This is a genomic window from Nocardia sp. NPDC051570 (assembly GCF_044454005.1).
Taxonomy (GTDB): Bacteria; Actinomycetota; Actinomycetes; order Mycobacteriales; family Mycobacteriaceae; genus Nocardia.
On sequence record NZ_JBITDI010000006.1, the window covers coordinates 55,645 to 170,987 of the forward strand.

90 protein-coding genes, 3 tRNA genes and 3 pseudogenes (2 of these 96 only partly in view) are annotated in these 115,343 nt (G+C 68.0%); 59 read left to right on the forward strand and 37 right to left on the reverse strand.

Annotated elements, in window-relative coordinates; genetic code table 11:
- From ACIA76_RS16510 to ssb, 3 genes are all read right to left on the reverse strand, one after another.
- Positions 1 to 2,624, reverse strand: the 5' portion of a protein-coding gene (locus ACIA76_RS16510; RefSeq protein WP_397152655.1) for an NAD-glutamate dehydrogenase. 2,275 nt of this gene lie to the left of the window's left edge; the window shows 2,624 of its 4,899 coding nt (coding positions 1-2,624); the start codon lies at positions 2,622 to 2,624; the stop codon falls past the left edge of the window.
- A 328-nt stretch (positions 2,625 to 2,952) separates the two neighbouring features.
- Positions 2,953 to 4,629 carry an energy-dependent translational throttle protein EttA gene (ettA, locus tag ACIA76_RS16515; RefSeq protein ID WP_397152656.1) on the reverse strand — a complete coding sequence of 559 codons (1,677 nt, stop codon included), beginning with the start codon at positions 4,627 to 4,629 and terminating at the stop codon, positions 2,953 to 2,955.
- Between the two features lie 105 nt (positions 4,630 to 4,734).
- Entirely contained in the window at positions 4,735 to 5,223 is a 489-nt protein-coding gene (gene ssb, locus ACIA76_RS16520; RefSeq protein ID WP_397152657.1) for a single-stranded DNA-binding protein, read from the reverse strand.
- 347 nt (positions 5,224 to 5,570) lie between these two features.
- Between ssb and ACIA76_RS16525 the strand changes: the two genes are divergently transcribed.
- Positions 5,571 to 6,245, forward strand: coding sequence for a S1 family peptidase (locus ACIA76_RS16525; RefSeq protein WP_397152658.1), 675 nt, complete (start codon positions 5,571 to 5,573; stop codon positions 6,243 to 6,245).
- Here the strand turns inward: ACIA76_RS16525 and ACIA76_RS16530 are convergent.
- The 3 genes from ACIA76_RS16530 to ACIA76_RS16540 form a co-directional block, all read right to left on the reverse strand.
- A complete protein-coding gene (locus ACIA76_RS16530; RefSeq protein ID WP_397152659.1) occupies positions 6,242 to 6,877 on the reverse strand; it encodes a TetR/AcrR family transcriptional regulator in 636 nt (211 codons plus the stop codon). The two genes, ACIA76_RS16525 and ACIA76_RS16530, sit on opposite strands and share 4 nt — an antisense overlap.
- A gap of 76 nt (positions 6,878 to 6,953) precedes the next feature.
- Positions 6,954 to 7,892 (reverse strand): serine/threonine dehydratase, encoded by a 939-nt coding sequence (locus ACIA76_RS16535; protein WP_397152660.1) that lies wholly within the window; start codon positions 7,890 to 7,892, stop codon positions 6,954 to 6,956.
- A 14-nt stretch (positions 7,893 to 7,906) separates the two neighbouring features.
- Positions 7,907 to 9,946 carry a cytochrome c oxidase assembly protein gene (locus tag ACIA76_RS16540; RefSeq protein WP_397152661.1) on the reverse strand — a complete coding sequence of 680 codons (2,040 nt, stop codon included), beginning with the start codon at positions 9,944 to 9,946 and terminating at the stop codon, positions 7,907 to 7,909.
- A 184-nt stretch (positions 9,947 to 10,130) separates the two neighbouring features.
- On the opposite strand from ACIA76_RS16540, the gene ACIA76_RS16545 reads away from it, so the two are divergent.
- The 12 genes and pseudogenes from ACIA76_RS16545 (at position 10,131) to ACIA76_RS16600 (ending at position 33,722) form a co-directional block, all read left to right on the forward strand.
- Positions 10,131 to 10,204: transfer RNA gene (locus ACIA76_RS16545), tRNA-Arg, on the forward strand.
- 283 nt (positions 10,205 to 10,487) lie between these two features.
- Positions 10,488 to 10,820: a thioredoxin gene (gene trxA, locus ACIA76_RS16550; protein ID WP_397152662.1), complete on the forward strand. Its 333-nt coding sequence runs from the start codon at positions 10,488 to 10,490 to the stop codon at positions 10,818 to 10,820.
- Positions 10,821 to 10,844: 24 nt separating this feature from the next.
- A complete protein-coding gene (locus tag ACIA76_RS16555; protein WP_397152663.1) occupies positions 10,845 to 11,822 on the forward strand; it encodes a ParB/RepB/Spo0J family partition protein in 978 nt (325 codons plus the stop codon).
- A gap of 46 nt (positions 11,823 to 11,868) precedes the next feature.
- On the forward strand, positions 11,869 to 13,068 hold the full coding sequence (locus ACIA76_RS16560; RefSeq protein WP_397152664.1) for a cytochrome P450: 1,200 nt from the start codon (positions 11,869 to 11,871) through the stop codon (positions 13,066 to 13,068).
- 4 nt (positions 13,069 to 13,072) lie between these two features.
- Complete coding sequence (locus tag ACIA76_RS16565; protein ID WP_397152665.1) at positions 13,073 to 13,948, forward strand: hypothetical protein; 876 nt, start codon at positions 13,073 to 13,075, stop codon at positions 13,946 to 13,948.
- A 275-nt stretch (positions 13,949 to 14,223) separates the two neighbouring features.
- A complete protein-coding gene (locus ACIA76_RS16570; RefSeq protein ID WP_397152666.1) occupies positions 14,224 to 22,362 on the forward strand; it encodes an amino acid adenylation domain-containing protein in 8,139 nt (2,712 codons plus the stop codon).
- Positions 22,359 to 24,065: a thioester reductase domain-containing protein gene (locus ACIA76_RS16575; protein WP_397152667.1), complete on the forward strand. Its 1,707-nt coding sequence runs from the start codon at positions 22,359 to 22,361 to the stop codon at positions 24,063 to 24,065. The genes ACIA76_RS16570 and ACIA76_RS16575 overlap by 4 nt, the downstream gene beginning before the upstream one ends.
- 11 nt (positions 24,066 to 24,076) lie before the next feature.
- A complete protein-coding gene (locus ACIA76_RS16580) occupies positions 24,077 to 25,267 on the forward strand; it encodes a cytochrome P450 (RefSeq protein WP_397152668.1) in 1,191 nt (396 codons plus the stop codon).
- A gap of 50 nt (positions 25,268 to 25,317) precedes the next feature.
- A pseudogene (locus ACIA76_RS16585) lies at positions 25,318 to 26,127 on the forward strand (ACP S-malonyltransferase); the annotation flags it as partial.
- Positions 26,128 to 26,358: 231 nt separating this feature from the next.
- Positions 26,359 to 26,856, forward strand: coding sequence for a phosphopantetheine-binding protein (locus tag ACIA76_RS16590; protein ID WP_397153057.1), 498 nt, complete (start codon positions 26,359 to 26,361; stop codon positions 26,854 to 26,856).
- On the forward strand, positions 26,857 to 32,097 hold the full coding sequence (locus tag ACIA76_RS16595; RefSeq protein WP_397152669.1) for an SDR family NAD(P)-dependent oxidoreductase: 5,241 nt from the start codon (positions 26,857 to 26,859) through the stop codon (positions 32,095 to 32,097).
- Between the two features lie 44 nt (positions 32,098 to 32,141).
- Positions 32,142 to 33,722, forward strand: coding sequence for an MFS transporter (locus tag ACIA76_RS16600; protein WP_397152670.1), 1,581 nt, complete (start codon positions 32,142 to 32,144; stop codon positions 33,720 to 33,722).
- Here the strand turns inward: ACIA76_RS16600 and ACIA76_RS16605 are convergent.
- The gene (locus tag ACIA76_RS16605) at positions 33,712 to 34,230 is read right to left on the reverse strand and encodes a MerR family transcriptional regulator (protein ID WP_397152671.1); all 519 of its coding nucleotides are present in this window, start codon (positions 34,228 to 34,230) and stop codon (positions 33,712 to 33,714) included. The genes ACIA76_RS16600 and ACIA76_RS16605 overlap by 11 nt on opposite strands.
- A 162-nt stretch (positions 34,231 to 34,392) precedes the next feature.
- On the opposite strand from ACIA76_RS16605, the gene ACIA76_RS16610 reads away from it, so the two are divergent.
- Positions 34,393 to 35,016: a vancomycin high temperature exclusion protein gene (locus ACIA76_RS16610; protein ID WP_397152672.1), complete on the forward strand. Its 624-nt coding sequence runs from the start codon at positions 34,393 to 34,395 to the stop codon at positions 35,014 to 35,016.
- Here the strand turns inward: ACIA76_RS16610 and ACIA76_RS16615 are convergent.
- Positions 34,988 to 38,164, reverse strand: coding sequence for a BTAD domain-containing putative transcriptional regulator (locus ACIA76_RS16615; RefSeq protein WP_397152673.1), 3,177 nt, complete (start codon positions 38,162 to 38,164; stop codon positions 34,988 to 34,990). The genes ACIA76_RS16610 and ACIA76_RS16615 overlap by 29 nt on opposite strands.
- Before the next feature lie 121 nt (positions 38,165 to 38,285).
- Here ACIA76_RS16615 and ACIA76_RS16620 point away from each other — a divergent pair, with 121 nt between their 5' ends.
- Positions 38,286 to 39,515: a cytochrome P450 gene (locus ACIA76_RS16620; RefSeq protein ID WP_397152674.1), complete on the forward strand. Its 1,230-nt coding sequence runs from the start codon at positions 38,286 to 38,288 to the stop codon at positions 39,513 to 39,515.
- 52 nt (positions 39,516 to 39,567) lie between these two features.
- Here the strand turns inward: ACIA76_RS16620 and ACIA76_RS16625 are convergent, their stop codons facing one another.
- Complete coding sequence (locus tag ACIA76_RS16625; RefSeq protein WP_397152675.1) at positions 39,568 to 40,422, reverse strand: LLM class flavin-dependent oxidoreductase; 855 nt, start codon at positions 40,420 to 40,422, stop codon at positions 39,568 to 39,570.
- A gap of 157 nt (positions 40,423 to 40,579) precedes the next feature.
- Here ACIA76_RS16625 and ACIA76_RS16630 point away from each other — a divergent pair, with 157 nt between their 5' ends.
- From ACIA76_RS16630 to ACIA76_RS16640, 3 genes are all read left to right on the forward strand, one after another.
- Positions 40,580 to 41,245 (forward strand): SGNH/GDSL hydrolase family protein, encoded by a 666-nt coding sequence (locus tag ACIA76_RS16630; RefSeq protein ID WP_397152676.1) that lies wholly within the window; start codon positions 40,580 to 40,582, stop codon positions 41,243 to 41,245.
- A gap of 158 nt (positions 41,246 to 41,403) precedes the next feature.
- Entirely contained in the window at positions 41,404 to 42,918 is a 1,515-nt protein-coding gene (locus ACIA76_RS16635) for a flavin-containing monooxygenase (RefSeq protein WP_397152677.1), read from the forward strand.
- A 5-nt stretch (positions 42,919 to 42,923) separates the two neighbouring features.
- Positions 42,924 to 43,841: an alpha/beta hydrolase gene (locus ACIA76_RS16640; protein ID WP_397152678.1), complete on the forward strand. Its 918-nt coding sequence runs from the start codon at positions 42,924 to 42,926 to the stop codon at positions 43,839 to 43,841.
- Positions 43,842 to 43,902: 61 nt separating this feature from the next.
- On the opposite strand, the gene ACIA76_RS16645 is transcribed toward ACIA76_RS16640, so the two are convergent.
- The 5 genes from ACIA76_RS16645 to ACIA76_RS16665 all read right to left on the reverse strand — a co-directional run bounded on the left by ACIA76_RS16645 (position 43,903) and on the right by ACIA76_RS16665 (position 49,073).
- Positions 43,903 to 45,075, reverse strand: a complete 1,173-nt coding sequence (locus tag ACIA76_RS16645; RefSeq protein WP_397152679.1) for a flavin-containing monooxygenase — start codon at positions 45,073 to 45,075, stop codon at positions 43,903 to 43,905.
- Positions 45,065 to 45,934 (reverse strand): SDR family NAD(P)-dependent oxidoreductase, encoded by an 870-nt coding sequence (locus tag ACIA76_RS16650; protein ID WP_397152680.1) that lies wholly within the window; start codon positions 45,932 to 45,934, stop codon positions 45,065 to 45,067. Before ACIA76_RS16650 ends, ACIA76_RS16645 begins: the two co-directional genes overlap by 11 nt.
- Complete coding sequence (locus ACIA76_RS16655) at positions 45,931 to 47,031, reverse strand: fatty acid desaturase family protein (protein WP_397152681.1); 1,101 nt, start codon at positions 47,029 to 47,031, stop codon at positions 45,931 to 45,933. Before ACIA76_RS16655 ends, ACIA76_RS16650 begins: the two co-directional genes overlap by 4 nt.
- Positions 47,032 to 47,138: 107 nt before the next feature.
- Positions 47,139 to 48,047: a diacylglycerol/lipid kinase family protein gene (locus ACIA76_RS16660; protein ID WP_397152682.1), complete on the reverse strand. Its 909-nt coding sequence runs from the start codon at positions 48,045 to 48,047 to the stop codon at positions 47,139 to 47,141.
- A 21-nt stretch (positions 48,048 to 48,068) separates the two neighbouring features.
- The gene (locus ACIA76_RS16665) at positions 48,069 to 49,073 is read right to left on the reverse strand and encodes a bifunctional lysylphosphatidylglycerol flippase/synthetase MprF (protein ID WP_397152683.1); all 1,005 of its coding nucleotides are present in this window, start codon (positions 49,071 to 49,073) and stop codon (positions 48,069 to 48,071) included.
- A gap of 182 nt (positions 49,074 to 49,255) precedes the next feature.
- On the opposite strand from ACIA76_RS16665, the gene ACIA76_RS16670 reads away from it, so the two are divergent.
- From ACIA76_RS16670 to ACIA76_RS16695, 6 genes are read left to right on the forward strand one after another with little or no spacing between them, the layout of a single operon-like run.
- Positions 49,256 to 50,863, forward strand: coding sequence for an aldehyde dehydrogenase family protein (locus ACIA76_RS16670; protein ID WP_397152684.1), 1,608 nt, complete (start codon positions 49,256 to 49,258; stop codon positions 50,861 to 50,863).
- Positions 50,864 to 50,871: 8 nt separating this feature from the next.
- Positions 50,872 to 52,008: an acyl-CoA dehydrogenase gene (locus ACIA76_RS16675; protein ID WP_397152685.1), complete on the forward strand. Its 1,137-nt coding sequence runs from the start codon at positions 50,872 to 50,874 to the stop codon at positions 52,006 to 52,008.
- Positions 52,009 to 52,019: 11 nt separating this feature from the next.
- On the forward strand, positions 52,020 to 53,276 hold the full coding sequence (locus tag ACIA76_RS16680; protein WP_397152686.1) for an aspartate aminotransferase family protein: 1,257 nt from the start codon (positions 52,020 to 52,022) through the stop codon (positions 53,274 to 53,276).
- 15 nt (positions 53,277 to 53,291) lie between these two features.
- On the forward strand, positions 53,292 to 53,792 hold the full coding sequence (locus ACIA76_RS16685; RefSeq protein ID WP_397152687.1) for a type II toxin-antitoxin system RatA family toxin: 501 nt from the start codon (positions 53,292 to 53,294) through the stop codon (positions 53,790 to 53,792).
- A gap of 1 nt (position 53,793) precedes the next feature.
- Positions 53,794 to 54,276, forward strand: coding sequence for a hypothetical protein (locus ACIA76_RS16690; RefSeq protein ID WP_397152688.1), 483 nt, complete (start codon positions 53,794 to 53,796; stop codon positions 54,274 to 54,276).
- Positions 54,273 to 55,772 carry an MmgE/PrpD family protein gene (locus ACIA76_RS16695; protein WP_397152689.1) on the forward strand — a complete coding sequence of 500 codons (1,500 nt, stop codon included), beginning with the start codon at positions 54,273 to 54,275 and terminating at the stop codon, positions 55,770 to 55,772. Before ACIA76_RS16690 ends, ACIA76_RS16695 begins: the two co-directional genes overlap by 4 nt.
- Before the next feature lie 41 nt (positions 55,773 to 55,813).
- Here the strand turns inward: ACIA76_RS16695 and ACIA76_RS16700 are convergent.
- Positions 55,814 to 56,863 (reverse strand): annotated as a pseudogene (locus tag ACIA76_RS16700) (BTAD domain-containing putative transcriptional regulator); the annotation flags it as partial.
- Between the two features lie 168 nt (positions 56,864 to 57,031).
- Between ACIA76_RS16700 and ACIA76_RS16705 the strand changes: the two are divergent.
- The 5 genes from ACIA76_RS16705 (at position 57,032) to ACIA76_RS16725 (ending at position 62,930) form a co-directional block, all read left to right on the forward strand.
- Positions 57,032 to 58,453 carry a LuxR family transcriptional regulator gene (locus tag ACIA76_RS16705; RefSeq protein ID WP_397152690.1) on the forward strand — a complete coding sequence of 474 codons (1,422 nt, stop codon included), beginning with the start codon at positions 57,032 to 57,034 and terminating at the stop codon, positions 58,451 to 58,453.
- 127 nt (positions 58,454 to 58,580) lie between these two features.
- Positions 58,581 to 58,666: transfer RNA gene (locus tag ACIA76_RS16710), tRNA-Lys, on the forward strand.
- 139 nt (positions 58,667 to 58,805) lie between these two features.
- Entirely contained in the window at positions 58,806 to 60,296 is a 1,491-nt protein-coding gene (locus ACIA76_RS16715) for a flavin-containing monooxygenase (RefSeq protein WP_397152691.1), read from the forward strand.
- Complete coding sequence (locus tag ACIA76_RS16720; RefSeq protein WP_397152692.1) at positions 60,293 to 61,534, forward strand: KasA/KasB family beta-ketoacyl-ACP synthase; 1,242 nt, start codon at positions 60,293 to 60,295, stop codon at positions 61,532 to 61,534. Before ACIA76_RS16715 ends, ACIA76_RS16720 begins: the two co-directional genes overlap by 4 nt.
- Positions 61,535 to 61,544: 10 nt before the next feature.
- Complete coding sequence (locus ACIA76_RS16725; protein WP_397152693.1) at positions 61,545 to 62,930, forward strand: flavin monoamine oxidase family protein; 1,386 nt, start codon at positions 61,545 to 61,547, stop codon at positions 62,928 to 62,930.
- A gap of 58 nt (positions 62,931 to 62,988) precedes the next feature.
- On the opposite strand, the gene ACIA76_RS16730 is transcribed toward ACIA76_RS16725, so the two are convergent.
- Entirely contained in the window at positions 62,989 to 64,269 is a 1,281-nt protein-coding gene (locus ACIA76_RS16730) for a cytochrome P450 (RefSeq protein WP_397152694.1), read from the reverse strand.
- A gap of 239 nt (positions 64,270 to 64,508) precedes the next feature.
- On the opposite strand from ACIA76_RS16730, the gene ACIA76_RS16735 reads away from it, so the two are divergent.
- Together ACIA76_RS16735 and ACIA76_RS16740 are read left to right on the forward strand one after the other, a co-directional pair.
- On the forward strand, positions 64,509 to 65,945 hold the full coding sequence (locus ACIA76_RS16735) for an MFS transporter (protein ID WP_397152695.1): 1,437 nt from the start codon (positions 64,509 to 64,511) through the stop codon (positions 65,943 to 65,945).
- A 95-nt stretch (positions 65,946 to 66,040) separates the two neighbouring features.
- Positions 66,041 to 67,456, forward strand: coding sequence for a dihydrolipoyl dehydrogenase family protein (locus ACIA76_RS16740; protein ID WP_397152696.1), 1,416 nt, complete (start codon positions 66,041 to 66,043; stop codon positions 67,454 to 67,456).
- 10 nt (positions 67,457 to 67,466) lie between these two features.
- Here the strand turns inward: ACIA76_RS16740 and ACIA76_RS16745 are convergent, their stop codons facing one another.
- Positions 67,467 to 67,769: a hypothetical protein gene (locus ACIA76_RS16745; RefSeq protein WP_397152697.1), complete on the reverse strand. Its 303-nt coding sequence runs from the start codon at positions 67,767 to 67,769 to the stop codon at positions 67,467 to 67,469.
- A 288-nt stretch (positions 67,770 to 68,057) separates the two neighbouring features.
- Here ACIA76_RS16745 and ACIA76_RS16750 point away from each other — a divergent pair, with 288 nt between their 5' ends.
- Together ACIA76_RS16750 and ACIA76_RS16755 are read left to right on the forward strand one after the other, a co-directional pair.
- Positions 68,058 to 69,071: an LLM class flavin-dependent oxidoreductase gene (locus ACIA76_RS16750; RefSeq protein ID WP_397152698.1), complete on the forward strand. Its 1,014-nt coding sequence runs from the start codon at positions 68,058 to 68,060 to the stop codon at positions 69,069 to 69,071.
- A gap of 104 nt (positions 69,072 to 69,175) precedes the next feature.
- Positions 69,176 to 69,251: transfer RNA gene (locus ACIA76_RS16755), tRNA-Gly, on the forward strand.
- Here ACIA76_RS16755 and ACIA76_RS16760 read toward each other — a convergent pair.
- On the reverse strand, positions 69,252 to 71,279 hold the full coding sequence (locus tag ACIA76_RS16760) for a glycosyltransferase family 39 protein (protein ID WP_397152699.1): 2,028 nt from the start codon (positions 71,277 to 71,279) through the stop codon (positions 69,252 to 69,254). It abuts the tRNA gene before it with no gap.
- A gap of 64 nt (positions 71,280 to 71,343) precedes the next feature.
- Positions 71,344 to 71,928, reverse strand: a complete 585-nt coding sequence (locus ACIA76_RS16765) for a helix-turn-helix domain-containing protein (RefSeq protein WP_397152700.1) — start codon at positions 71,926 to 71,928, stop codon at positions 71,344 to 71,346.
- Between the two features lie 80 nt (positions 71,929 to 72,008).
- Here ACIA76_RS16765 and ACIA76_RS16770 point away from each other — a divergent pair, with 80 nt between their 5' ends.
- From ACIA76_RS16770 to ACIA76_RS16785, 4 genes are all read left to right on the forward strand, one after another.
- Positions 72,009 to 72,998: an NAD(P)/FAD-dependent oxidoreductase gene (locus ACIA76_RS16770; protein WP_397152701.1), complete on the forward strand. Its 990-nt coding sequence runs from the start codon at positions 72,009 to 72,011 to the stop codon at positions 72,996 to 72,998.
- 88 nt (positions 72,999 to 73,086) lie between these two features.
- Positions 73,087 to 73,797 carry a hypothetical protein gene (locus ACIA76_RS16775; RefSeq protein ID WP_397152702.1) on the forward strand — a complete coding sequence of 237 codons (711 nt, stop codon included), beginning with the start codon at positions 73,087 to 73,089 and terminating at the stop codon, positions 73,795 to 73,797.
- 54 nt (positions 73,798 to 73,851) lie between these two features.
- The gene (locus ACIA76_RS16780) at positions 73,852 to 74,256 is read left to right on the forward strand and encodes a PPOX class F420-dependent oxidoreductase (protein ID WP_397152703.1); all 405 of its coding nucleotides are present in this window, start codon (positions 73,852 to 73,854) and stop codon (positions 74,254 to 74,256) included.
- A gap of 188 nt (positions 74,257 to 74,444) precedes the next feature.
- On the forward strand, positions 74,445 to 75,098 hold the full coding sequence (locus tag ACIA76_RS16785; protein ID WP_397152704.1) for a Uma2 family endonuclease: 654 nt from the start codon (positions 74,445 to 74,447) through the stop codon (positions 75,096 to 75,098).
- 4 nt (positions 75,099 to 75,102) lie between these two features.
- Here ACIA76_RS16785 and ACIA76_RS16790 read toward each other — a convergent pair whose 3' ends face one another.
- Genes ACIA76_RS16790 through uraD form a run of 5 tightly spaced genes read right to left on the reverse strand, consistent with a single transcriptional unit; the run spans position 75,103 to position 78,185 of the window.
- A complete protein-coding gene (locus tag ACIA76_RS16790; RefSeq protein ID WP_397152705.1) occupies positions 75,103 to 75,867 on the reverse strand; it encodes an IclR family transcriptional regulator in 765 nt (254 codons plus the stop codon).
- 56 nt (positions 75,868 to 75,923) lie between these two features.
- Positions 75,924 to 76,424, reverse strand: a complete 501-nt coding sequence (locus tag ACIA76_RS16795; RefSeq protein ID WP_397152706.1) for a solute carrier family 23 protein — start codon at positions 76,422 to 76,424, stop codon at positions 75,924 to 75,926.
- 19 nt (positions 76,425 to 76,443) lie between these two features.
- On the reverse strand, positions 76,444 to 77,349 hold the full coding sequence (gene pucL / locus ACIA76_RS16800; protein WP_397152707.1) for a factor-independent urate hydroxylase: 906 nt from the start codon (positions 77,347 to 77,349) through the stop codon (positions 76,444 to 76,446).
- 6 nt (positions 77,350 to 77,355) lie between these two features.
- Positions 77,356 to 77,691, reverse strand: coding sequence for a hydroxyisourate hydrolase (uraH, locus tag ACIA76_RS16805; RefSeq protein ID WP_397152708.1), 336 nt, complete (start codon positions 77,689 to 77,691; stop codon positions 77,356 to 77,358).
- A complete protein-coding gene (uraD, locus tag ACIA76_RS16810; RefSeq protein WP_397152709.1) occupies positions 77,688 to 78,185 on the reverse strand; it encodes a 2-oxo-4-hydroxy-4-carboxy-5-ureidoimidazoline decarboxylase in 498 nt (165 codons plus the stop codon). The genes uraH and uraD overlap by 4 nt, the downstream gene beginning before the upstream one ends.
- 208 nt (positions 78,186 to 78,393) lie before the next feature.
- Here uraD and ACIA76_RS16815 point away from each other — a divergent pair, with 208 nt between their 5' ends.
- The 7 genes from ACIA76_RS16815 to ACIA76_RS16845 all read left to right on the forward strand — a co-directional run bounded on the left by ACIA76_RS16815 (position 78,394) and on the right by ACIA76_RS16845 (position 86,560).
- Positions 78,394 to 79,218, forward strand: a complete 825-nt coding sequence (locus ACIA76_RS16815; RefSeq protein ID WP_397152710.1) for a hydroxypyruvate isomerase family protein — start codon at positions 78,394 to 78,396, stop codon at positions 79,216 to 79,218.
- Positions 79,215 to 80,099, forward strand: coding sequence for a 2-hydroxy-3-oxopropionate reductase (locus ACIA76_RS16820; protein WP_397152711.1), 885 nt, complete (start codon positions 79,215 to 79,217; stop codon positions 80,097 to 80,099). The genes ACIA76_RS16815 and ACIA76_RS16820 overlap by 4 nt, the downstream gene beginning before the upstream one ends.
- 13 nt (positions 80,100 to 80,112) lie before the next feature.
- The gene (gene gcl, locus ACIA76_RS16825; RefSeq protein ID WP_397152712.1) at positions 80,113 to 81,804 is read left to right on the forward strand and encodes a glyoxylate carboligase; all 1,692 of its coding nucleotides are present in this window, start codon (positions 80,113 to 80,115) and stop codon (positions 81,802 to 81,804) included.
- A gap of 84 nt (positions 81,805 to 81,888) precedes the next feature.
- The gene (locus ACIA76_RS16830) at positions 81,889 to 83,007 is read left to right on the forward strand and encodes a glycerate kinase (protein ID WP_397152713.1); all 1,119 of its coding nucleotides are present in this window, start codon (positions 81,889 to 81,891) and stop codon (positions 83,005 to 83,007) included.
- A gap of 564 nt (positions 83,008 to 83,571) precedes the next feature.
- Positions 83,572 to 84,627, forward strand: a complete 1,056-nt coding sequence (gene alc, locus ACIA76_RS16835) for an allantoicase (protein WP_397153058.1) — start codon at positions 83,572 to 83,574, stop codon at positions 84,625 to 84,627.
- 19 nt (positions 84,628 to 84,646) lie between these two features.
- Complete coding sequence (locus ACIA76_RS16840; RefSeq protein ID WP_397152714.1) at positions 84,647 to 85,045, forward strand: gamma-glutamylcyclotransferase; 399 nt, start codon at positions 84,647 to 84,649, stop codon at positions 85,043 to 85,045.
- An 87-nt stretch (positions 85,046 to 85,132) separates the two neighbouring features.
- Complete coding sequence (locus ACIA76_RS16845) at positions 85,133 to 86,560, forward strand: FAD-binding protein (protein ID WP_397152715.1); 1,428 nt, start codon at positions 85,133 to 85,135, stop codon at positions 86,558 to 86,560.
- Here the strand turns inward: ACIA76_RS16845 and ACIA76_RS16850 are convergent.
- Entirely contained in the window at positions 86,557 to 86,877 is a 321-nt protein-coding gene (locus tag ACIA76_RS16850; RefSeq protein ID WP_397152716.1) for a hypothetical protein, read from the reverse strand. The genes ACIA76_RS16845 and ACIA76_RS16850 overlap by 4 nt on opposite strands.
- A gap of 131 nt (positions 86,878 to 87,008) precedes the next feature.
- Here ACIA76_RS16850 and ACIA76_RS16855 point away from each other — a divergent pair, with 131 nt between their 5' ends.
- Positions 87,009 to 87,983: an FHA domain-containing protein gene (locus ACIA76_RS16855; protein WP_397152717.1), complete on the forward strand. Its 975-nt coding sequence runs from the start codon at positions 87,009 to 87,011 to the stop codon at positions 87,981 to 87,983.
- Here ACIA76_RS16855 and ACIA76_RS16860 read toward each other — a convergent pair.
- The 5 genes from ACIA76_RS16860 to ACIA76_RS16880 all read right to left on the reverse strand — a co-directional run bounded on the left by ACIA76_RS16860 (position 87,961) and on the right by ACIA76_RS16880 (position 95,794).
- Positions 87,961 to 91,140, reverse strand: a complete 3,180-nt coding sequence (locus ACIA76_RS16860; protein ID WP_397152718.1) for an FAD-dependent oxidoreductase — start codon at positions 91,138 to 91,140, stop codon at positions 87,961 to 87,963. The two genes, ACIA76_RS16855 and ACIA76_RS16860, sit on opposite strands and share 23 nt — an antisense overlap.
- Before the next feature lie 169 nt (positions 91,141 to 91,309).
- Positions 91,310 to 92,467, reverse strand: a complete 1,158-nt coding sequence (locus tag ACIA76_RS16865) for an ROK family protein (RefSeq protein ID WP_397152719.1) — start codon at positions 92,465 to 92,467, stop codon at positions 91,310 to 91,312.
- The gene (locus ACIA76_RS16870; protein WP_397152720.1) at positions 92,468 to 93,877 is read right to left on the reverse strand and encodes a sugar ABC transporter permease; all 1,410 of its coding nucleotides are present in this window, start codon (positions 93,875 to 93,877) and stop codon (positions 92,468 to 92,470) included.
- A 16-nt stretch (positions 93,878 to 93,893) separates the two neighbouring features.
- The gene (locus ACIA76_RS16875; protein ID WP_397152721.1) at positions 93,894 to 94,670 is read right to left on the reverse strand and encodes an ATP-binding cassette domain-containing protein; all 777 of its coding nucleotides are present in this window, start codon (positions 94,668 to 94,670) and stop codon (positions 93,894 to 93,896) included.
- Positions 94,667 to 95,794, reverse strand: coding sequence for a sugar ABC transporter substrate-binding protein (locus ACIA76_RS16880; protein ID WP_397152722.1), 1,128 nt, complete (start codon positions 95,792 to 95,794; stop codon positions 94,667 to 94,669). Before ACIA76_RS16880 ends, ACIA76_RS16875 begins: the two co-directional genes overlap by 4 nt.
- Positions 95,795 to 96,137: 343 nt before the next feature.
- On the opposite strand from ACIA76_RS16880, the gene ACIA76_RS16885 reads away from it, so the two are divergent.
- The 7 genes from ACIA76_RS16885 to ACIA76_RS16915 all read left to right on the forward strand — a co-directional run bounded on the left by ACIA76_RS16885 (position 96,138) and on the right by ACIA76_RS16915 (position 103,200).
- Positions 96,138 to 96,926: an ABC transporter permease gene (locus ACIA76_RS16885; RefSeq protein WP_397152723.1), complete on the forward strand. Its 789-nt coding sequence runs from the start codon at positions 96,138 to 96,140 to the stop codon at positions 96,924 to 96,926.
- Positions 96,919 to 97,773 (forward strand): ABC transporter permease, encoded by an 855-nt coding sequence (locus tag ACIA76_RS16890; RefSeq protein WP_397152724.1) that lies wholly within the window; start codon positions 96,919 to 96,921, stop codon positions 97,771 to 97,773. The genes ACIA76_RS16885 and ACIA76_RS16890 overlap by 8 nt, the downstream gene beginning before the upstream one ends.
- The gene (locus tag ACIA76_RS16895; protein ID WP_397152725.1) at positions 97,770 to 98,780 is read left to right on the forward strand and encodes an ATP-binding cassette domain-containing protein; all 1,011 of its coding nucleotides are present in this window, start codon (positions 97,770 to 97,772) and stop codon (positions 98,778 to 98,780) included. The genes ACIA76_RS16890 and ACIA76_RS16895 overlap by 4 nt, the downstream gene beginning before the upstream one ends.
- A gap of 353 nt (positions 98,781 to 99,133) precedes the next feature.
- Positions 99,134 to 101,749 carry a nitrate- and nitrite sensing domain-containing protein gene (locus ACIA76_RS16900; protein WP_397152726.1) on the forward strand — a complete coding sequence of 872 codons (2,616 nt, stop codon included), beginning with the start codon at positions 99,134 to 99,136 and terminating at the stop codon, positions 101,747 to 101,749.
- On the forward strand, positions 101,746 to 102,174 hold the full coding sequence (locus tag ACIA76_RS16905; RefSeq protein ID WP_397152727.1) for a roadblock/LC7 domain-containing protein: 429 nt from the start codon (positions 101,746 to 101,748) through the stop codon (positions 102,172 to 102,174). Before ACIA76_RS16900 ends, ACIA76_RS16905 begins: the two co-directional genes overlap by 4 nt.
- Positions 102,171 to 102,605, forward strand: coding sequence for a DUF742 domain-containing protein (locus tag ACIA76_RS16910; RefSeq protein ID WP_397152728.1), 435 nt, complete (start codon positions 102,171 to 102,173; stop codon positions 102,603 to 102,605). Before ACIA76_RS16905 ends, ACIA76_RS16910 begins: the two co-directional genes overlap by 4 nt.
- Complete coding sequence (locus ACIA76_RS16915; protein WP_397153059.1) at positions 102,586 to 103,200, forward strand: GTP-binding protein; 615 nt, start codon at positions 102,586 to 102,588, stop codon at positions 103,198 to 103,200. Before ACIA76_RS16910 ends, ACIA76_RS16915 begins: the two co-directional genes overlap by 20 nt.
- Position 103,201: 1 nt before the next feature.
- Here ACIA76_RS16915 and ACIA76_RS16920 read toward each other — a convergent pair whose 3' ends face one another.
- On the reverse strand, positions 103,202 to 103,522 hold the full coding sequence (locus ACIA76_RS16920) for a hypothetical protein (RefSeq protein WP_397152729.1): 321 nt from the start codon (positions 103,520 to 103,522) through the stop codon (positions 103,202 to 103,204).
- Between the two features lie 383 nt (positions 103,523 to 103,905).
- Between ACIA76_RS16920 and ACIA76_RS16925 the strand changes: the two genes are divergently transcribed.
- Complete coding sequence (locus tag ACIA76_RS16925) at positions 103,906 to 104,469, forward strand: DUF4254 domain-containing protein (RefSeq protein WP_397152730.1); 564 nt, start codon at positions 103,906 to 103,908, stop codon at positions 104,467 to 104,469.
- Here ACIA76_RS16925 and ACIA76_RS16930 read toward each other — a convergent pair.
- From ACIA76_RS16930 to ACIA76_RS16940, 3 genes are read right to left on the reverse strand one after another with little or no spacing between them, the layout of a single operon-like run.
- Entirely contained in the window at positions 104,466 to 104,786 is a 321-nt protein-coding gene (locus ACIA76_RS16930; RefSeq protein ID WP_397152731.1) for a hypothetical protein, read from the reverse strand. The genes ACIA76_RS16925 and ACIA76_RS16930 overlap by 4 nt on opposite strands.
- Positions 104,787 to 105,935, reverse strand: a complete 1,149-nt coding sequence (locus ACIA76_RS16935; protein ID WP_397152732.1) for a fatty acid desaturase family protein — start codon at positions 105,933 to 105,935, stop codon at positions 104,787 to 104,789.
- A gap of 15 nt (positions 105,936 to 105,950) precedes the next feature.
- A complete protein-coding gene (locus ACIA76_RS16940; RefSeq protein ID WP_397152733.1) occupies positions 105,951 to 107,003 on the reverse strand; it encodes a ferredoxin reductase in 1,053 nt (350 codons plus the stop codon).
- 173 nt (positions 107,004 to 107,176) lie between these two features.
- Here ACIA76_RS16940 and ACIA76_RS16945 point away from each other — a divergent pair, with 173 nt between their 5' ends.
- A complete protein-coding gene (locus tag ACIA76_RS16945) occupies positions 107,177 to 107,791 on the forward strand; it encodes a TetR family transcriptional regulator (protein ID WP_397152734.1) in 615 nt (204 codons plus the stop codon).
- Between the two features lie 3 nt (positions 107,792 to 107,794).
- Here ACIA76_RS16945 and ACIA76_RS16950 read toward each other — a convergent pair whose 3' ends face one another.
- Both ACIA76_RS16950 and ACIA76_RS16955 read right to left on the reverse strand, forming a co-directional pair.
- Positions 107,795 to 108,559, reverse strand: coding sequence for an SDR family NAD(P)-dependent oxidoreductase (locus ACIA76_RS16950; RefSeq protein WP_397152735.1), 765 nt, complete (start codon positions 108,557 to 108,559; stop codon positions 107,795 to 107,797).
- A 129-nt stretch (positions 108,560 to 108,688) separates the two neighbouring features.
- The gene (locus ACIA76_RS16955) at positions 108,689 to 109,603 is read right to left on the reverse strand and encodes a helix-turn-helix transcriptional regulator (RefSeq protein ID WP_397152736.1); all 915 of its coding nucleotides are present in this window, start codon (positions 109,601 to 109,603) and stop codon (positions 108,689 to 108,691) included.
- Between the two features lie 102 nt (positions 109,604 to 109,705).
- On the opposite strand from ACIA76_RS16955, the gene ACIA76_RS16960 reads away from it, so the two are divergent.
- The 4 genes from ACIA76_RS16960 (at position 109,706) to ACIA76_RS16975 (ending at position 114,518) form a co-directional block, all read left to right on the forward strand.
- Entirely contained in the window at positions 109,706 to 111,118 is a 1,413-nt protein-coding gene (locus ACIA76_RS16960; RefSeq protein ID WP_397152737.1) for an MFS transporter, read from the forward strand.
- Positions 111,119 to 111,320: 202 nt separating this feature from the next.
- Positions 111,321 to 111,887, forward strand: a complete 567-nt coding sequence (locus ACIA76_RS16965) for a PadR family transcriptional regulator (protein WP_397152738.1) — start codon at positions 111,321 to 111,323, stop codon at positions 111,885 to 111,887.
- Positions 111,888 to 111,891: 4 nt separating this feature from the next.
- Positions 111,892 to 113,928: an FAD-dependent oxidoreductase gene (locus ACIA76_RS16970; protein WP_397152739.1), complete on the forward strand. Its 2,037-nt coding sequence runs from the start codon at positions 111,892 to 111,894 to the stop codon at positions 113,926 to 113,928.
- On the forward strand, positions 113,925 to 114,518 hold the full coding sequence (locus ACIA76_RS16975) for a VOC family protein (protein WP_397152740.1): 594 nt from the start codon (positions 113,925 to 113,927) through the stop codon (positions 114,516 to 114,518). Before ACIA76_RS16970 ends, ACIA76_RS16975 begins: the two co-directional genes overlap by 4 nt.
- 57 nt (positions 114,519 to 114,575) lie before the next feature.
- Here ACIA76_RS16975 and ACIA76_RS16980 read toward each other — a convergent pair.
- Positions 114,576 to 114,629: pseudogene (locus ACIA76_RS16980) on the reverse strand (hypothetical protein); the annotation flags it as partial.
- A gap of 419 nt (positions 114,630 to 115,048) precedes the next feature.
- Between ACIA76_RS16980 and cmrA the strand changes: the two are divergent.
- On the forward strand, positions 115,049 to 115,343 hold the 5' end (the start) of the coding sequence (gene cmrA / locus ACIA76_RS16985) for a mycolate reductase (RefSeq protein ID WP_397152741.1). It continues 500 nt past the right edge of the window; 295 of the gene's 795 nt are visible here — the first part of the coding sequence; the start codon lies at positions 115,049 to 115,051; its stop codon lies off the right edge, out of view.

A 115,343-nucleotide genomic window follows, 5' to 3' on the forward strand; every position in this document is an offset into this window, starting at 1 on the left:
TGCCGATCCGTGACCGGATCACCGGTCCCGGCCGGCGGATGCTTCACCACGAATCCGCCCTTCGCGCCCACCGGCACGATCACGGCATTCTTCACCGCCTGCGCCTTCACCAGGCCCAGGATCTCGGTACGGAAATCCTCCAACCGGTCCGACCAGCGCAACCCGCCGCGCGCCACCGGACCGAACCGCAGATGCACGCCCTCCACCCGCGGCGAGTACACGAAGATCTCGAACTGCGGTCGCGGTTTGGGCAATTCGGTGATCTCGCGCGGCTCCACCTTGATCGACAGATACGGCCGCGGCAGCCCGCGGTCGTCGACCCGGTAGTAGTTCGTGCGCAGCGTCGCCCGTACCAGGCCGAGAATCGCCCGCAGGATCCGATCCGCGTCGAGGCTGACCACCTCGTTGATCCGCTCGCGCACCGCGATCTCGAGCTCGCCCGCCCGCTCCGGCGAGGCCGCATCGGGATCGAACAGGGCCGCGAACAGCTCCACGAACAGTCGCGCGATATCCGGCGAGGCCAGCAGGACCCGGGCGATATTCGCCTGGCTGTAGGGGAAATCGGCCTGCTGCAGATACTTCGAGTAGGCGCGCAGGATCGATACCGAGCGCCAGTGCAGCCCCGCCCGCAGCACCAGTTCGTTGAGCCGGTCGGCCTCGGCGCGCCCGTACCACAGCGCGTCGAACGCCGCGGTGAAGCGGTCTCGCAGGCCGCGCTCCTGGGCGTCGAGCACGTCCAGCCGGGCGGCGCTCTCCACCAACTCGGCATCCATATTGCGGTCCAGCGACTTCCGCAACAGATCCGGTCGCGCCTGCAGGCCGAAGTCGTAGATCCAGGCCTCCCGGCCGTCCTCGAACTCCAGCTGATAGGGCCGCTCGTCGACGACCTCCACGCCGAGGCTCTGCAGCAGCGGCAGCACCTGACTCAGCGAGATCCCGGCGCCGATGTAGAGCGTGAACCGCCACGACCCGGGCTCGGAGGCGGCCCGCCGATACAGGTGCTGGTCGATCCGCCCGTCGGGGAGCCGTTCCAGGCGGATGATATCGGCCAGCGCCCGGCTGGGCTCGAAATCCTCCTTGTAGGCATCCGGGAGCGCGGCCGAATACCGTTGCACCACGGTGGGATCCAGGATCGCCGAGGTCGCCGTCTCGTCGCGCAGGTGATCGTCCCAGGTGCGGCTCGCCTCGGCGAGCAAGGCCTGGACGCGCAGCCGGTTGCCCTCGGAGGTGTCCACCCGCGTGCCCGGTTCGGGCAGGCGGACGGTGAAATACACGCTGGCGAGCTCGCTTTCGGACACCCGGGCCGAATAGTCGATCGAGACCCCACCCAGTTCGCGCACCAGGATGTCCTGCATCTCGAGCCGCACGCGGGTGGTGTAGCGGTCACGCGGCAGGTAGACCATGCACGCCACGAAGCGGCCGTAGGAGTCCGAGCGCAGGAACAGCCGGACCTGCCGCCGCATACCGACATGGAGTACCGCGCTGGCCGTGCGCCGCATGGTCTCGATATCGGAGGAGAACAGCTCGGTCCGCGGGAACGACTGGATCACCTCGAGCATGGCCTGCCCGGAGAACGAATCCAGATCGAAGCCGCTCTGCTCGATCACCGATCGCACCCGGCGCTCGATGACCGGGATGTCGAGCACGTTCTCGTGCATGGCCGCCACGGTGAACACCCCGATGAACAGGTGCTCCCCGGTGATCGCGCCGGCGTCGTCGAATTCGGCGACGCCGATGAAGTACGGGTACACCGAGCGATGCACGGTGGCGGGCACCAGGCCCTGGGTGAGCATCAGCAGCGGCCGCTTACCACCGTTGCCCGGGACCAGGAAGTCGGTGCCCACATCGGGACGCAGCACGCCGAGGCAACTGTCCGGTACGACAACCGATTTCGTCTCCCCCGCGACGGCGGAGCGCTGATAGCGCGCATAGCCGAGCACGGTGAAGTGACCATCGGCCATCCAGCGCAGCAGGTTCGCGCAGTCGACGAGATCGGTACCGCTGAACGGCGTCGTATCCTCCTTCGCCGCCGCCTCGAGCTCGTCGGCCAGGCGATCCTGCACCGCACGCATATCCTCGGTGTCACCGATGACCTGTCGCACGTCGGTGAGCACATCGGGGATACCGGCCTCGATCCGCGCCAGCACCTCCGGGCTGGTGGACGGATGCAGCTGCACGTGCATCCACGATTCGCGCAGGCCGATGATGCCGTTGCCGTCGACCTCATGGGGTGCGGCGGATTCCAGCCGGCCCGCGCTGTCGCGGACCACCTCGAAGATCGGGTGGATGATCTCACTGACGCTGACGCCCATGCGGCTCAGCGAGGAGGTCACCGACTCCACCAGCAGCGGCATATCGTCGGTGACCATCTGCACCGCGGCACCCAGGCCGGAGCCGTCGTCGGGGTGATACACCCGCACCCGGGCCGCACCCGGCGGACGCTGCATACCCAGTTCGATGTGTCTGCGCACCACCTGAAGCGAACTTCCGGTGATCCCACAGTCGACGTCGCCGGCGTCCACGTGGCGGAAGTATGCCTCTTCGAGGGTGGCGAGCTCACCGCGCAACTGCTCCGGCAAGCCCGCGACCCACGCCGCGCTGGACAATTCGGACGAGACCGTCATTTTCTTCGCCAACTCCCTCGGATTCGGTTCCGTAACAAAGTGACGCCGGGGTCGAGAGTAGCTGGGTACCGGAGCAGCCGGGAAGGATTCTTTCCAAAGCCACGGCAAAGTCCGAACGCACGCCAGGTTGCTCAGGTACGAATTCACCCACGTACCAGCAGAATCCGCTGGTGGTACGCGTAGTACGTTGCGCCAACCGCTGATTGGCGCCCGGCCGACGTGGCCGGATCACGCTATTCGCCTATGAGTAACCGAGCAGTAGCCAGCTCCTTGCTGTTCCGAACCGTGGTACGCGCCGTTACGGGACGCGTACCCGGCATCGGCGAAATCAGTCGCGGGTGAGCTTGCGGTGGGTGACCCGGTGCGGTCGCGCCGCGTCCGCACCGAGCCGCTCGATCTTGTTGGCCTCGTAGGCCTCGAAGTTGCCCTCGAACCAGAACCACTTGGCCGGGTTGGTGTCATCACCCTCCCAGGCCAGGATGTGGGTACAGGTGCGGTCGAGGAACCAGCGATCGTGGGAGATGACCACGGCGCAGCCGGGGAACTTCTCCAGCGCGTTCTCCAGCGAACCCAGGGTCTCCACGTCGAGGTCGTTGGTCGGCTCGTCGAGCAGGATCAGGTTGCCGCCCTGCTTGAGCGTCATCGCCAGGTTCAACCGGTTGCGCTCACCGCCGGAGAGCACGCCCGCCGACTTCTGCTGATCCGGACCCTTGAAGCCGAACGCGGAAACGTATGCGCGCGAGGGCACTTCCTGATTGCCGACCTGGATGAAGTCCAGGCCTTCCGACACCACCTGCCATACCGTCTTGGCGGAATCGATGCCGGCGCGGTTCTGGTCGACGTAGCTGAGCTTGACCGTATCCCCGACGCGCACGCTGCCGCTGCCGGCCTGCTCGAGGCCGACGATGGTCTTGAACAGCGTGGTCTTACCGACACCGTTGGGGCCGATGACGCCGACGATGCCGTTGCGCGGCAAGGTGAACGACAGATCCTTGATCAGCTGCCGGTCGCCGAAGCCCTTGTCCAGATGGTCGACCTCGACCACCACATTGCCCAGGCGCGGACCGGCCGGGATCTGGATCTCCTCGAAATCCAACTTCCGCATCTGCTCGGCCTCGGCGGCCATCTCCTCGTACCGGTCGAGGCGGGCCTTGTTCTTGGCCTGCCGGGCCTTGGCGCCCGAGCGGACCCAGGCCAGCTCCTCCTTGAGCCGCTTCTGCAGCTTCTGATCCTTCTTGCCCTGGACCTCGAGCCGCTCGGCCTTCTTCTCCAGATAGGTGGAGTAGTTGCCCTCGTACGGGTAGGCGCGGCCGCGGTCGAGCTCGAGGATCCACTCGGCCACATTGTCCAGGAAGTACCGGTCGTGGGTGACGGCCAGCACGGCGCCCTGATACTGGGCCAGGTGCTGCTCGAGCCACAGCACGCTCTCGGCGTCGAGGTGGTTGGTGGGCTCGTCGAGCAGCAGCAGATCGGGCTTGCTCAGCAGCAGCTTGCACAACGCGACGCGGCGGCGCTCACCACCGGAGAGCTTGGTGACCGGCTCCTCCGGCGGCGGGCAGCGCAGCGCGTCCATCGCCTGCTCGAGCTGGGAGTCCAGGTCCCACGCGTCGGCGTGGTCGAGATCCTCCTGGAGCTTGCCCATCTCCTCCATGAGCTCGTCGGAGTAGTCGGTGGCCATGAGCTCGGCGATCTCGTTGTATCGCTGGAGCTTGACCATGATCTCGCCCATACCCTCCTCGACGTTGCCGCGGACGGTCTTCTCCTCGTTCAACGGCGGCTCCTGCTGCAGGATGCCGACCGTCGCGCCGGGCGCGAGCCACGCCTCACCGTTGTTCGGCTGGTCCAGTCCGGCCATGATCTTCAGCACGCTGGACTTACCCGCACCGTTCGGACCGACGACGCCGATCTTGGCGCCGGGAAGGAAGTTCAGGAACACGTCGTCGAGCACGACCTTGTCGCCGTGCGCCTTCCGAACTTTCCTCATCTGATAGATGAACTCAGCCATATGCGAAAGCCTATCGGTAAGTGGTTGTCTGATTCCGCCCCACCGGCCCGCACTGACCGGTACCTCCGGTCACGGGTCGTCGGGAGTCCTGCGGCCTCGAAGCGATCAGGCCACCGGGATATCGTCGCGGGTTACCTCGACACTATCGAAAGCCTCGGATTCCACCTGCGGCCGCTCCCGCGGCTCGTCACCCACCTGGTCGACAACGGCCGGGGCGATCGGGGAGTTCCCGGCGCCGCGGCGGACGACCGAGGCGCTACAGCGCGCCAGATCCGGCCCCACCGCGCTCGCCCGCATCTCGAGATCGCGGCGCTGCACGCCGTCCTTGGTGCAGTACTCGGTCGACCGCAGCTGCCCGTAGGCGATGATCGGATCGCCGCGGCGGATCGAGGCGTCCACGCCCTCGACGAGACGCCGCCAACAGTTGACCGTGAGATACAACGTGCCGTTGTCGACCCAGCCACCGCTGTCCCGATCGAACCGGCGGGAATTGCTGGCCATCCGGAAGGTCACCACCTGGTCACCGCCGGGCAGACTGCGCCGCACCGGATGGGTGACGACATTGCCGACCACGACCGTATTCGCCTCGTACATGATTCCACCCCTCGACTCTCGATATCCGACACCCCCGGGCCCCAATCCCTCGGCGGGGGAACATGTCCCAGCCTCCTCGCCCGGCCACCCCCGCGGAAGCGCGAATCCGCGTTTGTGGATGAATTCGCCGGTTGTGGATGGAGCTCGTTTCGAACCCGTTCCGCCCCAACGTTCTCGGCGTCGCACACCCCGCTCGGCGGTGATACCGTACGGGCGAGGCGGCGGTCGAGCCGCCGACCGGGAGGGGACCATCGCGCGCGGGCGGCTTCGTAATGCCTTGCGGCCGTTGACTTCATATCCGGTTCACCGCTGAGAACCCGCGCACGGAGCAAGAGAGCACCACGAGCATGCAGCACCGATTCCGATTGCCGAGCCTGCTGTCGACCGTGGCCGCGGCCCTGGCCATGGTCACCTCGATTCCGGTCCAGGCCCACGCCGCACCGGGTTTCGCGGTGCCGGGCATGGCGTTGAGCACCGACGAGAAGCGGTGCAGCCTGGGCCTGAGCGGCTATATCGGCGGCGCCGAATACGGCGTCACGGCGGGCCACTGTTTCGAGGACGGTAAGGACGTCTACGCGCACGACGGATTCCGAATGGGCGCCTACGAACAGGGTTTCGGTAGCGACGACACCGTCGGCGATCTCGGTTTCGCGCTGGTCCGCTACGCACCGAATATCGCCTCGGTGGGCACGCTCACCAATCATCTGACGATCACCTCCGCCGACGCGACTCCCGCCACCGGCGAGGAGGTCTGCCATATCGGCTCCACGACGGGCGACACCTGCGGCACCGTGACCGCCGTACAGGACGAGTACTTCGTCGCCGACTTCCCTTCCGAGAAGGGCGATTCCGGCGGCATCGTCTACCGCCGCACCAGCGGCGGCACCGCCGACTTCCTCGGCATCCTCATCGGCGCCAAGGAGGGCGGCGGCATCGTCGTGGAATCGGCGAACCACGTGCGCGACACCATCGGAGCGCATGCGGGAGGGCCGTTCCAGTGGCGTCTCCCGCCGGACCGCTAGGGACCCGACTGCGACTCGGCGTAGGTGGTCAGCAGCTCGTATACGAAGGTGAGCACCGATTCGTCGAGGTCCGGGCGATCGTAGACGGGCCGGATGATCGACTGACCCGAAAACACGTGCAGCACAGTGAAGAACAGCGGTTCGCGGATGCGTTCGGGGAAGCGCCGCATCACCCCGGAGCGCTCGGCCTCGGCCATGATCGCGTCGTAGTATCCCGACACCGCGGGCGCGATCCGGGCATGCAGTTCCCGATCGGAGCGCGCCGCGACGAAGACCTCGCGCAGCGCGGTAGTGGGCGCGGACGACTGTGCCTCGCGCATGAACGCGAGCGCCACGCCCAGCGCGTCGACATCCTCGTCGATCTCGGCCAGCAACAGCCGGAAGTTCGCGAGCTGCCGCGCGACGATCTCCTGCGCGGTCGCCACGATCAGATCCAGCCGGCCGTCGAACTGCCGGAACATCGCACCGACCGACAGCCCGGCTCGCTCGCAGATCTCCTGGATCGTCGTGCGGTGATAGCCGAGTTCGCCGATCGCCTCGATCGTCGCGTCGATGAGTTTGGCGACCGTCGCCGCACGACGTTCCTGCTGGGTACGACGCTTCGGCCGGGAAACCGGGTTCTGTGTCACCATGCCATCCTGCCTCGCCTACCCGGCCGGTCGCCGCGTGCGCCGGGTTCCGCACCGGCAGTGGCTCGCGCCGGCCACCCTACAAAGTGGTCGGATCCGTATTCGCTCCGCACAGCACCACGACCGGTCGCTCCCCCGGCTCGGGCACATACGCGCCGCTCTGGATGGCCGCCAGCGCGGCCGCGCCCGCCGGTTCGACGACGATCCGGAATTCGCGCCACAGGTATTCCCGGGCCATGGCGATGGCGTCGTCGGTCACCAGCACCGAACCCATGCGATAGCGCCGGGCCAGTTCGAAGGGGATGCGGCCGATCCTGGTGGCGCCCAGGGCGTCCGCGGCGATGCTGTTGATATGGACGTCGACGGCGCGACCGGCGGCCAGGGCCGAATGCAGGGTCGGCGCGCCCTTCGGTTCCACGCCGATGACCTGACCGCGGGCGCCCAGCGCGGCCGCGATGCCCGCGGCCAGGCCGCCACCGCCGACGGCGACCAGCACCGGCGGCCGCCCGCGCACCTGCTGTTCGATCTCGAGGCCCACCACGCCGGCGCCGGCCACCACGGCGGGCAGGTCGTAGGCGTGCAATTGGATCGCGCCGCGATCGCGGGTCAGCTCATCGGCGAAGCGATACGCCTCGGCGTAAGTCGTTCCGTGCCACAGCACCTCGGCACCGTAGGCCCACATGGCCGCCACCTTGGTATGCGGCGCGGATTCCGGCACCACGACCGTGCACGAACGATTCTCCAGTGCACAGGCCAGCGCGGCCGCGATCCCGGCGTTACCGCCGGAGGCGATGACCACCGGGCGGGCGTCGCCCTGGGACTCGAGCAGCGCGTTGAGACTGCCACGCACCTTGAATGTGCCGCCGTGCTGGAGGTATTCGAGTTTGAAGGTCACCTTGACCGGACCGTGCGGACCGCTCACCTCGGTATGGAACACCGGCGTCACCCGGACCCGGCGCCCCAGGCGCGCGCGGGCCTCCCGTACATCGGATCGGTACAGCCGCTTCACCTTTCGCATTGCCCGAGCATCGGTCACTGCCCGGTCCCCCGATCTCGTTCCGCCAATTGGGCATACATCGCGTTGTGCGCGGCCAGCGCGGCATCGTGATCGCGATCGGCCGCGCGATCCAGCCGCTGCGCCAGCCGGGAATCGCTGCGCGACCACTGGATGAGCAGCGCCAGCATCACCACCACGAGCGGGATCTCACCGCTGGCCCAGGCCAGGCTGCCGCCGGTGTGCTGATCGTCGAGCAGATCCGAATTCCAGGACAGGCCCAGCGAGCGGTAGAACCAGCCGCCCATCACGGTGGTCATACTCATCAGCGCGACACCGAAGAACGCGTGGAACGGCAGCGAGCCGAACACCATGCCGACCCGCGTCAGCGGTTGCACCTGACGAGGTTTGGGGTCGATGCCCAGGACCACCCAGTAGAACAGGTAGCCCGACACCAGGAAGTGCAGATTCATCGCCAGATGCGCGCCGTGCTCGTCGACGACCTTGTCGAAGATGCCGCCCAGATACAGCGCGTAGAACCCGGCGATGAAGAACACCGAGGCGATCACCGGCTGGGTCATGAAGCGCGACACCGGATTGTGCACCGCGGCCAGGATCCACTCGCGCGGCCCGGGTGGCGCGTCACGACCGGCCGCGGGCAGTGCCCGCAACGCCAGCAGAACGGGCCCGCCGAGGGCGAACAGGATCGGCGCGAGCATCGACAGCATCATGTGCTGGGCCATATGCACGCTGAACATGGCCGGCGCATAGCGGCCGACACCGGAACTGGTCGCGATCAACACGACCGCACATCCACACAGCCAGGACACCGTGCGCCCGATCGGCCAGGCGTCTCCGCGGGCCCGCAGTCGGCGCACTCCGGCCAGATACAACACCGCGAGCATGACCGACAGCGTTCCGAATATCAGATCGAAGCGCCAGTCGAACAGGATCCGCCCCACGGTCGGCGGGCCCGCGAGGTCGTAACCCAGTTCCACCTCGGCGGGCGAGGGGATGCGGCGCAGCTCCGGCGGCGGGGTGCGGCCCAGGCCGACCGCCAGGCCCACGGTCGCGGCGAAGATCAATGCCTCCACCCCGGCGTAGCGGATCAGCGCGGCCCGATCACGCGGATCGGCCGCGAGCGCGGGAATCGCTTTGCGGCGCTGCACGAATCCGATGACCCCGAGCGCGCACAGCGCGACCGTCTTGGCGATGATCAGCCGGCCGTAGGTGGTGGTGAACAGATCGCTCCACGGCACCCGCACCCAGGCGTTGAGCACGCCGCTCACCGCGACCACCGTGAACGCGCAGGCCGCCAGCGCCGAGAAGCGACGCGCCGCCAGCCCCGTGTGTACACCTCCGCGCACCGCATAAGCCAGCACCGCGAACAAGCCGCCGACCCAGACCGAGACCGCGACCAGATGCAGGATCAGGCTGTTGGTGGCGACATCGTGGGCGCCGCCCGCGGAGGAGTGCCCGGTCAGGGCCACCGGCAGCAGGCACAGCACCGACCAGCCGAACAACACCGGGGTCCAGCCCCAGCGCAGCGCCACCCGGCAGCCGATGGCCAGCGCCAGGGCCATGAAAGCCGTTGCCCGCCAAGATCCCGCGACCTCCACCTTCGGAATCGCCTGCCAAATCTGTTCCGGCCGAAGGACGCTGCTCACCGGTTGCCCGGTGGTATCCGACAGGGTGAGCGGCACCAGCAGTGCCGCCGAGACCGCCCAGGCGAATGCCGCGATCCCCGCGCGCCGCAGGGCCCGATAGCCGCCCACGTCCAGCAGGCCGTCGCGCTGCGGCGGGGTCAGGAAGGCGGCGAACAGCAGGGACCCGACCGCGAGCGCCCCCGACAGATCGGCGACCGCACGCACCGCGGGCAGGCCGTAGGTGGTCAGCGGCCCCGGATCCGGAATGCCGAGCAGCGTAAGCGCCTGCGCGGCCGACAGTCCCACCACCAGCGGCGCGACCATCGCGGCCACCGCGATCGTGACCGCGGTCAACACCGGGAACATCGCCGCCGACTCCGACCGGATGGCCTGGCTGTCAGGTTCGACGGACGGGTCCTGCGGTGACGACATGGGATTCAGCCTAGTTCGGCCCGATGGTCCCGGCGGCCCCGCCCTGACCGTCCCCTACACCCCTGTGACCCAGCCGACAGGCGTGTCGGTTGCTCGGCGGGAGCCAGGATTGAGCTGGACGGTCGCTATAATCAACTAGCTGGACACCGTGCCCGGAACGCGGCATGGTGTGTGTGCCTGCTTTGCCTCCGTAGCTCAGTTGGATAGAGCAAGGGCCTTCTAATCCCTAGGTCGCAGGTTCGATTCCTGCCGGGGGCGCAACAACCAGTGACCAGCGACAACGCTGGCACTTGCACCAATACCCCTACCGCGCAACGCTCAAACAAGAAGGGATTCCGGCCAAGGCCGTCGGCCTGCTGGTCCCTGCCGGCCGCCGCTTCGTGACCCCGATTCCGGCGGCGACGCGGCCTCGCCCGCTCCACGGTGCCGCGCGACGCGACCGGCAAGCCGCTGGCCGACCTCGAAACCAAGAGCTGGCGTTGACGTCGACGTCAAGGTTTAACGTCGAGATATTCAGTGGTCCCGTCAGAAGGAGAACGGAATGATCCACACGGATGAGGTCGTCTCGGTAACCGACGACACGTTCGCCGCAGAGGTCCTCGATTCCGAGCTGCCGGTGCTCGTCGACTTCACCGCCGACTGGTGCGCGCCGTGCCGGATGATCGCACCGGTTCTCGCGGAGTTGGCCAAGGACAAGGCCGGTCGGCTGAAGTTTGTGCAGCTCGATGTCGACCTGAACCCGCGTACGCAGGCCGCCTACGGGGTGATGGCGATGCCGACGCTGCTGATCTTCCGCGCGGGCAAGGTGGTGCAGACGCTGGTCGGCGTCCGCTCGAAGAGCCGACTTCAGCAGGAGATCGATGCGGTGATCTGACACCGCGAAACAAGGGGGGGGTCGATGAGACAGGATGTGGCCGAGGTCTGGCCGATGACCGACGCCGTCGAGGATCATCTGAACTCGGCACAGGTCACCAGGGTCGCCGTCGCTGATCTCCGCATGCGGGATTCCTCGCCGCGGGTGGCCGGGGAGGACCCGAAACACGTAGAGCTGCTGGCGAAGTCCGTCGTAGACTTCCCACCGATCGTGATCCGGCGCGCCGCGATGGAGGTGATCGACGGGCGACATCGGGTGCGCGCGTGCCTGCTTCGCGGCGACGCGACGATCGATGCGGTCTTCTTCGACGGCAGTGTGGAAGAGGCGTTCGTGCTGGCCGTCCGGCTGAACGCGGTGCACGGCCTGCCATTGTCGCTGACCGATCGGAAGTCGGCCGCCCAGCGCATCGTCTCGTCGCATCCCGAGTGGTCGGATCGGGCGATCGCGGCGCTGTCCGGGATATCGGACAAGACCGTCGCGGTGGTCCGCAGGCGGCTGGGTGCGGAACTTCTGCAGCCGACCAGTCGGATCGCCCGCAATGGGGTCGCGCACGCGAAGGTGGGTGCGGGGGGCCGGGAGCGGGCCGCGGCCCTGTTCTCGGCGAACAGCGCGGCCTCGGCGCGCGAGGTGGCCCAGGCCGCGGGGATCTCGCTGACCACGGCGAAGGATGTCAAGAAGCGGATCCGACGCGGCGAGGATCCGGTCCCGAACCGGCAGCGGCGGTCGTCGGCGCCCCCGAGCGATCCGCGGGATCAGTGGGCCGTACGCGAGCGCACGCTGCGCACGTTGCAGCGCGATCCGGCACTGCGATTCTCGGAGTCTGGGCGTAAGTTGTTGCGCTGCCTCGAAATTCCCGCCTCCCATCCGGGGGAATGGGCCGGGCTGGCCGATACCGTGCCCTCGCACTGGGCGGCAGCCATCGCCGATCTGGCCCGGCAGCATGCCGAGGAGCTGCGGATGTTCGCCGCGATGCTGGACGCGCGCACCAGCGCGGTTTTCTGAACGAACTTCACCGAACTCGGTGATTGCGGGCTTAGGAGCGATTCGGATGTCAGATGAGATTATCGATCTGTCCGGTTTGGGGGCGGGGTACGTACGCGATCCGTACCCGTTCTATGCCAGGCTGCGCGAGCGCGGCCCGGTGCATCGGGTGCTGATGCCCGGCGGCCTCGAGGCATGGCTCGTCGTCGGCTTCGAGCAGGCGCGGGCCGTGCTGGCCGACACCCGGCTGTCGAAGGATCTCGGCCCGGCGGCGGAGTCGCTCGGCATAGGGTCCGGGCCGAACATGCTCATCGCGGATCCGCCGAACCACACGCGACTGCGGAAGCTGGTGTCGCAGGAGTTCACACCGCGCCGCGTGACCGCCATGGCTCCGGCCGTGCAGCGCCAGACAGATCTGCTCCTGGACGATATGCTCGCGGCGCCGGAGGGCGCCGGCGACCTGGTGAACGGCCTGTCGTTTCCGCTTCCGATGACCATTCTGTGCGATCTGCTCGGCGTGCCCTTCCTGGAGCGGGAGGCCTTCCGGAACTGGTCAAACGTCATGGTCGGCACGGGAACCGCCGAGGAGAAGGCAGCGGTGGCGCCGGAACTGTCCCGGTATCTGCTCGATCTGCTCGATCGCAAGCGGACCGAGCCCGGCGACGACCTCATGAGCGCGCTGATCCGGACCACAGACGAAGACGGCGATCGGCTCTCGCGCGATGAATTGCTGGGGATGGCGTGGATTTTGCTGGTTGTCGGGCACGAGACCACGGTCAATCTCATTTCCAATACGGTCTTGGCGCTGCTGGAGAATCCGGAACAACTCGAGGCGCTGCGCGATGATTTCGGTCTGCTCGATGGCACCATCGAGGAGAGTCTCCGATACGACGGGCCGGTGGAGTATTCAACGTTCCGGCTGACCGTAGATCCGATCGAAATCGGCGGCACGCTGATTCCCGGCGGCGGGCAATTGGTCCTCGCGTCGCTGGCCGATGCCAATCGCGATGCGGCCAGATTCCCCGATCCCCATCGTTTCGATATCCGTCGCGGCGCCGAGGGCGGTGCACGCGGACATCTGGCGTTCGGGCACGGCATGCACTATTGCATCGGCGCACCGCTGGCCCGATTGGAGGCGTCGGTGGCAATCCGCTCGCTGCTACAGCGCTGTCCTGAGCTGCGGCTGGATATCCCCTCGTCGGATATCGCGTGGCGACCCGGCGTTATGCGCGGTCCGGAGGCACTACCCGTGCGATGGAAAGGCTGAGCGCGTGAATTACGTGTCGATCGACTTTCCGACGATGCTCTCGCGGCGCTGCCATAATTCCCATCATCCGCTGCACATCGCGTATTACTTCGCGCAAGAACACGACGATTACTATGGGGAATTGGGACTGCAGCGGGGGCCCATGGCATATCTCGCGGGCCGCGCGGCCCCACTCGGTGTCGTATCTCCGGGAACGGTTGTCGCCACGTTCTACAACTTCAATCCCGAACTCGTGGATGTACATCTACCGCGAATCTGGGCCGTGGCGTCGCCCTCGATGCTCCTGCGAACGCGGTTTCGCATTGTCGATGCCTATCTGAAGCGGTTGCTGGGCCCGGAGATCATCGAATCGCCGATGATGGCCGAGGCCGCGAAGCTCGCGACGGCGGCGTGCGAGGGATGTTCCACACCGGGCCGCGCGCTGTACGCCGCCAACGCCGATCTGACGCCGCCCGACGCCCCCCATCTCGCCTATTGGCACGCGATCACCCAGTTACGGGAGCATCGCGGCGACGGACATTTGATGGCTCTGGCAGGTGCCGGGCTCGACGGCCTGGAGGCCCTGGTCACGCACAGTGCCACGGGAACAGGCTTCACGCCCTCCTATCTTCAGGCGGCGCGCGGCTGGTCGGCTCGCCAGTGGGCGTCGGCACAGGAGCGCCTGCGCGAGCGCGGGCTCATGGATGGCGTGGGCGAGCTGACCGAGCGGGGAATGCAGATGCGACGGGACATCGAGGCCGAGACCGATCGGCTCGATGTGGCGCCCTATGCGCATCTCGGAACAGAGGGGACGAAGCGATTGAGCGAATTGGCGGCCGGGTTCACAAAGACCATAGTGCGGCAGGACGGTCTACCCCTGAAACTTATGGGCAAGCGGTAGCCCGAGGCCGAGAAATTGTCGTCGATGTCGGCGACTCTATTGACCCGCACACCGCGGCCTGGTTACAGTTCAGGTCGTTAAGCGTTGATACTTTTTGCCGAGGGGGCGGAGGCACGCTGCGTCATCGATCGCCTGCCAGGGGTCGGCCGTCGATTCGTATCTCGCACATGTCTTTTCCACGGGTGGATTCCTGTCGTTGCCTGCCAAGATGCTGTTGTTCGTCTTGTCGCCGAGCGGCAGTCGGAGACCTCTCGGCGGCATCCAAGGAGCTTTACATGTTCAATACCGGGGGGTCTCGGATACCACTCTCTGCCGCGCAAAGAGGAATTTGGCTCGCTCACGAGTCGGACGGCAGTGGTATTCTGCACAATTTTGCCGGATATGTCGAGGTCCGCGGGGGCCTGGAAGCGACGGCTCTCACCGCGGCCGCCCGGTCAGCGGTTTCGGAAACGGACGCCCTGCGGGTCCGCTTCGTTCTCGACGAGGACGGAATTCCCTGGCAGCAACTCGACGGCGACACCGAATACGGTGCGTTGCGAATTATCGACCTCGGCGACCGCAGAAAACCCATGGAATCCGCTCTCGAATGGATGCGCGCGGATCTCGCCACACCCGTCGATCTCATTGCGGGCCCATTGTTCGCTCAGGCTTTGCTGCGCATAGCCCCTGACCATTCCCTGCTATATTTACGCTATCACCATATTGTCATGGACGGTTACGGGCAAGTCGTCTATTGGCGCAGACTCGCGGAATTCTATTCGGCGAGGCGTGCGGGCCGTGCCGCCCGGCCGCGAATTGCGAGCACACTGGGCGAATTGCTCTCCGACGAGCGGCTGTATCAATCGTCGGAGCAATTCGCGCAGGACCGTGCGCACTGGCTCGATATCGCCGCCGGGCAGGACGGTCCGTTCACGCTGACCGACGACCGCTCGAGGGCCGCGGTCGCGGCGGGATTGCGGACCGAGCCGCTCCGCCCGCTGGCAGGGGTCGGCGAATTGGCCGTTCGGCACCGGGTCCACTGGTCGGCCGCCGCGTTGGCGGTCGTGGCCGCGTATCTGCACCGGGTGACTCAGCACGAGGACATCGTCGTCGGCGTTCCCGTTCGGGGACGGGCGAATCGGGCCGCTCTCACGACCCCCGGCATGTTCGCGAACGTGCTGCCGCTGCGGTTGTCGATATCGGCATCGATGGGATTCGACGAGCTGGTCGTCCAGGTGTCCGAACGCCTGGGGCAGCTGCTCGAGCATCAGCGGTTCCGCGGTGAGGATCTGGCCGCCGAGCTCAGGAGCACCGGCGATTTCGCCGAGCAGCCCGGCGTGCTGGTCAACCTCGTCACCTTCGACGGCACGATCGGATTCGCCGGACTCGCGGGCGCCGTGCATCAGCTGCCGTCGGGCCCCGTACGCGACCTGCTGATCGAATTCTTCGGCGGGACGGACGGATCGGAGGCGCGATTCGCGATCGACGGCAACCCCGCACTGCACAGCCGCGACGAATTGGCCTGCCACGCAGGCCGATTGGCCGCATTCCTGACCGAGATATCACGGGCGCCCGCCGATAGCTCCGTCGGGAGTATCGAACTACTCACGCCCGAAGAGCGCACCCTGCTGTTCGGCGGGACCCTGCTGCGCCGTCGCGACTACGACCTGAGCGCACCCCTGCCCGACCTGATCGAACGCCAGGCGCGGCGCACGCCCGATTCCGTCGCGGTCGAGACGGCGCGGGCCACGCTGACCTACCGAGAGCTGTGGGAGCACTCCGGCAGCCTCGCCGCCCACCTGCGCACGCGTGGAATCGCGCCGGGGCAGGTGGTGGGCATCCACCAGGAGCGGTCGGTGGACCTGGTCGTCGCACTGCTCGCCGTGCTGCGCTCGGGCGCCGCGTATCTTCCACTGGACCTGGATCATCCGCCGGCACGACTGGCCTTCCAGATCGAGGACAGCGGCGCGGCGATGGTGCTGAGCCGCTCCGACCTCACCGGTGGGCTGCCCGAACTGGCGATTCCGGTTGTCGCGGTGGACGATACACTCGATGGGCTGCCCCCGGCCGAGGTGCCGCAGAACCTGGCGACGCCCGACGACATCGCCTACATCATCTATACCTCCGGCTCCACCGGACGCCCCAAGGGCGTCGCGGTTCCGCATCGCGGGGTGGTGAACCGCCTGCTCTGGATGCAGGAGGAATACCGGCTCGGCGCCGAGGACAAGGTGCTGCAGAAGACCGCCTTCACCTTCGACGTGTCGGTGTGGGAACTGTTCTGGCCCTTGCTGAACGGCGCGGTCCTGCACCTGGGGGCGCCCGGCGTTCATCGCGATCCCCGCGCGCTGGCCGAGGCCATCCGCGGCCACGACATCACGACGGTGCACTTCGTCCCGTCCATGCTGGACCTGTTCCTCGCCGAATCCGCCGCGCGGGAGCTGCCCACGTTGCGGCGGGTCATCTGCAGCGGCGAGGCGCTGCGCCCGGAGACCGTGCGCCGGTTCTTCGAGGTGTACGGCGACGGCCCGGAACTGCACAACCTGTACGGGCCGACCGAAGCGTCGATCGATGTCACGCACTGGCGGTGCGGTCCCCGCGACGCCGAGGGCCCGGTGCCGATCGGCCGCGCGGTGGCCAACACCGAGCTGTACATCGTCGACCACGCGGGCCGGTCGATGCCGCCCGGTATTCCCGGCGAGCTGTGCATCGGCGGTGTCCAGGTGGCCTCGGGCTATGTGAACCGGCCCGAGCTCACCCGCGAGAAGTTCGTCGACAACCCGTTCGGCGACGGAAAGATGTATCGCACAGGCGATTCGGCCGTACTGCGCCCCGATGGCGTCATTCTGTACCGCGGCCGGCTGGATCAGCAGGTGAAGGTGCACGGCTTCCGCGTCGAGCCCGGCGAGATCGAGTCGGCTCTGCTGAGCCACCCGTCGGTCGCGCAGGCGGTGGTGACCGCCCCCGAGGTCGCCGGCGGCGACCGTCAGCTGGTGGCGTACACCGTTGCCGCCGAGGTGGATTCGGGTATCGATACGCGGGAGTTGCGGTCCTGGCTGCGGGAGCAGCTGCCCGTGTACATGGTGCCCGCGGTCGTCATGGTCCTCGACGCGCTGCCACTGCTGTCCAACGGCAAGCTGGACCGGCGGACGCTTCCGGCCCCGGACGGTACCGCCGCGACGGCGACCCACACGGAGCCGGACACCCCGGAAGAGCATGTGCTGCACGAGATCTGGCGCAGCGTGCTGGGGGCCGGCGAACTCGGTGTCGAGGAGTCGTTCTTCGCCGTCGGCGGCGACTCCATGCAGGCCATCCGAGTCCGCACCGCGCTGGAGCGCCGCGGCTGGTCCTTCGACATCACCGACCTGTTCCAGGAGCCGACGATCAGAGAGCTCGCCGGCCGGCTCCGGCCGCTGGACCGCGACGCCGCACCGGCCGCGGTCCAGGAGCCGTTCGCCCTGCTCGGCCCGGCGGACCGGGCGCTCGTCCCCGACGGCATCGAGGATGCCTACCCGCTCAGCGCGATGCAGGCCGGCATGCTGTTCCATGCCGCGTTCTCCGAGGACTCGTCGGTGTACCGGGTGGTCACGTCGGTCCGTGTGAATGCCGCTCTCGACTTGGCGGCACTGCGCGACGCCGTGCGGGACACCGCCCGTCGGCACCCGTCGCTGCGCTGCTCGTTCGACCTGACCCGGTACTCCCAGCCCCTGCAACTCGTGCACACCGACGTGGAGATACCGGTGCTGCTCGGCGACGACCTCGGCGACCTGACCGAGCCTGCCCGGAACCGGGCGATCGCCGACTGGGTGGAACAGGCCAAGTTCACGCGGTTCGATACGTCCGTCGCACCGCTGCTGCGGTTCGTCGTGCACCCCTGCGACCGGGATCGGTTCCAGCTCACGGCCGTCGAGCATCACGTCGTGCTCGACGGGTGGAGCGATATGCGGATGCTCGAGGAGATCGTGCGGCGCTACTGCGCGCACCTGGCCGGGCGGGAGCTCGATCTCCCCGAAATCGGCTCGACCTACCGCGATTTCGTGGTGGCCGAGCGCGCGGCGACGGCCGACGTGGCCTCGCGGTCGTACTGGGCCGAGCTGTTGCGCGACGTGGAACCCACGCCGCTCGTCCACACCACCCCGGCCCAGTCGCCGGTGTCGCGGCATCGGCGCTACGACGTCGCCGTCCCCTCGGAGCTGTCCGGCGGGCTGCGCGCGGTGGCCAAAGAGGCCGGCCTGCCACTGAAGTCGCTGCTCACCGCCGCGCATCTGGCCGTGCTGCGGCGGGTGAGCGGCGGGGACGAGGTGGTCACCGGCGTGGTCGTCAACGGCCGACTGGAGGCCCCCGACGCGGACACCACGGTCGGCGTATTTCTCAACACCCTGCCGCTGCGGCTCGACATCTCCGCGACGACGCTGGTCGACGCGGCGCGGCAGGTGTTCGCCCACGAGCGGGAGTCGTTGCCGCACAGGCGCTATCCCATCGCGCAGATCCAGCAGGATCTCGGCGAGAGCCTGCGGCTGGACAGCTACGTCAACTTCATGGACTTCCACTTCCCCGACGACGCGCCGATGACGGTGACCCTGGGTGTCGCGGAAACCAACTACCCGCTGGCGGTCAACTTCCTCGTCGACCCGGAACACGGCGGGCTCCAGCTCTGGCTCGACTGCGATATCGCCGTCCTGCCCGAGGAGTTCTGCGATCGACTGACCGGCTACTACGAGCGGGCGCTGGCGGCCGCGGCGTACCGGCCGCGCACACCGGTCGCCGAGCTCGCGCTGCTGGGTCCGGCCGAACTCGACCTGCTGGACGAGTGGACCGCGACCACCGTGCCCTACGACGGCACGGCCACCGTGCACGGACTGATCGAGATCCGCGTCGACGACGACCCGTCCGCCCGGGCCGTGGTGCACCGGGACGACGAGATCACCTACGGGGAACTGGATTCCCGTGCCAACCGGCTGGCCAACCATCTGCTCGGCCTCGGTGTGCGGCGCGGGGACCTCGTCGGTGTCAGCGTGCGCCGCGGCGGGGATCTGGTGATGGCCCTGCTCGCCGTGCTCAAGGCGGGCGCGGCCTACGTGCCGATGGATCCGTCGTTCCCACAGGTGCGACTCACCGATATCGCCGCCGATGCGGGCATAGGCGTACTCGTCAGGGGTCCCGGCGCCCCGGACGGTCTGACGGCGCGGCAGGTCGTGGATCTGCGGGCCGACGCCGCGGCCATCGCCGCCCGGACCGACGACCGCCCGCGAATCGACAGTGGCGGCGACGATCTGGCCTACGTCATCTACACCTCGGGATCGACCGGAAAGCCGAAGGGCACGGCGATCCGCCACCGCAATGTCGTGAACTTCTTCACCGGTATGGACGATCGCGTCGGCTGCACGAGCGACGATGTGGTGCTGGCCCTCACCAGCGTCTCGTTCGACATCTCGGTGCTGGAGATCCTGTGGCCGCTCACCCACGGCGCCAAGGTCGTCGTCGCCGGTGAACGCATCGTCGACAACCTTGTGCGGCAATCGGAATCGCCCGATCGCGCGCTCGGATTCAGCCTGTTCTTCTTCGCCGCCGCGGCCGGTGCGTCGCTGCGGGAGGGATATCAGCTGGTGCTGGACGCGGCGAAGTTCGCCGACACCCACGGCTTCGAGGCGGTGTGGACGCCGGAGCGGCATTTCAACGCATTCGGTGGGCTCTATCCGAACCCGTCGGTCATGTCGGCAGCGCTGGCGACGGTGACCGAACGGATCGGACTGCGCTGCGGGAGTGTGGTTGCCCCCCTGCATGATTCGGTGCGTATCGCCGAGGAGTGGGCACTGGTCGACAATCTGTCGAACGGCCGCGTGGGGCTGGCGTTCGCGGCGGGCTGGAATTCCAACGACTTCATCCTGCGGCCGGACAACTTCCCGGTCCGCAAGGTGCGCATGGCCGAGCAGCTCGAGGAGTTTCGCACCCTGTGGCGCGGTGGCACGCTACGACGCACCGGCGGCAGCGGCGAAACCGTGGACGTGCGAATCTTTCCCGCGCCCGTTCAGGCGGAGCCGCCGGTGTGGCTCACCTCGGTCGGCACGGTCGAGACCTTTCAGAAGGCGGGCGCGGCCGGGGCCAATCTGCTCACGCATCTGCTCGGGCAGGCCCCGGCAGAGCTGGCGGAGAAGATCAAGGCCTACCGCCTGGCGCGGCAGGAGGCCGGATACGACGGCCCCGGACAGGTCACGCTGATGGTGCACACCTTCATGTCCGACGATACGGAGGAGGCGAAACGCAAGGCGCGGGGCCCTTTCCGCGACTATCTGCTCAGCTCCACCGAGCTGTGGCGAACCATGTTCGCGACGACGGGCCGCGATTTCCCCGAGCTGAACGTCGAGGAGCAGCTCGAGGCGATCGTTGATCTGGCCATCGATCGGTACTTCGAGAGTTCGGGGCTGTTCGGGTCGCCGGACACCTGCGCCGAACTCATCCGGACGGTGGCCGAGGCGGGGGTCGACGAGGTGGCGTGCCTGATCGACTTCGGGATCGACCCGGCCGAGGTGATGGACAGCCTCACCTGGGTGGACCGCCTGCGCGACGCCCACGAGATCGAGATCGCCGAGAGCCGGTACCCGTTCGCCGAGCTGTGCGAGCGCCACCGGGTCACCCTCGTGCAGGGGACCCCGTCGCTGTTCAGTGTGGTGGCCGCGGAACCGCTGGCCCTGGAGTCGATGCGGGACCTGCGTGCGTTGCTCATCGGCGGCGAGGCGTTCCCGTCCGGCCTGGCCCGGCGGTTGGTCGAGGCGCTGCCACAGGTGCGGATCCTCAACATGTACGGGCCGACCGAGACCACGGTCTGGTCCACGGTGTACGCCCTGGACCGGGTCCGCGATGCCGAGGCGGACAACATCTCCATCGGCGAACCCATTGCCAATACCGAGATTCGGGTGATGGACCGGTCCGGACGGCCAGTGCCGATCGGAACGCCGGGCGAGCTGTGGATCGGTGGGGACGGCGTCGCCGCCGGCTACATCGGACGGCCCGAGCTGACCGCCGATCGATTCGTCGCCGACGGATCCGGCAGACCCTTCTACCGGACCGGCGACCGGGTGCGCTGGCGGGCCGACGGTCGCCTGCATTTCCTCGGCCGGGTCGACCGGCAGGTGAAGATTCGCGGTCACCGGGTCGAGCCCGACGAGATCGAGAGCGTGCTGTCACGGCATCCGATGCTCAACGAGGTCGCGGTCGCGGTGGCCGACGGTGCGCACGGCGCGGAGCTCGTCGCGTACGTGTCGCCCGCCGAGACGGTCGCGGACAGCTCCGCGTGGGATGCCCACGTGCGGCGCTGGGGCGAGGTCTGGCAGAGCGTCTACAGCGGCGACGAGGCCGAGCGGTCGACGTCGGAGTTCGCGGGCTGGCTCAGCAGCTTCACCGGCGATCCGATTCCCGACGAGCAGATGCGGGAGTGGTTGGCGCACACCGTGGCTCGCATCCGCGCACTGCGGCCGTCGCGGGTGGCCGACATCGGCGTCGGCGTGGGGCTGATCCTGCGGTCCCTCGTCGCGGACGTCGAGCAGTACCACGGCGTGGACATCTCCGCCGCCGCAGTGGAATCCGCGGCCGTCTGCCTCGGTGCGGGGCGTGCGCTGCCCGAACACGTGGTGCTGGTCGAATCCGGTCCCGAGTATCTGGCCGGGCTGGAGCCGGACAGCCTGGACACGGTCGTGATCAATTCGGTGGCGCAGTACTTCCCCGGGGCCGACTATCTGCGCACGGTGCTCACCGATGCCGTGCGCGCGGTGCGGCCCGGTGGCGCGGTCTTCGTCGGCGACATCCGATCGGTGGAGATGTTGCCCGAGTTCCACGCCGCGGTCCAACTGCACCGCGCCGCAGCGCATCAGACCGTCGACGAGGTCCGGTCCGCGATCGCCCGCCGGCGCGAGGACGAGTCGGAGCTGTGCCTGTCGCCGGTGTTCTTCGCCGAACTAGCCACCTCGCTCGACGGGATCGGCGAGGCCCGGTGCGAGATCAAGCGGGGCCGGTCCGATAACGAGATGACCACCTTCCGCTTCGACGTCACCCTGTCGGTCGGGCCGGCGCCGGCCGAACCGACACCGCGGGTGCTGGCCTGGCAGAGCCTCGGCGGCGACCTCGCGGCGCTGCGCCGCCGGCTCGACGAGGACCCGAAAGGGCTGCGGGTGTCCGGGATTCCCAATCGGCGGCTCACCCGGGCCGGTGCGGTCGTAGGGATTCTGGACCGGATCGACGGGCGCGCCACCGCGTGGGACGTGGAGCGCGAACTGTGGGACGCCGACGCCGACGGCATCCACCCGGAAGACGTGCACGACCTGGCCGCCGAGCTGGGCCGGCCGGTACGGCTGCTGGTCGCGCAGGACGGCCGCCTGGATCGTTTCGACGCGGCGTTCGGGTCCCGGCCCGGTGACGCCACTGATTCGGAGGACATCGCATGAGCACGACCCGACACCTGGCCAACGACCCGCTGACCTCCTCCTGGGCCTCCGGGCTACGCTCCACGCTGCGCGCGTACACCCGCGGTCGGCTCCCCGATGCGATGGTGCCCGCCCACTTCGTGGTGATGGCCGAACTGCCCAAGCTGCCCAACGGCAAGGTCGACCGCCGCGCGCTGTCGACCCTGAGCGCGGGCGAGCGAGGCGACGACATCGCCTATGTGGCACCACGTTCCGCGGTGGAAGCCCGGCTGGCGCGCATCTGGCAGGACGTGCTGGGACTGTCGCGAGTCGGCGTGCAGACCAGCTTCTTCGATCTGGGCGGCGACTCGCTGACGGTCCTGCAGATGGTCGCGCAGGTGCGCGAGGCGTACGACGTCTCGATCGATCTGCGCCGGATGTTCGAGGAACCGACCATCGCACGGCTCGCCCGGATGGTCAGCGCCGAGGCCGCCGTCGAGGTCACCGGCGCGGACAATCCGCGCGGGATCGGCGACGCCGAGCTGCTGGCCGATGCGGTACTCCCCGACGACGTCCGCCCGGAGGAGGGCGCGGCGCCGCCGGCACCCGGGCCGTACCGCACAGTCCTGCTGACCGGCGGGACCGGATACACCGGCGCCTTCCTGTTGCGCGAGCTGCTCGACCGATCCACCGCGACGGTGTACGTGCTCGCCCGCGCCGCCGATCGCGCACAGGCGGCCCAGCGCGTGCTCGAGAGCCTGGCCGAATACGGATTGTCGAAAGAGGGGGACGAGGACCGGATCATCGGGATACCCGGCGACACCGGCCGCCCGTATCTCGCCTTGGACCGCGCCACGTATTCGGAATTGGCCGCGACGGTGGAGATGATCGTGCACAACGCGGCGATCTCCAGCTGGATCGTTCCTTATCGGCAGATCCGCGCGGTCAATGTGCTGGGCTCCCTGGAGGTACTGCGCCTGGCCGCTGATCAGCGCGTCAAACCCGTGCATTTCGTGTCCACCATCGGCGTATATCCGGTGCACCTGCGTGGCGAACAGCTGTGGGAGGAAACCGAACTCGTCACGCCGGAGGACGTGACCGGCGGATACCGGCAGTCGAAATGGGTCGCCGACAGCCTGATGATCGCGGCCCGCCGCCGCGGGATTCCGGCGCACGTCTATCGGCCGGGGGCGATCACCGGCTCGCAGATCACCGGGGCCTGCACCACCGACACCTTCATCAACCATTTGATCAAGGGATGTATCCAACTCGGGGCGTGCCTCGATTACGACCTCCTGCTGGATCTGGTGCCCGTCGATTTCTGCGCCGCCGCGGTGGTGCACAGCGCGCTCGGCGGTCCCCACGACGAGGCCGTGTTCAACATTCCGGCCGCCAATGCGATGAACATGAACGACCTTTTCGATCTGGTCATCGACTACGGATATCCGATCCGGCGTCTCGACTACGTCGAGTGGTATCGCGAGCTGGTCGCCGCCGTAGAACGCGGCGACGACAACGAGCTCGCGCCCTATCTGCCGCTGTTCGGTGCGGACAAACCCGCGGACGAGGTCGGTTACGAAGGCAGCAAGCCGACCTTCGACACCGCGAACCTGCGTGCCGCACTGGGTGATTCCGGTATCGAATGCCATCCCGTCGATGGGCGCCTGTTCGACATCTACCTCGACTACTTCGTCTCGATCGGCTACCTGCCCGCCCCTGCCGCCACGACCCGTGCGCCTCGTTGATGGAGCCCGAAATGACAACTGTGATACCGGATTTCCCGATGCCCCGCCGCTACCCGCTGGATCCGCCGCCGGCGTACCGGGAGTTCACCGACGACCACCCGGTGTTCCGGGTGCGCATGCCCGACGGTGAGCTCGTCTGGATGGTGACCAGCTATGACGCCGTGCGCGCCGTGCTGACCGATCTGCGGTTCAGCTCCGACAACACGACATCGGGATTTCCGTCCTACATCCACAGCGACACTCCCCTACCCATGGGCTTCTTCCTGTTTCAGGATCCGCCGGATCACACCCGCCTGCGCCGGTTGGTGACTCGCGATTTCATGATCAGCCGGATGGAGGCGCATCGTCCGCGGATGCGGGCGATTCTGGACCGTCTGATCGACGACATGGTCGAGCGGGGCGGCCCCGCCGATCTGGTCCGGCAGCTGGCGCTGCCGATGGCGGCGACTGTCATGTGCGAACTGCTCAACGTTCCCTACGCGGACACCGAGATATTCGTTCCGGCGGCCGATACGATCCTCGACCGCAGCAGCACCCAGGAACAGTCGCATCAGGCCGCCGAGGCGCTGCTGACCTACTTCGATCGGCTGGTCACCGAGAAGGAGGCCGATCCCACCGACGACATGCTCGGCAGGTTGGTCACCCACGAGGATGCGGGAACCCTGACGCACGCCGAATTCGTCGGCATGGCCGCGGTGATCCTCCTCTCGGGTTACGACACGCTCGTACAGACGATCGGGCTGGGTGTGGCGACCCTGCTGGAGCATCCGGATCAGTTGGCGGAGTTGAAGGCCGACCCCTCGCTGTTCCCCACGGCGGTCGAGGAGGTGCTGCGCTATCTGTCCATCAACCACGCCGGTCTGCCCCGGGCCGCGCTGGAGGATGTCACGGTCGCCGGACAGCTCATCCGCAAGGGCGAAGGCGTTCTCGTCATGCTCAATACCGCCAATCGCGACCCCGCGGTCTTCGAGGAGCCGGACGCGTTCGACATCCATCGCGAGGCGCCACAGCGGCACGTGGCATTCGGCCACGGATTCCACAAATGCATCGGGCTCACCCTGGCCCGGGTGGAGTTGTCGGCCGTCTTCACCGGGCTGTTCGAGCGCCTGCCGGCGCTGCGACTGGCCGAACCGCTGGACACCCTGCCCTTCCGGCACGACATGGTCATCTACGGGATTCGGAGGTTGCCGGTCGAATGGTGATCCGGGGGAAACGGAACGACGAAGATTCACCCAGAGAGTGTTGTGAACAGATGAATACAGTTTTCTTGTTGCCGGGCCAGGGGGGCTACCGGGCAGGCCTTTTCGCGGAAGTGGACTTCCCGGAGGTCGCCGAGGTACTCGAGATGGCCGATCGAGTGGCCGGCGAATTCGGCCGGGCGAATGTCTCGGCGCTGCTCACCGATCCCGCCGCGCCGGCGGCCGCCGAACTGGTCCGCACCGATCCGTTCGCGCTGCAACTCGCCGTGTTCGCCGCGGGCCTGGGCAGCTACCGGCTGGCCGAGCGGCACTACGTCCCGGACGTGCTGGTCGGGCACAGCATGGGCGAGATCGCCGCGCTGACGGCAGCCGGCGCCTTCGATCCGGCCGACGGCGCGCGCCTGGTGTGTCATCGCTCCGAGGCGCTGCTGTCGCACAGTCTCACCGGCGGCGGCATGGTCGCGGTGGAACTCGATGCCGTCCGCGCGGCGTCCGTGGCGGGCGCGATCGCGCGACCGGGTCTCGGTATCGCGGTGGTCAACGCCCCGCGCCAGACCGTGTTCTCCGGCAGTGACGAGGCGATCGCGACCGTGACGAAACTGGCGGAGGCACTGGATGTTCGGGCGATCACGCTCAACGCGCCCTATCCCTTCCACAGTTCGCTGCTCGGCCCGGCGGCGGACGAGTTCGCCACCGCGATCGCCGGTATCGGGCAGCGTCGCCTGCGGGTGCCGGTGTACTCGCCCGTGGCGGGCGGCTACGTCACCGACGACACCGACCTGAAGGCACTGCTGATCCGTCAACTGACCGCGCCGGTGCAGTTCCTCGATGCCATCCGGGCGCTGCACGCATCCGGCGCGAGCCGCTTCGTGGAATGCGGACGATCCGGGTTGTCGGGTCTGGTGCGCCGCAGCGTGCCCGATGTGACCACGGTGAGCATCGCGGACATTCCGGATCGGCACGAGCGCCACGACAGTCCCGGCGCCGTTGTGCCGCAGGCGGTTCCGGAGACCGTGCCGCTGGAGAACACCGACTCGGTGCTGGAGCGTTTGCGCGGCCTGTACGCATCGACACTCGGATATCCGCTCGAAGCGGTGACCGGAGACGCCGATCTGGAGGCGGACCTGGGCATCGACTCGCTCAAACGCTCGGAGATGCTCGGCAAGGTGACCGCGCAGTTCGGCCTGGCCGATATGGCCGACGATGTGCGCTTCCTCGTGCAACCGACGCTGGTCGAACTGGCCGAGCTGATCGTCACCGTCCGGCACGAGCAGGCGGTGACGGTCGCGGTGGACCCCACTCCCCCGGCCGTCGCGCCCGGGCCCTCGACCGTTCCGGACACCGACTCGGTGCTCGAGCAGTTGTGCGCCCTGTACGCGTCGACACTCGGATATCCGCTCGAGGCGGTGACCGGAGACGCCGATCTGGAGGCGGACCTGGGCATCGACTCGCTCAAACGCTCGGAGATGCTGGGCAAGGTCACCGCACAGTTCGGCCTGGCCGATATGGCCGACGATGTGCGCTTCCTCGTGCAACCGACGCTGGTCGAACTGGCCGAGCTGATCGTCACCGTCCGGACTGTGGGGCGCTGAATGGGCGTCCCGGACCAGACCCCGAACGTGCTGATCGTCGGCGACCCGGCGGGCCCGGCGGGCGCGGTGGCCCGCGCGGTGGCCGCGTCCGGCGCGCGGACCGTCATCGGGGGTGAGACCGATCGCGCCGAGGTGGACGCCGTCGTGCGGGTCGCGACCGCCCTCGCCGATTTCGACGCCGAACGGATTCGCCGGATCGGCGCCCCGGCCGTGGTGACCGTACTCGTCTCGGAGACACCCGCCGACGACGAGACGATCCGGGCCCTCGCCGATATCGCGCGGCGTTCCGTTCCGCCGGGCGACGCCGCGGTGCGGGCCGACGCCGTCCACGGCCGGGCCGACGCCGTCGAGGCGGTATCCGAGGTAGTCGTTCTGCTGTTGCGGGACAATGCCTCTCGGACCGGTCGCATCGTCACCGTCGCCGAACTCGACCGGACTGTGACCCGGACGCCCGACACCGACGCGATCGTTGTCGTGGGCATGGGGATGGCCGTGCCCGGTGCCAGCTCGCCGGAACAGTTCTGGCAGCTGCTGCGCGCCGACGAGCCGGTCTTCCGCGAGCCCGGGGACCGCTACGACCTGGCGACCATGTGGTCGGAGGACCCGTCCGCCGAGGACCGCACGTACTCGCGGGTCGCGGGCTTCATGCACGGCTTCGAGCCGCATCCGCGGCTGCGGGCAGAGATGGACTCGGGCGCCTTCACCACCGACGAGTACACCGCGGTGTGGTTGCGGCATTCGCTGCTGCAAGCCATCGAGGGTGTCACCCTCCGCGCCGAGGACCGGCGGCTGTTCTCGGTGGGTATGACGCCCGACGGCAGTCAGCACCTCGAACAGTCGCTCGTCGCGGCCGGGATCCGCGGGATCTTCGCCCGGCACGGCACGCCCGTCCCGGACGGGTTGGACGCACTGTATCCGCTGGCCGCCGATGCGCCCGAAGACCTACTGCCACACCGCATCGCCCGGATGGCCGCGCACGACCTGCCCGATTCCTCGGAGATCGTCGTCGTCGACACGGCCTGTTCGTCCTCGCTGTACGCGATCGATCTCGGTGTCCGGGCCCTGCGCGCGGGCGAGGCGGATGTGGCGCTGTGCGGCGGGGCGCTGGCCCTGCAGGCGCAGAGCCTTGTGTTGTTCTCCAAGCTGCGCGGCCTGTCCCGATCCGGATCGGTCCGGGCGCTGGACGGCGCGGCCGACGGGGTGCTGTTCAGCGACGGCGCCGCCGTGCTGGCGTTGAAGACGCATGCACGGGCGGTCGCAGACAACGATCCGATCCTCGGCTTCGTCGCCGGATTCGGTGGATCGTCGGACGGGCGCGGCAAGGCGATCTACGCACCCAACGCGGCCGGTCAGCGCATCGCCCTGGAGCGCGGCTGGTCGGCCGCGGGCGTCACCGCGGCCGACATCGACTGGATCGTCGCGCACGCCACCGGAACACCGACGGGCGACAAGACCGAGATGACGGCGCTCGAACAGCACGGCGGCCCCGGCAAGACGTGGACCATGACGTCCAACAAGTCGCTGGTCGGCCATTCCGGGTGGGCCGCGGGCGCGGTCTCCGCCATCCACGCGCTGTTGGCGCTGCGGCACGAATCCATCCCCGCACAGCGCCGATTCTCGCGGGTCCCAGCGGGTTTCGAGGAGTCGATCCACGTACCGACGACCGATACGCCCTGGCCCGCCGGATCGGACCGCCGTCGCATCGTGGGCGTATCGGCGATGGGATTCGGCGGAACCAACGGCCACCTCCTGCTGTCCGACAGGCCCGGCCCGCGGCCCGACGCCACGCCCGTCGAACCCGAGGATCCGGTGGTCGTCGTGGCCCACGGCGTCCATATGCCCGGCGAGCCCGGCGCGGAACAGATCCGGCGCTGGCTGGTGGACGGTACCGCCGACTGGCCGGCCACGTTCGGTGACGACTACCCGCTCCCCTCGCCGGTGGAGGCGCGGCTGGCGCCCTCCGCGCTCGCCGCCATGGATCGTGGCCAGCTCATGGCGATGCGCTGTGGGGATCAGCTCGCCGGGGAGTGGACCCGGGACGAGCGACTGGCGGAACGTACCGGTGTGTTCGTGGGACATACCGGCCCGACTCGGTCGGCGATGGGCTACGACCTGCGCTGCTATCTCGACGACGCGACGGCGAAGCTGACCGGCCCGGCCGGGATGCCACCCTCGCTGCTCGGCGCCGCGGTGCGCGCCATGGTGCCCGCGAGCAACGAGGACTCCTATCCGGGCCTGATGCCGAACGTGATCGCCGCCCGTGTCGTGCAGCGGTTGAATCTGCACGGCCCCAACATGACCGTGGACGCGGGCGCCGACTCGGTGACCTCCGCGACGGCCGTGGCGCTGCGTTACCTGCGCGACGGTGAACTCGATCTGGCCGTCGTGATCGGCGTCAACACCGTCACGCCGTACCTCGACCGGCCCGGTCCGCACGGGGCCGAGGCGGCGATCGGCTTCCTGCTCACCCGGCACAGCATCGCGCGGCGGCTGGGGATGCCGGTATTGGGAACGGTGGAGCTGGGAACGAATTCCTCAGCGCGCCAGGCTGTTTACGACACCGATCGCGATTACGGCGGCGCGCAGGCCGCCGTCGCCGTGCTGCGCGCCCTGCACGCACCCGGCACCCGAACCGTCATCACGGGGACCGTGGATCGGCACACGCCGTCGCTGGTGGTGACCGCCGAGCCGACCGGCGACGCCTATCCGGCATTGCGGCAGACCTCGCAGCGGCACACCCTGAAGCTCGTGTCCCGGCCCGGGGAACGGATCCGGGATCCACTACTCGCCATACCGGCGAACAGCCTTGTGCTGACCGACGATCCGGGCGCCCTGTCCGCGGTGACGCTGCCACCCGGCTGTCTGATCATCGCTCCCGAATCGGCGCGCACCGGCGGTGGCGAGGGGCCGGCGACCTATCTGGCCGACGCCGAGGCACTGGCTCGCGTCGTCGCCGACGACGGACGCGGCTTCGCTCACGTGCGCGTCCTGGTCGGCAGCCAGCGCTGGAACGCGGAACCGGCCGTCCCGCAACAGGTCCTGGACCTCGACGACATCGCGTTCGCCGCCGCGCAGCGCTGTGCGGACTCGCTCGAACAGGGCGGAAGCTACGCCGTACTCCTGCTCGATGCCATCGACGGGACCGTTCCCCTGCCGTATGTCGGAGTGTTCAACGGAGTGGTGCGCAGCCTGCAGCAGGAGTTACCCGGCTGCCTGGTGTTCTCGCTGGCGACGGACCGGAACCGGTTGGCGGACGGCCTCGTTCAGCTGGCCGAGGAGTCGGCCCACCACCGGCACCTGCCCGTCGCGTACCTGTCGGCGGGGCAGCGGTGGGAACTGATGTTGGTGGCCACCGAGGCACCGACCGCCGACACACCCCTCGGGCTGCCGGAGGCCCCGGTGATCGTCGCGACCGGCGGCGCACGCGGCCTCACGGCGCATCTGGTGCACGAGGTGGTGACCGGCGCGGCCCCGCGCGGCGTGTGGCTGCTCGGAACCGCTCCCGCGCCGGATCTTTCGATCAGCCTCACCCCACGGCCCCGGGAGGATGCGCTGCGCGAGCTGATGGCCCGCCACCCCGGGGAGAAGCTCGCGCAGCTCAATCGCCGGTACGAGCGGGAACTGCACGAGATCGAACGGGTGCGCACGATAGGCGAACTGGAACGGCTGTGCGGTCCCGGTCGCGTGCGCTATCGGCAGTGCGATGTTCTCGACGCGGAGGCCGTCCGGCGCGTCATCGACGAGGTGCTGAGCACCGACGGCAGCGTCGATGTGGTGCTGCACGGCGCCGGTCTCGCCCGCACGGCGATGCTCGGTCGCAAGAAGCTGGCCGATTTCCGGATGGTGCGCGACGTCAAGGTCCGCGGCTACGCGAATCTCCGCTCGGCCCTGGCCGACCGGGAGCCCGCCGTCTGGGCCAGCGTCAGCTCCGTCTCCGCGTTCACGCCGCTGCGCGGCGAGTTCGACTACTGCGCCGGAAACGAATTCCTGCTCCTCGCGGCCGCGCACAGCCGCAAGGTGTTCGGGCGCGACGAGGTCGCCCTGGCCTCGGGCCTATGGGTCGAGTCGGGCATGGCCTCGGCCGATACGCCCGGCGGCGCCTTCCTGGCCCGGCAGTCCGAGATCGGGCAGCTCACCGACATCCAGGGCCGGGAGTTCTTCCGGGCCGAGCTCAGCGGACGCGGCGGCCCCGGCCTGGCGACCACCTGGATCGGCGAATTCGATTGGGCCACACTCGAACGCCGAGCGCCGGGCTACCGGGCCGCGTGCAAGGAGCCGGCCGACGACACGGCGGGTGTGCCCGACAGGTACGTCCGCCCGGTCGAACGCCGGGCGTTCCTGGCCGGACCGCCGTTGCGGCGCAACGGATCCGGCGACGACGAGCTCGTCTGGACCTTCGACGTCGGCCTGGACCGCCATCCCTACCTCCTGGATCACCTGGTCGACGGCCGGCCCACCGTCCCGGGTGCCGTCATCCTCGAGATCGCCGCGGAAGCGGCCGCCGAGCTGGTTCCCGGCCTGATTCCGATCCGGATCAGCGATGTGGTGTTGTCCGGCTTCATCAGGGCGTCCCGGCATCGCTGGCCGCGCACGCTGCGGGCGGTGGCCACGCACGGCGCGGACGAGCAGGTGTGGGTGCGGATCCTGACACCGGCCGCCGGCCCGGTCCCCGAGCGAGAGCACGCCCGGATGGTGGTACACCTCGGTCGCGCGCTGCCTACCGGTCCGTGGTGCCCGCCGGTGCCCGCGGAGGGCACACCGGCACCCGACACCTATGCGATCGAGGGGACACCGGTCCGACTGAGCGGGGTGTTCAGCGCGCTGCGCGAGCCGCGGCTGGTGGCCGACGGCGGTGCGGCGCAACTGAATCCGCGCGTGCGCACGACCGACGGGCCGTTCGCGTCCTTCGTGCTGCCGAGCATCGTCCTGGACTGCGTGCTGCGGACCTCGGTGCTCGACGGCCACCGGCCCGACGTGGTGTCGGCGCTGGTCCCGACCGCGCTGGCAAGCGTCGATCTCTACTCGCTGGTCAACGACGTAGAGCTGAGCGAGACCTGGCCCGACGGGCTGGTCCTGCGGCACTGGCACGACCCCGTGTCCGGGCTGCGGCACTGCGCGGTCGTGACACCGGCGGGCCGCGCGCTGCTACGGGTCACGGGCGTCGACGGCGTCGACAAGGACCTGTACGACCTGCGGACCGGGCGGTGGCGCAAGGCCGCCGCCGTTCCCGGACCGAAGTGAGGAAGAAAGCAATTCCGGGCAAAAGGATGAGAGCGGAGACTGGAATGTCAGCTGTGAAAGCCGAAACGTCCACGGGTAGCGCAAGATCCTGGACGCTGACGCTGGTGTGTCTGGGCATGTTCATGCTCATGCTGGATGTGTCGGTCGTGAATATCGCACTACCGGATCTGCGGTCGTCGTTCGGCGCGAGCTTCACCGACCTGCAGTGGGTCATCGACGCGTACACACTGACCCTCGCGGCTTTCCTGGTCACCGGTGGTTCCCTGGCGGATCGCCTGGGCCGCAAGGCCGTGTTCAATGTCGGGTTCGTGATCTTCACGGTCACGTCACTCACCGCGGGCCTGTCGCAGGACGTGCTGTTCCTCATCATCTCGCGGGGCATCCAGGGCATCGGCGCGGCGATCATGTTCTCGGTCGGACCGGCCCTGATCGGCAACGAGTTCCAGGGCGCGGCGCGCGGCAAGGCGTTCGGCATCTTCGGCGCCATCGCCGGTCTGGCGCTGGCATGCGGGCCGATGGTCGGCGGATTCCTGACCAGCTCCCTCAGCTGGCGCTGGATCTTCCTGGTCAATGTCCCGATCGGGGTCGTCTCGCTGATCGTCGGAGTCGTGAAGGTGCGAGAGTCCAAGGACCCGAGGCCATTCGGCATCGACTGGTTCGGCATGGTGGTGTTCGGGGCGATGCTGGTGACGCTGGTACTCGGCTTCCTGCGCGGCGAGGCCGAGGGGTGGACCAGCCCGCTGATCGTTTCGCTGTTCGTCGCCTCGGCGGTGCTGCTGATCGGCTTCGTCGTGGTGGAGTGGCGGCAGGGCGAGCGGGCGATGTTCGATCTGCGGCTGCTGCGGATACCGACCTTCGCGGGCGTGTGCTCCGCGATCTTCCTGTCCAACGCGGCCACGCTGACCATGGTGTTCCTCGAGGTGCTGTATCTGCAGAACGTGCTGGACTATTCGCCATGGGACGCGGGCCTGCGCTTCCTGCCGATGATGGTCACGATGTTCGTGGTCGCCGCGACGTCCGGCAATCTGATCAACAAGATCGCCCCGGGCCTGCTGCTCGGTTCCTCGCTGACGCTGTGCGCCGTCGGCATGGGTTTGATGCTGCTGGTGGGTCCGCACAGCCCCTGGACGACGATGCTGCCGAGCCTGGTGGTGACCGGGATGGGTATGGGACTGTTCAACCCGCCGCGCGTCGCGGTCACCGTCGGTGTGGTGGCTCCCGAGCGCGCGGGCATGGCCTCGGGGATGGGCGAGACCTTCCAGCAGGTCGGCGTCGCCGTCGGCGTGGCAGCCTTCGGCGCGATCTTCCATCTGAAGGTCGCGAATCATTTCGTCGCGTCCGCGGCGGGCGGCGACCTGGGGTCGGGAGCGCATGCGGCCGGCCAGGCCGTCGCCAATGGCGGAACCTCCGGCCTGAGTCAGGCCGTGCCGTCGGCGAGCTCCGGCGTAATCGACGCCGCGCGTGCCGCATTCGTCACCGGACTGACCGATGTCATGTTCTGGTGCGCGATGGCCTGCGCGGTGGCGGCGGCGCTGTCGTTCCTGTTCATCCGCAAGCGTGACCTGCACGCAAGCGCCCAGGTCGGGCCGGAGACGGCCGTGCAGACCACACCGATCATCGCCTGACTTGCCGCGGTGGACGGCCCGGCGCCACCGGGCCGTCCATCGCGCTCGCGATATCGATCCGCCCGGCACCCGCCGGGGCCGGGAACATCTCTCGCCCGCTCTCGCCTCCGGAGAACAGGCACCGCGGAGCCGGCGGCGACTCCAGCTCTTCGACGGAATCGAGACGGTTCTGGACCATCTGGTTGTGAATCCAGGTCCGGACGTGCTCGAGCTGCGCGATGCAATCGTCGATCTCGCCCAGCTTGCTCAGATACACCGCGAACGACGCCGGACACTCGTCCACGGTCGAATGCCCCGCCCGCAGACAGTCGACGAACGGCCTGATCTCCTCCAGATCGAACCCGAGATCCTGCAACCTCCGAATCTGCCGCAACATTCGCAGATCGTTCTCGTCGTACACCCGATACCCACTGCCGTCCCGCTGAGCCAGCAGCAACCCCCGAGACTCGTAATACCGCAGCGTCCGCGTAGTAGTCGCGGCCCTCTTGGCAAGCTCCCCGATGCGCATCCCGCGTCCTCTCCGCCCGGATGGGCATGGCGGCATGGTGACAACTCGATCCTATCCACCGACATACGGCCGGTCGAGGTCACGACCCGCCGAACGAGAGTTGTTCGATCAGGGCGGGATTGGGCGCGGATCGGATTCGTGGTGTCTGGAAGAGTGGGGAGGGTGGCGGGACAGCGGGTGCGCGGGCGGCATCGTCGGTGGGTATGCGGGACGCTCGGGGTGGGCTCGGGGCTGATGGTGGTCGTGGCCGGGGCGAATGTGCGGCTCCGGATGCTGGCGGCGGGGCATCGGTTCGCGGTGGCGACCGTGCCGCCGGCCTCGGTGGTGATCGTGCCGGGTGCGAAGGTCGGGCCGGACGGTCGGCCGATGGCGTATCTGCGGGGGCGGCTCGATGTCGCGATCGAGTTGCTGGCTGCGCGGAAGGCCGGTGCGGTACTGATCTCGGGTGATTCGGCGGGCAGATCGGGCGATGAGATCGCCTCGATGCGGCGATATCTCCTGGATCGCGGTGTCGACCCGGCCGTGCTGCGGGTCGATGGGGCGGGACTGTCGACCTGGGAGACGTGCGAACGCGCCCACCGCCTGTTCGGCATCGACCGGGCGATCATCGTCACCCAGCCCCGGCACGCACCGCGGGCGATCGCGCTGTGCCGCGGGGCGGGTATAGACGCCGACGGCGTGGACGCCTATTGCGAATGCACGCGAACGACTCTGGTGCGCAACACTATCCGGGAATGGCTGGCCGCACCGAAAGCGGTCACGGCGTTGATCCGCTCGGCCCGGTAGCTCGAGAGGCGAGCGTGGTCTCGACCAGATCACGCCAGTTCGCCCGCGCGCCCTCCCGCATCGCCGCACGGAAGTGCGCTTCGCCGAGGCGATCTCGTGCCGTCCGCTCGATCCGGGCCGCGTCGGGATGGGAACGATCGGGCAGTCCGCGCACCGCGGCGCTCGCCGCGAGCAGCCGCGCGGCCTGTTCGGTGTCATTGCCGCGCAGCGCCAGGTCCGCGATCCCGACGAGCACCTGGGCGAGTACGGGCGCATGCCCGGCCCCGGCCGCCGCCCGGAACGCCGCGGCGTGGTGTTCGCGGGCTTCGTCGAGATCGTCGGCGAGGTAGCCGAGCAGGTCGTGGACCACCGCGCTGATATTCGGCCGCTCGGCGTCGCTGCCCAGTGTTGTTGTCGCGCGGCCGATCTGCCGGTGTGCCTGCTCGGTGTCGCCGCTCCACCGGGCCAGCTCCGCCCGCGTCAGTGCCAGTTCGGCCGAGGCGTTCGGCCAGGCGGCCTGATCCGCGTATCGCTGGGCCTCGGACATGGCGGACGCGCTCGCCTCCGCATCACCCAGCAGCCAGTACAGCTGCGCCTGCCGCGCCCGCATCCGGACCGCGTCCTCGATCGCGCCGACCTCGGTGACCACCGCGATCGCCTGATCGAAAAGCTCACACGCATCGGCGAATTCGCCGCGGGTGGCGAGGCGATCCGCGAGCTCGCGCAGCGCGAACGAGATCCCCCAGCGCTCGCCGAGGGCCCGGAATTCGGCGAGCGCCGTCTCGAGATGGGCGTCCGCGTCCTGCCCCTGCGCACCGAGCACGATCCGCATCTTGCCCATCTGCAGCCGGGCCAGCGCACGCACCCAGGGGTCGTCCTCGGTGAGCAGCGGTTCGAACGCGGTCAGCAGCGCGTCCGGCCCGCGCAGCATGCGTTCCAGCGCGCCGATGAATCCCAGCAGCGGGTAGCGGATCCGGCCGCGCTCGCCGAACCGGGCCGCCTTGTGGATCCAATCCTCCACCCGGTACTGGTCATTCGGCCCGGAGGTGAGGAAATGCGCGACCAGCCCGTACACCCAGGCCCGGGTCGCATCGTCGACCTCACCGGATGCCTCGGCGGCCGCGGTGATCAGTTCCAGGCCCTCGGTCTTATGCCCGCCCAGCCACCAGTACCACCCCGCGGCCGCCGCGAGTCGCAGCGCCTCGGTCGCGTCGCCGGCCGCGAGCGCGCCGCGCATCGCGACAGCGATGTTGTCGTGTTCGGCCCCGAGCGTGGCGAGCCACTCCAACTGCTCGGCGCGGCGCAGATGCGGATCCGCGGTGTCGGCGAGTCCGGTGAAGTACGCCAGATGCGCTCGACGGGCCCGATCCGATTCCCCCGACTCCACGAGCCGGTCCCGGGCGTACTGCTCGATCGTGTCGAGCATTCGATACCGCGGCCCGTCGTCCCCGGTGGTGCGCAGTAGCGATTTCTCGGTCAGCGCGGTCAGCAGGTCGAGCACCTCCCCCGGCCGCACCGCGTCATCCGCGCACACCTGTTCGGCCGCTTCCAGACTCGCGCCGCCGGAGAACACCGCGAGCCTGCGCAGCACCATCCGTTCGGCGTCGGTGAGCAGCTCCCAGCTCCAGTCGACCACCGCGCGCAGCGTCCGATGCCGCGGCAGCGCGGTGCGGCTGCCGCCGGTCAGCAGGCGGAACCGATCATCGAGTCGGTTGGCCAGCTGATCGAGGGACATGGTGCGCAAGCGCGCCGCGGCCAGTTCGATCGCCAGCGGTATCCCGTCGAGCGCCCGGCACACGCGCGCCATGGTCGCCAGGGTGCGGACATCGGCGGCCAGATCCTTGCGCACCGCACCGGCGCGGTCCCGCAACAACGCGACGGCCGGGGAGGATTCGATCTCGTCGGGGCCCGCGTTCGCGGCGGGCAACGCCAGCGGCTCGACCCGCCAGAGCGCCTCACCGGTGATGCCGAGCGGTTCCCTGCTCGTCGCGAGGATCCGCAGCCGCCGGCATTCCCCGAGCACGCGATGGGCGAATGCCGCCGCGGATTCGATCACATGCTCGCAGTTGTCCAGGATCAGCAGCGTTTCGCGCTCACGGATCGCCGCGATGAACCGGTCCATCGGTTCGGCGTTGTGCGCACCGCCGAGTAACGCGTCCCGCAGCCCGAACGCGGCGAGCGCCGATTGCGCCACATCACCACTCGCGCCGACGGACCCCAATTCCACCAGCCAGGCCCCGTCGGGCAGATCGTCGAGCATGGTCCGCGCGGTCTCGGTGGCCAGCCGGGTCTTCCCGGAGCCGCCGGGCCCGGTCAGCGTGGTGAGCCGATGGTCCGCGATGAGTTCGCGCACGGCGGCGACATCGGCGTATGTGCCGACGAATCGGGTCAATTCGGCCCGCAGATTCGTTGTGCGGTCGTTATCCCGCGCTCCCGCTTCGCCGCGCAGCAGCGCGACGTGCAGGTCGGACAGTTCCGGTGCGGGATCCACGCCCAGCGTCTCGCCGAGTGCCTCGCGGGCTCGTTGGTACACGGTCAGCGCCTCGGAGCCGCGGCCCGCGGCGCCGAGCGCACGCATCAGCGCGGCGATGAGCCGTTCCCGCACCGGATTCCGGGCCACCAGCTCGGTCAGCTCGGTGATCAGCTCCGGACCCCGGCCGAGGCGGATCTCCGCCTCGTACAGATCCTCCATCGCGGCCAGACGCAACCCCTCGAGCCGGGCGATCACCGCGTCGACGGCCGCGCTGTCGCGCACCTCGACATCGCGCATCGGCGCACCGCGCCACAGCTCGAGGGCCGCGCGCAGCAGCGGTGCCCGGTGCGCGTCGTCACCGCCGCGGGCCTGGTCGAGAAGCTGTTCGAAGCGCACGGCGTCGACGGCGCGGGGTGAGACCGTCAGCCGGTATCCACCCACCTGCCCGTCGAGCGATCCGTCCGGCAGCGCTCGCCGTAGTCGGGAAACCAGTGCCTGTAAGGCATTCGCGGCGTCGGCGGGCGGCCGCTCACCCCAAATCCAATCGACCAGAGTCGCTTTCGGGACCACGCGGCCCGGTTCGAGCGCGAGGGCGATCAGCAACGCCCGCAACCGAACACCCGCTACCTCGATCGATCCGCCGTCATCTGCCCGGATCTCGAGCGGTCCAAGCATTCCGATCTGCACCCGGACCATTGTGCCGAACCGTGTCAGCGGCCGTATCAGGCCGACCTCAGGTCGCTGTCAGCCGCGCTGGCGACAGTATTCACGTGAACACCGGCAAGGGCAGCCTCGCAGGCCGCGAAAGGAAAACCCCATGAGCCGAACAGTTTCCGTTCCGCACGGCCTCCCCATGGAGCGCGATGCGGGGCCCTTCGACCCGCCTCGCGCAATCACCCGGCTGCGCGCGGCCCGCCCGGTCAGTCCCCTGATCTTCCCCGATGGTCACGAAGGCTGGCTCGTCACCGGCTACGAGGCGGTCCGCCGACTCATGGCCGACACCCGATTCAGCTCCCGTCAGGACATCGGCATCGTCCACGTGCCCTACGAGACTCCCGGCATGCCCGTCGCCACCGAACCGTCCCCGCGAGTGCCGGGCCTGTTCGTCGCCATGGATCCGCCGGACCATACCCGCCTGCGGCGCAAGCTCATCGGCGCCTTCACCGTCAAACGCATGAAGATGCTCGAGGAGCACATCATCGATATCGCCGAACGGCGGCTGGACGAGATGGCGCGCCTGACCCCGCCGGTCGACCTGGTCACCGAGTTCGCGCTGCCGGTGCCCTCGCTGGTGATCTGCGAACTGCTCGGCGTCCCCTACGCGGATCGGGCGAACTTCCAGGTCAACTCCGCCCAGTTCCTGGTCAAGGATCAGACGCTGGAGGAGAAGATGGCCGCGTACGGCGCGATGACCACATATCTGGCCGAACTGGTCATGGCCAAACGCGCCGAACCCGGCGAGGACATCCTGTCCGACCTGGCACGCGACGAAGACCTCGGCATCGAGGAGCTGGTCGGCATCGCCTTCCTGCTGTTGCTCGCGGGCCACGAGACCACCGCGAACATGTTGGCACTGGGCACCTTCGCGCTCCTGGAGCATCCGGAGCAGCTGGCCGAACTGCGCGCCGACCCGGGGCTGTTCGGCGATGCCGTCGAGGAACTCATGCGCTATCTGTCCGTCGCCGATATCTTCTATCGCTACGCCACCGAGGACATCGAACTCGGCGGTGAGACCATCGCGCGGGGATCGACCGTCGTCGTCTCGCTGCTGGCCGCCAATCGCGATCCCCGGCGCTTCGACGACCCCGATGCCCTGGACATCCACCGCAAGGCCCGCGGCCACCTGTCCTTCGGCCACGGCATCCACCAATGCCTCGGCCAGCAGTTGGCCCGCATCGAGATGCGCGCCGGTTTCGAGGGACTGCTGCGTCGCTTCCCGACCCTCGAACTCGCCATCCCCGCGGACGAGGTGCGGCTCAGAACCGATATGAACATCTATGGCGTGCACGAACTTCCGGTCACCTGGACGGAACCGGCCCGGTCGTGACCACCGATCCGATCGCGGGCCGCCCGGTGAGCGGGCGGCGCCGCGGTGGGAGTCAGAGCACGACGTCGGCGAGGCGCTTGATGTCGTCGGCGTCGTCGGTGCCGCTGTTGAAGACGATATCGGTGGCACCGATATCGGCGAACGACGACAACGCCTCCTCGAGCTTCGCGGGCGAATCGCAGACCCCGGCGGCGACCTGGGTGGCCATCTCCTCGCCGGAGGACAGGTAGTAGTCGTAGATGTTCCGCTTACCGGCCTCGCCGTCACCCAGCGCGAAGTACACCAGGGCGACCAGCCGGGGTGTGCCGTCGCGGCCGGCACGCTGCCAGGCGTCGCTGGCCGCGTCGAAGGTCGGGCCCACGAACGAGGCGGGCAGCGAGCCGCCGATATAGCCCTGGCCCCAGCGCGCCATCCGGTCCATCGCGGCCGGCGCGAAGCCGCCGAAGAGCATGGGCACCTCCCGGGTGCCTTCCGGCACAGCGGCATTGGGGCCGCCGCCGACCGGTTCGCCCCGCCACACCTCGCGGAACACCTCGAGATCGCGGTCGAACCGCGCACCCCGGCCGCGCGGACCGTAGCCGTCGGCGAGGAAATCGTCCTCGCGCACGCCGACGCCCAGCCCGACGGTCAACCGGCCGCCGGATATGCCGTCGATCCCGGCCAGTTCCTTGGCCAGCAGCGGCGCGGGCCAGGTGGCGCCGAGCAGCACGCCGCTGATCAGCTCGGTGCGGCTGGTCACGGCGGCGGCCGCGGCGAGCGCGACGGTATCCGCCACGCCCGGATAGGCGTTGCGGCCGACCGTGCCCAGGATGGCGAAGCCCGCGTCCTCGGCCCGTTCCGCCCAGGCCGGGATTATCGACGGACGGACATTACGGACCTGATTCGGCATTCCGATACCGATTCTCATGGTGTCGACCTCCTTCGATGACACCCGATGCTATCGCCGAAAGGAGAACGCGGAGAACGATTTCCACCACTTCGACCCGATACGCGGCACACCGCGTCGGCGCGACCGGGTACGCGCGACCTTGATGTCAAAATACGGTCGAGCGTACTCTCACCTCATGTTGAGCTCCGCGCTGACCGAGGACACCGATCCCTACTGCCTGTCCGAAGACGACGCCGCGGCATTGCTGCGGGGCGCCCCGTGGCGACGGTTCGGCGTGGTCGGGGACAGCCTGTCGGCGGGCACCGGCGACCCCACGCCGGGATATGCCGACGGGGGCTGGGCCGATCGGGTGGTGGCCGCGCTGCGGCGGGTCGAGCCGGACCTGCGGTACCTCAATACCTCGGAGTTCGGGGTCACCACCGCACGGACCGTGAGCGGGCAATTCGATCGCATCCTCGACTTCGGCCCGGATCTGCTGCATCTGCCGTGCGGGCCGAACGATATCGTGCGGCGGCAGCCGGACTTCGGCGAGATCGAGAAGATCATGCGGCGCATGTACGACCTCGCGGCCGGGACTCGCGCCCGGCTGACGACCTTCACACTGGGCAGAGCGTATGTGATTCCGGCCTTTCCGGACTGGCACGAACGCATCCTGACCATGAACGACATCACCCGCCGCCTGGCCGCCGAATACGACGCCCTCGTGATCGATATGTGGCCGCATCCTGTCAACGATCGACCGAATCTGTTGAGCGAGGACCGAATCCACTTCTCGACATCGGGTCAAGCGGTGATGGCGGCCGAGGTGATCAAGGCGCTGGCGCGGCAGCCGCACGCCTGAAACGCCTCTGTCGGCACGGCGCCCCCGATATCAGGGGGAGATCAGATCCGGATCAGAGCCGATTGTGAGAATCGGGATCGGCGATCATCCATCGATACGTGCGACGGGAGCTTCGTGCCTTGGTTGTCTCAGATCTACGCACCACATCCCATCCGGAGATGACAGACGAGATATCTTCTGCCGCATCGGATATCCCGAATCGTCATGTGCGGATCATCGTGATCGGCGGTGGGCTCGCGGGCCTGGCCGCGGCCGTCCGCTTCCGCGCGGAGCGCTGGGAGGACTTCCTGATCCTCGACCGCGGCGATCGGATCGGCGGCACCTGGCGCGACAACACCTATCCCGGTGCGGCCTGTGACGTTCCCTCGCACGTGTACTCGTATTCCTTTGCCCCGAACCCGAATTGGAGCCGCTCGTTCTCCCGGCAGGCGGAGATCCAGCAGTACATCGTCGATGTGGCGCAGCGGCACCGGGTGCTCGACAAGCATGTGTTCGGCTGCGAGGTCCATTCCGCGCGTTGGGATGAGGATCGGCTGCGCTGGCAGCTCGAGACCTCACGGGGACGGTTCACCGCCGACGTCCTGATCGGCGCGTTCGGAGCCCTGTGCGAACCCGCGCCGCCGGATATCAAGGGCATCGCGGAGTTCCAGGGCGAGATCTTCCACTCCGCCCGATGGAATCATCGTATTCCGCTGGCGGACAAGAAGATCGCGGTGATCGGCACCGGCGCCTCCGCGATCCAGATCGTTCCGGCCATCGCCGAGAGCGCCGCCGAACTGCATGTCTTCCAGCGCACGCCCCCGTGGATCCTGCCGCGCCTGGACCGCCCGTACACCGCCGTCGAACGCCTGGCGTTCCGGCGCGTACCGGCCTTCCAGCGGCTCATGCGCGCGCTCATCTACTGGGCGCACGAGTCCCAGGTCGTGGGCTTCACCAATCCCTGGTACGCCACACCGCTCGGACTCCTCGCGCGGGCCAAGCTGCGCCTGGACGTCCCGGATCCGGAGCTGCGCCGCCGCCTCACCCCGTCGTACGCGCTCGGATGTAAGCGAATACTGTTGTCCAACAGCTACTATCGCGCATTCCGTCGCGACACCGTCCGGTTGGTCACCGAGCCGATCACCGAGGTCCGGGCGAATGCGGTGGTCACCGCCGACGGCGCCGAGCACGAGGCGGATATCATCGTGGCGGCCACCGGATTCCATGTCACCGACTCCCCCACCTACCGGATCATCTTCGGACAGGACGGGCGCAGCCTCGGCGAGGTGTTCGACGATATCGGGCACGAATGCTACAAGGGCACCGCGATCGCCAACTTCCCCAACATGTTCCTGATCGTCGGACCGAACACCGGCCTGGGCCACAACTCGATGATCTACATGATCGAATCGCAGGTCGCCTATATCGCCGACGCCCTCGCCACCATGAAGCGGCGCGGGCTGCGCCGGGTGGAGGTGCGCAAGGACGTCCAGCAGGCCTTCTGGCGCATGTTGCAGGGCAAGCTGTCCCGCAGCGTCTGGAGCGTGGGCGGTTGCGCCAGTTGGTATCTGGACAAGCACGGCGCGAACAGCACGCTCTGGCCCGGTTTCACCTTCGAATTCCGGGCCATCACCCGGCGATTCGATATCTCCGCCTACACCGTGTCGACGCGAGAGCACGAGGCCGCCCGGTGATACCGATGCCGACCATCCCACTGCCGATCGCCCGCGCGATCTTCGGTCTCTACTACCGCACGAGTCTGTCGCCGCTGCTGCCCTGGACCGTACAACGGGCGCTGCTGGACGCGGGTTCGGTACTGCTGCCGCTGCCGGAACGAACCGTGGTCGATCGCGTCCGACTGGGCGAGCGGACCGCCGAACGGATCACCGTGGGCGAGACGACCGGGCCCGAGGCGGTTCTCTACCTGCACGGCGGCGGATTCACGGTGGGCTCGCTCGCCACCCACCGGTCCCTCGCGGCGCATCTGGCCGGCGACATCGGCAGGCCCGTCTACCTTCTCGACTACCGGCTCGCCCCCGCCCATCCGTGCCCGGCCGCCCTCGAGGACACCATCGAGGCCTTCGACGCGCTCATCCGCGAACGCGGCTATCCCGTGGGATCGGTTGCGCTGGCGGGTGATTCGGCGGGCGGCGGTATCGCCCTGGCCACGACCCAGTGGCTGGTGGCACGCGGAGGGGACCGGCCTCCGGCCCTGGTACTGCTGTCGCCCTGGACCAATCCCGTCGGGGAGGCGCGGCGCCGCGATACCGTCGTCAGTCGCCGATGGGGATTCGCCAGCGCCGCGGCCTATCTCGGCCGCCGGGGCGATGTCTCCGATCCCCGCTTCGCGCCCCTGTTCGGCGATTTCGCGGGCCTGCCGCCGACCTATCTGCATGTCGGTGTCCGCGAGCTGCTCCATCCCCAGATCCTCGAGCTCGCCGTCGCCATGCGCGATGCGCAGGTCCCGCTGCACTACGTCGAACATCCGACGCTGTGGCATTCCGGGCAGGCGCAGGCGGGTCTGGTGCGCGAGGCCGCCGAATCGCTGCGCGCGGCCGGGGAATTCCTGACCACGACCTGGTCGGCACGGCATGCGGACGCAGTGCCGGTGCGGTGACCCGCGAACGCGACAGCCGCCCCCGGAACCCCACTGTCCGAGAGCGGCTTTCGTATTCGGGTCACCACAAACGCAAACGCGTGCCGACCCGCGCGAGCACCGACCCGCCCGCGATCCGGTACGCGATCGCCTGTGCGTCGCGGGCCATATCGGGCAGCTGCCCGGGTGGAAGCCGATAGCCCTGGAAGTACAGGCCCGGCGCGCGCGGATGGGTGCGATCGCCGTGCACGCGCGGACGACCGCCGGGCTGGCTCAGCACATCGAGGTGACCGACCAGCCGCTCCATATCCGGACGCTGTCCGGTCGCGGCGACGACGACCTCGGGTTTGATGCTTGTACCCCCCTCGAGCAGTACGGATTTCCGATCGAATCCGATGACACTGGGCACGATCTCGACCGATCCGGCGCGGACCGCCGGAACCAGGCCGCGGTCGATGGAACCGTAGGCATGCCCGCTGCGGGCCATGCCGGCCCGGGTGCCCTCCGTCGGCGCGGCGAGCCCGTACGGCGACAGATCTCCCCACTGCCATCGGTGCATCGCAAGACTCGTCCGATCGATCAGCCAATCCGGGAGATTCCCGTGTTTGGTGGCCTGGCTGAGCAGCGAGGTGGTCGGGCTGAGCTTGAACAGCAGCGGCATATGCCGGATCGACATGCGCACCCGGGACGCGCCGGCGCGCGCCAGCTCGATGGCGATATCGATACCGGTCGGACCGCAGCCGATGACCAGCACGTCCTTACCGACATAGGGATCGGCCACCTCGTAGCTCCGAGCGTGCAGGAACTCCCCGGCGAACTCGGCCAGGCCCGGCCAATCCGGCACGAACTCTCTACGATGCAGCCCGGTGGCCATCACGACATGGCGGCTGCGCAGATCGCCGAGCGAGCTGCGCACCACCCAGCCGCCGCCGTCGTCGCGATCCACCCGATGGACCTCGGTCTCGAAACGAATATCGGCGTCGAGCTTCTCGGCGTATTCCCGCATGTACCTGAGGAAGTCGTTCCGCATCGGCCATGGACCGTATTCGGCGGACAGCCGCATACCGGGCAGATGACTCAGACGACGCCAGGAGTTCATGCGCAGGGAGGGATAGTACGAGTGCCAGCTGGAGCACGCGATCGCCTCCCGGTCGAGGACGAGCGGATTCAGCCCGGCCTCTTTCAATGTCCAGGCGACCGACAGGCCGCCCGGACCCGCCCCGATGATGATGGGGCGGTCGATGTTATGTGTCATGCGGACCTCTCGCGAGCGTAGTGACTGGGACCAGCCGGGCTAATAACGCGGCGCATTTGCGCGCGCCGAGGGGGGTGAGCCTGGAGACCCAGTCCAGCGCCTTGGCCTCGGCGCCGACGACGATCCGCCCCCTGTGCCCGCGCACCCCGTCGAGGACGGTCCGCGCCGCCATCTCCGGGGTGTGCAGCGCGAGCCGATCGTCGAAACCCCGTGCGAACGAGGCGGGATCGGCGCCGGCCACCACGGTGGCGTTGCGGGCCACCGCGGTCTTGATGCCGCCGGGGTAGACGCAGCTGACACGCACCGGATGTCCGGCGATCGCCATCTCCTCCGCCAGCGCCTCGGTGAAACCGCGCACGGCGAATTTCGAGGCGGTATAGGCGCTCTGCCCCGGATAGGCCACCAGCCCGAACAGGCTGGAGACATTGACGACGTGCCCGTCGCCGGATTCGATCAGATGCGGCAGAAATGCCTTGGTGCCGTTGACGACTCCCCAGAAGTTGACATCGAGCACCCGCTCGAAGTCCTTATAGGGCGCCCGCTCCACCTCGCCGTAGTAGGCGATCCCCGCGTTGTTGTAGATCTGGTGGACGATGCCGAATCGCGAATGAACGTGCGCGGCATAGGATTCGATGGCATCGCGCTCGGTGACATCGATCCGGTCGTACATCACCAGCGCGCCGCGCGCCTCGCACAGCCGCGCGGTCCGCGCCAGCCCCTCGGCGTCGACATCGGAGACGGCCAGCCGCGCGCCGCGGCCGGCGAGGTCGACCGCCAGCGCGCGCCCGATACCCGAGCCCGCGCCGGTGACCACGGCGACCTTGCCGACGAACGCCTCGTCATGCGACTCCCCGGTCATCTCGCCACCGACAGCAGCGGCCGGGCCTGCCGGCTCACCTTGTACAGGTGCGACACGATCTCCATATAGGAACCGGGGACGGAGGTTTCGTGATACGTCATTCCCGCCGCGACGCAGTGCCGCTTCACGATCGGATGCGCCTTACGCAGATTCGGCTGGGGCATCGACGGGAACAGGTGATGCTCGATCTGGAAGTTCAGCCCGCCGTACAGATAGGTGGTGACCATCCCGCCCCGCACATTGCGGGCGGTGACGACCTGCCGGGTCATCCAGTCCATCGACTCCTCCTCACCGTCGCTGCGCACCGGCATGCCCTTGTGATTCGTCGCGAAGATCAATCCGCCGTACAGTCCGGTCAATCCGTGGTGCACGATCAGGAACACCAGGGCGTGCGGCACGTCCAGGACCGTGAACAGCAGCGCGAAGTAGATGACGAAATGCGCCGCGATCAACGAACCCTCGAGCACCGGGCGCTTCACGGTGCGCTGCGCGATGGCCCGGGCGCTGACGACGCGCAGGCCGAGCGATTCCAGGATCGCCATCGGGAAGAACAGCGTCTCCTGATGTTTGATGATGAACCGCCGGGCCGCGGTCATCGGCTGATCGGCCTGTTCGGCGGTGAAGATGGCCTTGCGGCGGACGATATCGGGATCCTTCGCCGTATGGTTCGGATTACTGTGATGCCGGTTGTGGTGGTTCACCCACCATTCGTAACTCGCACCGAGCAGCAGATTTCCGTGGAGATACCCCAGCATTTCCATGGACCGCTTCGTGCGACTGACCTGATGATGGCCGATATCGTGACCGATCAATCCGATCTGCACATAGCAGAACGCCAGGAACACCGCGACGAGCAACTGCCACCAGGTATTGCCCAGGACCACGAACACGGCCCAGCCGCCCAGCAGGGCGGCCACGGTGACCGCGATCTTCGCGCGGTAATGACCCCAGCGCAGATCGAGCAGTCCGGCCTGCTTTATCTCCCGCTGCAGGGCGGGAAACGGATTTCCTTGGGCCTCTTTCGATGCGGAACGATCCGATTCCGCAATGGGATCGGTACGAGGGGTAGCGAGTAGTTTTTCATAGGGAGCAGTCATGATACGCCGCCTGATGTAGAGAAGATGTGTAGTCGCCGCCGGAGCTTATTATCCTATTTCCGTCTGACATGATGTTGAATCGCGTCGTGCCGAATTTCAGCACCATGTCAGGAGATCATCCGCGAGGGCGTCTGGATGGCCCGCTGCCGGGCGCCGAACGCCGCGGGCAGTGGCACGGGCACCAGCACCTCGAGCGCATTCGGCAGCGCCCGGATCGTGCAGGTGCTCCCCAGTTGCCGCAATTCGCCGTCGTATTCGATGAGCAGGGGCCGATCGTCGACGCGTTCGATGACGATCCGCGTGCCACGGCCGTATCGGGGCGCCGCTGTCGCATTGAGGAAACAGATATCGAGCAGGCCGTCGTCGATCACCGACTCCGGCAGCATCTCGAAACGCCCGCCCCGGAAACGCATGCCGCCGACATAGGTGCCGAGCAATTCGTCGTTGTAGGCGACCGTGCCGTCGATGCGGACCCGGACCGGATACGGCCGATGCTTCCGCAGGGCCGCGGCGGTGGCGTCGCTGAGCAGATCGCGTCCGGAGCCGGACATGGTCCGCGCGATATCGAGGGTGGCGGGCAGCAGGCCGGTCGTGGTGCCCAGCAAGACGATTCGGTTGATCTCCTCGATGCGGGCGAGGTCGACCGTCACGCGGGCCAGGGTTCCGGTGGCCAGCCCTGCCACGATATCGGTCCAGGGCCGGTCCTCGCACAGGCCGCAATAGCTGGAATTGCCGGTGCCCGCCGGCGCGATGAGCATCGCCCCGGTCGCATTCCCGCGGTGCAGTCCCGCGGCGACCTCGCCCACGGTGCCGTCGCCGCCGATCGCGACGACCACCTCGGCCCAGTCCGCGGCGGCCTGCTCGCCGGCGAATCGTTCCGCATCGCCGGGACCCTCGGTGAATACCGCGCGCACGGCCAGTTCCCGGCGATCGTGCAGGGCCCGCAGCAGGCCGCGCGGATCGCCGCCGGCGGCGGGATTGACAATCGCGAACACGCGTATGCGCTCATCGGTCACGGTGACCACATCTCCTCGATCTCATATGCTGTTCGTCACCCGGATCAGACTCCAGATGGCACGCGGCGACAGCCACCGCGAATAGGCGATGTACTCCGGAAAGACCGCCGTCGGATTCCATTTCAGCTTGTAATCCAGCTGCGTCTGCGAGGGATAGACCAGCTCGCCCTTCTCGGCCAGCAGCCGGACTATGCGCGATACCGGCCGGCTCGCGGTCGGCAGTTCACAGCCCGGATCCAGACCGGTGAACGGTGTGAAGCCGAAATGCAGCCAGCTCGCGCCGCTTTCGCGGAATCCGGTCGCGGCGTGGAAGTTGATCGCCTCCATCACCCCCGGCGGGGCCTGCGGGATGCGCCGGCTCAGATCGTGCAGCCAGCCCGAATACTGTCCGTACACTGGGGCGAACGAGAGATAGCCGATCGGCTCACCGGCGATCGTCCCGAGGAACAGCTTGCGAGAGGACTGCGCCGGTCCGCCGATCTCGCCGATCAGGAACTCCAGCTCCTTGACGTGGCGGCCCTTCTCGCGCAACCACCGCCGGTCGATATCCGCGATGGCGCCCGCGTACTCCTCGGCGTCGACCTCGGCGATCTCGAGACCGGCCCGGCGCGCCCGGGAGATCTTGTTGCGCAGGCTGACGAACTTCTTGCCCTTGAGGGTCATATCGGCCAGATCGACCGCATAGGACGCGCCCGCCTGATTGACCCGCATGCCGATATCCGCGTAGAGCCGGGCGTCGGCCCCCTGCACCTGCAGCGCCAGGACGCGGCGGCGTTGCCGATGCGCCTCGGCGAGAAAGCTTTTCAGCAATTCGGGCCGTTCGCTCGGCTCGGCGAACGGGCCGCCGAATTGGATCCAATACTTCCCGACCGGGCGATAACAGACGAATCCGAATATCCGCGGATCGGTGTAGAGCACATTGCTCCGGTTCAGCGCGAGAAAGGCGCTGGGGTTGTCCGAACACCGCCGCAACATGTCCACGGCGAGGGTGTGATCGAGTTCGGGGGTCGTCCGCGTGGACTCCATCCGCCCACCTTCCGCATAGTTGGGTCACTCGTAGCCCGATGTGGTTCGCAGCCAGTCTCGTGACGACTTCTGATACGGCTCTGACGAGAAACCCGATACACCCCAATACATCTCAGGGGCAAGTCAGCCCGGCGGGGAAAACTGTCTGTTCGTATACCGACGAGTGGACGGATAGGCCGACTATGACACCGAGAACTTCCGACGACTTGCTGGCCTATGGCAACTATGTCGACGGCGTGGACATCGGCAGCGACAAATGGGTTCATGTCCTGTCGATGGAGGCGATGCTCGGCGACTCGTTCCAGAGCCTGCGCCTCAAGCGTGACCTCGACCGCGGGACATTGGATCCGGCGACCTTGGCGCCGGGAGTCGTGGTGGGCCGAGTGGCGCTTGCCGACGAGGAGATCAACCGCAGGGCGCTGGCCGCGGCGGCGAAGGCCGCGGTCGAATGGCGGACCTTCCCGCTGGATGCCCGATTCGACATCCTGGCCCGGGTGCACGACGCGGCCCGCGAGCATGAGGACGAACTGATCCGGATGCTGACCCTCGAGGGACATCCGCTCGAACTGGCCAAATGGGAGTTCGCGGGCATCCTGGAGGCGACGAGCGAACCGGCCCGGGAGTTCCTGCGCGATCAGCTGTGGCGGGAGTACAAGACCGAGGACGGCCGGCGGCGCATCGTGCGCCGGCAGCCCGACGGCGTGGTGTGCGTCAATCCCCCGGCGAACGCGCCGATGGCGAGTTCACTGCTGGCCGCGCTGGCCATGGCGTCCGGCAATGCGGTGGTGGTGCGCGCGCCGCGGACCGCGCCGCTGGGAGCCATGTACGCCATGCGCGAGATCATCGCGCCGCTGCTGGAGACGGCGGGCGCCCCGGCGGGCACGTTGAATGTGGTGTGCGGGCATCCCGCGCCGCTGCTCAAGCTCTGGCTGGAGAGCCCGCATGTCAACGACATCATGTACTTCGGCAGCGTGGAGCCCGGCCTGAAGTTCGAGCAGAAGTGCGTGGCGGCCCGCAAGAAGCCGATTCTCGAACTGGCGGGCAACGATTCGGTGCTGGTCTGGGCCGATGCCGATCTCGATCATGCGGCCGATGCGATCGTCGAGGGGTTCTTCGGATCCGGCCAGCTGTGCATGATCCCGAATCAGGTACTGGCACATCCCGATATCGCCGACGATCTGATCGAGCGGGTCGCCGCCCGCGCCCGGGCCATGCGGCCCGGCCTGCCGGATACCGAGGGTGTCGTCCTGTCGCCGGTGCTGCGGCACGACGGATTCCACGCGTTCTTCGACGACGCCATCACCAAGGGCGCCACGCTGATCACCGGCGGGCGCGGCCTGGCGCTGGACGGCACGCCCGATGACACCGGATTCTTCCTGGAGCCCACGGTGCTTCGGGTGGACGGCCTGGCCAAGGCCCGCGAGATCGACGCGGTCCGGGAGGAGACGTTCTTCCCGCTGATCCCGATCGTCGTGCCCGAGCCCGGCGAGAACGGCCCCGAATTGCTCAGCGCCCTCATTCATTTCGTCAACACCAACACCTACGGGTTGCGGAACTCGATGTGGGCCAAGGACCCCGCGGTCATCGACCGGTACGTCGCCGAGGTCGTCAACGGCGGTCTGTTGAAGGTCAACGAATCCCACATCTCCTTCGTCTCACCGCTGCCCTCGCACGGCGGAACCGGCGTCACCGGAGGCGTATTCGGTGAGGCCAACTATCCGGTGCTGCGCACCACCCACCTGCAGGGCGTGGCCGTCTCCGACGGCGATCGCGCACCGCGTTACCGCTAGGAGAATCCATGAGAACACTCGACGAGGCGCGCACGACCTGCGAAACCTATTTGCCCGGACTGTATTCCGCGCTGGACGAGATCCCGCTGCTCGAGCTCGAGCGGCGGGGGAATCCGGGGCTGGAGCTGTTCCGCAAGCACGGCGGACCCGCCCTGGTGATTCCGAAGAGCTACGGCGGGCTCGGGGCCGGCCCCCTCGACGCCATGCGGGTGATGCGGGCCATCGGTTCGCGCGCGCCGTCGCTGTCGGTCGCCACCGCCATGCATCACTTCTCGGTCGCGACCGTGTTCACCCTCGCCGACAGCCTGCGGGCCCGCGGTACCGAATGGGCGATCCTGGAGGGCATCGCCGACCAGAATCTGCTCGTCTCATCGGGTTTCGCCGAGGGCCGGCCGGGCCAGGGCATCCTGTCGCCCGCGGTGCGGGCCGAACGAACCGAACGCGGCTTCATCGTCAACGGCGCCAAGAAGCCGTGCAGCATGACTCATTCGATGGATATGCTGTCGGCCAGCGCGGCCGTGCCGACCGCCGACGGCGGCACCGAGATGATCCTGCTGCTGATCCCGGCCAAGAGCGAGGGCATCACCACCCATCCCTTCTGGGGCAGTGACATTCTCGCCGGCGCCGAGAGCGACGAGGTCCGGCTGACGGATGTGTTCGTCGACGAACGGCTGGCGACCGCGGCCGAGGTCGACGACAGCGGCGCGATCGATGAGATGCAGACGACCGGCTTCGTCTGGTTCGAACTGCTGATCACCTCCTGCTATCTCGGCATGGCCAGCGCGCTCGTGGAGCGGGTGTTCACGGCCGGGCGCAGCGGCGGCCAGGCCCTGGCCGACCTCGGCGTCCGACTCGAAACCGCCACGCTGCTGCTGGAATCCATCGCGCACTCGCTGGAATCGGGCGACGGCGACAACACCGTGCTGGCCAAGACGCTGGTAGCCCGCTTCGGCGCGCAGGACGCGGTGGCCGATGTGGTCACCCGGGCCACCGAGGCGCTGGGCGGCATCGCCTTCATCCGCTCGCCGGAGGTCGCCTATCTCGCCTCGGCCAGCCGCTGTGCGGCCTTCCATCCGCCGTCGCGGGCGAGCAGCGGCGATGCCCTGGCCGAGAGCCTGGCCGGCGGCGTCTTCCGAATGAACTGACAGGCAGGCAGATGACCACAGCAGATGACACCGTCTCCTCCGAGTGGGTGACCCGGGTGACCAAGGCCCATCTGGGCAGCGGCCGGGCCCAGGTCGGCACGATGGTCGGCGGCCATGTCGAGGTCGAATCCGACGGGGTGTGGATCTACACCAGCGACGGCGGCAAGTTCCTCAACGTCGGCGGGTACGGGGTCTTCATCATGGGCGCCCGGCATCCCCGCGTGCTCGAGGAGGTCGAGCGGCAGCTGAACACCCATCCGGTCGGCACCCGAATGTTCTTGGAGCCCACCGCGGCTCGCGCGGCGCAACTGCTGACCTCGGTGACGCCGCCGGGTCTGGACCGGGTGTACTTCGCCGGCTCGGGCACCGAGGCGACCGAGGCGGCGATCAAGATCGCCCGGCTGTCCGGCCACCGCCACCTGATCTCGACCCACGGTGGCTACCACGGCAAAACCCTTGGCGCGCTGTCGATTACGGCCAAGAGCGTGTACCAGGATCCGTTCCGGCCGCTGCTGCCCGATGTGACCCACATCCCCTACAACGACACCGCCGCCCTGGCCGCGGTGCTGGAACGGCACGGGGAATCGGCCTGTGTCTTCCTCGAACCGGTCCAGGGCGAGGGCGGCGTGATCGTGCCGGCGCCCGGCTATCTGAAGACGGCCCGGGCGCTGTGCACCGAATACGGCGCGATGCTCGTCGTCGACGAGATCCAAACGGGCCTGGGCAGACTCGGCGCCTGGTGGGGTTGTGACAAGGAGCAGGTGGTGCCGGACATCCTGTTGTCCGGTAAGGCCCTGGGCGGCGGCGTGATGCCGGTCTCGGCGGTCATCGCCGCCAAGGACGCGTTCACCCTGCTCGAACGCGACCCGTTCCTGCACACCTCCACCTTCTCGGCCGCGCCGCTGGCCATGGCCGCGGTATGCGGTGCGATCGAGGCCATCCGCGAGGACGGTCTGGTCGACAAGGCCGCTGCCCTGGGCGAACAACTGGCCACGGCGATCACCGAGATCACCGCGCGCCATTTCGGCCCGCGCCTGCACGAGGTGCGCGCCAGCGGCCTGCTGATCGGGATCGAGCTCACCGAACCGGGAATGGCCGGGGCGCTGCTGATCGACCTGGTCGACAACAACATCATCGCCAACTTCTCCCTCAACTCCAACACCGTGCTGCGCCTGACGCCCTCGGCGATCATGACCGCCGACGACGTGGACTTCCTCCTGGATCGCTTCGAACGTGCCGTGCGGACGACCGCCGGATACTTCTCCTGAAAGGTGAACCCGCCCATGCGAACCGTCACACTCACCGTTGAATCCGCCGGCTGCGACGCCGATGCCGCGTTCGCGCGGATCAGCAAGTTCGACACCTTCCCCGAGCTGATCGACGACGTCCGCTCGATCACCGTCCGCGAGGCCGACGGCGGCACGATCACCAGCGACTGGGAGGTGTACTTCCGCAACGGCCCGCTGCGCTGGTCGGAGGTGGACTACTTCCAGCCCGAACAGCGCCGCATCACCTTCGAGCAGATCGAGGGCGATTTCGAGGCGTTCCGCGGCCGCTGGCAGGTGACCGAGCAGGGCATCGGTTGCCGGATCGAATTCGAGGTCGCCTTCGACTTCGGGATCCCCAGCCTCGAGGGCGTGCTCGAGCCGATCGCGACCAAGGTGCTCAAGGAGGGGATGGCCTACGCCCTGCTGCAGCTGCTCGGCGATGCCGAGGTCGTCGGCGATCCGGTCGTGGCCGCCGCGCTCACCGCCAAACTGGCCGCCGCGGCACCGGCGGCCTGAGATGGACCACATCAACCGCTTCGACAGCCGCACCACGCTGTGGCTGATCCGCGGCGAGTACGGGATCGCCCTGCTGGTCAGCCTCGGGCTGTTCGTCTGGCATCTGGGATCGGTGTATTGGCCGACCGCGATCGGGTTGTTCGTCTACATCGATCTGATCGGATACATCCCCGGGCTCATCGCGCATCTGCGCGCGAAGGACGGTGAGGTGTCCACGGTCTACTACGTCCTGTACAACACGATGCACAGCTTCATCACCCAGGCCGCCGTGCTCGCGCTGTGGACATGGGCGTTCGGCTGGGGCTGGGCGCTGCTGGTGGTGCCCATCCATCTCTGCGGCGACCGTTCGATATTCGGCAACTTCATGAAGCCGTTCAACGCACCGTTCGAGCCCAAGCCGATACCGGCGTTCGTCGAATTCCAACGACGGCTGACCGAGCGCCGGGCCGCGCGGGCCCATACCCTGCAGGGGTCGCTGTCGTGACCGCCGTCGAGGTCCGCAATCCCACCGAAACCCTTGCCGCATGGGCGAGTTCGCTGCGGTTCGACGATATCCCGGAGGCCACCGTCGCCTTCGCGCGCAGTCAGTTGATCTCGACGCTGGCCACGATCCGGGCCTCGCTGTCGCATCCGCTGGGTGAGCGGCTGGTGCGGGCCTTCGGGCCGCCGACCCAGGCGGATCCGAAGCAATCCGCCTATGTGCTCGCGGGTTTGGCGAACTGCTTCGACTTCGACGATGTGTCCTATGTCGGGCACCTGTCGGTGTCGACGGTCTCGGTGGCGGTCGCGCATGCGGCCGCCCTCGGGCTCGACGGCCGGGATCTGCTGACCGCGGTGATCGCGGGCAACGAGTGCGCGGCGCGGCTGACGGCGGCGACGATCCTCGGACCCTTCTTCCGCGGGCAGACCGCCACCCACTGTCACCTCACGGGCGCGGCCGCCACGATCCTGCGCGCCAGGGAAGCGACTGCGCCACAATGGAATTCAGCACTGGGGCTCGCACTGGGCATGCAGTCGACTCCGCTGCATGCGGCGCTGCTGGACAGCGATCTGAAGATGCTCACCGCCGCCGCGCCCGTGCGGATGGCGCTGGACGCCTGCGCCGCCGCCGAGGCGGGACTGATCGGCGCTCCCGATATCCTCGGTCGCACCGGCGGGCTGCTGGCCCAGCTGTCCACGATCCAGCTACCGGATGCGGTAGTGACGGGTCTGGGGCGGCGATGGCATACCGACACACTGACATTCAAACGATTCCCGGGCAGCGCCTATTCGATGGCGGCATGGGAATGCGCGCAGCGGCTGCACAGCCGGATCGGCACGATCGCCCCGGAGACGGTGCGCCGCATCGTCATTCACGGATCGCTGCTGACCTGGCTACTCGACCTCAAGGTGCGTGAATACCTGCGCGGGGCCGACACCTCGGTGACGGCCGCGAACTTCAGCACCGGATACGGCGTGGCGACGCTGCTGCGCACCGGGGATCTGGGCGCCCACGATTTCACCGCATCGGCCCTGGCCGATGCGGCGCGGTGGAATCTCGCCGCCAAGGTCGAGGTCGAACACGATATGGAACTGTCGGAGGATATGGTCAAGGCCACCTCCCCGCTGGGAGAGACCTTGCGGGTGGCCGGACATCGCGCCGCCGAATGGCCCGATCTGGCCGCCTGGGCCGGCGACGACATCCTGGCGCGGTTGGACGAATTGGGTCCTCCCGCGGACACTTTCGACGAGGCGACGATGACCATCGGGGCTCGGATGACCATCGAGTTCACCGACGGCCGCACGATCACCGAGGAATGCCGCCGACCGATCGGCATGTCCGGGCCCGCCACCCGCCGCAACCATCAGGCGATCGTGCGGGAGAAGTTCCTGCGCACCGGCGGCGGCACCGCGGCCCTCGCCGACCTGGAACGACTCGATGTCCTGGATTCGGCGAGCGTGCGGCGAGCGCTCTCGGAGGCGATCGGTAACTCCGAATGAGCGGCGCCCGGGAGCGGTCCGGCCAATGCGGACCGCACCCGTTCGCCGGGCAGGATGCCGAGTTCCTCCCGGAAGACGGTCTGCGCATCGCGGAAGGCCTGATGGGCCTCCGCGTGCCGGCCGGATCGCCGCAGCGCGATGATCAGCGACTGCCACAGCTGCTCGTTGAGGGGGTCGGCGTCCAGGAAGCGCCGCGCGTTGAGCACGACGCGCCGATCGTGGCCGATATCCAGCCACGCGGCCAGCAGCACCTCCCGCGCCGTGGCGCGCAGATGCCGCAGTTCCTCGGCCTTGCTGACCACCAGGGGACCGTCGTCGACATCGGCCAGTGGCTCACCGCGCCACATCACCAGGGCATCGGTGAGCATGGCGACGACCACCGACGGAGCGCTCGGGTACAACGACAACGCGTGTTCGACGCGGGATTCGAAGTTGTAGACGTCCACGGCATCTCGATCGATATTGAGGCGATAACTCGATTCGACCGACTCCAGCAGATGCGGATCGAGAGAGTTCGCCCGAAGCCATCGACGCAACCGCGCGATGTGCGCATGCAAAGAATTCACCGAATCGGCGGTACCCGTCAAGTGGAGTTCCTCGATCAGTTCATCACGACCGACCGGTTGCCCGACTCTAACGCACAACACCGCCAAGATGCACCGCAATTTCCTACCGGAAAGTCTTGTCGCTTCATGGCCGTCGACGAGGGTACGCATTGGCCCGAGGATATCGATCCGCACTGTGGTCACATCAGCCTCGCTCACACATATCATTTCGCCGCCGCACACAGTTACCGCGGCCGCGGACGTTGTCTCATCGACAACGGCACAGGACTTCGCCGAGTTCAAACTCCGCGCACTATGCAAGCTAGCAAGGTCCGAATGAGTGGCACACCCACACGTTCGGGTAGCTCCTGTTATCGGGGCAGCACTACCGTGGGGTAAACCCCTATAGGCACTTTGCCAAGAACACACCAAGAACACATCAAGAGCCGGGTAAAACCGCTCGCCCACCAGGGCCGTCGACCAGCACAGGGCCGGTGGGTGCCCTGTCGACGAACGACGCTCCGAATGAGCCAGAACGGACAACATGCAACAAACCGGCTGGCCTGCATGTAATTCAATGGCGCTCGACAACGTCAAAGCCTCAGGTTAAGCGCGCGAACGGCCTCGAGTCAAAACCTGAGAGTGCGACCAACGTCCCGCTGTGGTTCAATTCAGATGAATTTGAAGTATCCTGTCGCAACAGGGGGGAAGCTGATGGCCAGTGTGAATCGTCGTTCAGGCACGCCGGCTACAGCCTATGCGGCCGGGGCGTTCGACGAGAACGCCTACACCCCCAAGTCCATCAGCCATGTGCTGTATCTGATCGCCGCCAATCATCCCGGCGACATGGACGCCGCAACCGTACGGCAACTCCGGGCGGCCCATCTCTGCTGCGTTCGCGGCGATCTGCGGACGGCGCTGAAGCTGGTCGACGAACTCCTGACCCAACTCCACGACGCCGGGCTCGGCGCCGATTCCGTCGCGGGTTTCCGGCTGTTTCTCCAATCGATGATCACCGAACCCTCGGGCCGCCCCGCGCGGATGGACACCCAGATCGACTCGGATAAACCGGGGATATTCACCACGGTGTCACAGTGTATCGAATCCAATGAGCGCTGGTATAGCGGAGAATTGACCGAGGGGCTGCGCCTGAATCAAATCGCGGTGGATTCCGCACGCGATCTGCCGGCCACCTGGCAATTGTATTCGACACTGCTTCTCTCTAAGAAGCTCACGGATGTCCACGTGCCGGTGCAGGCACTGGCAACCATCGCCGACCTGGGCGAGCATGCGCGAAGGTCGGGTCTGCAGATCTACGAGTCGGTACATCTGGCACTGCGCTCGGCCGTCGAATTGCAATCCGCGGATTTCGAGCGCGCGATACGAACCGCGCGCGAATCCATGCGCATGGCGGAGGAACGCGAGACGACCATCGGAGTGAAGCTCGCGTGGTCGGTCCTGGGCTATGCCTACGCGGGTTCGGGCAGATTCTCGGAGGCGACCACGGCGTTGCGCGAGTTCTACGCCCGATCGACCGATTACGTCCTGCCCGACTCCATCGCACGGGCGAAGTTCGCCGAAATCGCCGTCATCGCGGCCTGTCACGGTAACCGCGTCGTCGATCGCATTCAGTCCAACTGGGATCTGCTGGGGACCGACGCCGGATTCTTCCTCGAGGACCTCAGCCGTCCGGCGTGGCTGATCACGACGTGCGCGCGAGCGGGCGCCACCGATCTCGCGACCCGGGCCCTGCACGCGATCGAGCGGCTGGCGGAGAAGAATCCACAGGTACCGGCCGCGATCGCCGCGCTGGACCTCGCACGCGACGCATTCGCCAACCCGGAGGACGCGCCCCCCGCCCTGCTGACGGCCCATGAGGTGGATTTCGAGATCGTGCCGCTGCGCCTGCCGCCGGCCACCGAGCCCGTGGTGATCTTCGACAGTTCGCTGAGCCAGCGCGAGAAGGATGTCGCCGCGCTCGTCGAACGCGGGATGACCAACCGTCAGATCGCGAATCAGCTGGGCATCTCACCGCATACCGTGAACTTCCATCTGCGCAAGATCTTCCGGAAACTGTCGATTTCCACGCGCAGTGAGCTCAGCAGCCTCGTCGCCGGGAATCGCCACCACGACTGAGACGGCCCGGCGAACGATGTCAGATCCGTTTCAGAACGGTCTGGCACAGTGATTCTCACATCGATCGAACAATGGAGTCCGACGATGTCGGGCCATCGTACGGACAATGACGTTCGTCGATGGATATGGAAGGGTACCCAAAGTGGCCCAAAGGGGACCGGACTTTGTTCGGCCGAGGTGATACTCACGCAGGTTCGAATCCTGCCCCTTCCGCTCGCTTGCACATCTGATACCGACCTGAACCTACAGGCCATCGATTTCAGAGCGGTCTCAGGAATTTCCGGGAAACTCGAACCGAGCCCTTCGGGGCGATATGGGGACAGCTACGGAACGAAGTGCGGTGAAGAGAATTATGGCATCGACCGAACAGACGGAGCCACAGTATCCGAACGTTCTCATTGTCGGCACCGGGCTGGCCGGTGTCGGAATGGCGATCAAACTGCTCGAGGCGGGCGAACGCAACTTCGTACTGCTCGAAAAGGCCGACGGCGTCGGCGGCACCTGGCGCGACAATACCTATCCGGGATGCGCCTGCGACGTCATGTCGATGATGTACTCGTACTCCTTCGCGCCGAATTCCGGCTGGAGTCGTATGTACGCCGGACAGCCGGAGATCCTCGATTACATCCGCCGCGTCGTCAAGGAATACGAGATCGAACCGTATATCCGGTTCCAGTCCGAGGCCGTATCCTACGAATTCGACTCGGACAGCGATCGCTGGATCGTCCGCACGGCCGCGGGCGAGGAATATCGGCCCCGATTCGTCGTCGCGGCCCACGGTGCATTGCACAATCCCAACATCCCTGATTTCAAGGGCCGCGAACGCTTCACCGGCCCGGTATTCCACTCCGCCCAGTGGGATCATTCGGTGGATCTGACCGGAAAGCGGGTCGCGGTCGTCGGCACCGGCGCCAGCTCGGCCCAGTTCGTGCCCGAGATCGCCGGCACCGCGGCTCATGTCGAGGTATTCCAGCGCAATCCGCACTGGGTGCTGCCGAAACCGGACCGGTTGGTCAGCGATCGGGAACAACGCCTATTCAAGACCGTTCCCGGCCTGATGAAGATCTACCGCAACATCGCCTTCTGGTCTCATGAGATCCCGGTGCTCGGATTCTTCAACCCCCGCCTGCTCGTCCTGGGCAAGCTGGCCGCGATGCGCAATCTGCGCAAACAGGTGCCCGATCCGGAACTGCGGCGCAAGCTCGTCCCGTCCTACACCTTCGGCTGCAAGCGGATCCTGCTGTCGAGCGACTTCTATCCCGCCCTGACGCGACCCGATGTCAGCCTCGTCACCGAGAGCATCGAGGAGCTCACCGAATCCGGCCTCCGCACCGCGGACGGCACGGTGCACGAGGCGGACGTGATCATCCTCGGCACCGGCTTCTCCACCGACAACCGTTGTGCCACAGAACATATCGTCGGCCGCGACGGGTTGACCATCCAGCAGGCGTGGAGCGACGGCATGCAGGCCTACCTCGGCATGTCGGTGGCCGGCTTCCCGAACTTCTTCATGATCATGGGCCCGAACTCCGGCGGCGGCTCGCAGTCGATCCTGTTCGTCATCGAATCCCAGGTGCGCTACATCGTGCGGTGCCTGAGCATGATGCGCGAGCAGGGCCATACCCGGCTCGAGGTGCGCGCCGATACCCAACGCGACTTCAACCACTGGCTGCACGGCAAGCTCGACAAATCCGTCTGGAATTCCGGCGGCTGTCACAGCTGGTTCCTCGATCACACCGGCCGCAACCGGCAGTCCTGGCCCGGCACCGGCGCGAGCTACTGGCGTGCGGTCCGCAGGCCCGAATCCGATGCCTTCCAGCTATCCGGCGCGGGAGCACGATGATGGCAGGCCTCGCATTGCGATCGGCCGTCGTCACCGGCGTCGCGGCCATGACCTCGATCGCCGACGATATCGACATCACCTGGAAGGGCCTGCTGGAGGGCCGCAGTGGGATCGAACGACTCACCGACCCGTTCGTCGAGGAGTTCGACCTTCCGGTGCGCATCGGCGGTCATCTGACCACCGATCCGGCCGAGATGTTGTCCTATCAGGAGAAACGCAGGCTGGCCTATGTCGAACGGCTCGCGCTGGTGCTGCAGCGGGCGCTGTGGCAGCGGGCCGGCTGCCCCGATGTCGACCCCGAACGCCTGGGCGTTGCCATCGGCACCGGCCTCGGCGGCGCCGACGCCTATGTCGAGACCAGCGATCGGCTGCGTGACGGCGGCTACCGCAGGGTGTCGCCGCATGCGGTGTCGATGATCATGCCGAACGGGCCCGCGGCGGTCGTCGGGCTCGAACTCGGCGCGAAAGCCGGTGTCCTCACTCGCATTTCGGCCTGCGCCTCGGGTTCGGAGGCCATCGCCAACGCCTGGCAGATGATCGCCCTCGGCGATGCGGACATCGTCGTCTGCGGGGGCGTCGAGGGGCATATCGCGGCGGTGCCGACCGCCGCCTTCGCCATGATGCGCGCGATGAGCACGCGCAACGACGATCCGGCGCATGCCTCGCGCCCCTTCGACGCCGACCGCGACGGCTTCGTCTTCGGCGAGGCCGGGGCGCTGCTCATCGTGGAGAGCGAGGACCACGCCCGGGCCCGCGGCGCCGCGATCCATGCCCGCTTACTCGGCGCCGCGATCACTTCCGACGGTTACCATCTGGTGGCTCCGGAGCCCTCCGGGGTCCATGCCGCGCGGGCGATCACCCGGGCGGTCGAGCGGATCGGGCTGACGCGCCACGACATCACCCATGTCAACGCCCACGCCACCGGCACCCCGATCGGCGATCTGGCCGAGGCGCGGGCGATCCGCACCGCGATCGGCGAGCATGCCTCGGTCTACGCGCCGAAATCCGCTGTGGGACATTCCATCGGCGCGGCGGGGGCGCTCGAATCGGTCCTGACGGTGCTGAGCATCGAGAACGAGATCATCCCGCCCACACTGAATTACGAGACCCCCGATCCCGAGATCGGCGATCTCGACATCGTGGTGGGCGGCCCGCGACGTGGGCGCATCGACTACGCGGTCAACAACTCCTTCGGCTTCGGCGGCCACAACGTGGCGCTCGTCTTCGGGCGGTATTGAAAGGTAAGCAATGACAAAGGATTACGACGTCGCCGTCGTCGGCGCGGGGGTGGCCGGCCTGGTCGCCGCCCGGGAGTTGACGCGGCAGGGCTATCGAGTGCTGGTCGTCGAGGCGCGCGATCGCGTCGGCGGCCGCCTGCACGGCGCCGAACTGCCCGACGGCGGGGAAATCGAAATGGGCGGCCAGTGGATCGGTCCCGGTCAGGACCGTATCGCCGCGCTGATCACCGAACTGGGCCTGTCCACCTACCGCACCTACGACAAGGGCCGCCGGCTGTTCGAATTCGACGGCCGAATCAGCAAGTACTCCGGGCGGATTCCCCGATTGAGCCCGTGGGTGCTCGCCGATGTCGGCCAGGCGCAGCTGCGCCTGGATGTGGCCTCCCGCCGCATCGCCCAGCAGCCGTGGCGGGGCGCGGATGCGGAGAAGCTGGATCGGCAGACGTTCGCGGACTGGCTGTATCAGCGGTGCCGATCCCAAGGCGCGCGCGATGTGCTGCGGCTGAGCACCGAGGCGGTGTTCTCGGCGGAGCCGGAGGAGATCTCGGCGCTGTGGGCGCTGTACTACTTCGGGTCGGCCGGGGGCGTGGACGCGGTGCTCAACACCGGCGGTGGGGCACAACAGGATCGGGTCGTCGGCGGCTCCCATCGGATACCGCGGGCGCTGGCCGCCGAACTCGGCGACCGCATCATGCTGGAGAACCCGGTGACGGCGATCGAATGGAGTTCGCACGCGGTGCTGCTGCACGGCGCACGCGGCTCGATCCGGGCGCGCCGCGCGGTCGTGGCCGTCCCGCCGGTCATCGGCGCGGCCATCGACTTCACCCCGGAGCTGCCCGCCGGGCGCCGCGAGCTGCTGGCCCGGATGCCCATGGGCCGGGTCATCAAGTTCAATGTCGTCTACGACGAACCGTTCTGGCGCACAGCGGGTTTGAGCGGACAGGCCAACAGCACCACGCGCGCGGTCGGCACCGTCTACGACAACACGCCGCAGTCGGGATCGGGTGGTGTCCTGGTCGGCTTCCTGGAGGGCCGCCATGCCGATGCCTACTCCGGCGCAACGGAAGCGGTACGGCGGCAGGTCGTCCTCGACGATCTGGTCGCCTACTTCGGCCCGGCCGCCGCGACACCGCGGGCCTTCCTCGAATACGACTGGAACGCCGACGAATACGCGCGCGGCGGATACGGGCCGTACGCGATTCCCGACACCCTGGTGCGCTACGGATCCGCCCTGCGCGAGCCGGTGGGCCCGCTGCACTGGGCAGGCGCGGAGACGGCGGTGACCTGGGCCGGGTATATCGACGGCGCGGTCGAATCCGGTTACCGCACCGCCGCGGAGATCCGGGCCGCACTCCCCCAGCACGAACCGCTGGTGCCCAGCAGCGTCGAGGCGTGATCCGACGAACGACGGCGCGGGCCGGATGTCCTCCGGCCCGCGCCTTCTTCATAGGGTCTCAGGGAATCAGTGTGGCCGGAAGTGATTGCCAGCCATGCAGATTGATCGTCCCGCGTCGCACGGGCGTGCTGTCGAGCTTGATCTCGGAGAACCGATCGTAGAGCGAGCGCAGCGCGATCTGACCCTCCAGCCGCGCCAGATTGGCGCCGAGGCAAGTGTGGATCCCGTTGCCGAAGGACAGGTGGTCCCGGGCGTTGGGCCGGGTCACATCGAATCGGTAGGGATCGGGGAACACATCGGGATCGTGGTTCGCGCCGCCGAGCAGCATCATCACCACCGCGCCCTTGCCGAACTCATGCCCCTCGACCTCGAGATCCTCCATCGCCACGCGCGCGGTCACCTGCACCGGACTATCGAAGCGCAGGATCTCCTCGATCGCCCCGGGCCAGCGCTCGGGTTCGGCGCGCAACAGCTCGAGCTGTTCGGGATGGTTCTGCAGCAGCACGATGCCGTTGCCGAGCAGATTGACCGTGGTCTCGAATCCGGCGCCCAGCAGCAGCGCGGTATTGGTCAGCAGCTCGCGCTGGTTGAGTCCGCCGTTGGCGATCAGATGGCTGAGCACGTTGTCACCGGGCTCGCGACGCAGGTGATTGATGTGTTCCTCGAAGTATTCGGCACCCTCGCGCAGGCCCTGGACGGCCGTGCGGAACGGCTTCCATGCCGGACACAGATCCAGCAGCGGCGCGCCGCCGATACCCCATTTCAGCAGGTTGGGATGAGTTTCCTTCGGCGCGCCCAGCACCGCGCCGATGATCGCCACGGGCAGTTGCGCGGAGAAGTTCTCCATCAGATCGGGCGCGGGCGAGGCCGCCAGGCCCGCCAGCAGCTCCTCGACCTCCGCGACGATCTGCTCGCGCAGTTTCTCGATCGCCCGGTGATTGAACGGCTTGACCACCAGGCGCCGATAGCGCGTGTGATCCGGCGGATCCACCCGGACCATCGCCGGCGGCTCGACCGGATTGGGAATGCCCAGATCGGTTTGGCGCAGCAGCCACTGCACCGGTTTCGATCGCGCGTCCCGCGGCGGCACCACCGCACTGAATCGCTTATCGCGCAGGATCGCGGTCGACAGGCGGTGATTCACCGTGACCGACAGCAACCGCCGCCGCAGCAGCGGACCCTGATCCCGGATCTCCTCGATGAAGCCGTCGGTCTCGTTGCCCCGCTCGGATTCGAGGAGGAATCGTGCGAGGGGATCGGCACGACGAGCCTGTCGATAGATGACCGTGCGCGGCAGACCGTACGAGGCTGCCCACCATAACCATGCCCGCGTCAGCACGTCGTTCTCCTTGCCAGAGCACCCGATACCGGCCTTCATCGTCCGCCGATGGTCTGAAACAGCGCTGAAGCTGCCGGGCGCGGGCGGCATCGGTGGCATCATTGCCGCAGGTGGACCGAGAGGCCCACGGCGGCAACGGCTCTCACGGCCGAGATGACCATGGAATTGACCGGTTGCAGTAAGTATACGGTCGAACGTATCCTGTTCTGGACATCGAGCCGAAAGGTACGGGGGTTCTTATGGATGACGTAGCGGCGAAGACGGCTGCCACGCCCGATACGGTAACGACACCGCGGCCGCCGGTCCGCGATCACTCGACGGCCATCGTGTGGACCCTGTGTGCGGCCGCGTTCATGGCCATGCTCGACGTATTCGTCGTGAACGTCGCGTTCACCAAGATCGGTGAGACGTACCATGGTTCGACTCTGGCGGATCTGAGCTGGGTTCTCAACGGCTACGCGATCGTCTATGCGGCACTGTTGATTCCGGCCGGACGTTTCTCGGATCGCTTCGGGCGCAAGGCCGGATTCATGGCCGGTCTCACCGTATTCACCGTCGCGAGCCTGCTCTGCGCGGTAGCCCCCACGCTGTGGGCGCTGATCCTGTTCCGCGTGATCCAGGCCATCGGCGCGGCCACCCTCACCCCCGCCAGCCTGGGACTGCTGCTGACGGTACTGCCCGCGGCGCGGGTGCCGGGTGCGGTGAAGATCTGGGCGACCACGAGTTCCTTCGCCGCGGCGGTGGGTCCCGTGGTCGGCGGCGCGCTGGTCGAGGCGTCGTGGCGCTGGGTGTTCCTGATCAATCTGCCGGTCGGCATCGTGGCCGGAATCGCGGCCATGCGCCTGGTCCCGAACCTGCGGCAGGAGATCAAGACCCGGATACCCGACCTGATCGGGGTGGCGCTGCTGATCATCGCGATCGGCGCGCTGTCGCTGGGCCTGGTCAAGAGCAGCGACTGGTCGTGGGGCAGCGCGGCGACGCTGGGCTCGCTGCTCGTCGCCGTCGTGGGACTGATCCTGTTCGTCGTGCGGATGCTGCGGCATTCCGATCCGGTGATCTCCCCCGCGCTGTTCACGGTGCCGACCTTCGTCTGGGCCAACGTCACCGTGCTGCTGTTCTGCATCGCCTTCGGGGCCTGGTTCCTCAGCATCGTGCTGTGGTTGGAGAACGCGGCCGGCTTCAACACCATCCAGACCGGCCTCGGCATCGTGCCGGGACCCATCCTGGTGCCGGTCTTCGCCATCGTCAGCCAGCGACTCATCAAGCGGATGCCGGTGGGAATGGTTGTGGCCCTGGGCAATGCGATCTTCGCCATCGGCACGATCCTCGTGATCGCCGGCGCCGCTACTCCGGTGCACTACGCGAGTCAGGTCCTGCCCGGCTGGGCGCTGTCCGGAGTCGGCATCGGGCTGGCGCTGCCCAGCATGATCGCCACCGCCGCGGCCGGCCTGCCGCCGAGCCAGTCGGCCACCGGTAGCGCCGTGGTGAACACCGCCCGCCAGCTCGGCTATGTCCTGGGCGTCGCCATCCTGGTCGCGATTCTCGGTTCGCTCAGCGTCACCGGTGATCGGCTGGTCAGTGCCTTCCAGCACGGCTGGTGGTTCATCTTCGTCGCGGCCGCGATCAGCGTGGTGACCGCGTTCGGCATCACTCCTCGGGCGTCCAAGATCTCCTAGACCGCCGAGGCGGGGCGATTCGTCCCGGTGAGCAGCAATCCCCTTCCCGCTCACCGGGGCGTTTTCGTCTGGGTCGCGGCCCCGCGCATGGAACCATGTCCACAGGGCCGAGGCCGCCGACCGATCCGAAGGAGCTGGACGAGATGCCGATCGAGACCGTGGACGCCGTGGTGATCGGGATGGGACCGGGCGGCGAGGATCTCGCCGGCCGGCTGGCCAGGGCGGGCCTGGCGGTGGTCGGGGTCGAGGGGCGGCTGCTCGGCGGCGAATGTCCGTACTACGCCTGTGTGCCGACGAAGATGATGGTGCGCGCGGCCGAATCGCTCGCCGAGGCCCACCGGGTCGACCAACTGGCCGGATCGGCTCGGGTGCAACCGGATTGGGCCCCGGTGGCCACGCGCATCCGCGACGACGCCACCAACAACTGGGACGATACGGCCGCGGTCGAGCGATTCGAGAAGGCCGGGGGCCGATTCGTGCGCGGCTGGGGCAGAATCTCCGCGCCGGGCGAGGTGACGGTCGCTACCACCGAGGGTCCCCGGATGTTCCGCGCGACGCGGGCGATCGTGCTGAATCCCGGTACGGCACCGATGATTCCGCCGATCGAAGGCCTGGCCGACACCCCCTACTGGACCAATCGCGAGGCCGTCACCACCACCCGGGTGCCGGATTCACTGATCGTGCTCGGCGGCGGACCGGTGGGAATGGAGTTCGCGCAGGTGTTCTCGCGCTTCGGCGCGGCCGTCACGGCCGTCGTACGCAGCCGGATCCTGCCCAAGGAGGAGCCCGAGGTGATCGAGCTGGTCTCGAAAGTCCTTGCCGACGAAGGGATCACCCTCCGAACCGGGGTCGAGACGACCCGCGTCGAACACGACGGCGAGCGGTTCACCGTACATCTGAGCGAGGGCGAACCGCTGCGGGCGCAGGGCCTACTGGTGGCGACGGGGCGGCGAACCGACTTGTCGGCCTTGGGAATCGGCGCGATCGGACTGGATGAACACGCGCGCGGCATCGAGGTCGACGACCATCTGCGCGCCGCCGAGGGCGTCTGGGCCATCGGCGATGTGACCGGCCACGGCGCGTTCACCCATATGTCGATGTATCAGGCGCGCATCGCGGCCGCCGATATCCTCGGCGCCGCAACCGAACCCGCGCGATATCACGCGGTGCCGCGGGTGACCTTCACCGATCCGGAGGTCGGCGCGGTCGGCATGACCGAGGCGCAGGCCCGCGCCGCCGGACTGACCGTGCGCACGGCCGTCACCGATCTGGCCACCTCGACGCGGGGCTGGATCCACAAGGCGGGCAACGCGGGACTGATCAAGCTCGTCGAGGACGCCGAACGCGGTGTGCTGGTGGGCGCCACCTCGGTGGGCCCGGTCGGCGGCGAGGTATTGAGCGCCCTGGCCGTCGCCGTGCACGCCGCGGTGCCCACGGCCACCCTGCGCGAGATGATCTACGCCTATCCGACCTTCCACCGCGCCATCGAGACCGCGCTGAACGAGCTGTGACAGGAGAAGTTCATTGCGCAGGGTGCCAGGACCACACCTCGGGAATCTCGCCGCGGAACGGCGCGATCGAGGCGGGTTCGGCGGGCGCCGAGTCCACGACTTCCGATGTCTTGGTGCTATGCCCACAGCAGGTGAGCCGCGCCGACAGATCCTCCACCACCGGACGGTCGATGCCGTCCAGCAGGCACCGGGCGCATACCCGGTACGGCAGATCCAGATCGTCGGCGTACTCCTCGACGTGTGCCAACCACCAGCACGCGACGCTTACCGCTGCAATGAGCAGCACAGAGATCACGGCGGACAGCACGACCATTGGCCCTCCCGTTGCCATTGCGCGTCCCCGGGCGCAGGTTGCGTGTTGAAACTTATTGCCAGACGTGCTGCGGAGTTGCCTCCCCGCACTGCCGCGTACACATCCACCTGCATCTTCCACCCGAATACATCGAGAGAACAAGGGTCAGTCACGCCACAAGCGTTTAGCAATACTCAACGATCCCGCCGGATGTCCGGCGCGGTCGGCGACTGAGACGAAAGTTTCTGTCAGTTTGCGCTGGTGAGCGCACCGGCGGAATGCTCACCGGGCGTCGGCGTTATTTCAGGCATGAGTTCGTTGCGCGCTGTTCGGTTCTCGATCCTGGATCGGTCCCGGGTCCGGCAGGGGCAGGATCACCCGGCGGCGCTGCGGGAAACGGTCGAATTCGCACGATTGGCGCAGGGGTGGGGCTATCACCGGTTCTGGGTGTCGGAACATCACAGCGTGCCGGGCGTGGCCGGATCCGCGCCGACCGTACTGGCGGCCGCCGTCGCCGCGGCCACGACCCGGATTCGGGTGGGCACGGGCGGGGTCATGCTGCCCAATCATCAGCCGCTGGTGGTGGCCGAACAGTTCGGCGTGCTGGAATCGCTGTTCCCCGGGCGGATCGATATGGGTCTGGGGCGCTCGGTCGGCTTCACCGGCGGGGTGCGGCGCGCGCTCGGGCACGACCGCGACGATGCCGACGAATTCGACGCCCAGCTGGCCGAGCTGCTCGACTATCTGACCCGCGGCCGCGGCGGCGTGCACGCCTGGCCCACCGAGGGCCTGCGGATTCCGGCGTATCTGCTGGCGACCGGCTCCGGTGCGACACAGCGGGCCGCGGAGTTCGGTCTGCCGCTGGTCATCGCGGCCGTGCGCGGCCGGGACGCGATGGTCGAGGCGATCGAGCGGTACCGCGCGGAGTTCCGGCCCACGCCGTGGGGTGAGCGGCCGTATGTGATGGTGTCCTCGACGGTGCTCATCGCCGATACCGAGGCACGGGCACGGCGACTGCTGCTGCCCGAGGCGTGGGCCGCCACCTATTCCCGCACCCACGGCGAATTCCCGGTCCTGCTGCCGCCGCGCGACATTCACCCCGAACAGATGACCGCGCGGGAACGCGCCCTGTTCGACGAATCACTGCGCGGCCATATCCACGGCACCGAGGACGCGGTCGCCGAGGCGCTCGAGGATCTCATCGCCCGCACCGCGGCCGATGAGATCCTCGTGCACACCAGCACCTACGACCGCGATGCCCGTCTCGAATCCCATGCGCGCCTGGCGCAATTGGTCGCGCTGACGCCGCAGCCGGTCGGCTGACGGGCCAGGTCGCCGACCGCGACCGTAACCCCCGAGGACCAGGCGATTCGCTGTTTTCGGCGGATATCGGCTATTGTTTCTTCTCGCCGCCGAACAGCGGAAATGCGGATGTAGCGCAGTTGGTAGCGCATCACCTTGCCAAGGTGAGGGTCGCGGGTTCGAATCCCGTCATCCGCTCCATCACCCCAGATCGTAAACGGTGACGCCGTCGATCGTGCGGGCCTGATACTTCGATTGAACCCATGCGGAGATCTTCTGCGCCTCGTCGCTTCCGCCGGAGGATTCACCCCGCCGCCCGCCCATCATCTGCCCGCCGATGAAGTAGTGGATCTTGTGCTGTGCCACAAGCGATTCGAACTGCTCCAGCGTGGGCGCGGGATCGGTGCCGTTGTATCCACCGATCGCCATGACCGGAAGCCGGGTGGCGAGCTGATACGTGGCGGCACTGTTCGACCCCGTCGTGGCGGCCGCCCAGGTGTACGCACCGGCGTTGTCCTCCAGCGCCGCAACGATATTCGCGCCCGGCGCAGCCGACCCGAACAGCCCGCCGAGCGGACCACCCATCCCACCCCAGCCGCCCGGGGAACCGTTGCCACCACCGGCATTCCCGCCACCTTGGCTCGGGCTACCGTTGCCGCCATGGGTATTCCCGCCACCTCGGCCCGGGCCTCCATTGCCACCCGGATTCCGGCCACCCCACAGGGCTCCGCCCGGCCCGCCCGCACCGTGCGCGCCCGGTTTACCCGGACGCATATGCCCCCACCCGGCCCCTGGCGGACCGGCGCTGGGAACCGCACCGGCGTGTGAGTTCCCCACGGTGGCAAGGGAATAGGCGGTCGGCGCGGCCAGGCCCGTCACCACGGCGGCAGCCATTATCGCCGCGGCCACCCGGCGGGGCGTACGACCCACGGCGATCAACAAGATCGCCACGACCACCCCGGCGATCGCGATCACCGGCGCCAGCCACGGCAGCCACTCGGGCGTCCGCCGCAGCAGCACCCACGCCAGCGCCACCGTCAGCACCAGCGCCCCCGACAACACCGTCGCCGCGCGAATATCGCTGCGCCGCCGCCACATCAGCGCCGCGCCGATGCCGATCAAACCGCCGATCGCGGGGGCGAGCGCGACGGTGTAGTACGGGTGCAGAATGCCACCGGCGAAGCTGAACACCACACCCGTGACACCCAACCAGACCAGCCACAGCGTCAGCGCCGCCCGCGGCGCATCCGTGCGCGGTGCGCGACGCACCGCCCACAGCCCGGCCACGCCCAGGACCAGCGCCGCCGGAAGTAGCCAGGCGATCTGCCCGCCCATCTGATCGCCGAACAGCCGAGCCCATCCGGCATCGAAGTCGGTATTGCCCAGCCCGCCGGTCTCATTGCCGGTGATCCGCCCGAACCCGTTGTAGCCCAGGGCCAATTCGAGAATGCTGTTGTGCTGCGAACCCCCGATATAGGGCCGGGAATCCGCGGGCCACAGCGCCACCAGGGCCAGATACCAACCCGCCGAAACCACCACGGCCAGCACCGCGCTCAGCGAACGCAGCAGGCGAGTCCGCCAGGGGCCGTGTGCCGCAAGCAGATACACCAGCGCGAAGGCGGGCAGTACCAGAAACGCCTGCATCATCTTCGCCAGGAAGCCGAATCCGATCGCCACCCCGGCCAGCGGCAACCACCATGCGGCGGCGTCCTTCTCGATCGCACGCACCACGCAGTAGGCGGCGGCGGTCAGCAGCAGGACCAGTAGCGAATCGGGGTTATCGTAGCGAAACATCAAGGCCGCCACCGGAGTCAGCGCCAGCACCGCTCCGGCGAGCAGCCCCGCCCCGTGCCCGCTCACCCGCCGCACGGTCGCATAGAGCATGCCCACGGCCGCGACGCCCTCGAGCGCCTGCGGAACCAGCAGACTCCAGGATCCGAAGCCGAACAGCCGCGCGGAGAGGTCCATCACCCACAGCGCGCCCGGCGTCTTGTCCACCGTGATCGCATTCGCCGCATCGCTGGACCCGAACAGCATCGCCTTCCAGCTCGTCGACCCGGCCTGGACGGCGGCCGCATAGAACTGGTTGGCCCAGCCGCTGGCGCCCAGATCCCACAGATACAGCACCGCCGTCGCGATCAGCAGCGCGGCGAGCGACCAGACGCGGCGATCGCGCCGCACGGGCGGCGCGGCCGGCACGACGGCCGGTTCGGACAGTGTAGAAATCACCTCACCCAGCGTGCCCACCAGCTGTAGGTGCGACCTGGGCCCCCGCTGTGCGTTTGCTGGGAGATCATCGCCGGGCCTTCGGCGCGGCCCGCAGATGAGCGCGTTCGCCCTGCTTGCCGAACAGGCTCAGGAATTCGACCGGCTCGTCGTCGGCCGCGCCGAACCAGTGCGGGACACGGGTGTCGAATTCGGCCGCCTCGCCGGGCACCATCATGAAATCGTGTTCGCCGAGCACCACCCGCAGCCGCCCGTTGAGGACATACAGCCATTCATATCCCTCATGGGTCCGCGGATCCGGTTCGCGGCGACGGTCCCCCGGCCCGATCACCATCTTGAACGCCTGAATGCCCCCGGCCCGCCGGGTCAGCGGCACCATGGTCATGCCCGATTGGGTGACCGGGCGCAGATGAACCCGCGGGTCGCCGGTCTCGGGGGCGTCGACCAGCTCGTCGAGGGTGACGCCGTGCGCCCGGGCCAGCGGCAGCAGCTGTTCCAGCGTGGGCCGCCGAGCACCGGATTCGAGGCGGGAGAGCGTGCTCACCGAGATACCGGTCGCCGCGGACAGCTCGGCCAGCGTGGTCCGGCGGCGGCGACGCAGCTCGCGCAGCCGTGGACCCACCGCGTCGAGCGCCCGATCGAAATCGTCCATGATTCCAGTTTGCCACTTCGGCAAGATTCCTTGCCGATCCGACCGGCTCGTCGGCATGGTCGGAACGAGGAGGTGGTCATATGACCGGACATAGGAACGACGACTACGACGTGGTGGTGATCGGCGGCGGCGCGGCGGGTCTGAACGGGGCGCTGATGCTGGCCCGGATGCGCCGCTCGGTGCTGGTGATCGACTCCGGGGCGCCGCGCAATGCCCCGGCCGAGGGCGTGCACGGATTGTTCGCCCGCGACGGCGTGCCGCCGGGTGAGCTGCTCGCGACGGGACGGGCCGAGGTGGAATCGTACGGCGGCCGCGTGCTGGACGGCGAGGTGGTCGAGATCGCGCGCGGCGGCACCGGATTCGTCGTGCGGCTGGCCGACGACCGGACGGTGCGCGCGCGGCGGCTGCTGGTGACCACGGGTCTGGTCGACGAGTTGCCACAGATCGCGGGCCTGCGCGAGCGCTGGGGCCGCGATGTGGTGCACTGCCCGTACTGCCACGGCTGGGAGGTGCGCGATCGAATCATCGGCGTCCTGGGCAACGGGGCGATGACAGTGCATGTGGCGCAGCTGTTTCGGCAGTTGAGCACCGATATCGTCTACTTCCCGCGGACCACGCCGCTGACCGTCGAACAGGCCGGGCAGCTCGCCGCGCGGGGCATCCGCGTGGTCGAGGGCGAGGTGGAATCGGTTGTCGTGAGCGAGGATCGGCTGACGGGCGTGCGCCTGACCGACGGCGGTGTCATCGCCGTCGAGGCGCTCGCGGTCCCGCCGCGCATGACCGCGCGCGCCGGATTCCTGGTGTCGCTGGGCCTGCGCCCGAGCGAACATCCCAGTGGCGCGGGCGAATTCATCGCGGTCGGTCCGACCGGTCGGACCGAGATTCCGGAGGTCTGGGCCGCCGGTAATGTGACCGACCCGTCGGCTCAGGTGGGTGCGGCCGCGGCGGCGGGAGCGTTCGCGGGCGCTCAGATCAACGCCGATCTCGTGGCCGAGGAGGTCCGGGTGGCGGTCGAGGCTCGGGATCTCGAGCAATTCCCAGTCTCGGCCGGTCCGCACAGCCAACGCTGATTCGGGGCACAGCGGGGGCCCACGTTCGTGACCGACCGTAGAGCGAACGACCGGCAGCCGGTCCGAGATTCGCCGAAGGAGCCCTCCCATGACGCCCCCCGTCCAGCAGCCGTCCAGCGCCCAACAACCTTGGGGCGCACCGCAACCCGAGCCGACGAAATGGTCGGCTCGCAAGATCCTCGCGGCCGTCGGCGTCGCGGTGGTGATCGCCGCGGCGGGCGGGGGCATCGTCTATGCCGCCTCCGGGCATTCCGGTGGCGAGCGGGGATCGAGCATGGGAATGAACGGCCCGGGCGGTGCGATGGGCCGCGGCGGAGCCGGGGGCGGCATGCCCGGCGCCCTGCACAGCAGCTTCGTCGTCCCCGACGGCACCGGCGGCTATCTCACCGAACTGACCCAAACCGGCACGGTCACCGCCGTATCCGCCGACTCCATCACCGCCAAGAGCGCCGATGAGTTCACCCAGACCTACGCCATCACCACCACGACGACGGGCGATCCGGCCGCGAAAGTCGGTGACACCGTGAGCATTCGGGCCACGGAGTCGAACAACACCGCCACCGCCACGGCGATCACCGAGGGTACCGGCGGGGGCCGTCGCGGCGGCCCAGGGCGACTCGGTGGCGGCGGCCAGGGTGGTGGTGGCGACCAGTTCGGTGGTGGCGGCCAGTTCGGTGGCGGCGGCCAGGGTGGTGGCGGCCAGTTCGGGAGCGGCGGCCAGGGTGGCGCTCCGGGCCAGCCGGGCGGCGCTGCCCAATTCCCGGGCGCCCCAGGGCAATCCGGCGACTCCCCGAACTGACTCGCCCGGGAACGGCCATGGTGAGCGCTCCAGGCCTTGCCATAGGATGTCGCCATGCTGCCAGACAAGGTCCGAAGACTGTTCGCCGCACCGCATTACGGCGTCGTCGCCACGATCGAACCGGACGGTACCCCGCAGACCAGCCTGGTGTGGGTGCGCGCCGACGAGGACGCGGTCTACTTCTCCACTCTGAAGGACCGCCGCAAGTACACCAATCTGGTGGCGAATCCCCAGGTCAGCATCCTGGTCGAGGCCGAGGGCGACTACGTCGAGGTGCGCGGCCGCGCGGAGCTGACCGAACAGGGTGGACGCGAGCTGATCAACTCGCTCGCGCAGGAGTACACCGGCTCACCGTTCCGCCCCGAAACGGCCGACAAGGTCCGCATCGTCATACGCGTGGTCCCCGACAAGATCCGCACCGTCGGCCCGAAACCGGGATCCGTGGAACGACTTCGGTAGTCGGCGACGCAAGATCATAACGCCGGATCCAGCGGCCAGACTCCAGACAACCGTCGCCCTTCTCCTCCCCCGTGAGCCAGCCGGTGCCGTCGATCCCAGCATGACTCCTCGGGTCCGTCAGCACCGCGAACACCCCGGCGGCGGGCGCGGCGAAAGTCAGGTCCCCGACCAGGGGATAGCATGGCGCTATGTCGACTCCACGCGTCGAGCAGCCGGACCTCCCCGAGTACATGACCTGGGAGGAGCTCGAGCAGTTACCCGAGGAGATCGCGGGCCAGATCGAGCTGTGGGAGGGACGCGTCGTCTGGGTTCGGCGCGGGCCAGCAGAACATCAGGACTTCACCGTGCGACTTTGGAACGCTCTGTATCGCTGCTCCCGAGAAGACATGTCGCATAACCTCGAGCACTGCTGGCGAGTCAGCATCGAGACAAATGTCTTCTTCGGTTCCAATGGTAAGTCGGACTACGTGACGCCCGACTTCCTCGTCTACCGCTGCCTCGAGCAGGAGTATCAAGACATTCGTGCCGCCGATGTATATGTCGCGGGTGAAGTTCTATCGCCGTCGAATACTGACCGTGACGTCGAGGCGAAGAAAGCGAAGTACGCAAGCGCCGGGATCCCTTGGTACTGGGAGGTTCTGCTCGGAAAGGGACCACGACGTATCACCGTCGTCCGCGCGTGGGTTCTGGAGACCGGCCATGGCCGAATATCTGACGGTGTAACACCGCTGCGTCCGGCGAACTACGTCGTCGCCGGAGAATGGGCCTCCGCAGCGACCGATGGCATAACCTTCGGGTACCCGTTCCCGATCCGAATCCCCTGGACCGAGCTCGCATTCTGACGACTCACCCTCGGGCCACCAGATCCCGCCCGATGCTCGCGGCTGTCTCCTGCAACAGCGGGATGATCTTGTCCATATCCAACCCCGATACCCGCGCCTGCGGGCCGCTGATCGAAATCGCCGCGCGGGTGGGGGCATTCGGGATGGCCACCGCGAAACAGCGGACGCCGATTTCCTGTTCGCCGTCGTCGACCGCGTATCCCTGGATGCGGATGCGGTCGATTTCGGTGCGCATGGTGGCGGAGTCGGTGATGGTGTGGGTGGTGCGGGGGCTCATGGTGATTCGGGACAGGATGCGGGCGGTTTCGTCGATGGGGATGGTGGCCAGGACCGCCTTGCCGACGGCCGTGCAGTGCAGGTCGACGCGCTGGCCCACCTCGGTGAACATGCGCATGGCGTGGGGGGAGGGGACCTGGGCGACGTAGACGACCTGATCGCCGTCGAGGACGGCCATATTGGAGGTCTCGCCGGTGAGGTCGCGCAGCCGGGTGAGATGTGGGCGGGCCGAGGCGCCGAGTACTCGGCTGGCGGTTTCGCCGAGACGAATAAGCCTGGGGCCCAAGGCATATCGGCGCGACGGCTGCTGGCGGATATAACCCCCGGCGATGAGGGTGCGTAGCAGTCGGTGGATGGTCGGCTGCGGCAGGCCGGAGGATTCGGCCAGATGCGACAGCGTCGCCTCGCCCCCGGCGTCGGCCATCAGCTCCAGCAACTCGAAGGCACGATCGACGGACTGTACCCCGCCCGCTCGGGCACGCGATTCGGTCACGGCGATCCTTCCTTCGTGGGTCGGTATGCCCACCATCATCGCAGCAACGCCGAACCTCACGTAGCGACCGCCCGCCGAGCGCGCAGGTGGAAGACCTGATTCAGCACGATCGCCGTGACACATCCGGCGCTGATCCCCGATCCCATGATGGTCACCACCAGCTCCGGCATGCCCGCGTAGAACCCCGGCGCCACCGTCGGAGTCATACCCACGAACAGCGCCGCACCGTACACCGTGGGCAGGGCGGCGCCGGGAACCGAACTCTTCACGATGGCCAGCACCGGCGCGACCGCGGCGAAGGAGGCCCCGTTGATCAGCGGCAGCCGCGCCCCGAATCGCCACCACCCCAACGCCTGCAGCAGGGTCGCCAGACCCGCGCTGAACAGGCTGGCGGTGATGAGCAGGGCCTGATCCCGCCCCCCGAGACCGACCGCGGCCCCGATGATCAACGGCGGGGCGACGACTCCCGCCACCATGGCCGCGATGTGCTGCAGTCCGCCCGCGAGCAGCTGCCAGGGCGGCGGGACGGTATCGACCGGATGTCGTTGCGGCTCCATTGCCGCGCCTCCTTCTCGATCAGCAAAAGGCGGGGATCCCGTGCCAGGCGGCACCCGGATCGGTGGCGTCGTCGCGCTCGACGGTCGCCTCGATCAGCCCGTAGGGCCGGTCCGCGGCGATGAACACCTCGCCCGGATTCTCGACGCCGAAGCGGTCGAGGTCGTAGCGGAAGTGATGCTTATTGGGCGCGGAGAAGCGGATCTCGGCGACCTCGGTGTGCTGTTCGAGCACCGCGCGGCCCATGCTGTAGAGCGTCTGCTGCAGCGCGTAGGAATGTACGGCGGCGAACTGCCGCAACAGGATCGAGCGAATCGAATCGAAGGACTTGTCCCAGTCGACATCCGTATGGTTGTAGCGCCACCGGGCCACCAGCGAAGTGGCCATGATCCGATCCGTGGTCTCCTCGAGCGTGGTGTATCGATCCTTGAAGAAACCGTGGAACTCCGAACTGGTCGTCTTCAGCAGCACCAGATCCTTGATGCCCGTGACCACATGCGCGCGCCGGTCCGGGCCGACGCCGTCGACGTTGATGACGGTGGTGCGCACTCCCCCGCCGCTCCGCACGAACGAATGGTCGTGGCCTAGACCGTCGACCGGGATACGGTCCCAGGCGTATTCGTCGATCTCGATACGCGCGCCGTCCGCGCCCGGGCAGCGGGCGATGAAGTGATCGGCGAGGGTGAGACCGAAGTCCTCGACGGCCTCGACGCCCTTCTCCTTGGCGAAGGCGAAGACCGTATTCTTCTGGGTGTCGGTGGGCAGGATATCGCGCTGGTCACCGGTGGTATGCGCCTCGGTGAACCGCCCGCGCAGCGAGGTGGAGACGTTGAGATCGCGAATGGTATGCCGCGCGGAGTCGCGGAATACCCGCACGAGACGGTTTTCGGCCTTGCCGTACTGGTTCGGCCCGAGCTGGATAGCCATGGAAGTTCAGCTCCCTCGATAGGTGGACATGGCGAACGGGGACAACAGCAGCGGCACATGGTGGTGCTGCCGCGGATCGGTGACGGTGAAGGTCACGGTCACCTCGGGAAAGAATCGGTCGCGATCGCCGTAATACGTCGCGGCGTCGAAGATCAGGCGGTAGTCACCGGCCTCGACCCGGTCCGGGCCGAGTGTGCCGATCCGGCCGTCGTCGTCGGTATGCCCGGAATCCAGTGCGCGCCAACCGGAGTCGTCGCGAGCCTCGAGGCGCACCGGAACCCCGCGCGCGGGACGTCCGGCGGCGGTGTCGAGCACATGGGTGGTGATCGCGCTACGCGTCATGGAGTAACCATCCGTTCCAGCCGCTTTCGGGCGATCGCGGCGAGTTCCCTTCGGGTGACCAGGATTTCGGCGGCCGGATCGTTGTCCAGCCGGGCCGTCAGATCGGCGAGCAGCTCGCGCCCGCCGCGACCCGCGGCGCACACCAGATAGATGTGATCGAATTTCGCCTCGTAGGCGAGGTTGCCCGCGATCAGCCGCTCGGCCAGTGCGGCATCGGCGGCGTCGACACCGGACTGTTCGCGGGCGGTCTGGGAGCCGGGTGCGGTCGCCGCGCCGATGCGGGGGTGCTCGGCCAGTGCGGCGCGGATCTGCGCCTCCGGCAATGCGAGCGCCGCTCGCTCGGCCAGCTCCAGCAGGGTGTCACGGCTCGCATACGGCCGGGCCGCATACACCGTCTCGATCCAATCCGTCACGCCCACAACGTCTTTCAGACTCGCCCGCCAGGCGGGGGGCGAGAGTTGATTGATCCGGGCGATCGTGGGCGGCTCCGTCACCGTCACACCTCCGAAGACTTCTACGATGCGGAAATCGAATTCCGATTGATCGAATGTAGGAGCGGCCACAACGCGCTGTCAACGGATCGGCGGGAGTTCGCCGAGTTTCCCGAAAAGTGTTGACCGCCACATCCGGATGCCGCTACCGTCGAATGACGGAAGATAGATTCCGTATTGCGGAATTCGCGGCATCGAGAGAAGAGACCGCATGACACGAGAACCCCTCCCCTACGCGGTGAACCTGTCCATCCTGTTCACCGAACTCCCCCTGCCCGAACGCCCCGCCGCGGCCCGCGCGGCCGGATTCGAGGCCGTGGAGTTCTGGTGGCCGTTCGCCACCGCCACTCCCGATACCGCCGAGGTCGACGCCTTCGTGGCGGCCGTCGAGCGGGCCGGGGTGCGCCTGATCGGCCTGAACCTGTTCGCCGGTGATATGCCGCGCGGCGACCGCGGCGTCGTGTCGTGGCCGGGGCGCGAACAGGAGTTCGCCGACAGCGTCGGCTGGGCCGTGCGGATCGGCGAGCGGCTGGGCTGCCGGGCCTTCAATGCCTTGTACGGCAACCGAATCGAGGGCGCGGCGCCCGATCAGCAGGATGCGGTGGCGCTGCGCAACCTCGGGCTCGCCGCGCGCGCGATCGCCGAGATCGACGGCACGGTGCTGCTGGAACCGGTCAGCGGCATAGCGGCCTATCCGCTGCGGACCGCCGAGGATGTCGTCGGCATGCTCGATCGGGTGCGCGCCGCGCAGGGGGCGGCGAATCTCGGCCTGCTCGCCGATCTCTACCACCTGACGGTCAACGGCGACGACCTGGACCGGGTCATCGCGCGCTACGGCGACCGCATCGCCCACGTCCAGATCGCCGACGCGCCCGGCCGTCACGAACCCGGCACCGGCGAACTCGACCTCTTCGGCTACGTCGACAAGATCGGCGCGGCCGGTTATCGCGGCTACGTCGCCGCCGAATACGTCCCCTCCGGAGCCAGCGCCGACAGCTTCACCTGGCTGCCCACGCGACAAGGAGTCACCCCATGACCAGGATCGGATTCATCGGACTCGGCATCATGGGCTCGCCCATGGCCGGTCACCTGGTGCAGGCCGGACACGAGGTGGTCGGCCACACCCTCAACACCGAGGCCTACCAACGGCTCGAGGCCGACGGCGGCCGCGCGGCCGGGAGCATCGCCGAGGCGGTGACCGACGCCGAGATCGTGATCACCATGCTGCCCAACCATCCTCAGGTCGAGGAGGTGGTACTCGGCGCGGACGGCGTCTTCGCGCATGCGTCGCGGGGCGCGCTGCTGATCGACTTCTCCACGATCCGCCCCGAGAGTTCGGTCGCCATCGCCGACGCGGGCGGCACGGCCGGATTCCGCGTGCTGGACGCGCCGGTCTCGGGCGGGCAGGCCGGCGCCGAACAGGGTGTGCTGTCCATCATGGTCGGCGGCACGGCATTCGACTTCGCCTCGGCCACACCGATTTTCGAGGCGGTCGGCAAGACCTACATCCATGTCGGCCCGCACGGCGCGGGACAGGTGGTGAAGGCGGCCAACCAGCTGGTGGTCGGCGGCACCTACGCCCTGGTCGCCGAGGCGATCGTGCTCATGGAGGCGCTCGGCGTCGACGCGGCTAAGGGTCTGGACGTGCTCGCCGGCGGGCTGGCGGGCAGCCGCATCCTCGAGCTCAAACGCTCCTCGATGGTCGCGCGCGAATTCGCGCCCGGCTTCCGAATCGACCTGCACCACAAGGATATGGGCATCGTCGCCGACGCGGCCCGGCAGGCGGATGTCGCGCTGCCGACCTCGGCCCTGGTGGCCTCGCTGATCGCGGCCGCACGCGCCCAGGGCTACGGATCGCTGGATCACTCGGCCCTGCTGAAGGTGATCGAGAACCTCAACGGGCGCGGCGAGAAGTAGAAAGGGAATCACCATGGCGAAAGTCCCGGTCATGCATGCCGTGATGGATGTGCTGCTGTCGGAGGGCGTCGATGTGAGTTTCGGCTGCCCCGGCGCGGCGATCCTGCCGCTCTACGATGCCATGCGCAAGACCGAGATGCGGCATCTGATCGTGCGCCACGAGGAGGGCGCCACGCATATGGCCGACGGGTGGGCGCGCACCACCGGCAATGTCGGCGTGGCGATCGGCACCTCGGGTCCGGCGGGCACCAACATGATCACCGGCCTCTACACCGCGCACGCGGATTCCATTCCGATCCTGTGCATTACGGGTCAGGCCGAATCGAACAAGTTGCACCAGGAGGCCTTTCAGGCCGTCGATATCGTCGCCATCGCCGAACCGGTCACCAAATGGGCCGTGCAGGTGAAGGAGGCCGCACAGGCGCCGTGGATCTTCCGCGAGGCGTTCCGGATCGCGCGTTCGGGGCGGCCGGGTCCGGTGCTCATCGATCTGCCGCTGGATGTGCAGCGCCAGGAGATCGAATGGGATGCGAGCATCGACGCGCCGCTGCCGGTGCCGCGGGTGCTGCCGCATCCGCCCCGGGTGAGCCGCGCGCTGGATCTGCTGCTGGCCGCCGAGCGGCCGCTGATCCTGGCCGGTGGCGGCGTGGTGATCGGCGAGGCGCACGACCAATTGCGGGAACTGGCCGAGCTTTTGGGCGTGCCGGTGCAGGTCACGCTGATGGGTAAGGGGTCGGTTCCCGAGGATCACGAGCTGTTCGCCGGGATCACCGGCGTGCAGACCAGTCAGCGCTGGGCCAATGCGGCGTTCCTGGAGTCGGATCTGGTGCTGGCGCTGGGCGCGCGCTTCGGCGACCGGCACACCGGCAGGCTGGACGTGTACCGCGGCGATCGCACGTTCATCCATGTCGATATCGAGCCTACCCAGCTGGGCAAGGTGTTCGGGCCGGATCTCGGTGTGGTGAGCGATGTCCGGCCGTTCCTGACCGCGCTGCTGGCCGAGGCGCGCGGCCGCAAGCGGCTGCGCGATTATCGGGACTGGGTCGCGCGGCTGGCGGAGCTGCGCGCAACACTCACTCGCCGAGACGATTTCGACGTCACGCCGATCAAGCCGCCACGGGTGTTCAAGGAGATCAACGAAACATTCGGCGCGGACACGTATTTCGTCACCGCCATCGGGCTGTACCAGATCTGGTCCGGGCAATTCCAGAAGGCATATCTGCCGCGGCACTATCAGGTGTGCGGCCAGGCCGGGCCGCTGGGCTGGGAGATTCCGGCCGCGATCGGCGTGAAGGCGGCGAAGCCGGACGCGGAAGTCGTTGCGGTGGTGGGTGATTACGGATTCCAGTTCCTGGTCGAGGAGCTGGCGGTGGCCGCCCAGTACGACGTGCCGTTCGTGATCATCATGATCAACAACGAATACCTGGGCCTGATCCGCCAGGCGTCGCTGCCGTACGAGATGAACTATCAGGTCGATATCCACTACGACGAGTTCGGCACCGACAACGTCAAGATCATGGAGGCCTACGGCTGCTCCGGCCGCCGCGTCCACGAGCCCGGCGATATCTCCGACGCGTTGAGCTGGGCCCGCAAACAGGCCGAGGCCACCGGACGCCCCGTGCTGGTGGAGGTCATGGTCGAACGCGAGGCCAATACCGCCCACGGCCCGGCCATCGACGCCGTGCGCGAATTCGAATCGGCCTGAGTCATGAGCCCGGTTCCCGCCCGGCACGATGCTCCCGATTCAGGTCGTGGTGACCGGATCGGGGGAACGACCGCACCGCGAATCGTGTTGGCGCCCGATAAGTTCAAGGGTTCGCTCGCGGCCGGCGCGGTCGCCGACGCGGTGGCCGACGGGATCCGGCGGGTGCGGCCGGAGGCCGTGATTCGCTGGGTGCCGGTGGCCGACGGCGGGGAGGGGACGGTGGATGCGGCCGTCTCCGCCGGATTCGATCGCATGACGATCGAGGTCGCCGGTCCCACCGGCGAACCCGTCCGGGCGGCCTTCGCCCACGACGGGCGGGTCGCGGTCGTGGAGGCCGCCGCGGCCTGCGGGCTGTCCCGACTGCCCGGCGGGCGGCCCGCACCGCTGACGGCGACCAGCCTCGGCGTCGGTGAACTGCTCCGCGCGGCACTCGATACCGGTTGCCGCACAGTGGTTCTCGGCGTGGGAGGCAGCGCCTGCACCGACGGAGGGGCGGGCATGCTGGCCGGATTGGGCGCGCAGCCGCTCGACGCGGCCGGGCGGCCCGCATCGCCGGGCGGCGGCGCGCTCACCGAGATCGCCTATCTGGACCTGCATCGGCTCGATCCCCGCATCCGCGAGGTCGAGCTGGTGCTGGCCAGCGACGTCGACAACCCGCTGCTCGGAACGCATGGCGCCGCAGCAGTTTTCGGCCCCCAGAAGGGCGCCGACACGGACCAGGTGGCCACACTGGAGGCGGGCCTGACCCACTGGGCCACCCTGGTCGCCCGCCGCACCGGCTTCGACGCCGCCGACCGCCCCGGCGCGGGCGCGGCGGGCGGTATCGGCTTCGCCGCCCTGGCCGTCCTGGGCGCCCGCCGATCCGGCGGCATCGACGTCCTGCTCGACCTGGTCGGCTTCGACCGCGCGGTAGTGGGCGCGGACCTGGTGATCACCGGCGAGGGCTCCCTGGACGCCCAAACCCTGCATGGCAAGGCCCCCGTAGGCGTGGCCGCCCGCGCCGCCGAGGCAGGCGTCCGAACCATCGCGGTAGCAGGCCGCTGCCTCCTCTCGACCACCCAACTACACACCGCCGCAATAACTTCGGCCTACGCCCTCAACGACCTCGAACCAGACCTACAACGCTGCCAATCCCACCCCATCCCCCTCCTACGCACCCTAGGCGAACACATAGCCCGCACCCACCTACCCACCCCCACATGACCCCCGCACCCCTTCTCACACTTCGCACCCCCTGCGGGCACCCAGACCCGGTGCGAAGTGCAGGAGCCAGTGCGAAGCCTCCCGGCCCCGCAAGCAGAAGCCCCCGGCAACCGCGCACCGCGACCGGAAGCCTCCGCCAACGCCGCACTCTGTCTCGCGCTTCGCACCCTCTGCGGGCATCCATATCGGGTGCGAAGCGCGAGAAGGGGTGCGAGGGCTCCCGCCGCGCGGGTGGAAGCCGGAAACCCGCCGCCGTCAAGGGTTTCCGACTTCCTCCCGGGCAGCGGGAGCCTCCGGCAACGCCGCACCCCTTCTCGCGCTTCGCACCCCTTGCGGGCGTCCATATCGAGTGCGAAGCGCAAGAGCCAGTGCGAAGCCTGCCGCCTCGCGAACAGAAGCCCCGGCAGCCCTGCACCGCGAGCGGGAGCCTCCGGCAATGCCGCACCCTTTCCCGCGCTTCGCACCCCTTGCGGGCGTCCGTAACCGGTGCGACTCGCGGGACAGGGTGCGAAGGGGGCGATCCTGCGCGGACGGGGGCGGTCGGGCTGGCTGCGCGGGGAACTGATCACCGGCGACCAACCCCGTGGCCGCCTGCTACAGAAAGAGGTTCAGATGAGCGACTGGTCCCGGCTTCCCGATCTGGCGGCGCGACAGGTCGGCGGCAGCGTGCTCGATGCCAACGACGAATTCTTCGCCGAGCGTGAGAATCTCATCAAGGATGAGGCGCCCGCCTATCGTCCGCACACCTTCACCAACAAGGGTCAGGAATACGACGGCTGGGAGACCCGCCGCCGCCGCGACGGCAGCCCGGGGCCCGATTGGGCGCTGATCCGGCTCGGCATCGCGGGCGTTCCGGCCGGAATCGTGGTGGACACCGCGTATTTCGTCGGCAACTATCCGCCCGAGGTCTCGGTGGCGGGCGCATGCGTGCCCGGCCATCCGACGGTCGAGGAATTGCTCTCGGCCCCATGGCATCCGATCCTCGCCCGCTCCCCGATCAAGGGCGATACCCGCAACGAATTCGAGGTCTCCGGCGAGCGCCGCATCACCCATGTGCGGCTGAACATGCATCCCGACGGCGGCATCGCCCGGCTGCGCGTGCACGGCATCGCGGTGCCGGATCCGCAGTGGCTCGACGATATCCCGTTCGATCTGATCGCACTGCGCCATGGCGGGCGGGTGCTCGACTGCAGCGACGGATTCTTCTCGCCGCCGAACAATATGCTCCAACCGGGCATTTCACGTTTCATGGCCGACGGCTGGGAATCGCGCCGCCGGCGCGACGACGGAAACGACTGGGCCACCGTCGCCCTGGCCGCCGAGGCCACACCGTCGGTACTGGACCTGGACACGACCCACTACAAAGGCAATGCGCCCGCACGCATCTCGCTCGACGGCTACACCACCGAGAACCAACCGGTCCCTCTACTACCGCCCACCCTCGTGCAGCCTGATGCGCCGCATCGCTTCCGGCTGCACAGCGGGCCAGCGGTGAACCGGGTGCGGCTCAACGTCTTTCCCGACGGCGGCATCGCCCGCCTGCGCCTGTTCGGCCCGCTCACCGACGCCGGACGACGGCAGATGCACGATCGCTTCACGGCCACCACCCCGGGCCATTGATCAGAACGGAGATCCCGACATGGTGCTGATGTTCCTGAACGGCGAGGGCATGCGCGACGGCCGCCTGCATCACCAACTCGACGGCGCGCCACTGCTGCGCATCGCCCGCAGCGCGCCGAAGTACCGCTATTTCTCGGTGGCGGACCGTTTCCCGGCCATGATCGCCACCGAGACCGAGGGCCGCGCCGTCGCCGGTGAGGTCTACGACGTGCCGATGGAGACGCTGCGCGACAACCTGATTCCCGCCGAACCCGCCGAATTGGAGCTCGGGCTCATCGAACTCGACGACGGCACCGCCTGTCTGGCCACCGTCCTGCGCCGCGAACACCTCGGCTCGGTCGATTTGATCGACATCTCCGATATCGGCGATTGGCGTGCCTATCGCGGCGGCGACTCGGCGCCCGCCGTGTCTCCATGATCATCGGCCGCCGATGCGCTAGGCTTCCACGCCATCGACACTCACTTCTCGCGTCGACGGTATCTGCGCGGCGCCCTCGGACTCGGCATGGCCGCATGGGCCCGCATCGGATTCACCCCGGCTGTCGCGCACGCCGAGCCCGCGCGCTCCGCCCAGCGATCGGTCGATTGGAAGACCCTGCGCGCCCGCGTGCGAGGCCGGGTCGTCCTCCCCGATGATCCCGACTACGCCGCCGCCAAGCAGATCTTCAATACCCGCTTCGACACCCAGACGCCGGCCGCGGTCGTGCAGGTCGACACGGCCGACGATGTCGCCATCGCGGTGCGGTTCGCCGCGCAGAGCGGTCTGAAGCTGGCGGCCCGATCCGGCGGGCACTCCTATGCCGGGGTGTCCGCGGGAACCGGCGTGCTGATCGTGGATCTGCGCAAGCTCAGCGGCGCGACCTTCGCCGACGGCAAGGTCACCGTCGGCCCGGCGACGACACTGCACGCGGTCTACACCGAGCTGGACAAGGTCGGGCAGACCATCCCCACCGGCATGTGCCCGGATGTCGGCGCGGCCGGGCTGACCCTGGGCGGCGGACTCGGCTTCGAATCCCGCAAGCACGGCCTGACCTGCGATCACCTGATCGGGGCCACGATGGTGCTGCCCGACGGGTCGCCGCTCGAGGTCTCCGCCGCGACCGAACCCGAACTGCTGTGGGGGCTGCGCGGCGGCGGCTCGCTGCTCGGCGTGGTCACCTCGCTGACCTACGACACCATCGCCTCGACCCGCAAGGACCTTGTGCGCCTGGTCTTTCCGGGACAGCAGGCCGTGCGCTGCCTGCTCGGCTGGGTCGCGTGGCTGACCAGGGACGACACCCACGACGCCTGGGCGGACGTCAGTTTCGACGCCGACGGCAAAGGCGGCATCGACTGCTGGATGCAGTTGGTATGCCCGGAGGGATCGGGCCTGGGCTACGCCGCGGCGATGGTCCAGTCCGCCGCCGTCGTGCCGCTGCAGGTCGAGCGCCGGACCATGTCCCATATGGAGACCGTCCTCTATCTCGCCGGCGGCGCCCCCACCTCGCCGCGCGCCGGATTCACCAACGGCTCCGATGTGGTGACCGAGATGTCCGAGGCGGCCGCGACGGCCGTCGTCGGCGCGATCACCGAACACTCGCGTGTGGGCGGCACCGGCTGGGTGCAGGTCAATCCGCTCGACGGCGCCGTCCGCGATATCGAGCCCGACGCCACCGCCTTCCCGTGGCGCGCCCACGCCGCCCTGGTGGAATGGGGTGCCTACGAACCGATTCCGCACGATATGGCCACCGCCTGGATCGCCGACGCGCACGAGCGCGTCGAGGAGTATTCGGCGGGCGCGTACGGCAACTACCTCGAACCCGACACCCCGATCACCCGCTACTTCGGTGACAACCACGCGCGACTGGACGAGATCCGCAACGGGATCGATCCGCATCGCCGGATCTACACCGTGCTCACCGATTCCGCGCCGCCGCCGGGCGCGGGACATTAGAACACCGTGCGCCAGTAGCCCTCGCCCTTGATCGACCATTCGCGGTCGAGCGCGGGCACGATGCTGCCGCTGATCCGGGCCTGGCTGTCGAAGACCAGTGACAGCCTGGCCGGGCCGACCGTGCCGGAGAAGCGGTGGGCGCCGCGCAGGGCGTCCAGATAGGGGGCCTCGATGCGCGCCCCGAGCACGGTGAACGGCGGGATATCGTCGACGAACTTCCCGTCGAAGACCTGCTGCGCTTCGTTCGACCGGTTGATCGTGTTCACCGTGAAGTTCCTGCCCCCGGTGTGCTCACAGACCCCGCGCATGGTGGTCATCGTGTCCCCGATCCCGACGAAGTTGCTACCAGGGTAGAGCTTCCGGAGTGAAGCGTCGGCCCGAACACCCGAGCCTGGGCGCTATTCTGGTCGGCGGGAAACGCGTGGGCGTGCGGAACTAGGAGTCCTCTATGGGTCGAGAGCAGGCGGAGGTCGGTATCGCGCGCGGATCCGGGCTGGTCGCCCGGTACGAGGACGTCGTCGTCTTCATACCGCACGAGACGCCGTTCACCGAGCGGATTCTCGAGGCGGCCGAGGTGGCCGCGGAGGCCGAGGATCCGGGCGCGACCTTCGTGCGGCAGCTGGTGGCGGCGGTATTCGTCGAGGGTGCGGCCGCGGCCGCCTCGTTCGGCATGGTCGCGCCGACGGCCGGCGGCGTGCTGGTGCTGCTGCGCGGCCCGGTGGCGGCCCATATCGATAAGTTCGATGGGGCCCAGCGACTTTCGGGTATGCGCGCGATGACCTGGCTGGACGAGGTGGTCCGGGATCCGGTCCAGCAGATCGTCCTGGCCGACGACGACGATATCCCGGTCGAGGAGCTACTCCATACCGATCTGCGCGCGGGCGTGGCCCCGGGCGGCGGCCTGATCGTGCGGGCGCTGGTCGACGGCTCCACATCCACCGGCGCCCACCGCGCCGTCGGCGAACCCGCCCCCGCGCTGCAAGCGGGCCAGCCGCTCGTGCCGGTCGAACACTACGCCTGGAGCGCGGCCGCCCCGGAATCCGCCGCGGCCCTGACCAATACCCATGCCGACACGGTCACCTACCACACCCCGTTCGGCGTGCTGGTACGCAACGACGGCGCGGCCTATCCGCTGGATCGGCCGTATGTCATCGGGCGTGATCCGATGGCCGCCGAGGTGGTCCGCCACGCCGCCGCCTCGCCGATCGCCTTCACAGATCAGGGGATGTCGCGGGTGCACGCGCTCGTATCGGTCGACAACGGAACGGTTTTCGTCCACGACAACGAGACACCGACGGGCACGTTCATCGCCGCGCCGGGCGCCGAGCAGTGGACCCGGCTGGGTCAGCGGCCCGAGGCGCTGCAGCCGGGGTGGAGCCTGCGGGTGGGCAATACGGTGCTCACCTATCGGGCAACGAGCTGAATTCCACCGTCTGCAGGGCCGATTGGAGCACCGACCAATCGCCTGCCCGCAACGCCGAGCGGGCCGACTCCGATACCGGGACCCGATCGCGCACGGCCTGCTGCACGGCCGCGACCTCCGCGGGATGGTGGCCCAGGATCGTCGCCCCGACCGCCCGCCCCTGCGACAGCAGCAGCCGCCGGTAGGAATCGGGCCGCTCGACCACGATCTCCTCATCGGCCCGGCCGGGCCCCACCTTGCCGACCGAGAACAGTTCCAGCCCAACGCCCTTGAGGATCGTGGCCGGGGTCTCGGTGACCAGCGTCCGCTCGCCGCCCAGGGCGTTGACCGCGGCGATCTGGGCCTGTTCGGCCGCGATCGGCCACAGCCCGAACACCTGCCCGCCGTGTTCGGCGATATCGCCCGCGGCGTACACATCCGGAATCCCGGTGCGCATTCCGTCGTCGACGAGCACCCCGCGGCCCACGGGAATGCCCGCCTGCCTGGCCAATTCGATATTCGGCCGGATTCCGGCCGCGACGAGGAAGACGTCGCAGTCCAGTACGCGGCCGTCCCTCAGCTCCGCGCCGCGAACCACCGAATCGCCGGTCACCGCGACGGTTTCGGCGCCGCGCAGCACGCGGATGCCGGTGCGGGCGAAATGCTCGGAGACCAGCTCCGAACAGCGCGGGTCGATCTGCTTGCGCAGCAGCCGATCTCCGCGTTCGAGCACGGTCACCCGCAGTCCGAGCTGATGCAGCGCGTGGGCGGCCTCGAGCCCGAGCAGCCCGCCGCCCGCGACAACCGCCGTCTCGCAGCGGAATTGCTGCACATAGGTGCGGATGTCCATGGCATCGCCCGCCTCGCGCAGCACGAAACAGCCCGGTAGCGACAGACCCTCGATCGGCGGCACGGTGCTGCTCGCGCCGGTGGCCAGGATCAGCCGGTCATACGGCAGCGCCTCGCCGGTGCCGAGGAAGACCCGCCGATCGTCCAGGTCGATGCCGGTGGCCAGGGTGTTCAGCCACGCCGTGATCTGATGTTCGTCGTACCACTGGTCGGGCAGCAGATACAGGCCCTGCATCGCCGAGCGCCCGTAGATCAGCCGCGAGATACCCATCCGGTTGTAGAAGGTGTGCGATTCGGCGCCCACCAGATGGATTTCACAGTCCGGATGGCCGCGGCGCAGGAAGTCCGCGGCCGTCACGCCCGCGATACCACCGCCGATGACGACCGTGCTGACGATCGATCGATCGAAACGTGTGGGCCGCGCACCGCCTCCGCTGCCCGGTTCCGGCGTCAGCGAGACCTTCGCGGCCCCGGCGCCCACCAGGCGCGCGCAGCAGGCCATCCGGGTGTTATCGGCGAAACCGAGACGGCGCAGGGTGTTTCGCTCATCGCGGTTCGGCGGTGACAGGCAGTCCATCCCCTCGAGCACCGCGACCGGATCGGCACCGCACACACCCATCCGGCAGCCCGCCTCGATCGGCTGTTCGGCCCGCTCGGCGATATCGAGCAGGCTCATACCCGCCTCGGCCGGGATCGGGGTATCGCCCGGCGCGAAGGTCACCGACGCCGATGCCGGTGCCGCGCCGGGCTTGTCCTCGGCGCGGCGGCGCGGGAACGGCAGCAGTACGGGTTCGACGCGGGCGCCGGTGCTGTGCGCGAATTGCAGCTCCACGACGCGCGTACGGGCGATCCACGCGAGGGTGAAGATCAGGATCGCTGCGCTGATCGGCCAGTGCAGCCACGGCGCGCGCAGACCGGTGATGGTCGCGAACGATGTCGCCAGGGTGACCCCGGAGAACCAGTAGAAGATGTTGAGCGCCACCGCCGCGTAGCCGACCGTGAGCATCGCCGGACTCAGCCTGGTCATCGCGTCGAGTGCGTAGAACAGGCCCACGGTGGCCAGGACGAACAGGATCAGCAGCGAATACCGCTGCAGCACCGCGGTTCCGGTATTGCCGGTCAGGGTGAAGAAGCCCAGCACGAAACCCGGCAGCGCGGCGGCGAACAGGGTGCGCGGCGCGCTCCAGGAGCGCTCCGGATCGGTCAGATCCGCCTGATAGGCCGAGCGCGGCTGAAAGTCGAAGCAGTTCTTGGCACATCCCACGCAGGGCTGGCAGTGGCTGTTGGGCACCGTGACGAACGGCGTCTGCCCGTAGGCACGCTGCAGCGAGAACAGCGGGCAGATACTGCTGCACCAGCCGCTCTTCCCCTTGTAGACCACCCCGCCGCTGAAGGCCGCCGCCGCGACCGCGCACAGCACCAGGCCCGCGGCGACGCCATTGCGGTCCAGACCCGCCAGCCGCGCGCCCGCGATGCCGAAGAACAGCGTGACCGAGATCAGATAGCCCCGCTTGCGCAACCATTGCGGCGGGGTCTTCGCGCGGGTGAAGCGCAGCACCCGCGGCACCTGATTGGCCGCCGCCAGCGGACAGCTGTTGCGCCACAGTCCCGGTGCGATCAGGAACAGCCCGGGCAGCAGCGGCACGACCACGCCGAAGAAGGCGAACAGTCCACCCGCGGGCCGCACGAACATCGCGACGATCACCGCCAGATAGGCGAGCATGCTCGCGATCCGCACCGCGTGCCACACCGAACGCGGCACCCGGCCGCGCAGTTCGGTATAGGCAGGGAACGGATCGCGCGTCCCGGTCGGATCGATACCGAGCAGGCGGTTGGCGATCCGGACGGGCGAGGGCAGCGGGCGGTCGCCGGGTGGTGGCGGCGCGGCGGCGGGCGCCTGGGCGGCGGGCTCCGGATCGGGCTGTGCCGAGGGCACATAGAGCACGATGATCTCGGTGGCCCCGAGCCGGATCACATCGCCCGCGGCCAGCGCGACCCGCCCGGTGAGCGCGATCCCGTTGACCGTGGTGCCGTTGCGGCTGCCCAGGTCGACCGCCGACAGCGCGGTGGGACTGGGTACCAGCCGCAGATGCCGGCGCGAGACGGTGAGATCGGCCAGCGGCTCCTCCTCCTCGCTGCGGCCGAAGGTGCGCGGACCGGACAGCATCAGCCGCCGCGGCGCGCGGCCCGGTTCGCGAATCTCGATCAGCGGCGGACCGCTCGGCATTCCGCTACGCTCACCGAAGCGGCGAAAACCATTGCGCCAGTGAGTTGCCCGATCGGACAGCACGGCGTTGTCGCCGTCGTCGGCGCACACGCTGGTAGACATCCGGCATCGACCTCGATCGTCAGAACCGAGGCACGGCACAGCGCCTCAGCACCTGTTATCCAATAGAGATTAACTAGCGACCGGTTCGCGACCGAACCTCCGTATAAGAGTACGCGAATCTCCAGCCGGGTCTACTGCGAATTCGCTACAGCTTAAGAGCGATCCGACATCACAGATGTGCGAGCACGTCCTCGAACGCCGCCTCGGCGGCGCCCAGCAGCTTCAGATCCGCTCCGAGCGAGGACTTTTCGATCCGCACGCCGCCCAGGGCACGCCCGACCAGACTGCGGCGCAACACCTCCTCCTCCACCCGCGCGACGACGGCCTCGGGCAGCGTGGTGAACAGATCGCCGAGCACGACCAGCTCGGGACCGAGGATGTTGACCACATTGACCAGCCCGAGGATCAGCCAGTCGACGTACTCCCCCAGCCGCGCCACCGGATCCGAATCCCGTTGCAGCTCGCGCAATTCCGCGACGATCGCGCCGCGCGGGCTACCCTCGGGCAGACCGAGCGCGCGGCGCAGCGCGGCCTCGCCGACCTCGGTCTCCCAGCAGCCCTCGTTACCGCAGTGGCAGTGCCGCCCGCCCGGGCGCACCGTCATATGGCCGATCTCACCGAGGTATCCGGCCGATCCGCGCATCAGCGCGCCGTCGGCGATGATGCCGCCGCCCACGCCGACATCAGCGGAGACGAACACCGCATCGGAGGCCCCGCGTCCCACCCCGCGCACATTCTCGGCGAGCGCACCGAATTCGGCGTCGTTGCCGACCACCACGGGCACGCCGAGCATGGTGCCCATCCGCTCCCCGAACGGCACCTGCAGCCAGCCCAGATTCGCCGAGGCGTGCACCAGCCCGTCCGCGCGGCGGACCACCCCGGGCACCGAGACCCCCGCCGCGACCGGGCGCAGCCCCAGATCCTGCACCAGCAACGCGGCCGATTCGGCGACGTGGCAGACGAGTTCGTCGGGATCGCGCCCTCGGCCTCGCAGATTCCAGCTGTTGCGGCCCAGGATCTGCCCGCCCAGTCCGACCAGCGCGATGCCCGCGTGTTCGACCTGTACGTCGACGGCCAGCACGACCACGGCCTGCGGTTGCGGCAGTACCAGCAGCGACGGCCGGCCCGCGCCTTTGATCAGCCGCGGCACCCGCTCCTCGACCACACCGTCTCCGGCCAACCCATCCACCAGCATCTTGATGGTGGACCGGTTGAGGCCGAGTTCCTGTGCGAGCGTGGCGCGGGTGGCCGGACCGTCCACATGCAGCAGGCGCAGTAGCGACGCGCGATTGAAGCGGCGTACCTCGTCGGGGCGGGCGACGGTCATCTACCGTCCGGTCGCCCGGGCCCGCCGCCGCGACAGGGCATCCACGGTCGCCGCCAGCAGCAGCACCAATCCGGTGACGATCGAGACCACCGCGGCCGGCTGCCGCAGCAGGCCCAGCCCGTTGGATACCACCGCCAGCACCGCGCCGCCGATCACCGCATCGGCCACCCGGCCCTTGCCGCCGAACAGCGAGGTGCCGCCGATGACGGCCGCGCCGACCGCGAACAGCAGGGTATTGAGCCCGCCCGCCTGCGGATCGACCGAACCGACCTTGGAGGAGTACACGATCGCGCCGATCGCCGCGCAGCCCGAGGAGATGACGAAGACGCTCGCCCGCAACTGGGTCACATTGATCCCGGCGCGCCGCGCCGCCTCCGCATTGCCGCCGATCGCGTACAGATGCCGTCCATAGGTGGTGCGCTGCAGCACATACGTGCCCACGGCCAGCAGTGCCAGCACGATCGGCACCACATACGGCACGCCGGAGATCTCGATGAGTTTGCTCGGCGAGCGGTCGACCGACAGGAACGCGGTCGCCACCGCGGCCAGCACCAGCACCGCCACCACCCTACCGACCACCAACGGCGTCGGCGAGGTCACCAAACCCTTTGCCTGCCTGCGGAAGTGGCCGATCAGCGCGACCGCGGCATAGCCGCCCGCGGCCACCACGAACAGCACCCAGCTCCACGGCACCGACAGATTGCCGTTGGCCACCGCGTTGAGCACCGGCGAGGAGCTGATGCCCAGCACCCCGCCCTCGCCGATCAATTGCAGGATCGCGCCCTGCCAGGCCAGGAACAGCGCCAGCGTCACCACGAACGACGGCATGCCGATCCGCGCGATCAGGAATCCGGTGATGCTGCCGATGGCCGTGCCCACGCACACCGCCAGCAGCATCTCGATCCATGGATTGGCGTGGAAGCCCACCAGCGTGATCGCCACGCCCAGCAGCGCCATCACCACACCCGGCCAGATCCGCAGCAGCCCGGCCAGCACGGCGGCCAGCACCAGCAGTCCGTTGAATACGAAGAACACCGTATTCCCCATGCCGGACAACAGATTTCCGTTGTCGACATAGTGGATCGCCAGCACCGCGCCCGCGACACCCGAGGCGGTGCCCGCGGACAGATCGATCTCGCCGAGCAGCAGCACATACACGATGCCCATCGCGATGATGGTCTGCCCGGCGCCCTGGGCGAGCAGATTCGCGATGTTGTTGAGCGAGAAGAACACATCCGACAGCGCGGAGAACAATACGATCAGCACCACCAGGCCCAGCAGCGCCGGCAGCGAACCGATCTCGCCGCCCCTCACACGGGCGAGATAGGCGCGCACGGCCTCCGCCGTGGACACGGTGGTGGTATCGATGCCGAAATCGGCGACCGCCGTCTCGGCCGAAACTTGCGTCATCACACAGTCTTTCCTGTTAGAGCACCGCGGCCTCGGGCCGCGCCAGGCCCAGGTCGCCGGAGCGGCCCGCGGTGATCAGTTCCACGACCTGGTTCTGGGTGACCTCGGCGGTGCGCACCTGCGCGGCCATCCGGCCCAGGTACAGCACCGCGATCCGATCGGCGACCTCGAAGACGTCGGCGAGGTTATGGCTGATGAGCACGACCCCCAGCCCCTGTTCGGCGAGCCGGCGCACCAGATCGAGCACCTGGCGGGTCTGGGCCACGCCGAGCGCGGCGGTGGGTTCGTCCAGCAGCACCAGATTGCTGTTCCACAGCACCGCTTTCGCGATGGCGACGGTCTGGCGCTGTCCGCCCGACAGCGAGGAGACCGGGGTGCGCACGGATTTCACCGTGCGCACCGACAGCGAGGCCAGCGTGCGCCGCGCCGACTCCTCCATGCTCGCCTCGTCCAGGAACCACGGCTTACCGCGCTCGCGCCCGAGGAACATGTTCTGCACGATGTCGAGGTTGTCGGCCAGCGCGAGATCCTGGTATACGACCTCGATTCCGAGGTCGGCCGCGTCCCGGGGCCCGCGCAGATGGACCTGCTCACCCCGGAACCGGACGGTCCCCGAATCGGCGGCATGGATGCCCGCAATGCATTTCACCAGCGTCGACTTGCCCGCGCCGTTATCGCCGACGAGCGCGGTGACCTCGCCCGCGGGTGCGGTCAGCTCGACGTCGTGCAGCACGTGCACCGCACCGAAACTCTTGTTGAGCCCGGTGATCTGCAGCAGCGCCTCGGTAGTCATGCGATCCCGAGCTGAGTGCACAGCTGCGCCACATCGCCGGTGCACAGGTCGCTCGCCTTCACATAGCCCAGGTCGACGACCTGTTTGACCTCGGTGCGGGTGATCGAATGCGGGTCCAGCAGCACCGATTTCACCGTACGATTGCCCTTGGGGTCCTGGCTCGAGGCGGTGGCCAGGCCGTCGGCGGCGGCCTTATCGCCCTTGGCCAGCGCGGTGGCCAGCTTCGCCGCGGCCTCGGCCTCATCCTTGATCGGCTTGAACACGGTCATGTACTGATCGCCGCGCAGCACCGCCTTGAGGCCGTCGACGGTGGCGTCCTGCCCGGTGACCGGCACCTTGCCGTTGAGGCCGTTCTTCTTCAGCACGGTGATGATCGCCCCGGCCAGGCCGTCGTTGGCCGCGACCACGCCGTCGACCTTGCCGCCGTTACCGGTGAGCAGCTGTTCGAAGACCTGGCCGCCCGTCTGGTTGTCCCAGCCGTCGATGGCCTGGCTGTGCACCAGTTTCAGCGCGCCCGAATCGTAGAGCGGCTGCAGCACCTTGTGCTGGCCCTGGGTGAACAGCGTGGCGTTGTTATCGGTGGGCGCGCCCTCGATCTCGATCACCTGTGCGCCCGGCTTGTCCTCGAGCGCGTCGGCGATGCCCTGGCCCTGCAGCTGCCCGACCCGCACATTGTCGAACGAGACGTAGTAGTCGGAGGATCCGCCGAGGTTGAGCCGGTCGTAGTCGATGGTCGGAATCCCGGCCTTCTTGGCCTTGTTCGCCACCGCGGTGCCGACCTCGGAGTTGATGGAGGCGATGACGAGGACCTTCACACCCTTGGCGATCATGCCGTCGGCCAGGGTGGAGAACTTCTGGACATCGCCCTGGGCGTTCTCGATATCGGCGTCGAAACCCTGTGCGGTGAGCGCCTTCTGGAGCATCGGCCGGTCGAAGCCCTCCCAGCGGGCCGAGGTCGCCGTCTCGGGCAGGATCACCCCGACGGTGCCATTGGCACCACTGCCTCCCCCGGAACCACTGGTGGTGGCGTTGCTATCGCTACGGGAGGAGTTGGAACCGCAGGCGGTGAGGGGCAGCAGGGCCGTCAGGGCAATGGCAACGGCCCCGAGCGTTTTCGTCCTCATCAGGTGAACCTTTCGAGCTGGCGGCCGCGACCCACCTCCGGTGTATGTCCCGGAAGGTGTTCTGCCAGGATCGGTTCCGGAAAGCGGACGGCCATATGTTGTAGGCAACAACATATGCGACCCGGCTCACAGTGGAGGTCACGATTCCACAACGGTGTGGCACAGCTCACTCGGTCAAATCCTGACACGAAATCGGATCCCGCCGAACCGGTTTCATGCTATTGGCCGCAGACCGTCTCGACCGCCCCGGCGACGGTGCGGACGCGCTCGCATCCTTTTCGATTCCGCTGTGAACGCACCACCTTGGCCGTAACGTGAACTGATTGTGCGCGCGGACCCAGGGGTGTATTTCCGACTGGCTGCAGCAGGGTTCCGCAGGCAGTGGCACTATCGCGTCGCGTTGTTCGCCGGCATGTTCACCAATATCGTATTCGGGCTGGTCCGCGCCTCGGTCATGCTCGCCGCCGTACATACCAACGCCGGATTCGGCGGCTACAGCGCCGATTCCATCGGGGCGTATGTCTGGCTTTCCCAGGGTTTGCTGGGCGCGCTCGCACTCATGGGGCCGCCGTCCGATATCGTCGATCGGATCCGTAACGGCGATGTCGCCATCGACTTCCTGCGCCCGCTGGACATTCAATTCTCCTATCTCGCAACCGATCTCGGCCGCGCCTCCTGTACACTGCTGCTGCGCGGGATGCCCAGCGTCGCGGCCGGAATGCTCACCCTGCAGATCGGGCTGCCGCACGAGGTCGCGCCATATCTGCTGGGTGCGGCGAGTGTGGTGCTGGCCGTGACGATCTCGGCGCTGCTGTTGTTCTCGGTCGGACTGCTCGGTTTCTGGCTGTTGGAAACGCGCGGAGTGCGGCTGCTCTATCAGATCGTGGCCACCTTCCTGGCCGGATTGTTCGTCCCGGTACATCTGTTTCCCGGCTGGCTGTACACGGCCGCGATGCTGACCCCGTTCCCCGCCCTGCTGCAGGGCCCGATCGACGTGCTGTCCGCCCGCGCGACCGGATTCGCGGCCGCGCAGATCCTGTGCATGCAGTTCTTCTGGGTTGCCGTGACGCTGCTCCTCGGACGCTTGCTGCTGCGCGCGGGTCGGCGCAAACTGGAGGTGCAGGGTGGCTGAGGTACTCGAAGTAGTCGAAGAAGCAGTCGAAACCTCTGGGATGCACGGAAACTGGTTCACCCCCTACGCGGCGGTGCTGAGCTCGCGGATGCGCTCGCAGCAGGCCTATCCGCTGTCGTTCGCCGCCGATATGCTGTCCTCCCTGCTGGTCGGGGTGGGCGAATTCGCCGAGGTGTGGGTGATCTACCACAACGTGCGGGTACTCGGTGGCCTCGACATGAATGCCATGTTGTTGCTGTTCGGCCTGTCCAATCTCGCCTTCGCGGTCGCGCAGATCGCGGTGGGCCATACCGACACGCTGCCCACCTACATCCGGATGGGCACCCTCGACGCCTTCTACCTGCGCCCGCAGCCACTGTTGCTGCAGCTGATCACCAGCGATATCTCGTTGCGCCGGCTCACTCGCGCCGGGGTCGCCGCGTCGGTGCTGGGCGCGGGCCTGCTGTCCAACGACATCGCCTGGACCGGAATCAAGTTCATCCTGCTGATCACCTCGCTCGCGGCCGGGACCGCCATCTTCGCGGGACTGTTCGTCTGCGCGGCCGGACTGCAGTTCTTCCTCATCGACGGCGCCGAACTGACCAACAGCTTCACCTACGGCGGATCCTTCGCCGCCCAGCAGCCCACCTCGGTGTTCGGCCATCCGTTGACGCTGCTGTTCGGATTCACGGTTCCGGTCGCCTTCGTCGCCTACCTGCCCACCATCGCGCTGCTGGAACTGCCCGGCCCGAGCTGGCTGCCCTCCGGTCTGGCATGGGCGACTCCCGTTGCGGCGCTGTGGATCTGGGCGCTGGCACTGCTGTGCTGGTGGTTGGGGATACGGCACTACCAGGGAGGCGGCGGATGAACGCGATCGAGATCACCGATCTGAGCCGGCAGTTCATCCTGCGCCGCAAGGACGACAGGCGACTGCGCCGCCGCCGCGAGGTGCTCACCGCCGTGGACCGGATGAGCTTCACCATCGAGGCCGGCTCGGCCGTCGGCTATATCGGAGCGAACGGGGCGGGCAAGTCCACCACCATCAAGATGCTCACCGGCATCCTGGTGCCCACCTCCGGAACCGTCCGGACCTGCGGCCTGGAGCCGGTGCGGCAGCGCCGAGAGCTGGCCGGCCGGATCGGCGTGGTGTTCGGCCAGCGGTCGCAGCTGTGGTGGGATCTGCCACTGGGCGAATCGTTCGCGATTCTGGCCGCCATCCATCGCCTGGATCCGGATCTGGGCCGCAAACGCACCCATGAGCTGGTCGAACAGCTGGAAATGGTCGATACGCTCGACATTCCGGTCCGCCAGCTCTCGCTCGGCCAGCGCATGCGCGGGGAAATCGCCGCGGCGCTGCTGCATTCGCCCGAACTGCTGATCCTCGACGAGCCGACGATCGGCCTGGACGTGCTGTCCAAACAGCGCCTGCGTGAATTCCTGTGTTACGAACGGATCCAGCGCGGCACCACACTGCTGCTCACCACCCACGATATGGGTGATGTCGAGCGGCTGTGCGAGCGCGTGCTCGTGGTCGACCACGGCCGGCTGGCCTACGACGGCTCGCTGACCGGATTGGCCGCCACCGTCGGGGTGCGCCGGGTGCTGGTGGTCGATCTGGCCGCGCCCGCACCCGAGCTGGTGGATCTGCCCGGCGCCGAACTGGTCGCCAGCGAGGGCTGCGGAATTCGCCAGCGGCTGGCATTCGATCCCGAATTCACCACCGCCGCCGCGCTGTTGACGGCCGTCTCGGCGCGCGTGGAGGTGCGCGATCTGTCCATCGAGGAACCCGATATCGAGGATGTGGTGCGGCGCATCTACGAATCGAGGCTGCGTCCGGTGCTGCGACGACTTCCGGAACCGCGTGGCTATCGGTGAGCAGCGCCCGAATTCGAGGCGAGCACGCGTGCGGCACATCGACATTGAAATCGCCCGACCCGCGGATGTAACGGTGATGAACAGAATGGCATGAAGATCGTTTTTACCGAAGGGAAGTAATGTACGGCCGCAACCCGTGTGACCACGGCACTTCTAGGGTGTTTCGGCTCGGCGCGCCCGCACTGTAAGGTCATTTGTTTTCGCATCCCGCCGCGCGGTTGCGCCCGTTTCCGCGCCGCGCGTGTCATCCGGCACCCTCGTGTTGCGATCAGCTCGCCAATATGCAACGTTTCTTCTGATTCTCCGAGGGTTCACGGACGCGCGGCCCCGGAGATCGAGATGAGGGAGAACAAGTGCAATTCCGGGGAGCGCGCTTGCTACCACCAGGTGGCGACAAGCTCACATCGGCGGGCCGACTGGTCCGCCCCGGCACCATTCGCGGTCAGCTGACCCGGGTGCTGCTGGTATCGATCGCCCTGGTGCTGGTGCTGCTCGGGGTGGTGATCGTCGACGAGGTCGGTTCCTACCGTGCCACCGGCGACACCACGCGCGCGGTGTCCTTGGCGCTATCGGTGCAGGATCTGGTGCAGGAGGTTCAGCGCGAGCGCGGTCTGACCAACGGCCTACTCGGCGGCGACGCGTCGCTGCGTGGCGCCGTCGACAAACAGCGCGGCGCCACCGACAAGGCGCTGCTATCGCTGCAGAACTCCTTGGAGGACAACGCTCCCGGGGCCGGGCAGATACGCACCGCGCTCAATCAGCTCGGCCTGCTGAGCAGCAATCGTGCCGACGTCAACGCTCACCGCGCCAACCGCGCGGCGATCTTCCAGTTCTACAGCGGGGCCATCGGCGCGTTGAACCAGACGCGTCCGGGCCTGGACCACGCGCAGGACGATCAGATCTGGCGCGGCCTGCAGTCGCTCTACGCGCTCGGCGACGCCAAGGAATTCACCGGCCAGGAACGCGGCTTCCTCAACGGCGTCTTCGCCGCCGAGAGCTTCGGCCCGGGCGAATACGTGCAGTTCCTGAAGATCCTGGCGGCCAAACAGGCCGCGGTGACCGCCTATCAGCGCGATGCGACCGCGGCTCAGAGCGCGGCGCTCGACGCCGCGATGCGCTCCGACGACGCGACCAAGGCCGCGGACTCCGAGGCGGTCGCGATCGCCTCGGAGGGTGGCTCGCTCCCCCATCCGGTCGCGGCGTCGGACTGGTGGACGCAGATGACCAACGTGATCGACGCCCAGCGCGATGTACAGCGCTCGGTCGGCGCCGATGTCACCAGGCGCGCGAACGAGCTACGATCGTCCGCCGCAACGACTCTCGGCATCTACATCGGCTTCGCCGTGCTCGCGGTGCTGGTGTTGATCGCCCTCGTGGTGGCCAGCATGCGGGCGATCGTGCGCCCGCTGGCGACGCTGGCGAGCGAGGCCGACGATGTGGCCTCCCGCCGCCTGCCGGGCCTGATCTCGGCCTGGCATCAGGCCGCCGATTCCGAGCCCGCCACCCCCGATCCGGTGCGCGCTCCGGTCGGCGCGAGCGCCGAAATCGTCTCGGTGGCACAGGCTTTCGACCGCGTCCAGACCACCGCCTACGAGCTGGCCTCCGAACAGGCGCTGCTGCGGCGCAATACGACCGAATCGCTGGCGAATCTGGGGCGGCGCAATCAGAATCTGGTGCGCCGTCAGCTCGGCCTGATCAGCGAGTTCGAGCGCGAGGAGCTCGATCCCGAGGCGCTGGCCAACATGTTCGAACTCGACCATCTGGCAACGCGTATGCGCCGCAACGCCGAAAGCCTGCTGGTGCTCGTCGGCGAGGCCAGCCCGCGGCGCTGGTCGGAGCCCATCCCGCTGACCGATGTGATCCGGGCGGCGCTGGCGGAGGTCGACGACTACCGCCGCGTCGTGCTGCGCCGGGTCGACGAGATTCCGATCGCGGGCGCGGTGGTCAGCGAGCTGTCGCATATGCTCGCCGAGCTCATCGAGAACGGCTTGGCCTTCTCTCCACCGGATCTGGAGGTGGAGATCTACGGCCGCCGCACCGGCGGGGCCTATATGCTCGCGGTCGTGGACCACGGCGTGGGCATGCCCGCCGATCAGCTGGCCGAGGCCAACGCGCGACTGCGCGGCGATTCCGACTTCCTCGTGGCGCCGACCCGATTCCTGGGTCACTACGTGGTCGGCCGGCTGGCCCGGCGCCTCGGCATCGATATCGAGCTGACGGTATCCCCGGTCAGCGGTGTCGTCGCCCGCATGCTGCTGCCCGCCGAGGTGATCGCCGATCCGAACAAGCCCAAGCCGGAGCCGAAACGGCAAGCACCACAACCACTTCCGCCCGTTCCGGACTCGACCACCACGGCCGTGCTGCATCCGGCGGCCTCCGCGCGGACCGCGGCGCTGCTCGGCCCCGCGGAATCCTCGGAGACCGAGACCACCACGCCCACCCGGCGCGAACGTCCGACCCCGGAGCGCCTCGACACCGGGGATCTGCCGGTGATCTCGCAGCGCCACACCGCGCCCCGGCACAGCGCCGTGGCGCCGCCGGATCCCTTCCCCACCCTCCCACCGGGTCCGATGAAGGATTCGCTGAATGCCGCTGTGGCGGAACGGAACAAGTCCATCGACACCGGCACCTTCGCCGCGATGATGGCCGGCGCCGACGCCGAACCCGAGACGGCGCAACCGCCCATATGGGAGGATCCGGCCAGCGGATCTCACTATGCTGATCCGGCACCGGTAGCCGACGCTCAACGGACTACTCGCAACGGTCTGGTCAAACGCGCCAAGAAGACTCGCGACACAGGTGCCGCCGCCGCACCGGCGGCGCCCACCAAGCCGGCGGCGCCCGTTGCCGAACGCTCACCCGAGGAGGTCCGTGGCATGCTCGCCAACTTCCGGGCCGGTCATCAGCGCGGCGAACAGTCCGAGCGGCAACGGATTCCGGCATCGACCACACAGGAGGAAAACAGGTGACCACGCATTTGCCGGACACCGGTCCCCATACCTTCAACTGGCTACTCGCCGACTTCGTCCGCACCACCGACGGCGTCCGCGACGCCGTGGCGGTGTCCTCGGACGGTCTGCTGATGGCGATGTCGGAGGGGCTCGACCGCGCGGGCGCCGACCGGCTGGCCGCGATGGTGTCGGGCCTGGTGAGCCTGTCCCGAAGTGCCTCGCGCAGTTACGATTTCGACGGCCTGAAGCTGATCATGATCGAGATGCGGCGCGGTTTCCTGCTGGTGTCGGCGATCGCCGACGGCAGCTGTATCGGCGTCCTCGCCGAAATCGAGGCCGATATCGGCCTGGTCGGCTATCAGATGGCGGTACTCGCCGACCGGGCCGGAACCCTGCTCACCCCCGCCCTGATCACCGAATTGCGAGAGTCACTGCGCAGATGAACGAGCAACACCGGCTGCCGGATCGACGGATGATCGCGTTGAACCGGCCCGAATCTTGGTCCGATCCCTATGCCACGACGGCGAATCCGGCCCGCGAGGTCACCACGGCCGAGGAGCCGGTGGTGCGCCCGTTCCTCATGACGGGCGGCCGTACCACCCCCTTGATCGACGGTTTGCGCATCGAATCCCTGGTCCACGCCACCCCCGCCGCATTGTCGGCGCCGCTGCGCTTCGAGCAGCAGACCGTGGTACGGCTGTGCCAGCGACCGCATTCCATCGCCGAAATCGCCGCCACCCTTCGAGTTCCGATCGGAGTCGCGCGGGTCGTGGTGAGCGACCTGGTGACCTCCGGGCACGCGTCGGTACGCGCCGCCGAAGAATTGTCCACCGCCGCCATCGAGAGGATCAGGGATCTTGTACGGGCACTCTGAGCAACGCAACACCGCACCGGAGCCGTCGGCATCCTCGGTCAAGATCGTCATCAGCGGCGGCTTCGGCGTCGGCAAGACGACCTTCATCGGCGCCATCTCCGAGATCGAACCGCTGGCCACCGAGGCCGCGATGACCGAGGTCTCGGTGGGCGTGGACGATCCGGGCCGGCGCGCGGAAAAGACCACCACGACCGTGGCATTGGACTTCGGGCGCATCACCCTCGATCGCACGCTGGTGCTGTACCTGTTCGGTACCCCGGGTCAGGAGCGGTTCGAATTCCTCTGGGACGACCTGCTCGACGGCGCCCTGGGTGGTGTGATCATGGTCGACACCTCCCGCATCGAGGACTGCTATCCGGTGCTGGACTACTTCGAACAGCGCAACACCCCGTTCGTGGCCGCGGTCAACCGATTCGCCGGCGAGCCCGCCTTCGATCTCGACGAGATCCGCGAGGCGCTGGATCTCGACGAATCCATCCACCTGGTGGAATGCGATGCCCGCGACCGGGAATCGGTGAAGGAGGTGCTGGTGGCCCTGCTCGAGCAGGTGCTGCTGCATCGGCTGGCCGGACCCGGACATCTGGTCGCGAGCTGACCTATTCGGGCATGGTGCCCTGAGCGGAATACAGGCTGACCGCGCCTTCCTCGTTGAGGAAGGCGTTCACCAGCATGATGCGGTCGGCATGCAGCTGCTCGAGGTCCGGGGCCGCCGTCGTCACGGAGATCTGCGGGATGGCGGCCCAGTTCACCACATAGCGCTCGGGCGGGCCGTCGGTCCCGGACATATGAGCGAGGCGGAAGACCGATACGGCACGGCGCTCCATGAGGTTTCGCACCACTTCGGCAATCCGCTCCGGATCCTCCAGGGCGAACAGAAAGCCGAAGGTCAACTCGGGTGAAGAGACGTAGGCGGCCACGAGGTGACAGGCTATCGGACCGAGACGTTTCGGTACCGCAACGAACGGGTACCTGTTGGCTACCGACGCGGTGGAGCCTCGATCTTCTCGTTCATGTAACACGGCTGTAATGCTGTATAACGATTACCCAGCAGCTTCGGCAGTTCGAGCGTAGTCGGTTGCGCGCGTTGCATGGACGCGCTTTCCTGAAGAGGTCCTGCTTTCCCCGGACAGTCTTCTCTCGCATCGTCGCGGATTTCCCGGTTTCCTCTGTGCCGTGAGCTGTGTGGGGTCTGTTCGTGTCCGGGTCAGCGGGGCTGCGCCGGAGCCGAGGGGAGCCCCTCCCCGTAAACCCCCTCGGCCCTGGCGTATCCAGTCGGGACTATATAAAAGGGTGGGGCACCATGGCGACCGAAAACAACGGCCGCAGCGGATACGGTGAACTGCCGTCCGTCGCGGTCGTGTTGCGAGCCTTCCGAGAACCGGTCGAGAGCATCCGGACGGATCATCGCGTACTCGAGGCGGCCCATCAACTCGCGCAATGCCACGAACTGCGACGATCCGCTCATCAGGACGCGCACGCCCCGGACGCGCCCAGTTCACATGTTGCCGCGTGTAGTCACTTGCTCGAGGATATCGACGCCGATCGCGCGAAACTCATCGCGCGCATCGACAATTGGGTCGCCGAGAACATCCCGCATCGCCGCGGGGCCTCACTGCATACCGAGACCCTCGGCGCGGTGATCGATCGCATGGCGGAGAAGTGGGTGGCGGCGCAGCATGCCATCGGGCTGCCCGCCCGCAACGGCAATGGCAACGGCAAACGCGCGCGGGCCACGGTGATCACCCGTCGCGGCGTCGACGGCGAGGCGCACCTGCAATGGGTCCGCCTCGCCGAACTCGCCGACGGCTACAAGGATCTCATCACCGACGTCATCGAGCATCGGCGCCGGTTGCCCGTCTTCTAACGACCGTCGTCGACGATCTCCACATCGGCGTCGATCACCGGCTGCGCGGCGTTCGCCCGGGGTGCGGGCGTCGGCTCGTCGATCAGCACATCCGGCTCCTCGCGTCCGGCGTTGACCCGCTCGGCCGCCTCCTGATCGCGCCGCGCCGCCACGGCGGCCTCGCGCATCTCGATGGCGTCGGTGACCCATTCACCGATCTCGCGGGTCACCTCCGCGACCGTGCCGGTGATGATGCTCGTGATATTGCCCACGCGCCGTGCCCCGGAGGACGTCAGCTCCTGGATCAGATCCTTATTGCTTTCGAACTTCCCGACCATTTACCCGCCCACTTCACTAGGTTGCCGCTCCCGCATCACGATAACACCAGGTTGTGAGGGTTTCCCGACGAGCGCGGGCGGCAGCGCGAGGCGCAGGATCTTGGCCCAGACCGAGCCGATCTGACGGCTGAACGGGCCGGTGTTGTAGGGCAGGCCGTACTTCTCGCACAGCGCGCGGACCTCCGGAGCGATCTCCGGATAGCGGTTGGCGGGCAGATCCGGGTACAGATGATGTTCGATCTGATGCGACAGATTGCCGGACATGATGTGGAACAGCTTGGAACCGGTGATATTCGACGAGCCCAGCATCTGGCGCACGTACCACTCGCCGCGGGTCTCGTTCTCGGTCTGCTCCTCGGTGAACGTCTGTACGCCGGAAGGGAAGTGGCCGCAGAAGATGATCGAGTACGTCCACAGGTTGCGGACCAGATTCGCGGTGGCGTTCCCCGCCAGGGTGGACAGGAACAGCGGGCCGGTCAGCAGCGGGAAGACGATGTAGTCCTTGAGCACCTGCCGTCCGGCCTTGCGGAACTGGCCCTTGAGCAGCCGTTTGATATCCGACCACTTGCGCTTGCCCTGCACGATGTTGTCCACCTCCAGGTCGTGCAGCATCACGCCCCATTCGAAGAACAGCATCAGCGCGAATGCGTACACCGGATTGCCCAGGTAGTACGGATTCCACTTCTGTCCCTCGTCGATGCGCAGGACGCCGTAGCCGATATCGCGGTCGCGGCCGTGGATGTTGGTGAAGGTGTGGTGCATGTAGTTGTGCGAATGCCGCCACTGATCGGCCGGACAGACCGTATCCCATTCGAACACACGGGAATTCAGGCCCGGCTCACGCATCCAGTCCCACTGGCCGTGCATCACGTTGTGGCCGATCTCCATGTTGTCCAGGATCTTGGAGACGCTCAGCGCGGCCACCCCGGCCAGCCAGAACGGCGGCAGGAAGCCCAGATACATCAGGCCGCGCCCGGCGATCTCGAAGCCGCGCTGCGCCTTGATGATCGAGTAGATGTATTCGCGGTCGCGCTCGCCCAGATCGGCGGTGAGCCGCTCGCGCAGCGCGTCCAGTTCGCGGCCGATTTCCTCGACCTGCTGGGGGCTGAGCACCAGCGGGCCGTCGGTGGTTTCGGTGAGTATGGCCATAACGGTTCTCCTCCTTCAGATTTCGATGTCTACGTCGCCGACCGCGGCGCTGATGCACAGCTGGATCGGCTGATCGGGGTCGTTGTGCAGGTCGCCGGTGCGCAGATCGCGCGTGCAGCCGGACCGCTTGACGGCGGTGCAGGAGAAGCAGATTCCCATCCGGCAGCCGTATTCCGGTGTGAGGCCCGAATTCTCGGCCTGCTCCAGCAGGCTCGTGCCGGAGTTGTCCGCCCGGACGCCGCTGGCCGAGAAGGTGGTGGCGCCGGACACCTCGGCCGGATCGACCGGCATGGTGGTGAGGGTGAATTCCTCGCTGTGCACCCGGTCACCGAGGTCCTCGGCCTCGAAGACGGTGCGTACCGCGGTCATCAGTGACGACGGTCCACAGACGAAGGTCTGCGCGTCGGCGAACCACGGCGCGATGCGCTCGAGCTGATCGAAGTCGAAGTAACCGTACTGCGAGGGGCAGTACAGCGCGATACGAAAATTGTTGTGGCGCTGGGCGATAGCGTCGAGTTCGGCGCGATGGGGCACCTGCTCCGGCGACTTCGCGTAGTGCAGGAACACCACTTCGCCCGGATAACCCTCGGCGGCGAGCGTCTGCAGCATCGACAACACCGGCGTGATCCCGCTGCCGCCGCTGATCAGCAGGATCTTGTCCGGGCGCGGCTCGGGCAGGGTGAAGCTGCCGCCGGCCGGGGCCAGATCCACCACCATGCCGGGCTGGGCATGGCGGTAGAGATGTTGCGAGACCAGGCCGTCCGGATGCGCCCGGACGGTCAGCCGCAGCCGCCGATCGCGACCCTGCGGATCGGTCGGCGAATAGCACCGGGTGTGCTTGACGCCGTTGATCAGCACGCCGATCTGGACATACTGCCCGGCCCGATGGCCTGCCCACTGCCGGTTCGGGCGCAGCGTCAGCGTGACCGATCCGGGCGTCGAGCGGCGCACGTCGGTGATCTCGGCGCGCAGATCGCGCAGGGTCAGCGTGGGCCGCACCAGTTCCAGATAGCGATCGAGCGGATGCGGCGAGGTCAGCGTCTGCACCAGGTCGATGAGTCCCACCATGTGCTTCCAATCCGTCCATGGGGTCCCGGCATGCTCTTCGCCGGGATCCGGTGCACATCTGTACACTGACTTAGTGTGCCCCGCCCTCCCGCAGTTATTCAACCTGCAGGGGCTGTGACCGACACAACAAGCAACTGAGGGGACCCATCGTGAACGGATGTATGCTCATCGAGATGACTGAGCAGGTGGAGACCCGAGTCGAGCGTAAGGAGCGCACCCGACGCGCGCTACTGGACGGCACTCTCGCGCTCGCCGCCGATAGGGGTTTCGCCGCGCTGAGCCTGCGCGAGATCGCTCGTTCGGCCGGCATCGTGCCGACCGCGTTCTACCGCCACTTCACCTCGGTGGACGAACTGGGCACCGGCCTGGTCGACGAGGGCGTGCGGCAATTGCGTTTGGCGCTGCGGGAATTGCGCCGCACCCCCGACGCGCGACTGGCCGAGACCGTGCGCTTCGTCTTCGCCCAGGTCTCCGGTCGCGAGGATCTCTTCGGCTTCCTGGTGCGCGAACGGCATGGCGGATCGGCCACGCTGCGCGGCGCGATCGCGGTCGAGATGCAGCTCATCACCAGGGAACTGGTGGTGGACCTGTCGCGGATCGGGGCTCTGGACAGCTGGTCGTCAGAGGATCTGGAGCTGGCGGCCGATCTGCTCGTCTCGACGGTCGCCGATCACGTCGCCGACTACGTCTCCACTGCCCCCGCGGATCGCCCGGCCCTCGTCGAGCGCACGGTCGGCCAGGTCCGGCTCATCGCCCTCGGCATGGCCGCCTGGCGTACGCGGGGCTGATCCTCAGCGGCTCTCCGGATCCAGCGCCAGCACCGAGCGGCCGCCGTCGACGGGCAGACTCACCCCGTTGACGAAGCTCGCCTCCTCCGACAGCAGAAAGTCCACAGCGGCGGCGATCTCGTCACTGGTGGCGACGCGGCCGAGCGGATGTACGGCGGCCATCTCCCGCTCCACCGCATCCGCGGCGGCGGGCGCCAAGCCGGCCAGATACTCCGAATAGCGTTCGGTGGCAACCGTGCCCGGCGCGATGGCATTGACCCGAATGCCGTGGCCGCCGTATTCGACGGCCAGCGCGCGGGTCAATCCCTCGATCGCCGCCTTGGCCGTGCTGTAGGGCAGCGCTCCCGGCACCGCGCGGCGCGCCTGATGCGAACTGATGTTGACGATCGATCCCCCGATGCCCGCAGCGAGGAAGCTGCGGACCGCGACGGCCGATCCGGTCAGTGCCGGACGCAGATTCGCCTCGATCAGCTCGAGAATCCGTGCGGCGGGCGTGGAATCGACCGAGGCGTCGCGGAATATCGCGGCATTGTTCACCCAGCCCACCAGAGTGCCCGCGCGCCAAGCGACCTCGGCGGCCTGTTCGACCACCTCCTCCACGCCCGCATCGCCCTGCACGAGTGAAATCCGCTCCCCCATCCAGGGCGGACCGGCCAGCCCACCGGTATCGCGCTCTACCACGACCACGTGCCCGCGCACCAGCAAACGCGTCACGATCGCCCGCCCGATCCCCCGCGCGCCGCCGGTCACGACGTAGGACTGCGCCATCAGCCCATGGTAGCCAAGGGTTTTCGAGTTAGCCGCCGATTCGCAAGCATACCGTCACGGTACCGGGCGAGTCGGCTCGCGGGTCTGGGCCCACCGCCAGCAACCGCCTGGATTGCCAGCAATCCCCGATCAGGCGCCGACCCGGGCGTGGACCCGCTCGTAATGCTCCTGCCATGGCCTTTCGCGTTCGGCCACCGTCATCGCCAACAGGGCGCGCAGCTTAGCCCACGCCGAATCGTCGGCGGGAGTGAAGATCTGGACCCACGCGCCCGCGATGGTGGGCAGCGACATGCTGGTGAGAACGACCTCGACATCCCCGGCCGCCAGATTGCGGATCATGCGATACCGGCCCAGCGGCGAGGCCACATCATTGCGCGCCCAGAGTGCGGCGAATCGCGGACTGCGGGCGCACAGATCCTCGACGAACCGCGACCACTCCGGATCGTGCAGATTCCTGGCGTAGGCACTGCGCAGGAAACCGACCATGTGGGAGAGGTGGTCGGGCTGCGCGGGACACGGATTGCAGCAGTCCGGACGCAGGAAGACCCGGCGCAGTACATTGCGATCGCCCTCGACGAATCCTGGGGTCAGTGCCGCATAGGCGGCGTTATAGGCGAGCACGTCGTAACGAGCCGACAAGAGCGCGGCGGGCAGCGGATGCAGATGGTCCAGAATGCCCTGCAGCTCTTCGGGAATGGACTCCTCGGCATACCCACTGGGCACCGTGGGCACCTCGGCGAGCCGATACAGATGTGCGCGCTCGATCGGATCCAGCGCCAGCGTGCGGGCGATCGCATCGAGCACCTGCACGCTGACATTGATCTCGCGCCCCTGTTCGAGCCAGGTGTACCAGGTGACGCCCACCCCGGCGAGCTGAGCCACCTCCTCGCGCCGCAGCCCGGGCGTGCGGCGGCGCGGTCCGGCGGGCAGGCCGACCTCGGCAGGCGTGATCCGGGCCCGCCGTGATTTCAGGAATGCGGACAGCTCGCCACGGCGCGCCTTGCGGACCTGTCTGGGATCGATTACCTGCTCGGTGGCTGTCATCGGTTCATGGTGCCGCACCCGGCATCGGGTATCCAGGTGCTGCCACTACCGGTATGAGTGGGCTCCTGTTACCGGGATCGGCGCTCGCGCAGGCTCTACGGCATGACACGGTCGCTGCCCCAAGCTCCACCGACACCGACGCTTGCCCCCTCCCCTCGCCACACCTACGGCCTGCTCGCCGTGCTGTTGTTCGGCCAGTTCATGGCGGTGCTCGACGCCTCCATCGTCAATGTCGCGATTCCCTCGATCCGGATCTCGCTCGGTGCAACGGGTTCGGGGCTGCAGCTGATCGTCTCCGGCTATGTGATCGCCTATGCGGTGCTGATGGTGACTGGTGCGCGCCTGGGCGACCGGTTCGGTCAGCGCGCGATGTTCCTGACGGGTCTGGTCATCTTCACCGTGGCCTCGCTGGCGTGCGGACTGGCCTGGAATGCGGGGGCGCTCATCGGATTCCGCGTCGTCCAGGGTGTCGGCGCGGCGGCGATGGTGCCGCAGGTGATGACCCTGATCCAGAAGACGTTCTCCGGCACCGCGCGGGCCCGGGCGCTGTCGGCCTATGCCGCGGTGATCTCCGGGGCGATGGTGGTCGGGCAGATCGTCGGCGGCCTGATCGTCAGCGTCGATGTGGCCGGAACCGGTTGGCGCGGCGTATTTCTGGTGAATGTACCGATCGGCCTGGCGTTGCTGGCGGTCGCGCCGCGGATACTCCCCGCCGCGACCGTGCGGATGCGGCGGACGCTGGATCTGGCCGGATTGGCCGTACTCACCCCTGCGGTCCTGCTCCTGGTCCTGCCGCTGGTGCTCGGCCACGAGCAGCACTGGCCCGCGTGGACCTGGTTCGCATTCGCCTGCGCCGCGGCAGGATTCACCGGATTCGCACTGGTCGAGCGGGGTGTGCATCGCCGCGGCGGTGAGGCGCTGTTCGCCGAGCAGGTGCTGCGCGCGCCCGGGTTGCTCTGGGCCGCGGCCGCGATCTTCGTGGTGATGACGACCTTCAGCGGCTGGCTGTTTCTGATGGCCATCCATCTGCAGGGCACGCTCGGATACACCGCACTGCATGCCGGACTGCTGTTCGCCCCCAACGGCGCGCTGTTCGCCCTCGGCAGTATGAACTGGAAGCGGGTGCCGCAGCGCTGGCACGGCGTCATGATTCCGGCGGGCCTGATCCTCGCCGCCGCCACCATGATCGGGCTCGGCGTGCGGCTGGGCGCGGGGCACGGCATGGGCGTACCGGAGCTGATGCTGTCGGCCGCACTGGGGCTCGGCTACGGAATCTCGTTCAGCCCCTTGATGAATCGGGCGCTCGGCAAGGTGCCCCCGACACTGGCCGCCGATGCCAGTGGCATCCTGGCGACCGGTTCGCAGCTGGGCATGATGGCCGGCGTCGCGGCCTTCGGATCGGTATACCTGTCGCTGGCCGGATCGGGCGCGACGCACGCCGCGGGCAGCACCTCGATCGTGGTGGGAGTGACGGCAGTGGCCGCCGCGGGACTCGCTGCCCGCTCGCTGCGCTGACGCCGCCGGAACAGAAAAGCACCCCGCGAACCTCCCGGATTCGCGAGGTGCCTTTCCCGTATCCAAGATGGTGCAGAGCACCCGCGGTTGATGATACAGAAAGTCTCAATTACCTTCGCGGTGAACAGGGAAATTGGTCCGGAAATCACGTCCCTTATGCACCGAGTTGCATAGTACACAGGGTAGCAGTTACCCTCGCGGCATGGCCCTCGAGCATGCGCTGCTGGTATCGCTGACCGAGCGCGCCGGCTCGGGCTATGAGTTGGCGCGGCGCTTCGACCGGTCCATCGGCTTCTTCTGGAGCGCCACCCATCAGCAGATCTACCGGGTGCTCAAGCGCATGGAGGAGCACGGCTGGATCAGCGGCGAGGCCGTCGCGCAGGAGGGCCGCCCGGATAAGAAGGTCTATACCGTGAGCCCGGCCGGACGCGCGGAGCTGCGGCGCTGGATCGCCCAGCCCAGCGATGACATCGGCCCGATGCGCAGCGAACTCGGCATCAAGATCCGCGCCGCGGGCCACGGTGATGTGGCCGCGCTGTGCGCCGAGGTGGCCCGCCACCGCGAGCAGCATGCGCAGCGGCTCGAGGTCTTCCGACTCATCGAGAAGAAGGACTTCCCCGACCCGACCCGTCTCACCGGCGCGGCACTGCATCAATATCTGGTGCTGCGCGGCGGGATTCGGGCCGAGGCGGGATTGATCGAATGGTGCGACGAGGTGCTCGACGGCCTGCGCCGGGACCTGTCGCCACAGCCCCCGACCGAAAGGTGAGCCCGTGACCTCGCACTCCTATCCGCACCTGTTCGAACCGCTGAACCTCGGCCATACGACGCTGCGCAACCGCGTGGTCATGGGCTCCATGCATACCGGCCTCGAGGATCGGGCCTGGGATGTCAACAAGCTGGCCGCGTACTTCGCCGAGCGCGCCCGCGGCGGCGTGGGCCTCATCATCACCGGCGGCTACGCCCCCAATCGCGAGGGCTGGCTGCTGCCGCTGGGCGCCAAACTCACCAACCGCACCGAGGCGTATCGCCATCGCGCCATCACCAAGGCCGTGCACGCCGAGGGCGGCAAGATCGCACTGCAGATCCTGCACGCCGGGCGCTACGCCTATGTGCCCTTCAGTGTCTCGGCCTCCTCGATCAAGGCGCCGATCAATCCGTTCAAGCCGCGCAAGCTCTCGGCCAAGGGTGTCGAGCGCACCATCGACGACTATGTGCGCTGCGCGAAGCTGGCGAAGTTCGCGGGCTACGACGGCGTCGAGGTGATGGGCGGCGAGGGCTATCTGATCAACCAGTTCCTCGCGCCGCGCACCAACAAGCGCACCGACCGCTGGGGCGGCTCGGCGGAGAACCGCCGCCGCTTCCCGCTCGAGATCGTGCGGCGCATGCGCGCGGCCGTCGGCGAGGACTTCGTCATCGTCTTCCGGTTGTCCATGGCCGAATTCGTCGAGCACGGCCAGACCGAACCGGAAATCCTCGCGCTGGCAACGGAATTGGAGGCCGCCGGGGTCAGCATCATCAATACCGATATCGGCTGGCACGAGGCCCGGGTGCCGACCATCGTCACCTCGGTTCCCCGAGCCGCTTTCGTGGAGTTCACCGCGAAGATCAAGGCGCGCGTGGGCATTCCGGTCTGCGCGTCCAACCGCATCAACATGCCCGAGACGGCCGAGGAGATCCTCACCCGCGGCGATGCCGACCTGATCTCGCTGGCCCGGCCGCTGCTGGCCGATCCGGAGTGGGCGCGCAAGGCCGAACAGACCCGCGACGACGAGATCAACACCTGCATCGCCTGCAATCAGGCCTGCCTGGACCACGCGTTCGTGCACAAGACCGTGTCATGCCTGCTCAATCCGCGCGCCGGACACGAGACCGAACTGGTGCTGCTGCCCACCCGGCGCATCAAGCGCGTCGCGGTGGTCGGCGCGGGCCCGGCCGGACTGTCCGCCGCGGTCAATCTGGCCGAACGCGGTCACAAGGTCGATCTGTTCGAGGCCGATGACAAGATCGGCGGACAGTTCGATATCGCCCGGCGCATTCCGGGCAAGGAGGAGTTCAACGAGACCCTGCGCTACTACACCCGCAAGCTGGAACTGAGCGGTGTGCGCGTATTCCTCGAGCGCCGGGTGACCGCCGAGGAGCTGATCGGGGGCCGTTACGATCATGTGGTGCTTGCCACCGGCGTGCGCCCGCGCATCCCGAACATCCCGGGCATCGATCATCCCAAGGTGCTCACCTATTCCGAACTGGTCCGCGAGGGCCGTCCGGTCGGCAAGAAGGTCGCCGTGATCGGCGCGGGCGGAATCGGTTTCGATGTCAGCGAATTCCTCACCGTGGAGGGCCATCCCGCGCTGAAGCTGGACGAGTGGAAGCAGGAATGGGGTGTCACGAGCGATGATCCGAACGCGCCGGGTCAGCTCACCGCCCCCAGGCCCTCCCCCGCCGCGCGGGAAGTCGTTCTGCTGCAGCGTAAGTCGGGATCGTTCGGCAAGAGCCTGGGCAAGACCTCCGGCTGGGTGCACCGGGCGGCGGTGAAGGCCAAGGGCGTCGAGCAGATCGGCGGGGTCAACTATGAGCGCATCGACGACCGCGGCCTGCACATCAGCTACGGCGAGAAGCGCCAGCGGCCCACCGTCATCGAATGCGATAACGTGATCCTCTGCGCCGGACAGGAATCGGTGCGCGAGCTGGTCGAGCCGCTGAAATCCGCGGGTGTGTCCCTCCACCTGATCGGTGGCGCGGATCTGGCCGCCGAGCTGGACGCCAAACGCGCGATCGACCAGGGCACCCGGCTGGCCGCCGCGCTGTGACCGCGCTACTGGACCGGATCGGCCTGCCCGGCGACGAGAAGTCCTGGGCGGCACTGGGTTTCGACCTCGATGCCGGACATATGCGGATCGGCGCGGTGTCCTGTGTGGTCGGCGCGCAGCCGAGCTGGGGCTTCGACGAGGTGCACGCCGATCCGTCGATCCTCGGCATCCCCGAGGTCACGGCCGCCGAATCGGGCGGCGCCGGTGCGCATCCCAACGGGGTGAGCTTCGTCGATCATCTCGTCTACTGGGTGCCCGACCTCGACGAGACCGTCGCGGGACTGAACGCGGTGCTCGGCGCGCAGCCGCGCCGCCGCTTCCATCCGCGCGGCCCCTCGGGTCCCGAGATGGCCTTCTATCGGGTCGGCGAGGTGTTCATCGAGGTGGTCGCCGCGGGCGATCAGCCACCGATGCTCGCCGGAATCGCCTTCGGCGCACCGGATCTCGATGCCACCGTCGCCGCCGTCCGGGCGGCGGGCGGGCCGATCAGCGATCCCAAACCGGCCGTACAGGGCGGGCGGATAGCCAGCGTCTGGACCGGACACGTCGGCTGGGGCGTCGCGATCATGGAGCCGAAGCAGCGCTCGTAGCACCGTCACCGTGGCGCCGTCGTTGCCGTTCCCTTCGACCACACCAGGCAGATACCGTTCCAGTGGCGCGTCACACTCCACGTCCCCCTCGGAAACAAGCTGGCCGAGCACCGTCGCGACGAAGGTTTCGGTGTTGCTCCGGATCCGGATGTGGTCGCCGCGACCTGCGCACCACGATGGATCACCTCGTCGAGGGCCCGCGCCAGACCCGCCCGCCCCGGCACGGTCACCGGATCACCCACGCCCGCATCGCATCCCACAACGGCACCCACCAGCGCCGCCGCGGTCGCGACCGCGGCCACGCCTCGCCGAAAACCCTTCGCACGCACTGTCTTTCCCTCCGGAGCCCATGCCGTCCCGTGCGGGCCGCGGCCTATCCACCACATTAGGAAAAACGCCCCTCGTCACCCATCCGGCGACCACCCGTCTTCGCGGTGCGGGATCCTCCCCGCCCACGGTGGTGCTACCCCCCACCCCACCGCCGTGACGGCAGGGAACCGGCGGCGGCATCGACCGGTAGGCTCCCCCGCGTGAGCCTTCCCGCACCCACTCCCGAGAATCGTGCCGTTGTCACCGGAGCCTCCTCCGGAATCGGAACCGCGCTGGCCGAGGAGCTGGCGCGGCGCGGCTATTCGCTGATCCTGGTGGCCCGCCGGGGTGAGCTGCTGGCCGCATTGGCGCAGCGGCTGACCGAGCGGTACGGGATCACCGCCGAGGTGCGGGCGGTGGATCTGTCCGACCGCGAGCAGCGCGCGCCGCTGACCAGCGAACTGGCCGGACGCGATATCGCGATCCTGTGCAACAACGCCGGGGTCGCCACCTTCG

Coding starts and splice junctions, on each gene's coding strand:
- ACIA76_RS16930 (WP_397152731.1), bottom strand. CDS start 104,786: ATGGTCGGGAAGTTCGAAAGCAATAAGGATCTGATCCAGGAGCTGACG.
- ACIA76_RS16960 (WP_397152737.1), top strand. CDS start 109,706: ATGACACGGTCGCTGCCCCAAGCTCCACCGACACCGACGCTTGCCCCC.
- ACIA76_RS16535 (WP_397152660.1), bottom strand. CDS start 7,892: ATGCGAAAGGTGAAGCGGCTGTACCGATCCGATGTACGGGAGGCCCGC.
- ACIA76_RS16735 (WP_397152695.1), top strand. CDS start 64,509: ATGGATGACGTAGCGGCGAAGACGGCTGCCACGCCCGATACGGTAACG.
- ACIA76_RS16600 (WP_397152670.1), top strand. CDS start 32,142: ATGTCAGCTGTGAAAGCCGAAACGTCCACGGGTAGCGCAAGATCCTGG.
- ACIA76_RS16870 (WP_397152720.1), bottom strand. CDS start 93,877: ATGACGCAAGTTTCGGCCGAGACGGCGGTCGCCGATTTCGGCATCGAT.
- trxA (WP_397152662.1), top strand. CDS start 10,488: ATGATCCACACGGATGAGGTCGTCTCGGTAACCGACGACACGTTCGCC.
- ACIA76_RS16630 (WP_397152676.1), top strand. CDS start 40,580: ATGTTGAGCTCCGCGCTGACCGAGGACACCGATCCCTACTGCCTGTCC.
- ACIA76_RS16855 (WP_397152717.1), top strand. CDS start 87,009: ATGGGTCGAGAGCAGGCGGAGGTCGGTATCGCGCGCGGATCCGGGCTG.
- ACIA76_RS16540 (WP_397152661.1), bottom strand. CDS start 9,946: ATGTCGTCACCGCAGGACCCGTCCGTCGAACCTGACAGCCAGGCCATC.
- ACIA76_RS16655 (WP_397152681.1), bottom strand. CDS start 47,031: ATGACTGCTCCCTATGAAAAACTACTCGCTACCCCTCGTACCGATCCC.
- ACIA76_RS16815 (WP_397152710.1), top strand. CDS start 78,394: ATGACACGAGAACCCCTCCCCTACGCGGTGAACCTGTCCATCCTGTTC.
- ettA (WP_397152656.1), bottom strand. CDS start 4,629: ATGGCTGAGTTCATCTATCAGATGAGGAAAGTTCGGAAGGCGCACGGC.
- gcl (WP_397152712.1), top strand. CDS start 80,113: ATGGCGAAAGTCCCGGTCATGCATGCCGTGATGGATGTGCTGCTGTCG.
- ACIA76_RS16775 (WP_397152702.1), top strand. CDS start 73,087: ATGACGCCCCCCGTCCAGCAGCCGTCCAGCGCCCAACAACCTTGGGGC.
- ACIA76_RS16690 (WP_397152688.1), top strand. CDS start 53,794: ATGGACCACATCAACCGCTTCGACAGCCGCACCACGCTGTGGCTGATC.
- ACIA76_RS16570 (WP_397152666.1), top strand. CDS start 14,224: ATGTTCAATACCGGGGGGTCTCGGATACCACTCTCTGCCGCGCAAAGA.
- ACIA76_RS16625 (WP_397152675.1), bottom strand. CDS start 40,422: ATGAGAATCGGTATCGGAATGCCGAATCAGGTCCGTAATGTCCGTCCG.
- ACIA76_RS16645 (WP_397152679.1), bottom strand. CDS start 45,075: ATGACACATAACATCGACCGCCCCATCATCATCGGGGCGGGTCCGGGC.
- ACIA76_RS16950 (WP_397152735.1), bottom strand. CDS start 108,559: ATGGCGCAGTCCTACGTCGTGACCGGCGGCGCGCGGGGGATCGGGCGG.
- ACIA76_RS16925 (WP_397152730.1), top strand. CDS start 103,906: ATGGCGACCGAAAACAACGGCCGCAGCGGATACGGTGAACTGCCGTCC.
- ACIA76_RS16895 (WP_397152725.1), top strand. CDS start 97,770: ATGAACGCGATCGAGATCACCGATCTGAGCCGGCAGTTCATCCTGCGC.
- ACIA76_RS16640 (WP_397152678.1), top strand. CDS start 42,924: ATGCCGACCATCCCACTGCCGATCGCCCGCGCGATCTTCGGTCTCTAC.
- ACIA76_RS16945 (WP_397152734.1), top strand. CDS start 107,177: ATGACTGAGCAGGTGGAGACCCGAGTCGAGCGTAAGGAGCGCACCCGA.
- ACIA76_RS16965 (WP_397152738.1), top strand. CDS start 111,321: ATGGCCCTCGAGCATGCGCTGCTGGTATCGCTGACCGAGCGCGCCGGC.
- ACIA76_RS16650 (WP_397152680.1), bottom strand. CDS start 45,934: ATGACCGGGGAGTCGCATGACGAGGCGTTCGTCGGCAAGGTCGCCGTG.
- ACIA76_RS16705 (WP_397152690.1), top strand. CDS start 57,032: ATGGCCAGTGTGAATCGTCGTTCAGGCACGCCGGCTACAGCCTATGCG.
- ssb (WP_397152657.1), bottom strand. CDS start 5,223: ATGTACGAGGCGAATACGGTCGTGGTCGGCAATGTCGTCACCCATCCG.
- ACIA76_RS16850 (WP_397152716.1), bottom strand. CDS start 86,877: ATGACCACCATGCGCGGGGTCTGTGAGCACACCGGGGGCAGGAACTTC.
- ACIA76_RS16955 (WP_397152736.1), bottom strand. CDS start 109,603: ATGACAGCCACCGAGCAGGTAATCGATCCCAGACAGGTCCGCAAGGCG.
- ACIA76_RS16910 (WP_397152728.1), top strand. CDS start 102,171: ATGAACGAGCAACACCGGCTGCCGGATCGACGGATGATCGCGTTGAAC.
- ACIA76_RS16725 (WP_397152693.1), top strand. CDS start 61,545: ATGACAAAGGATTACGACGTCGCCGTCGTCGGCGCGGGGGTGGCCGGC.
- ACIA76_RS16525 (WP_397152658.1), top strand. CDS start 5,571: ATGCAGCACCGATTCCGATTGCCGAGCCTGCTGTCGACCGTGGCCGCG.
- ACIA76_RS16935 (WP_397152732.1), bottom strand. CDS start 105,935: ATGGCCATACTCACCGAAACCACCGACGGCCCGCTGGTGCTCAGCCCC.
- ACIA76_RS16530 (WP_397152659.1), bottom strand. CDS start 6,877: ATGGTGACACAGAACCCGGTTTCCCGGCCGAAGCGTCGTACCCAGCAG.
- ACIA76_RS16820 (WP_397152711.1), top strand. CDS start 79,215: ATGACCAGGATCGGATTCATCGGACTCGGCATCATGGGCTCGCCCATG.
- uraH (WP_397152708.1), bottom strand. CDS start 77,691: ATGACGCGTAGCGCGATCACCACCCATGTGCTCGACACCGCCGCCGGA.
- ACIA76_RS16740 (WP_397152696.1), top strand. CDS start 66,041: ATGTCCACAGGGCCGAGGCCGCCGACCGATCCGAAGGAGCTGGACGAG.
- ACIA76_RS16860 (WP_397152718.1), bottom strand. CDS start 91,140: ATGTCTACCAGCGTGTGCGCCGACGACGGCGACAACGCCGTGCTGTCC.
- ACIA76_RS16780 (WP_397152703.1), top strand. CDS start 73,852: ATGCTGCCAGACAAGGTCCGAAGACTGTTCGCCGCACCGCATTACGGC.
- ACIA76_RS16795 (WP_397152706.1), bottom strand. CDS start 76,424: ATGGAGCCGCAACGACATCCGGTCGATACCGTCCCGCCGCCCTGGCAG.
- ACIA76_RS16670 (WP_397152684.1), top strand. CDS start 49,256: ATGACACCGAGAACTTCCGACGACTTGCTGGCCTATGGCAACTATGTC.
- ACIA76_RS16595 (WP_397152669.1), top strand. CDS start 26,857: ATGGGCGTCCCGGACCAGACCCCGAACGTGCTGATCGTCGGCGACCCG.
- ACIA76_RS16750 (WP_397152698.1), top strand. CDS start 68,058: ATGAGTTCGTTGCGCGCTGTTCGGTTCTCGATCCTGGATCGGTCCCGG.
- ACIA76_RS16715 (WP_397152691.1), top strand. CDS start 58,806: ATGGCATCGACCGAACAGACGGAGCCACAGTATCCGAACGTTCTCATT.
- ACIA76_RS16940 (WP_397152733.1), bottom strand. CDS start 107,003: ATGGTGGGACTCATCGACCTGGTGCAGACGCTGACCTCGCCGCATCCG.
- ACIA76_RS16785 (WP_397152704.1), top strand. CDS start 74,445: ATGTCGACTCCACGCGTCGAGCAGCCGGACCTCCCCGAGTACATGACC.
- ACIA76_RS16620 (WP_397152674.1), top strand. CDS start 38,286: ATGAGCCGAACAGTTTCCGTTCCGCACGGCCTCCCCATGGAGCGCGAT.
- ACIA76_RS16555 (WP_397152663.1), top strand. CDS start 10,845: ATGAGACAGGATGTGGCCGAGGTCTGGCCGATGACCGACGCCGTCGAG.
- ACIA76_RS16745 (WP_397152697.1), bottom strand. CDS start 67,769: ATGGTCGTGCTGTCCGCCGTGATCTCTGTGCTGCTCATTGCAGCGGTA.
- ACIA76_RS16845 (WP_397152715.1), top strand. CDS start 85,133: ATGGCCGCATGGGCCCGCATCGGATTCACCCCGGCTGTCGCGCACGCC.
- ACIA76_RS16665 (WP_397152683.1), bottom strand. CDS start 49,073: ATGGAGTCCACGCGGACGACCCCCGAACTCGATCACACCCTCGCCGTG.
- ACIA76_RS16575 (WP_397152667.1), top strand. CDS start 22,359: ATGAGCACGACCCGACACCTGGCCAACGACCCGCTGACCTCCTCCTGG.
- pucL (WP_397152707.1), bottom strand. CDS start 77,349: ATGGCTATCCAGCTCGGGCCGAACCAGTACGGCAAGGCCGAAAACCGT.
- ACIA76_RS16580 (WP_397152668.1), top strand. CDS start 24,077: ATGACAACTGTGATACCGGATTTCCCGATGCCCCGCCGCTACCCGCTG.
- ACIA76_RS16840 (WP_397152714.1), top strand. CDS start 84,647: ATGGTGCTGATGTTCCTGAACGGCGAGGGCATGCGCGACGGCCGCCTG.
- ACIA76_RS16560 (WP_397152664.1), top strand. CDS start 11,869: ATGTCAGATGAGATTATCGATCTGTCCGGTTTGGGGGCGGGGTACGTA.
- ACIA76_RS16875 (WP_397152721.1), bottom strand. CDS start 94,670: ATGACTACCGAGGCGCTGCTGCAGATCACCGGGCTCAACAAGAGTTTC.
- ACIA76_RS16680 (WP_397152686.1), top strand. CDS start 52,020: ATGACCACAGCAGATGACACCGTCTCCTCCGAGTGGGTGACCCGGGTG.
- ACIA76_RS16605 (WP_397152671.1), bottom strand. CDS start 34,230: ATGCGCATCGGGGAGCTTGCCAAGAGGGCCGCGACTACTACGCGGACG.
- ACIA76_RS16685 (WP_397152687.1), top strand. CDS start 53,292: ATGCGAACCGTCACACTCACCGTTGAATCCGCCGGCTGCGACGCCGAT.
- ACIA76_RS16770 (WP_397152701.1), top strand. CDS start 72,009: ATGACCGGACATAGGAACGACGACTACGACGTGGTGGTGATCGGCGGC.
- ACIA76_RS16720 (WP_397152692.1), top strand. CDS start 60,293: ATGATGGCAGGCCTCGCATTGCGATCGGCCGTCGTCACCGGCGTCGCG.
- ACIA76_RS16880 (WP_397152722.1), bottom strand. CDS start 95,794: ATGAGGACGAAAACGCTCGGGGCCGTTGCCATTGCCCTGACGGCCCTG.
- ACIA76_RS16675 (WP_397152685.1), top strand. CDS start 50,872: ATGAGAACACTCGACGAGGCGCGCACGACCTGCGAAACCTATTTGCCC.
- ACIA76_RS16615 (WP_397152673.1), bottom strand. CDS start 38,164: ATGGTCCGGGTGCAGATCGGAATGCTTGGACCGCTCGAGATCCGGGCA.
- ACIA76_RS16765 (WP_397152700.1), bottom strand. CDS start 71,928: ATGGACGATTTCGATCGGGCGCTCGACGCGGTGGGTCCACGGCTGCGC.
- ACIA76_RS16635 (WP_397152677.1), top strand. CDS start 41,404: ATGACAGACGAGATATCTTCTGCCGCATCGGATATCCCGAATCGTCAT.
- ACIA76_RS16865 (WP_397152719.1), bottom strand. CDS start 92,467: ATGACCGTCGCCCGCCCCGACGAGGTACGCCGCTTCAATCGCGCGTCG.